This window comes from Caulobacter sp. 1776 (genome assembly GCF_040545685.1).
GTDB lineage: Bacteria > Pseudomonadota > Alphaproteobacteria > Caulobacterales > Caulobacteraceae > Caulobacter.
Genome location: NZ_JBEPMI010000005.1, coordinates 284530 through 393320, shown reverse-complemented (window position 1 = coordinate 393320; position 108791 = coordinate 284530). Strand labels below are relative to the sequence as shown.

116 protein-coding genes, 2 tRNA genes and 3 pseudogenes (2 of these 121 only partly in view) are annotated in these 108791 nt (G+C 68.0%); 58 read left to right on the top strand and 63 right to left on the bottom strand.

Annotation, left to right across the window (positions count from 1 at the left end):
- The 3 genes in view from hfsF to hfsH are tightly spaced (each overlapping or abutting the next) and all read left to right on the top strand, a layout consistent with a single transcriptional unit that may run on beyond the window.
- Nucleotides 1–1002 carry the 3' portion of a polysaccharide biosynthesis protein HfsF gene (hfsF, locus tag ABIC66_RS15620; RefSeq protein WP_354071186.1) on the top strand. The gene continues 438 nt to the left of window position 1, outside the view, so the window shows 1002 of its 1440 coding nt (coding positions 439–1440); its start codon lies beyond the left edge, outside the window; it ends in the stop codon at nucleotides 1000–1002.
- A complete protein-coding gene (gene hfsG, locus ABIC66_RS15615; RefSeq protein ID WP_354071185.1) occupies nucleotides 999–1928 on the top strand; it encodes a polysaccharide biosynthesis protein HfsG in 930 nt (309 codons plus the stop codon). The genes hfsF and hfsG overlap by 4 nt, the downstream gene beginning before the upstream one ends.
- Entirely contained in the window at nucleotides 1928–2701 is a 774-nt protein-coding gene (gene hfsH, locus ABIC66_RS15610; RefSeq protein ID WP_354071184.1) for an oligosaccharide deacetylase HfsH, read from the top strand. Before hfsG ends, hfsH begins: the two co-directional genes overlap by 1 nt.
- Nucleotides 2702–2752: 51 nt before the next feature.
- On the opposite strand, the gene ABIC66_RS15605 is transcribed toward hfsH, so the two are convergent.
- The 3 genes and pseudogenes from ABIC66_RS15605 to ABIC66_RS15595 form a co-directional block, all read right to left on the bottom strand.
- Entirely contained in the window at nucleotides 2753–3931 is a 1179-nt protein-coding gene (locus ABIC66_RS15605) for an O-antigen ligase family protein (protein WP_354071296.1), read from the bottom strand.
- Nucleotides 3932–4005: 74 nt separating this feature from the next.
- Nucleotides 4006–4707: a P-loop NTPase family protein gene (locus ABIC66_RS15600; RefSeq protein ID WP_354071183.1), complete on the bottom strand. Its 702-nt coding sequence runs from the start codon at nucleotides 4705–4707 to the stop codon at nucleotides 4006–4008.
- A 42-nt stretch (nucleotides 4708–4749) separates the two neighbouring features.
- A pseudogene (locus tag ABIC66_RS15595) lies at nucleotides 4750–6287 on the bottom strand (Wzz/FepE/Etk N-terminal domain-containing protein).
- Nucleotides 6288–6372: 85 nt separating this feature from the next.
- Between ABIC66_RS15595 and ABIC66_RS15590 the strand changes: the two are divergent.
- Complete coding sequence (locus ABIC66_RS15590; RefSeq protein WP_354071182.1) at nucleotides 6373–7128, top strand: polysaccharide biosynthesis/export family protein; 756 nt, start codon at nucleotides 6373–6375, stop codon at nucleotides 7126–7128.
- Between the two features lie 42 nt (nucleotides 7129–7170).
- Here the strand turns inward: ABIC66_RS15590 and ABIC66_RS15585 are convergent, their stop codons facing one another.
- A complete protein-coding gene (locus tag ABIC66_RS15585; protein WP_354071181.1) occupies nucleotides 7171–7449 on the bottom strand; it encodes a sel1 repeat family protein in 279 nt (92 codons plus the stop codon).
- Nucleotides 7450–7620: 171 nt separating this feature from the next.
- Complete coding sequence (locus ABIC66_RS15580; protein ID WP_354071180.1) at nucleotides 7621–8346, bottom strand: glutathione S-transferase N-terminal domain-containing protein; 726 nt, start codon at nucleotides 8344–8346, stop codon at nucleotides 7621–7623.
- Nucleotides 8347–8543: 197 nt separating this feature from the next.
- Between ABIC66_RS15580 and ABIC66_RS15575 the strand changes: the two genes are divergently transcribed.
- Both ABIC66_RS15575 and ABIC66_RS15570 read left to right on the top strand, forming a co-directional pair.
- Complete coding sequence (locus tag ABIC66_RS15575) at nucleotides 8544–9047, top strand: RcnB family protein (RefSeq protein WP_354071179.1); 504 nt, start codon at nucleotides 8544–8546, stop codon at nucleotides 9045–9047.
- 193 nt (nucleotides 9048–9240) lie between these two features.
- On the top strand, nucleotides 9241–9600 hold the full coding sequence (locus ABIC66_RS15570) for a proteophosphoglycan 5 (RefSeq protein ID WP_354071178.1): 360 nt from the start codon (nucleotides 9241–9243) through the stop codon (nucleotides 9598–9600).
- 75 nt (nucleotides 9601–9675) lie between these two features.
- On the opposite strand, the gene gatB is transcribed toward ABIC66_RS15570, so the two are convergent.
- On the bottom strand, nucleotides 9676–11172 hold the full coding sequence (gene gatB / locus ABIC66_RS15565; protein WP_354071177.1) for an Asp-tRNA(Asn)/Glu-tRNA(Gln) amidotransferase subunit GatB: 1497 nt from the start codon (nucleotides 11170–11172) through the stop codon (nucleotides 9676–9678).
- Between the two features lie 239 nt (nucleotides 11173–11411).
- On the opposite strand from gatB, the gene ABIC66_RS15560 reads away from it, so the two are divergent.
- A complete protein-coding gene (locus ABIC66_RS15560; RefSeq protein WP_354071176.1) occupies nucleotides 11412–11996 on the top strand; it encodes a hypothetical protein in 585 nt (194 codons plus the stop codon).
- 69 nt (nucleotides 11997–12065) lie between these two features.
- Here the strand turns inward: ABIC66_RS15560 and gatA are convergent, their stop codons facing one another.
- Nucleotides 12066–13538: an Asp-tRNA(Asn)/Glu-tRNA(Gln) amidotransferase subunit GatA gene (gene gatA / locus ABIC66_RS15555; protein ID WP_354071175.1), complete on the bottom strand. Its 1473-nt coding sequence runs from the start codon at nucleotides 13536–13538 to the stop codon at nucleotides 12066–12068.
- Nucleotides 13538–13825: an Asp-tRNA(Asn)/Glu-tRNA(Gln) amidotransferase subunit GatC gene (gatC, locus tag ABIC66_RS15550; protein ID WP_354071174.1), complete on the bottom strand. Its 288-nt coding sequence runs from the start codon at nucleotides 13823–13825 to the stop codon at nucleotides 13538–13540. Before gatC ends, gatA begins: the two co-directional genes overlap by 1 nt.
- 82 nt (nucleotides 13826–13907) lie before the next feature.
- On the opposite strand from gatC, the gene ruvX reads away from it, so the two are divergent.
- From ruvX to ABIC66_RS15520, 6 genes are all read left to right on the top strand, one after another.
- Nucleotides 13908–14378: a Holliday junction resolvase RuvX gene (gene ruvX / locus ABIC66_RS15545; RefSeq protein ID WP_354071173.1), complete on the top strand. Its 471-nt coding sequence runs from the start codon at nucleotides 13908–13910 to the stop codon at nucleotides 14376–14378.
- A gap of 237 nt (nucleotides 14379–14615) precedes the next feature.
- Nucleotides 14616–15611: an aspartate carbamoyltransferase catalytic subunit gene (locus ABIC66_RS15540; protein ID WP_354071172.1), complete on the top strand. Its 996-nt coding sequence runs from the start codon at nucleotides 14616–14618 to the stop codon at nucleotides 15609–15611.
- Nucleotides 15608–16909, top strand: coding sequence for a dihydroorotase (gene pyrC / locus ABIC66_RS15535; protein WP_354071171.1), 1302 nt, complete (start codon nucleotides 15608–15610; stop codon nucleotides 16907–16909). The genes ABIC66_RS15540 and pyrC overlap by 4 nt, the downstream gene beginning before the upstream one ends.
- A 104-nt stretch (nucleotides 16910–17013) precedes the next feature.
- The gene (plsY, locus tag ABIC66_RS15530; protein WP_354071170.1) at nucleotides 17014–17670 is read left to right on the top strand and encodes a glycerol-3-phosphate 1-O-acyltransferase PlsY; all 657 of its coding nucleotides are present in this window, start codon (nucleotides 17014–17016) and stop codon (nucleotides 17668–17670) included.
- Entirely contained in the window at nucleotides 17667–18764 is a 1098-nt protein-coding gene (gene dprA / locus ABIC66_RS15525) for a DNA-processing protein DprA (RefSeq protein WP_354071169.1), read from the top strand. Before plsY ends, dprA begins: the two co-directional genes overlap by 4 nt.
- Before the next feature lie 78 nt (nucleotides 18765–18842).
- The gene (locus ABIC66_RS15520; protein ID WP_354071168.1) at nucleotides 18843–20012 is read left to right on the top strand and encodes a methyltransferase; all 1170 of its coding nucleotides are present in this window, start codon (nucleotides 18843–18845) and stop codon (nucleotides 20010–20012) included.
- Here the strand turns inward: ABIC66_RS15520 and ABIC66_RS15515 are convergent.
- Both ABIC66_RS15515 and ABIC66_RS15510 read right to left on the bottom strand, forming a co-directional pair.
- On the bottom strand, nucleotides 20009–20803 hold the full coding sequence (locus ABIC66_RS15515; protein ID WP_354071167.1) for a hypothetical protein: 795 nt from the start codon (nucleotides 20801–20803) through the stop codon (nucleotides 20009–20011). The genes ABIC66_RS15520 and ABIC66_RS15515 overlap by 4 nt on opposite strands.
- Before the next feature lie 99 nt (nucleotides 20804–20902).
- A complete protein-coding gene (locus tag ABIC66_RS15510; RefSeq protein WP_354071166.1) occupies nucleotides 20903–21073 on the bottom strand; it encodes a hypothetical protein in 171 nt (56 codons plus the stop codon).
- 179 nt (nucleotides 21074–21252) lie between these two features.
- On the opposite strand from ABIC66_RS15510, the gene topA reads away from it, so the two are divergent.
- Nucleotides 21253–23949 carry a type I DNA topoisomerase gene (gene topA / locus ABIC66_RS15505; protein WP_354071165.1) on the top strand — a complete coding sequence of 899 codons (2697 nt, stop codon included), beginning with the start codon at nucleotides 21253–21255 and terminating at the stop codon, nucleotides 23947–23949.
- Between the two features lie 37 nt (nucleotides 23950–23986).
- Nucleotides 23987–24358 carry a hypothetical protein gene (locus ABIC66_RS15500; RefSeq protein ID WP_354071164.1) on the top strand — a complete coding sequence of 124 codons (372 nt, stop codon included), beginning with the start codon at nucleotides 23987–23989 and terminating at the stop codon, nucleotides 24356–24358.
- A 3-nt stretch (nucleotides 24359–24361) separates the two neighbouring features.
- Here ABIC66_RS15500 and ABIC66_RS15495 read toward each other — a convergent pair whose 3' ends face one another.
- Nucleotides 24362–25438 (bottom strand): alpha/beta fold hydrolase, encoded by a 1077-nt coding sequence (locus ABIC66_RS15495; RefSeq protein WP_354071163.1) that lies wholly within the window; start codon nucleotides 25436–25438, stop codon nucleotides 24362–24364.
- A gap of 131 nt (nucleotides 25439–25569) precedes the next feature.
- Here ABIC66_RS15495 and rnr point away from each other — a divergent pair, with 131 nt between their 5' ends.
- Nucleotides 25570–27867, top strand: a complete 2298-nt coding sequence (gene rnr, locus ABIC66_RS15490; RefSeq protein WP_354071162.1) for a ribonuclease R — start codon at nucleotides 25570–25572, stop codon at nucleotides 27865–27867.
- On the opposite strand, the gene ABIC66_RS15485 is transcribed toward rnr, so the two are convergent.
- A complete protein-coding gene (locus ABIC66_RS15485; protein ID WP_354071161.1) occupies nucleotides 27864–28856 on the bottom strand; it encodes an SGNH/GDSL hydrolase family protein in 993 nt (330 codons plus the stop codon). The two genes, rnr and ABIC66_RS15485, sit on opposite strands and share 4 nt — an antisense overlap.
- Before the next feature lie 52 nt (nucleotides 28857–28908).
- Between ABIC66_RS15485 and ABIC66_RS15480 the strand changes: the two genes are divergently transcribed.
- A complete protein-coding gene (locus tag ABIC66_RS15480) occupies nucleotides 28909–30057 on the top strand; it encodes a pyridoxal phosphate-dependent aminotransferase (protein WP_354071160.1) in 1149 nt (382 codons plus the stop codon).
- A gap of 100 nt (nucleotides 30058–30157) precedes the next feature.
- Here ABIC66_RS15480 and ABIC66_RS15475 read toward each other — a convergent pair whose 3' ends face one another.
- Nucleotides 30158–31468 (bottom strand): amidohydrolase, encoded by a 1311-nt coding sequence (locus tag ABIC66_RS15475; RefSeq protein ID WP_354071159.1) that lies wholly within the window; start codon nucleotides 31466–31468, stop codon nucleotides 30158–30160.
- Between the two features lie 119 nt (nucleotides 31469–31587).
- Here ABIC66_RS15475 and ABIC66_RS15470 point away from each other — a divergent pair, with 119 nt between their 5' ends.
- The 3 genes from ABIC66_RS15470 (at nucleotide 31588) to rpmG (ending at nucleotide 33088) form a co-directional block, all read left to right on the top strand.
- On the top strand, nucleotides 31588–32316 hold the full coding sequence (locus ABIC66_RS15470) for an NUDIX hydrolase (RefSeq protein WP_354071158.1): 729 nt from the start codon (nucleotides 31588–31590) through the stop codon (nucleotides 32314–32316).
- A 46-nt stretch (nucleotides 32317–32362) separates the two neighbouring features.
- Nucleotides 32363–32815 (top strand): DUF6265 family protein, encoded by a 453-nt coding sequence (locus ABIC66_RS15465; RefSeq protein WP_502910361.1) that lies wholly within the window; start codon nucleotides 32363–32365, stop codon nucleotides 32813–32815.
- 105 nt (nucleotides 32816–32920) lie between these two features.
- Nucleotides 32921–33088, top strand: a complete 168-nt coding sequence (gene rpmG / locus ABIC66_RS15460) for a 50S ribosomal protein L33 (RefSeq protein ID WP_010920317.1) — start codon at nucleotides 32921–32923, stop codon at nucleotides 33086–33088.
- Between the two features lie 103 nt (nucleotides 33089–33191).
- On the opposite strand, the gene ABIC66_RS15455 is transcribed toward rpmG, so the two are convergent.
- From ABIC66_RS15455 to divK, 4 genes are all read right to left on the bottom strand, one after another.
- Complete coding sequence (locus tag ABIC66_RS15455; protein ID WP_354071156.1) at nucleotides 33192–33386, bottom strand: hypothetical protein; 195 nt, start codon at nucleotides 33384–33386, stop codon at nucleotides 33192–33194.
- Nucleotides 33387–33523: 137 nt separating this feature from the next.
- Nucleotides 33524–35212 (bottom strand): alkaline phosphatase PhoY, encoded by a 1689-nt coding sequence (gene phoY, locus ABIC66_RS15450; protein WP_354071295.1) that lies wholly within the window; start codon nucleotides 35210–35212, stop codon nucleotides 33524–33526.
- 99 nt (nucleotides 35213–35311) lie between these two features.
- Nucleotides 35312–36676 carry a PleD family two-component system response regulator gene (locus ABIC66_RS15445; protein WP_354071155.1) on the bottom strand — a complete coding sequence of 455 codons (1365 nt, stop codon included), beginning with the start codon at nucleotides 36674–36676 and terminating at the stop codon, nucleotides 35312–35314.
- Nucleotides 36673–37053 (bottom strand): cell-cycle response regulator DivK, encoded by a 381-nt coding sequence (gene divK, locus ABIC66_RS15440; RefSeq protein ID WP_125159340.1) that lies wholly within the window; start codon nucleotides 37051–37053, stop codon nucleotides 36673–36675. Before divK ends, ABIC66_RS15445 begins: the two co-directional genes overlap by 4 nt.
- Nucleotides 37054–37174: 121 nt before the next feature.
- Here divK and ABIC66_RS15435 point away from each other — a divergent pair, with 121 nt between their 5' ends.
- The 8 genes and pseudogenes from ABIC66_RS15435 to ABIC66_RS15400 all read left to right on the top strand — a co-directional run bounded on the left by ABIC66_RS15435 (nucleotide 37175) and on the right by ABIC66_RS15400 (nucleotide 44158).
- Complete coding sequence (locus tag ABIC66_RS15435; RefSeq protein ID WP_354071154.1) at nucleotides 37175–37822, top strand: hypothetical protein; 648 nt, start codon at nucleotides 37175–37177, stop codon at nucleotides 37820–37822.
- Nucleotides 37819–38709 carry an ROK family protein gene (locus ABIC66_RS15430; RefSeq protein WP_354071153.1) on the top strand — a complete coding sequence of 297 codons (891 nt, stop codon included), beginning with the start codon at nucleotides 37819–37821 and terminating at the stop codon, nucleotides 38707–38709. The genes ABIC66_RS15435 and ABIC66_RS15430 overlap by 4 nt, the downstream gene beginning before the upstream one ends.
- Nucleotides 38710–38719: 10 nt before the next feature.
- Nucleotides 38720–39976 (top strand): DNA polymerase IV, encoded by a 1257-nt coding sequence (locus tag ABIC66_RS15425; RefSeq protein ID WP_354071152.1) that lies wholly within the window; start codon nucleotides 38720–38722, stop codon nucleotides 39974–39976.
- Nucleotides 39977–40025: 49 nt separating this feature from the next.
- Nucleotides 40026–40508, top strand: a complete 483-nt coding sequence (locus ABIC66_RS15420; protein ID WP_354071151.1) for a DUF3224 domain-containing protein — start codon at nucleotides 40026–40028, stop codon at nucleotides 40506–40508.
- Between the two features lie 344 nt (nucleotides 40509–40852).
- Nucleotides 40853–40990, top strand: a pseudogene (locus ABIC66_RS15415) (hypothetical protein); the annotation flags it as partial.
- Nucleotides 40991–41016: 26 nt separating this feature from the next.
- Nucleotides 41017–41346, top strand: coding sequence for an ATP-dependent Clp protease adapter ClpS (gene clpS / locus ABIC66_RS15410; protein ID WP_013079900.1), 330 nt, complete (start codon nucleotides 41017–41019; stop codon nucleotides 41344–41346).
- 12 nt (nucleotides 41347–41358) lie between these two features.
- On the top strand, nucleotides 41359–43689 hold the full coding sequence (clpA, locus tag ABIC66_RS15405; RefSeq protein ID WP_354071150.1) for an ATP-dependent Clp protease ATP-binding subunit ClpA: 2331 nt from the start codon (nucleotides 41359–41361) through the stop codon (nucleotides 43687–43689).
- A 106-nt stretch (nucleotides 43690–43795) separates the two neighbouring features.
- Nucleotides 43796–44158 carry a CCDC90 family protein gene (locus tag ABIC66_RS15400; protein WP_354071149.1) on the top strand — a complete coding sequence of 121 codons (363 nt, stop codon included), beginning with the start codon at nucleotides 43796–43798 and terminating at the stop codon, nucleotides 44156–44158.
- Here the strand turns inward: ABIC66_RS15400 and ABIC66_RS15395 are convergent.
- Entirely contained in the window at nucleotides 44155–44601 is a 447-nt protein-coding gene (locus ABIC66_RS15395; RefSeq protein ID WP_354071148.1) for a BLUF domain-containing protein, read from the bottom strand. The two genes, ABIC66_RS15400 and ABIC66_RS15395, sit on opposite strands and share 4 nt — an antisense overlap.
- A gap of 51 nt (nucleotides 44602–44652) precedes the next feature.
- Nucleotides 44653–45087, bottom strand: a complete 435-nt coding sequence (locus ABIC66_RS15390) for an HIT family protein (RefSeq protein WP_354071147.1) — start codon at nucleotides 45085–45087, stop codon at nucleotides 44653–44655.
- Nucleotides 45088–45239: 152 nt separating this feature from the next.
- Here ABIC66_RS15390 and ABIC66_RS15385 point away from each other — a divergent pair, with 152 nt between their 5' ends.
- Nucleotides 45240–45812, top strand: coding sequence for a DUF4287 domain-containing protein (locus ABIC66_RS15385; RefSeq protein ID WP_354071146.1), 573 nt, complete (start codon nucleotides 45240–45242; stop codon nucleotides 45810–45812).
- Nucleotides 45813–45952: 140 nt separating this feature from the next.
- Here the strand turns inward: ABIC66_RS15385 and ABIC66_RS15380 are convergent, their stop codons facing one another.
- Nucleotides 45953–46411: a hypothetical protein gene (locus ABIC66_RS15380; RefSeq protein ID WP_354071145.1), complete on the bottom strand. Its 459-nt coding sequence runs from the start codon at nucleotides 46409–46411 to the stop codon at nucleotides 45953–45955.
- A gap of 390 nt (nucleotides 46412–46801) precedes the next feature.
- Between ABIC66_RS15380 and ABIC66_RS15375 the strand changes: the two genes are divergently transcribed.
- Nucleotides 46802–47290 carry a pyridoxamine 5'-phosphate oxidase family protein gene (locus ABIC66_RS15375; protein ID WP_354071144.1) on the top strand — a complete coding sequence of 163 codons (489 nt, stop codon included), beginning with the start codon at nucleotides 46802–46804 and terminating at the stop codon, nucleotides 47288–47290.
- Between the two features lie 4 nt (nucleotides 47291–47294).
- On the opposite strand, the gene ABIC66_RS15370 is transcribed toward ABIC66_RS15375, so the two are convergent.
- The 4 genes from ABIC66_RS15370 to ABIC66_RS15355 all read right to left on the bottom strand — a co-directional run bounded on the left by ABIC66_RS15370 (nucleotide 47295) and on the right by ABIC66_RS15355 (nucleotide 50283).
- A complete protein-coding gene (locus ABIC66_RS15370; RefSeq protein WP_354071143.1) occupies nucleotides 47295–48467 on the bottom strand; it encodes a GNAT family N-acetyltransferase in 1173 nt (390 codons plus the stop codon).
- Entirely contained in the window at nucleotides 48464–49237 is a 774-nt protein-coding gene (locus ABIC66_RS15365; protein ID WP_354071142.1) for a glycerophosphodiester phosphodiesterase, read from the bottom strand. Before ABIC66_RS15365 ends, ABIC66_RS15370 begins: the two co-directional genes overlap by 4 nt.
- Nucleotides 49237–49731, bottom strand: coding sequence for a RidA family protein (locus tag ABIC66_RS15360; RefSeq protein ID WP_354071141.1), 495 nt, complete (start codon nucleotides 49729–49731; stop codon nucleotides 49237–49239). The genes ABIC66_RS15365 and ABIC66_RS15360 overlap by 1 nt, the downstream gene beginning before the upstream one ends.
- A gap of 117 nt (nucleotides 49732–49848) precedes the next feature.
- The gene (locus ABIC66_RS15355) at nucleotides 49849–50283 is read right to left on the bottom strand and encodes a phasin family protein (RefSeq protein ID WP_354071140.1); all 435 of its coding nucleotides are present in this window, start codon (nucleotides 50281–50283) and stop codon (nucleotides 49849–49851) included.
- Between the two features lie 302 nt (nucleotides 50284–50585).
- On the opposite strand from ABIC66_RS15355, the gene ABIC66_RS15350 reads away from it, so the two are divergent.
- A complete protein-coding gene (locus tag ABIC66_RS15350; protein WP_354071139.1) occupies nucleotides 50586–51905 on the top strand; it encodes a D-alanyl-D-alanine carboxypeptidase in 1320 nt (439 codons plus the stop codon).
- A gap of 120 nt (nucleotides 51906–52025) precedes the next feature.
- Here the strand turns inward: ABIC66_RS15350 and ABIC66_RS15345 are convergent, their stop codons facing one another.
- From ABIC66_RS15345 to mipZ, 4 genes are all read right to left on the bottom strand, one after another.
- A complete protein-coding gene (locus tag ABIC66_RS15345) occupies nucleotides 52026–53273 on the bottom strand; it encodes an aminotransferase-like domain-containing protein (RefSeq protein ID WP_354071138.1) in 1248 nt (415 codons plus the stop codon).
- Between the two features lie 75 nt (nucleotides 53274–53348).
- Nucleotides 53349–53408, bottom strand: a complete 60-nt coding sequence (locus ABIC66_RS15340) for a hypothetical protein (protein ID WP_024265769.1) — start codon at nucleotides 53406–53408, stop codon at nucleotides 53349–53351.
- 14 nt (nucleotides 53409–53422) lie between these two features.
- Nucleotides 53423–53857, bottom strand: a complete 435-nt coding sequence (locus ABIC66_RS15335) for a J domain-containing protein (RefSeq protein ID WP_354071137.1) — start codon at nucleotides 53855–53857, stop codon at nucleotides 53423–53425.
- Nucleotides 53858–53929: 72 nt separating this feature from the next.
- A complete protein-coding gene (gene mipZ / locus ABIC66_RS15330; RefSeq protein WP_354071136.1) occupies nucleotides 53930–54766 on the bottom strand; it encodes a division plane-positioning ATPase MipZ in 837 nt (278 codons plus the stop codon).
- 223 nt (nucleotides 54767–54989) lie between these two features.
- On the opposite strand from mipZ, the gene panC reads away from it, so the two are divergent.
- Nucleotides 54990–55847, top strand: a complete 858-nt coding sequence (gene panC, locus ABIC66_RS15325; protein ID WP_354071135.1) for a pantoate--beta-alanine ligase — start codon at nucleotides 54990–54992, stop codon at nucleotides 55845–55847.
- 108 nt (nucleotides 55848–55955) lie between these two features.
- On the opposite strand, the gene ABIC66_RS15320 is transcribed toward panC, so the two are convergent.
- Nucleotides 55956–56045 (bottom strand): hypothetical protein, encoded by a 90-nt coding sequence (locus ABIC66_RS15320; protein ID WP_354071134.1) that lies wholly within the window; start codon nucleotides 56043–56045, stop codon nucleotides 55956–55958.
- A 96-nt stretch (nucleotides 56046–56141) separates the two neighbouring features.
- Nucleotides 56142–56543, bottom strand: a complete 402-nt coding sequence (locus tag ABIC66_RS15315) for a DUF1489 family protein (RefSeq protein ID WP_354071133.1) — start codon at nucleotides 56541–56543, stop codon at nucleotides 56142–56144.
- Nucleotides 56544–56833: 290 nt separating this feature from the next.
- Between ABIC66_RS15315 and ABIC66_RS15310 the strand changes: the two genes are divergently transcribed.
- Entirely contained in the window at nucleotides 56834–57790 is a 957-nt protein-coding gene (locus ABIC66_RS15310) for an amidohydrolase family protein (protein WP_354071132.1), read from the top strand.
- A 19-nt stretch (nucleotides 57791–57809) separates the two neighbouring features.
- On the opposite strand, the gene ABIC66_RS15305 is transcribed toward ABIC66_RS15310, so the two are convergent.
- The 4 genes from ABIC66_RS15305 to ABIC66_RS15290 are packed head-to-tail and all read right to left on the bottom strand — an operon-like array spanning nucleotide 57810 to nucleotide 63556.
- Nucleotides 57810–59795, bottom strand: a complete 1986-nt coding sequence (locus tag ABIC66_RS15305; protein WP_354071131.1) for an acetyl/propionyl/methylcrotonyl-CoA carboxylase subunit alpha — start codon at nucleotides 59793–59795, stop codon at nucleotides 57810–57812.
- A 9-nt stretch (nucleotides 59796–59804) separates the two neighbouring features.
- A complete protein-coding gene (locus ABIC66_RS15300; protein ID WP_354071130.1) occupies nucleotides 59805–61070 on the bottom strand; it encodes a DUF3667 domain-containing protein in 1266 nt (421 codons plus the stop codon).
- A 33-nt stretch (nucleotides 61071–61103) separates the two neighbouring features.
- Nucleotides 61104–61943, bottom strand: coding sequence for an enoyl-CoA hydratase-related protein (locus ABIC66_RS15295; protein WP_354071129.1), 840 nt, complete (start codon nucleotides 61941–61943; stop codon nucleotides 61104–61106).
- A gap of 20 nt (nucleotides 61944–61963) precedes the next feature.
- Nucleotides 61964–63556 carry a carboxyl transferase domain-containing protein gene (locus ABIC66_RS15290; RefSeq protein ID WP_354071128.1) on the bottom strand — a complete coding sequence of 531 codons (1593 nt, stop codon included), beginning with the start codon at nucleotides 63554–63556 and terminating at the stop codon, nucleotides 61964–61966.
- A 170-nt stretch (nucleotides 63557–63726) separates the two neighbouring features.
- Between ABIC66_RS15290 and ABIC66_RS15285 the strand changes: the two genes are divergently transcribed.
- Nucleotides 63727–65502: a patatin-like phospholipase family protein gene (locus ABIC66_RS15285; protein ID WP_354071294.1), complete on the top strand. Its 1776-nt coding sequence runs from the start codon at nucleotides 63727–63729 to the stop codon at nucleotides 65500–65502.
- Here ABIC66_RS15285 and ABIC66_RS15280 read toward each other — a convergent pair.
- Nucleotides 65480–66253, bottom strand: coding sequence for a methyltransferase domain-containing protein (locus ABIC66_RS15280; protein ID WP_354071127.1), 774 nt, complete (start codon nucleotides 66251–66253; stop codon nucleotides 65480–65482). The genes ABIC66_RS15285 and ABIC66_RS15280 overlap by 23 nt on opposite strands.
- Nucleotides 66254–66621: 368 nt before the next feature.
- Between ABIC66_RS15280 and ABIC66_RS15275 the strand changes: the two are divergent.
- Nucleotides 66622–66707, top strand: a pseudogene (locus tag ABIC66_RS15275) (hypothetical protein).
- 98 nt (nucleotides 66708–66805) lie between these two features.
- Here the strand turns inward: ABIC66_RS15275 and ABIC66_RS15270 are convergent.
- From ABIC66_RS15270 to ABIC66_RS15250, 5 genes are all read right to left on the bottom strand, one after another.
- Nucleotides 66806–67966, bottom strand: coding sequence for an isovaleryl-CoA dehydrogenase (locus ABIC66_RS15270; RefSeq protein WP_354071126.1), 1161 nt, complete (start codon nucleotides 67964–67966; stop codon nucleotides 66806–66808).
- A gap of 79 nt (nucleotides 67967–68045) precedes the next feature.
- Nucleotides 68046–69368 (bottom strand): lysozyme-family localization factor SpmX, encoded by a 1323-nt coding sequence (gene spmX, locus ABIC66_RS15265; RefSeq protein WP_354071125.1) that lies wholly within the window; start codon nucleotides 69366–69368, stop codon nucleotides 68046–68048.
- Between the two features lie 83 nt (nucleotides 69369–69451).
- Nucleotides 69452–70921 carry a magnesium transporter gene (mgtE, locus tag ABIC66_RS15260; RefSeq protein ID WP_354071124.1) on the bottom strand — a complete coding sequence of 490 codons (1470 nt, stop codon included), beginning with the start codon at nucleotides 70919–70921 and terminating at the stop codon, nucleotides 69452–69454.
- Between the two features lie 150 nt (nucleotides 70922–71071).
- A tRNA-Leu gene (locus ABIC66_RS15255) sits at nucleotides 71072–71156 on the bottom strand.
- 86 nt (nucleotides 71157–71242) lie between these two features.
- Nucleotides 71243–71548, bottom strand: coding sequence for a FliM/FliN family flagellar motor switch protein (locus ABIC66_RS15250; protein WP_354071292.1), 306 nt, complete (start codon nucleotides 71546–71548; stop codon nucleotides 71243–71245).
- A gap of 17 nt (nucleotides 71549–71565) precedes the next feature.
- On the opposite strand from ABIC66_RS15250, the gene lipB reads away from it, so the two are divergent.
- Nucleotides 71566–72300 (top strand): lipoyl(octanoyl) transferase LipB, encoded by a 735-nt coding sequence (lipB, locus tag ABIC66_RS15245; RefSeq protein WP_354071123.1) that lies wholly within the window; start codon nucleotides 71566–71568, stop codon nucleotides 72298–72300.
- On the opposite strand, the gene ABIC66_RS15240 is transcribed toward lipB, so the two are convergent.
- The 3 genes from ABIC66_RS15240 to ABIC66_RS15230 form a co-directional block, all read right to left on the bottom strand.
- Nucleotides 72297–72701, bottom strand: coding sequence for a DUF805 domain-containing protein (locus ABIC66_RS15240; RefSeq protein ID WP_354071122.1), 405 nt, complete (start codon nucleotides 72699–72701; stop codon nucleotides 72297–72299). The two genes, lipB and ABIC66_RS15240, sit on opposite strands and share 4 nt — an antisense overlap.
- A gap of 81 nt (nucleotides 72702–72782) precedes the next feature.
- Nucleotides 72783–73277 (bottom strand): DUF805 domain-containing protein, encoded by a 495-nt coding sequence (locus tag ABIC66_RS15235; RefSeq protein WP_354071121.1) that lies wholly within the window; start codon nucleotides 73275–73277, stop codon nucleotides 72783–72785.
- A 44-nt stretch (nucleotides 73278–73321) separates the two neighbouring features.
- Entirely contained in the window at nucleotides 73322–75328 is a 2007-nt protein-coding gene (locus ABIC66_RS15230; RefSeq protein WP_354071120.1) for an acetyl-CoA carboxylase biotin carboxylase subunit, read from the bottom strand.
- Nucleotides 75329–75350: 22 nt separating this feature from the next.
- Between ABIC66_RS15230 and ABIC66_RS15225 the strand changes: the two genes are divergently transcribed.
- Together ABIC66_RS15225 and ABIC66_RS15220 are read left to right on the top strand one after the other, a co-directional pair.
- A complete protein-coding gene (locus tag ABIC66_RS15225) occupies nucleotides 75351–79277 on the top strand; it encodes a LamG-like jellyroll fold domain-containing protein (protein ID WP_354071291.1) in 3927 nt (1308 codons plus the stop codon).
- Nucleotides 79274–79774: a GlcG/HbpS family heme-binding protein gene (locus ABIC66_RS15220; protein WP_354071119.1), complete on the top strand. Its 501-nt coding sequence runs from the start codon at nucleotides 79274–79276 to the stop codon at nucleotides 79772–79774. The genes ABIC66_RS15225 and ABIC66_RS15220 overlap by 4 nt, the downstream gene beginning before the upstream one ends.
- Here ABIC66_RS15220 and ABIC66_RS15215 read toward each other — a convergent pair.
- Nucleotides 79767–80345 carry a type 1 glutamine amidotransferase family protein gene (locus ABIC66_RS15215; protein ID WP_354071118.1) on the bottom strand — a complete coding sequence of 193 codons (579 nt, stop codon included), beginning with the start codon at nucleotides 80343–80345 and terminating at the stop codon, nucleotides 79767–79769. The genes ABIC66_RS15220 and ABIC66_RS15215 overlap by 8 nt on opposite strands.
- Nucleotides 80346–80399: 54 nt before the next feature.
- Between ABIC66_RS15215 and msrB the strand changes: the two genes are divergently transcribed.
- Nucleotides 80400–80879 carry a peptide-methionine (R)-S-oxide reductase MsrB gene (gene msrB / locus ABIC66_RS15210; RefSeq protein WP_354071117.1) on the top strand — a complete coding sequence of 160 codons (480 nt, stop codon included), beginning with the start codon at nucleotides 80400–80402 and terminating at the stop codon, nucleotides 80877–80879.
- A gap of 124 nt (nucleotides 80880–81003) precedes the next feature.
- On the top strand, nucleotides 81004–81606 hold the full coding sequence (locus ABIC66_RS15205) for an alpha/beta hydrolase (RefSeq protein WP_354071116.1): 603 nt from the start codon (nucleotides 81004–81006) through the stop codon (nucleotides 81604–81606).
- On the opposite strand, the gene ABIC66_RS15200 is transcribed toward ABIC66_RS15205, so the two are convergent.
- On the bottom strand, nucleotides 81603–82430 hold the full coding sequence (locus tag ABIC66_RS15200) for an oxidoreductase (RefSeq protein ID WP_354071115.1): 828 nt from the start codon (nucleotides 82428–82430) through the stop codon (nucleotides 81603–81605). The two genes, ABIC66_RS15205 and ABIC66_RS15200, sit on opposite strands and share 4 nt — an antisense overlap.
- A 115-nt stretch (nucleotides 82431–82545) precedes the next feature.
- Here ABIC66_RS15200 and ABIC66_RS15195 point away from each other — a divergent pair, with 115 nt between their 5' ends.
- The gene (locus ABIC66_RS15195; RefSeq protein ID WP_354071114.1) at nucleotides 82546–83457 is read left to right on the top strand and encodes a LysR substrate-binding domain-containing protein; all 912 of its coding nucleotides are present in this window, start codon (nucleotides 82546–82548) and stop codon (nucleotides 83455–83457) included.
- A 27-nt stretch (nucleotides 83458–83484) separates the two neighbouring features.
- Here the strand turns inward: ABIC66_RS15195 and ABIC66_RS15190 are convergent.
- Nucleotides 83485–83569 (bottom strand) — tRNA-Leu (locus ABIC66_RS15190).
- 100 nt (nucleotides 83570–83669) lie between these two features.
- Here ABIC66_RS15190 and ABIC66_RS15185 point away from each other — a divergent pair.
- On the top strand, nucleotides 83670–84659 hold the full coding sequence (locus ABIC66_RS15185) for a P1 family peptidase (protein WP_354071113.1): 990 nt from the start codon (nucleotides 83670–83672) through the stop codon (nucleotides 84657–84659).
- Here ABIC66_RS15185 and ABIC66_RS15180 read toward each other — a convergent pair.
- From ABIC66_RS15180 to ABIC66_RS15165, 4 genes are all read right to left on the bottom strand, one after another.
- Nucleotides 84646–85155, bottom strand: a complete 510-nt coding sequence (locus tag ABIC66_RS15180; RefSeq protein ID WP_354071112.1) for a MarR family winged helix-turn-helix transcriptional regulator — start codon at nucleotides 85153–85155, stop codon at nucleotides 84646–84648. The two genes, ABIC66_RS15185 and ABIC66_RS15180, sit on opposite strands and share 14 nt — an antisense overlap.
- A 253-nt stretch (nucleotides 85156–85408) precedes the next feature.
- Complete coding sequence (locus tag ABIC66_RS15175; protein WP_354071111.1) at nucleotides 85409–86179, bottom strand: hypothetical protein; 771 nt, start codon at nucleotides 86177–86179, stop codon at nucleotides 85409–85411.
- Nucleotides 86180–86266: 87 nt separating this feature from the next.
- The gene (locus ABIC66_RS15170; RefSeq protein WP_354071290.1) at nucleotides 86267–86509 is read right to left on the bottom strand and encodes a hypothetical protein; all 243 of its coding nucleotides are present in this window, start codon (nucleotides 86507–86509) and stop codon (nucleotides 86267–86269) included.
- Between the two features lie 29 nt (nucleotides 86510–86538).
- Nucleotides 86539–86787 (bottom strand): DUF3297 family protein, encoded by a 249-nt coding sequence (locus tag ABIC66_RS15165; RefSeq protein ID WP_354071110.1) that lies wholly within the window; start codon nucleotides 86785–86787, stop codon nucleotides 86539–86541.
- Between the two features lie 239 nt (nucleotides 86788–87026).
- On the opposite strand from ABIC66_RS15165, the gene ABIC66_RS15160 reads away from it, so the two are divergent.
- The 5 genes from ABIC66_RS15160 to ABIC66_RS15140 all read left to right on the top strand — a co-directional run bounded on the left by ABIC66_RS15160 (nucleotide 87027) and on the right by ABIC66_RS15140 (nucleotide 91188).
- Nucleotides 87027–87635, top strand: a complete 609-nt coding sequence (locus ABIC66_RS15160; protein WP_354071109.1) for a YqaA family protein — start codon at nucleotides 87027–87029, stop codon at nucleotides 87633–87635.
- On the top strand, nucleotides 87632–88186 hold the full coding sequence (locus ABIC66_RS15155; RefSeq protein WP_354071108.1) for a disulfide bond formation protein B: 555 nt from the start codon (nucleotides 87632–87634) through the stop codon (nucleotides 88184–88186). Before ABIC66_RS15160 ends, ABIC66_RS15155 begins: the two co-directional genes overlap by 4 nt.
- Nucleotides 88183–88743 (top strand): demethoxyubiquinone hydroxylase family protein, encoded by a 561-nt coding sequence (locus ABIC66_RS15150; RefSeq protein WP_354071107.1) that lies wholly within the window; start codon nucleotides 88183–88185, stop codon nucleotides 88741–88743. Before ABIC66_RS15155 ends, ABIC66_RS15150 begins: the two co-directional genes overlap by 4 nt.
- Nucleotides 88744–88817: 74 nt before the next feature.
- The gene (locus tag ABIC66_RS15145) at nucleotides 88818–90584 is read left to right on the top strand and encodes a M1 family metallopeptidase (protein ID WP_354071106.1); all 1767 of its coding nucleotides are present in this window, start codon (nucleotides 88818–88820) and stop codon (nucleotides 90582–90584) included.
- 79 nt (nucleotides 90585–90663) lie between these two features.
- Nucleotides 90664–91188: a VanZ family protein gene (locus ABIC66_RS15140; RefSeq protein WP_354071105.1), complete on the top strand. Its 525-nt coding sequence runs from the start codon at nucleotides 90664–90666 to the stop codon at nucleotides 91186–91188.
- On the opposite strand, the gene ABIC66_RS15135 is transcribed toward ABIC66_RS15140, so the two are convergent.
- The 5 genes from ABIC66_RS15135 to ABIC66_RS15115 form a co-directional block, all read right to left on the bottom strand.
- The gene (locus ABIC66_RS15135) at nucleotides 91189–91473 is read right to left on the bottom strand and encodes a hypothetical protein (protein WP_354071104.1); all 285 of its coding nucleotides are present in this window, start codon (nucleotides 91471–91473) and stop codon (nucleotides 91189–91191) included. It lies immediately after the preceding gene.
- A gap of 250 nt (nucleotides 91474–91723) precedes the next feature.
- Entirely contained in the window at nucleotides 91724–92287 is a 564-nt protein-coding gene (locus ABIC66_RS15130; RefSeq protein WP_354071289.1) for an HNH endonuclease, read from the bottom strand.
- A 189-nt stretch (nucleotides 92288–92476) separates the two neighbouring features.
- Nucleotides 92477–93118: a DNA-3-methyladenine glycosylase family protein gene (locus tag ABIC66_RS15125; protein ID WP_354071103.1), complete on the bottom strand. Its 642-nt coding sequence runs from the start codon at nucleotides 93116–93118 to the stop codon at nucleotides 92477–92479.
- Between the two features lie 52 nt (nucleotides 93119–93170).
- Nucleotides 93171–93653: a transcription elongation factor GreA gene (greA, locus tag ABIC66_RS15120; protein WP_354071102.1), complete on the bottom strand. Its 483-nt coding sequence runs from the start codon at nucleotides 93651–93653 to the stop codon at nucleotides 93171–93173.
- A gap of 188 nt (nucleotides 93654–93841) precedes the next feature.
- On the bottom strand, nucleotides 93842–93952 hold the full coding sequence (locus ABIC66_RS15115; protein WP_354071101.1) for a hypothetical protein: 111 nt from the start codon (nucleotides 93950–93952) through the stop codon (nucleotides 93842–93844).
- Nucleotides 93953–94114: 162 nt separating this feature from the next.
- Here ABIC66_RS15115 and ABIC66_RS15110 point away from each other — a divergent pair, with 162 nt between their 5' ends.
- A complete protein-coding gene (locus ABIC66_RS15110) occupies nucleotides 94115–94738 on the top strand; it encodes a TetR/AcrR family transcriptional regulator (RefSeq protein ID WP_354071100.1) in 624 nt (207 codons plus the stop codon).
- 2 nt (nucleotides 94739–94740) lie between these two features.
- A complete protein-coding gene (gene gluQRS, locus ABIC66_RS15105) occupies nucleotides 94741–95580 on the top strand; it encodes a tRNA glutamyl-Q(34) synthetase GluQRS (protein WP_354071099.1) in 840 nt (279 codons plus the stop codon).
- Here the strand turns inward: gluQRS and ABIC66_RS15100 are convergent.
- The 5 genes from ABIC66_RS15100 to ABIC66_RS15080 all read right to left on the bottom strand — a co-directional run bounded on the left by ABIC66_RS15100 (nucleotide 95577) and on the right by ABIC66_RS15080 (nucleotide 99250).
- Nucleotides 95577–95891: a winged helix-turn-helix domain-containing protein gene (locus ABIC66_RS15100; RefSeq protein ID WP_354071098.1), complete on the bottom strand. Its 315-nt coding sequence runs from the start codon at nucleotides 95889–95891 to the stop codon at nucleotides 95577–95579. The two genes, gluQRS and ABIC66_RS15100, sit on opposite strands and share 4 nt — an antisense overlap.
- Nucleotides 95892–95898: 7 nt before the next feature.
- Nucleotides 95899–96531, bottom strand: a complete 633-nt coding sequence (locus ABIC66_RS15095) for a hypothetical protein (protein ID WP_502910355.1) — start codon at nucleotides 96529–96531, stop codon at nucleotides 95899–95901.
- A 35-nt stretch (nucleotides 96532–96566) separates the two neighbouring features.
- Entirely contained in the window at nucleotides 96567–97784 is a 1218-nt protein-coding gene (locus ABIC66_RS15090; RefSeq protein ID WP_354071097.1) for an acyltransferase family protein, read from the bottom strand.
- A gap of 108 nt (nucleotides 97785–97892) precedes the next feature.
- On the bottom strand, nucleotides 97893–98621 hold the full coding sequence (locus ABIC66_RS15085; RefSeq protein ID WP_354071096.1) for a GNAT family N-acetyltransferase: 729 nt from the start codon (nucleotides 98619–98621) through the stop codon (nucleotides 97893–97895).
- Nucleotides 98618–99250 (bottom strand): TlpA family protein disulfide reductase, encoded by a 633-nt coding sequence (locus tag ABIC66_RS15080; RefSeq protein ID WP_354071095.1) that lies wholly within the window; start codon nucleotides 99248–99250, stop codon nucleotides 98618–98620. The genes ABIC66_RS15085 and ABIC66_RS15080 overlap by 4 nt, the downstream gene beginning before the upstream one ends.
- Between ABIC66_RS15080 and argH the strand changes: the two genes are divergently transcribed.
- From argH to lysA, 3 genes are all read left to right on the top strand, one after another.
- On the top strand, nucleotides 99251–100672 hold the full coding sequence (gene argH, locus ABIC66_RS15075) for an argininosuccinate lyase (protein WP_354071094.1): 1422 nt from the start codon (nucleotides 99251–99253) through the stop codon (nucleotides 100670–100672).
- Nucleotides 100651–100974, top strand: coding sequence for a hypothetical protein (locus ABIC66_RS15070; protein WP_354071093.1), 324 nt, complete (start codon nucleotides 100651–100653; stop codon nucleotides 100972–100974). The genes argH and ABIC66_RS15070 overlap by 22 nt, the downstream gene beginning before the upstream one ends.
- A 165-nt stretch (nucleotides 100975–101139) precedes the next feature.
- Nucleotides 101140–102405 carry a diaminopimelate decarboxylase gene (gene lysA / locus ABIC66_RS15065; protein WP_354071092.1) on the top strand — a complete coding sequence of 422 codons (1266 nt, stop codon included), beginning with the start codon at nucleotides 101140–101142 and terminating at the stop codon, nucleotides 102403–102405.
- A gap of 47 nt (nucleotides 102406–102452) precedes the next feature.
- Here lysA and ABIC66_RS15060 read toward each other — a convergent pair whose 3' ends face one another.
- Both ABIC66_RS15060 and ABIC66_RS15055 read right to left on the bottom strand, forming a co-directional pair.
- Entirely contained in the window at nucleotides 102453–103034 is a 582-nt protein-coding gene (locus tag ABIC66_RS15060; RefSeq protein ID WP_354071091.1) for a phosphoribosyltransferase, read from the bottom strand.
- Complete coding sequence (locus ABIC66_RS15055; RefSeq protein ID WP_354071090.1) at nucleotides 102976–103923, bottom strand: MJ0042-type zinc finger domain-containing protein; 948 nt, start codon at nucleotides 103921–103923, stop codon at nucleotides 102976–102978. The genes ABIC66_RS15060 and ABIC66_RS15055 overlap by 59 nt, the downstream gene beginning before the upstream one ends.
- 58 nt (nucleotides 103924–103981) lie before the next feature.
- Between ABIC66_RS15055 and ftsE the strand changes: the two genes are divergently transcribed.
- The 4 genes from ftsE (at nucleotide 103982) to ABIC66_RS15035 (ending at nucleotide 106990) form a co-directional block, all read left to right on the top strand.
- Nucleotides 103982–104689: a cell division ATP-binding protein FtsE gene (gene ftsE / locus ABIC66_RS15050; protein ID WP_354071089.1), complete on the top strand. Its 708-nt coding sequence runs from the start codon at nucleotides 103982–103984 to the stop codon at nucleotides 104687–104689.
- On the top strand, nucleotides 104686–105579 hold the full coding sequence (locus ABIC66_RS15045; RefSeq protein ID WP_354071088.1) for a cell division protein FtsX: 894 nt from the start codon (nucleotides 104686–104688) through the stop codon (nucleotides 105577–105579). Before ftsE ends, ABIC66_RS15045 begins: the two co-directional genes overlap by 4 nt.
- A complete protein-coding gene (locus tag ABIC66_RS15040) occupies nucleotides 105576–106163 on the top strand; it encodes a YdcF family protein (RefSeq protein ID WP_354071087.1) in 588 nt (195 codons plus the stop codon). Before ABIC66_RS15045 ends, ABIC66_RS15040 begins: the two co-directional genes overlap by 4 nt.
- Before the next feature lie 116 nt (nucleotides 106164–106279).
- A complete protein-coding gene (locus ABIC66_RS15035) occupies nucleotides 106280–106990 on the top strand; it encodes a lysophospholipid acyltransferase family protein (RefSeq protein WP_354071086.1) in 711 nt (236 codons plus the stop codon).
- Here ABIC66_RS15035 and ABIC66_RS15030 read toward each other — a convergent pair.
- Nucleotides 106987–107535: a gamma-glutamylcyclotransferase gene (locus tag ABIC66_RS15030; RefSeq protein WP_354071085.1), complete on the bottom strand. Its 549-nt coding sequence runs from the start codon at nucleotides 107533–107535 to the stop codon at nucleotides 106987–106989. The two genes, ABIC66_RS15035 and ABIC66_RS15030, sit on opposite strands and share 4 nt — an antisense overlap.
- 28 nt (nucleotides 107536–107563) lie before the next feature.
- Here ABIC66_RS15030 and ABIC66_RS15025 point away from each other — a divergent pair, with 28 nt between their 5' ends.
- On the top strand, nucleotides 107564–108586 hold the full coding sequence (locus tag ABIC66_RS15025) for a DUF2125 domain-containing protein (RefSeq protein WP_354071084.1): 1023 nt from the start codon (nucleotides 107564–107566) through the stop codon (nucleotides 108584–108586).
- Nucleotides 108587–108688: 102 nt separating this feature from the next.
- Nucleotides 108689–108791, top strand: partial view of a chorismate mutase gene (locus ABIC66_RS15020; RefSeq protein WP_354071083.1) — the 5' end (the start) only. It continues 698 nt past the right edge of the window; the window shows 103 of its 801 coding nt (coding positions 1–103); its start codon is at nucleotides 108689–108691; its stop codon lies off the right edge, out of view.

Below are 108791 nucleotides of genomic sequence, written 5' to 3'. Positions count from 1 at the left end.
CTTCACCTCATCGGCGGCTTCGCGCTCGGCCTCGCCTTCGCGTTCGCCGGCCTTGGCGGCGCCGCGCCGAGCCTCGGCACGGGCCTGATCTCGGTGATCATCCTGGCGCTGATCCTTCCGCGTGAACTGAAGCACATGACCGGCGGGCGGTTCGATCAAGGCCTGGCCAAGGCCTATGCCGTCTATGGCCTGCCCGTCTCGATGTCCCTGATCCTGGCCCTGGTGCTGGCTAGCACCGACCGCCTGCTGCTCGGCGCGTTCCTCAACGAGGCCACGGTCGGCGTCTATCACGCGGGTTACTCGCTAGGCAGCCGCACGCTGGACGTCGTCTTCATCTGGTTGGGCATGGCCGGCGCCCCGGCCCTGATCTCCGCCTTGGAACGCGGCGGCCAATCGGCGCTGACCGAGGCCGCGCGCGAGCAGGCCGGCTTCATGGTGCTGCTAACCCTGCCCGCCGCCGTGGGCCTGGCCCTGGTCGCTCGCCCTCTCGCCGACCTGATGATCGGTGAGAGCCTCCGCGCTGGAGCCAGCCACGTGACGCCCTGGATCGCCGCCAGCGGCTGGCTGTCGGGCGTGACCACCTACTATCTGCTGCAGGCCTTCACCCTGGCCCGTCGCACGCCGCTGCTGATCGCCAGCATGAGCGCGCCAGCGATCGCCAATGTGATCCTGAACCTCGTGCTGATCCCACGCCTCGGCCTGGACGGCGCTCTGTGGGCCACCACCCTCAGCTACGGCCTCGGCGCCGTCGCCGCCGGGGCGCTGGGCCGCCGGGCCTGCCCGCTGCCGATCCCGTGGGAGATCCTGGCCAAGGCCGGCGGCGCCAGCCTGGTCATGGCCGCCTGCGTCTGGTTCTTGCCCTCGCCGGGCGGCGTGCTGGAACTGGCGCTCAAGGCTGGCGTCGGCGCGGCGGTCTACGGCGCGCTGGTGCTGGGCCTCGACGTCGCCGGCCTGCGCGGCAAGCTTTCCCTGATCCTTCGCCGGAGGGCGCCCGCCCTATGACCGCGCCCATCACCGAACTCCGCATCGAGAACGCCGCCTGGGCCAGCGCCCAGCCGCGCCTGTCGGTCCTAATCCCGACCTTCCGCGACGATCCCTCCGTCCTGCTCAAGGCCTTGGACGATCCTAGCGCCAAGGCCGAGATCGTGGTGCTGGACGACGGCGGCGGCGACGACGCCCTGGCCGAGCGCATCGCCCGGCGGATCGAGAAGCTGCGCGTCCCCGCCCGTTTCGTGCGCCTGTCCAGCAACGAGGGCCGCGCCAAGGGTCGCAACCGCCTGGCCAGTCACGCGCGCGGCGGCCACTTCCTGTTCCTGGACAGCGACATGCTGCCCGACACGCCGGACTTCCTCTCGCGCTGGGCCGCCGTGGCCGACAGCGACGCCCCGGTGGCGTTTGGCGGCTTCACCCTGGACCAGACCCCGCGACGCCCGGAACACGCCCTGCACCGGGCCATGGCGCTGAAGAGCGACTGCACGCCCGCGCCCGAGCGCGCCAAGGCGCCCGAGAAGCACGTCTTCACCTCGAACCTGCTGGTCCGCCGCGACGTGTTCGAGACCATCGGCTTCGACGAAGGCTTCTCCGGCTGGGGCTGGGAGGATGTCGAATGGGCCATGCGGGTCGTGCGCCAGCACCCGATCCTGCACATCGACAACACCGCCACGCACCTGGGCCTGGATCCTGCGCCGGCCATGGCCGCCAAGTATGAGCAGTCGGCGGCCAATTTCGCTCGTGTGGTCGCCAGCCACCGAGACATCGTCAACACCTATCCCAGCTACAAGGTCGCCAAGACCCTGAAGCCCTTCCCGCTGCGCGGCCTATGGCGGCCGACGCTGAAGCGCATCGCCCTGGCCGAGGCCGCGCCTGTTTCCCTTCGCGCCTTCGCGATGCGGCTGTATCGCGCGTCGCTCTATATCGAGGCCGTCTGATGCAGGTCGAATTCGACAAGGTCGACGCCTATGAGCCCGACCGCACCCTGAAGGGCAAGCTGCGCCGCCGCCTGATCCGCCTGGCCTATCGTCGCCCCGCCAAGGTGGCGCTGGAGCGGCCGATGGTGTCGTTCAGCTTCGACGACGCCCCGGCCACCGCCTGCGACGCCGGCGCCAAGGCGCTGGAAGCGCGCGGCCTGCGCGGCACCTACTATTTCGCCGCCGGTTTGACCGGTCGTGATGGGCCGATGGGCCGCTTCGCGACGGGCGAGGACGCGCGCCGCCTGCATGACGCCGGGCACGAGATCGCCTGCCACACCTTCTCGCATCTGGACTGCGGCCAGTCGTCCAGGGCGGCGACCTTGGCCGATGTCGACCGGAACGCCGCCATCCTGGCCGAATGGGGCACGGGCGAGCCGGTCAGCTTCGCCTACCCCTACGGCGACGTCGGCGCGCCGGCCAAGACGGCCCTGGCCGGCCGCTTCAAGACCCTGCGCGCCCTGCACCACGGCCTGATCACCAACGGCGCCGATCTGAACCAGGCGCCGGCCGTCGGCGTCGAGGGCCAGGACGGCGAGGCGGTGGCCAACGGCTGGCTGGACAAGGCCAAGGCGCGCAAGGCCTGGCTGATCCTCTATACGCACGACGTCGCCGACCAGCCCTCGCAATGGGGCTGCACGGCGGGAGCGCTGGAGCGTCTGATCGACCGGGCGGTCGCCGAAGGCTTCGACGTCGTGACGGTCGCCGAGGGCGCGAGGCGGATCGGGCTTTGATCATGGCGAGCCTTCTTTCCCGATAACCGCTTCGCACTTATCGGGAAGGCTCTAACCCTCGTCCTGCGCCTGGTCCGAGAAGGCCAGCTTGGCGGCGAGCGCGACGAAGATGGCCCAGCGGAAGTCATTATAGACCACCGCGATGCTCTCGGTCAGGCTGACCAGACTGTAGACGACCAGGAACGGGAACGCCAACAGGGCGCCTCGGCTGCGGAACACCGCGACGATCGCGAGCGCCATGGTCTGCACATAGAACAAGGCCCAGGCGCAAAGCCCGATGATGCCCATGCCCAGCCACTGCTCGATCCACGAATTGTGGGCGTGCTGGGGGGTGAACTTGGCGTCGTGGACGATCCAGGCCAGCGGCCCCCAGCCCGACTTGTCGCTCCACACGGCGGCGTAGCCGAAACCCAGCCAGGGCCGCTCCTCGATCTGGCGCATGGCCGCGGTCCAGATCTGGGTCCGGCCCGTGAAGGTGGCGTCCTTGCCCAACAAGTGGAAGAAGACGTCCGAGGCCAGGAAGATGAAGGCCGCCAGCAGGCCCGCGCCGCTGACCCCCGCCCAGGTCGCCGCCACGCCGATGGCTGGTCCCCGTTGCACGATCCACACGAACCCTAGCGCCGCCAAGCCCAGCACCAGCGAGGCCAGCGAGGTCTTCGACTGCGACATGATCACCAGGCCGAAGGCGAGGAACGCCATGGGCAGCCACAGCTTGGCGCGGCTGGGCGTGAGCAGCGACGCCGCGCCCAGGATGCAGATGGCCATGGCCATAAGGCCGCCCAGCGCGTTCTTCTCCATCCAGAGCCCGCGCCAGGCCCCCGGGAACAGCTCGGTCATCACCCCGATCGACGGCACGGCGATGCAGGCGACATAGCTGGCCACGATCAGGACGGCGAAGACGATGGCGAGCACATTGGCCAGCTCCGCCCAGCGGAATCGCGACGCCAGGGCCAAGCCCGAGATCGTCGTGCAGCCCACGGCGAAACCCCGGCGGATCGAGACGTCCGGCTGGATCGACCAGAAGATCGAGGCGGCCACGATCCCCATCAGGATGATCAGGAACGGCTGACGGATCGTGGCCCGGACCAGGGCCCACGGCTTGCCGATGATCAACAGGAAGGCCAGGGCGTAGGCCGGCAGGAAGGCCACGCGCAGGATGCCGGAGGCCGACTCGTCGGTCTTCTCGCCGAACAGCGGCAACTGCCAGCCGGAGCTGTAGATCAGCAGCATGACCACCGCCACGCCGACGGTCAGCAGCGAGGGTTGGAGAGCGGGCCGCTCCCCGTCCCTCGTCGGCCGCCACGTCACGGCAGGATCGCCTTCAGGAAGGCGGGCGTGCGCACCGAGACCTTGTTGAAGAACAGGCCCGCGCACCGGCCGCCGGCGGCGGTCAGGGCGTCGCGCAGCACGGCCGGCTGGCGCACGTCGGGCTGGTCGGCCGAGACCACCAGCACCGTCTGGTCCATGTGCTGGGCCACGGTGACGCCGGCCTGGGAGCGGTCGATCGAAGGACTGTCGACGACGATCACCTCGGCGTGCTTGCGCAGCGCGCGCCAGTAATCCGCCGACGGAATGACATGGGCCTGCTGGCGCCCGCGCAGGGCCTCGCGGTTGAAACGGGCGACCCACAGCCGCGGGCCGCCGACGCTGTGGCCGATCAGGAACTTGGCGTCCGGCCAGACGCCGCCCTCGGCGCGCGGCGCGGGCGGCTGAACGGTGAAGAAGGCCGAACCGTCCGGCGAGGCGGCGACGGGCGGTCCCAGGGGCCCGAAACGATTGGGATCGGACGACAGCTCGCGGAACTGGCTGGGGCTGTTCAGGTCGAGGTCGACCAGCCAGGTCTTGCGGCCGGCGCGGCGCGAGGCGAAGCGCGCGAATTCGCGGGCGACCGTCGAGGTCCCCTCGCCCCTCCGGGCCGAAACGAACTGGATGACGTGCGGACGGCCGGCCGGGGGGGTCCCCAGCGCGCTCCACAACTCCGTCATCTCGACGTTCAAATCCACCATTTACCGAATCGCCGCGCGCTCAGGACTTCGGAACTTGCGACATTAACCCTGTCGGCGAAAGGCGACGAAACGGCTCACCGTTTTACGCCCGCCGTGGCCAGCACGGGCATGCCTAGGGTGCGCGAGGCCGAGGCCGGCGTTTGCAGGCCGGGACGCAGGAACATGCGCACCAGGCCGGCGCAAAGGGCCGTGAAGGCGGCGAACAGGATCGACAGCGCCAGGATCGGCTTCTTCAGGCTCTTGCCGGTCGACGGGGCCACGGCGCGCTGGACGATACGGATGTTGTCGCTGCTCTCGGCCGACATCTGCCGCTGGGCCTCGTCCTGCTGTTCCTTGACCGTGAAGTCGCGGACGTTCGAGGACAGCACGTCGCGGTCGCGCGACAGCTCGTTGAACTGCGGCTCCAGGCCGGCCAGGCGCAGAAGGCGGGTGTTCACGTCGGTGATCTGCTGAGCGTAGGTGGCCTGCGACTGCTGCAGGGCCGCGACCTCGGCCCGCAGGTCGTTGCGGGTGGTCGCCAGGGTCTGCCAGATCGGGTTCGGGCCGCTTCGGCGCGCGCCCTCGCCGTTGGTGCGGCCGGCGGCGAGGCCGGCTTCCAGCTGAGCGATCTGGGCGTTGATGTCCTGCACCGGGCCGGCGTTGGGGGTGTAGCGCGCCAACAGGCCCTCGCGGTCCAGCTTCAGCTGGGCCAGCTTGGTCGAAGCCGACATGTCGGTGTCGCGATAGAGAACGGTCTCGGCCGGCGTGCGGGCCAGCTCGGCCTCGACGACCGACAGGCGGCCCATGCGGTCCTGCAGCTGGGCGTCCACCGAATACTTCTGCTGCTCGACCTGGGCCTGAAGCTGGGTGAGCGCTGTCTTCTGGGCGGTGAAGTCGCCGATGTCGTTGGTGGTCAGGAATGATTGATAGGCCGCGTCGGCCTCGCCCAGCTTCTGGGCGAAGATGTCGCGCTGCCGTCCCAGCACACGGTTGTCGCCGCCGATCAGCAGCGAGCGGCGATAGACCAGATATTCCTCGAGCAAGGTGTTCAGCACCTTCTCGGCCATTTCCGGATCCTGGTGCTGGAAGGCCAGGCGGATGATCGAATTGTCTGGAGCGGTCTCGATCTTCAGGCTCTTGCCGATCGAGTCGCGGCCTTCGGCGATCAGCTTGCGCTTACCCTCGGGCGTCGCGCCGGCGTATTTGGACGCGTATTTCGGAAAGATCTTGGCGAAGCCGATCTTGCGGATCACCCGCTCGCGCAGCTCGCCGCTGCCCAGGATCTCGGCTTCGGACTGGATGACCTCGTCGGTATTGGGCACCGCGCCGCGGCCGGCGTCGCCGGCGCGGGGTTCATAGACATATTCTTGGCCCAGGCGGACAAAGAGGCTGGATTCGGCGGTGTAGCTCTTCTTCAGCGTCATCGAGAACGCGACGCCCAGCATCACGATGACCAGGAAGACGCCCAGCATCAGAAAGCGCTCGCGCCACAGCAGGGTGACGAAGTCGGTCGGGGCGTATTTTGGACGCGCGCCGCCGCTGCTCGCCGCCATGCGAGGCGGAGAGTCGTGCGGCACGCTGGTCCAGGCGCTCGTCGACATACGAATCCGGGTGGTTCAATCTGTCTCGCACCGTGGGGCGGCCGCCCTTAAGGCTTCGTTACCCATTCCTGTTAAGACTTGTCGCATGCAACGTCGCACGCATCTCATGACGGCCCATCTCAAGGCTGCCTTGGCCGTGGTCCTGATCGCTGGCGGCGTCGCCGCCTGCGGCCACATCGACGCCGAGCCGATCACGCCGGGTCCCAGGCCTACCGCGAATTTCTCTAATATCGGTTACGCCGACTGGAGCGATGAGGAGCCGTCCTATCGGTTCTATCCGGGCGACGAGGTCGAGGTGACGGTGCCGTCGGCGCCGGAACTGAACAAGACCGCGACGGTGCAGCCCGACGGCCGCATCACCCTGCCTCTGGCGGCGCCGGTGATGGCCGCCGATCGCACGATCGAGGATCTGCAAAGCTCGATCAACCAGGCCTATTCCGGCACGCTGCTGCGGCCGCGGGTCCAGGTCTCGGTAAAGTCGACGACGCCGCTCAAGGTGTTCGTCGGCGGCGAGGTCAAGAACCCCGGCGTCTTCGACATGGCCGGCGACGGCGACGCCTTGCGGGCCGTCATCCAGGCCGGCGGCTTCACCACCGGCGCCAAGCGCAATCAGGTTGTGATCATTCGTCGCGGCCCCGATGGGCGGGCGATGATGCGGACGGCCAACCTTCTACAGGGTCTGACCAGCCCCGGCGGCGCGGACCTCGTGCCCTTGCGCCGCTTCGACATCGTCTACGTGCCCCGTAGCGGCGTGGCCGAGACGGGCCTTTTCATGCAGCAGTACTTCCGCGACCTGCTGCCGATCAGCTTCAGCTACGCGATTAACGGCAACATCCGCTAGGGAGGCGCTCGTCGCAGGGCGGCTGAACCCGGAGCACCGGGTTCAACCGTGGGCGAGCCACTCGCGGGCCTGACGCTGGGCTTCGGCCACCTCTTCGCTGGCCATCTCTTGCGACAGCTCCTTGCGATAGACCTTGGCTTCGACCGAACCGCGCATGGCGGCCAGGTTGAACAGCATGTGGGCCGACACGTAGTCCAGCGGCGCGCCGCCCTGACCGGTCGAATACAGCAGGCCCATGCGGAACAGCTCATCCCCGGTGGACTCGGCGCTGGGCAGCGGCAGCGTGGCGACAATGGCCGGCGGTTCATTCATCATCATCATGGCTCAGTCTCCTCTCAAGCTCACCTCGCCGTTCTGGCGGATCAGAGCTTGAGAGCAGAAAAGTCCAGAGCCACTGAACATATAGTTAAGCGCGCAGACATCATGAATGCCGCGCTCAGTATACTAGTTATTCAAAGTCATTACTGCGCGTAAACGCCAGTATACAGCGCGTTAACGCGCCCTCTGGCCGAAAAGGACTCTGCGAGCCTCTTCCGCAGCTTTTCCAGACGCTTGTAGCCCACCGGACCGCAATTCCGCGCCGAGTTTGAAGCCCTTCTGAACCGCCTCGCGGGCGCCGACGCGCTCGAACCAGCTCCTCAGATTGGGGAACTCTTCCAAAATGATGCCCTGGTTTTTCCAGGGAACAACCCACGGCCAGCTCATGAAATCGGCGATGGACAATTGGCCGCAGATGAAATCACGCCCTTCCAGCCGCTTGTTCAGCACGCCGTAGAGGCGATGGGTCTCGTTGGTGTAGCGAACGACGCCGTAGGCGATCTGGCGCTGGTCGGCGATGATCGCCGACGCGTACTGGCGGAAATGGTGCGTCTGGCCGGCCATCGGTCCCAGGCCGCCCATCTGCCACATGACCCACTGATCGATGTCGACCCGGTCGCGCTCGGTCGCGCCATAGAACTGGCCGGTCTTGCGGGCCAGATATTGCAGGATCGCCCCGGACTCGAAGATCGAGATCGGTTGGCCGTCCGGTCCCTCGGGGTCGACGATGGCGGGCATGCGGTTGTTGGGGCTGATGGCCAGGAAGTCCGGCTTGAACTGCTCGCCGGTCCCGATGTTCACCGGGATCATCTCGTAGGGCAGGCCCATCTCTTCCAGGGCGATGGAAACCTTCCAGCCATTGGGCGTGGGCCAGTAGTGCAGTTCGATCGGACGGCTCATCGGCCCGCCTCCCCTGTAATCGTGCTTGTTCCAGAACATGGTCGCGGCGCTCGGCCGCGCCAAGGGCGCCGATGCGAAATGCCTGACTGCGCCGTTCAGCGTGGGTTCAGCCGCAAGGTCCCATCGTGCGTTCAAGGTCGAGGGAAGTTTCTAGGCGGCGCTTCGGAAGGGTCGCCCGACCACGAGGAGAAGACGAGATGAAACGTCTGCTGCTGACCATCGCCGCCGTGGCGTCCGTCGCTGGCCCGATCGCCCTGACGGCGACCGACGCCTCCGCCCAGGACCGCGGTCGCTGGGAGCATCGCGATCGTGACTGGGATCGTGGCCGCGATTGGGATCGGGACCGCGGTTGGGACCATGGCCGCGGCCACTGGGACAACGGCCGCCACAACGGCTGGGACCGCGGTGATCGCTGGGATGCCGGCCGTCACAATGGCTACTATTACAACAATCGCTGGTCCTACGGCCCGCCTCCGGTCGACTATTATGGCCGTCCGGGCTTCCGCCCCGGCTATACGTCGTGGCGTCGCGGCGCCTATCTGCCGGGCTACTATCGCGGGCACGGCTATGTGGTGAACGATTACTATCGCTATCACCTGCGTCCGCCGCCGCGCGGCTACTATTGGTACCGCACCGGCAATGACTATGTCCTGGCCGCCATCGCGACCGGCCTGATCTTCGACGTCATCGCCAACAACTAGACCTGAACTGCTCTAGAGCTTGTGAAGCGGCGTCCTGAGCTTTGCCTGGGGCGCCGTTTTACCGCCACATGCGCCACAACTTAGCCGCGCATGCGGCCTAAGCGCCCGATTGCGAAGCTATTTCGAACGCATTGCAAGGCCAGCGTTCGCCCCGCGTCACACTCCGACGCTGCAGCAACACGGTCCTGCCCCGATGAAGACCCTGCGCCTCTCCACCGCCGCGCTCACACTGGCCGCCGCCGCCTTCGCCGGCTCGGCCCTGGCCCAGACGACGGCGCCGCAGACCACCCCGGCCGATCCGTCCTCGATGCCGTCGACGGCTCCGGCCACGACCACGACGCCGCCGGCCTCGGATCCGACGACCCAGGCCGCCCCGGCGACCCAGACCTCGCCGGAGACCGCGGCTCCCGCCGACAGCGCGGGCACCCCGACCTCCGCCACGGCGCCGGCCACGGACGAGAAGACCGCCGCGACCGACGACAAGACGGCCAAGAAGCACAAGAAGCACAAGAAGCCGGCCGAAGAGCCGACCGCCCCGGCCCAGCCGCAATAAGACAAGTTCGCATCAACGAAGAAGGGCCCGTGGCTTCCGCCGCGGGCCCTCGTCATTTCGGATGCAGGCCAGCGCCTATTCGACGCCGAGCTTCTTGCGGAGAAGCTCGTTGACCGTCCCCGGATTGGCCTTGCCGCCGGTCGCCTTCATGACCTGGCCGACGAACCAGCCCAGAGCCTGGGGCTTGTCCTTCACGGCCTCGGCCTTGTCGGGATTGCCGGCGATCAGATCATCGATGGCCTTCTCGATCGCGCCAGTGTCGTTGATCTGCACCAGGCCGCGCTTCTCGACGATCTCGGCGGGGCGACCCTCGCCAGCCCACATGTGCTCGAAGACCTCCTTGGCGATCTTCGACGAGATCGTGCCGTTCTCGATCAGCTCGACCAGTTGGGCGATGTCCGAAGACGGCAGCGGCGAGCTGGCGATCTCGTGGCCGCCGGCCGACAGCTTCGACAGCAGCTCGTTGGTCACCCAGTTGGCGACCAGCTTGGCGTCGCGGCCTTTCGCGGCCGCCTCGAAATAGTCGGCGCGGTCGCTCTCGATGATCAGCACGCCGGCGTCATAGGCCGACAGGCCGTACTGGCTCTGCAGGCGCGCCTTCTTGGCGTCCGGCAATTCCGGCAGGGTCGCTTCCAGGTCCTTGACCCAGGCCGGGTCCAGGATCAGCGGCAGCAGGTCGGGATCGGGGAAGTAGCGATAGTCGTGCGCTTCTTCCTTGCTGCGCATCGAGCGGGTCTCGCCCTTGGTCGGATCGAACAGGCGGGTCTCCTGGTCGATCTTGCCGCCGTCCTCCAGGATCTCGATCTGGCGACGAGCCTCGTACTCGATGGCCTGCTGGATGTAGCGATACGAGTTGACGTTCTTGATCTCGCAACGCGTGCCCAGGTGGCTGAAGCTGCCCGTCTCGCGGAACTTCTCGTAATCGCCCGGACGGCAGACCGAGACGTTGACGTCGGCGCGCAGGTTGCCCTTCTCCATGTCGCCGTCGCAGGTGCCCAGATAGACGAGGATGGTGCGCAGCTTTTTGACGTAGGCGGCCGCTTCTTCCGAGGTTCTCATGTCCGGCTTGGAGACGATCTCCATCAGCGCCGTGCCCGCCCGGTTCAGGTCGACATAGGTCGCGTTCGGATCCTGATCGTGCAGCGACTTGCCGGCGTCCTGCTCCAGGTGCAGGCGCTCGATGCGGACGTCGAAGGTCGTGCCGTCGTCACGCTCGACCGTGACGACGCCCTCGCCGACGATCGGCTGGTCGAACTGGCTGATCTGATAGCCCTGCGGCAGGTCGGGGTAGAAATAGTTCTTCCGGTCGAAGCGGCTCTTCAGGTTGATCTGAGCCTTCAGGCCCAGGCCGGTCTTCACCGCCTGCTCGACGCAAAACCTGTTCAGGACTGGCAGCATGCCTGGCATGGCCGCGTCCACGAGGCTGACCTGCTCGTTCGGACCCGCGCCGAAGCCGACGGCGGCGCCGGAGAACAGTTTCGACTTGCTGGCCACCTGGGCGTGGACCTCGAGGCCCAGAACGATTTCCCAGGGGCCGGTGCGGCCTTGGATCACTTTGGAATCTTGCGTCATGGCCGTCTCTCTACATCAAGCCGGCCGGCCCGGAAAAGCTTCGGATGCGGATCGCGGCCCATCTCGTGTCGCCAATCACCAGTCCCGCGCTGAAGGTCTTTTCTCAGCAAGCAGGGCCGTTCGCTTCAATTTCGCGAAATAAGGCGACACTTCGTCAAAACACGTACCATTGCGAGGCACGGGAACCGCCCAGTTATCGCACCGTTCATTTCTCCGAACAGCTCACCTCGGAGGTAGAAATGACCACCGCCCGCCCTACGCTTAATTTCGACGCCCCGGAACCGGTCACGACGACTGATCCCAATGCTTCGGCTCTGTTTCCGACCCAGCCAGTCTATGCTCGCACGCCGAAGAAGAAGGCGTCCGGCAACCTGCCGCTTCTGGTCGGCGTCCCGGTCCTGGCCGTCGCCGCCGGCGCCTTGATCTGGGGCATGAGCGCCAACCGCGCCGAAGCCCCGACCGATCCGCAGTCGCTGAAGGTCGCCGCCGCCGAGTCGCCAGCGCCGCGCGCCACGCCGGTTCCGGCCAATGTCGCCGCGACGCCGTCGCCGATCCCGCAGCCGACCGAGATCGCTTCCAATACACCGGCCCCGGCCGCCCGTTCGACCGCGCCGCGCGCCGCCGCCCCGGCTCGCCCGGTCGCCCGCCGCGCCGCCCCGGTCCGTGAAAGCGCGCCCGACGCCGAGAGCGCCTCGACCAACGTCAGCGCCACCGTCCCGGCCGCGCCGACCGTGAGCGCCCCGATCGCCCAGCCGGCCCCGCTGGTCGTCCCGCCGCCCGCCGCGCCGCAGCCGGTGACGCCGGAACCCAGCAATCCGATGTAGTCCCCTCTCCCTCCCAAGAGAGATCCCAAGAAGAAGGGCGGCCCCGCGAGGAGCCGCCCTTTTTCTAGATCACCACCATTTTTCGGCCTTGGCCGAGAAGCCCGCGGCCTTCTCGACGGCCCCGGCGACCGAGAACACCGTCCCCTCGTCGAGGGGCTTGCCGATGATCTGCAGGCCCAGCGGCAGGCCGTTGGCGTCGAGGCCAGCCGGCAGGCTGAGACCGGGCAGACCGGCCAAGTTCGTCGTCACCGTGAAGACATCGTTCAGGTACATGGCGATCGGGTCGTTGCTGTTCTCGCCCAGGCCGAACGCCGCCGACGGCGCGGTCGGGGTCAGGATCGCGTCGCACTGCGTCCAAGCGTTGTCGAAGTCCTCGGCGATGCGGCGACGCACCTTCAGCGCCTTCAGATAGTAGGCGTCGTAATAGCCGGCGCTCAGCACATAGGTGCCGATCAGGATGCGGCGCTTGACCTCGTCGCCGAAACCCGACGCGCGGGTGTTCTCGTAGATCTCGGTCAGATTGGCGCCGTCCTCGCGCAGGCCGTAACGCATGCCGTCGTAGCGGGCCAGGTTCGACGACGCTTCGGCCGGCGCCACGATATAGTAGGCCGGCAGGGCGTACTTGGTGTGCGGCAGGCTGATGTCGACGATCTCGCAGCCGGCCTCCTTCAGCCAGGCGATCCCGTCCTGCCAGAGCTTCTCGATCTCGGCCGGCATGTTGTCGACGCGGTATTCCTTGGGAATGCCGATCCGCAGGCCCTTGACCGACTTGCCGACGAACTGGGTGAAGTCCGGAACGGCGACGTCGAGGCTGGTCGAGTCCTTGGGGTCATGGCCCGACATCGAGGTCAGCAACAGCGCCGCGTCCTCGACCGTCTTGGCGATCGGGCCGGCCTGGTCCAGCGAGCTGGCGAAGGCCACGACGCCCCAGCGCGAGCAGCGGCCGTAGGTCGGCTTGATGCCGACCGTGCCGGTGAAGGCGGCGGGCTGGCGGATCGAGCCGCCGGTGTCGGTGGCCGTAGCCCCCAGGCAGAGGTCCGCCGCGACCGCCGCGGCCGAACCGCCGGACGAACCGCCCGGCGTCAGGGCCTTGTTCGAGCCAGCCGAGCGCCAGGGGTTGGTGACCGGACCGAAATAGCTGGTCTCGTTCGACGACCCCATGGCGAACTGGTCGAGGTTCAGCTTGCCCAGCATCACCGCGCCGTCACGCCACAGCTGGCTGGTCACGGTCGACTCGTAGGTCGGGATGAAGGTCTCGAGGATCTTCGAGCAGGCCGTCGTCCGCACGCCCTCGGTGCAGAACAGGTCCTTGATCCCCAACGGCGCGCCTTCCAGCGGGCCGACCTCGCCCAGCGCCCGGCGGGCGTCGGACTTGGCGGCCATGTCCAGCGCCCTGTCCGGCGTCTCCAGGATGTAGGCGTTCAGGCCGCGCGCGGCCTCGACGGCCTCGATGTGGGCCTTGGTGAGTTCGACCGAGGTGAATTCACGCTTGGCCAGCCCGTCCAGGGCGGCCGTCAGGGTCAGCTTCGTCAGGCTGCTCATTATTCCACGACCTTCGGCACGACGAAGAAGTTGTTGATCGACTTGGGCGCGTTGCTGGTCACGCGGGCGGGATCGCCGCCCATGGTGACGACGTCGTCGCGCAGCGGCAGGCCGGCGGCCACGACGCTGGTCAGTGGTTCGCAGCCGTCGGTGTCGACCTCGGCCAGCTGCTCGATCCAGGTCATGATGCCGTTGAGCTCCTGGGCCAGGGCCTCGATGCGCTCCTCGGGTTCGGCGATGCGGGCGAGCCGGGCGACCTTCCGCACCGTGGCGGCGTCAATGGCCATGGGGATCTCCTGAAATTCGAGAGCGTGGGTTAGCGGTCCCCGGAGGAGGTTTCAAGCATGCCGGCGCCTGATATGGAGGGACATGCCCGTTCTCGACATCGAAGCCTTCGCCGCCGCCCTCCCCGAATACGCGCCGATCGTGGGCCTGGACCCTGGCGAGAAGACTCTCGGCGTGGCCGTCTCGGACGTCACCCGCACCGTCGCCAGCCCTCTGGCCCTGATCGAAAAGACCAAGTTCACGCAGGACGCCGAAGCACTGTTCAAGCTGATGGACAGCCGCGGCGCGGTCGGCATCGTGGTCGGCCTGCCGATGAACATGGACGGCACCGAAGGCGTGCGCTGCCAGTCGAACCGCGCCCTGGCCCGCAACCTGCTGCGCCTGAAGCCGGAGCTGCCGATCACCTTCTGGGACGAGCGCCTGTCGACGGCGGCGGTGACCCGGGTGCTGATCGAGGAGCATGACGTGAACCGCAAGCGACGGGCCGAGGTCGTGGACAAGATGGCGGCGGGGTGGATCCTGCAGGGCGCCCTGGAGCGGATGCGGGGGCTTTAGACCGGTCTCTTGCCCCCTCCGCGCCTGCGGCGCTCCTCCCCCGCAGGGGGAAGAAGGATCACCGTCTGCCCCCTCCGGGGGCGGACGACCGCGCGGAGCGTGGTCGGGTGGGGGCAAGTGACATCGTCCTCACGCCTCGTTCTCCCGCGAGGGGAGAAGATTGAACACCCGCATCCCGACGAGCGTTCGGTCGACCGCGCTTCCCTTCCCCGCCAAAGCCGCCTAAGACGCGGGCTCATGACGGCTTCAGCCCATGACCCCGCCCGCGCGGCCCTCGACGCCATCCGCGCCCGCGTCTTCGCCTTTCCCAAACGCCATTTCCTGTCCGCCGGCGACCTGAACGCGCCTCAGGCGACGGATCTGCTGGACTTGGCCGAGGCCTTCGTCGCCTTCAACCGCCAGACGTCCAAAAGCCTGGACATCCTGCGCGGTCGGACGCTGATGAACCTGTTCTTCGAGAACAGCACCCGCACCCAGAGCTCGTTCGAGCTGGCCGGCAAGCGCCTGGGCGCCGATGTCGTCAACATGAATCCCAAGACCTCGTCGGTGGCCAAGGGCGAGACCCTGATCGACACCGCCGTCACCCTGAACGCCATGCGCCCCGACCTGCTGGTCGTGCGCCACGCCTCGTCGGGGGCGGCGTCCTTGCTCAGCCAGAAGGTTAGCGGCCACGTGGTCAACGCCGGCGACGGCCAGCACGAGCACCCGACCCAGGCCCTGCTGGACGCCTTGTCGATCCGCCGCGCCTTCGGCCGAGTCTCCGGCCTGACCGTGGCGATCTGCGGCGACGTGCTGCACAGCCGGGTTGCCCGCTCGAACGTCGCCCTGCTGCACACTCTGGGCGCCAGCGTGCGCCTGGTCGGTCCGCCGACCCTGATGCCGTCCCAGGCCGAGCGCTGGGGCGTCACGGTCCACCACGACATGAAGGCGGGCCTGGCGGGGGCCGACGTCGTCATGATGCTGCGCTTGCAGCTGGAGCGGATGCAGGGGGCGTTCGTGCCCTCGACCCGCGAATATTTCCGCTTCTACGGCCTGGACCGGGAAAAGCTGGCCCGGGCCGCGCCCGGGGCCAAGGTCATGCATCCCGGCCCGATGAACCGCGGCGTCGAGATCGACTCCGATGTCGCCGACGATCCGGCCGTCAGCCTGATCCAGGACCAGGTCGAGATGGGCGTCGCCGCCCGGATGGCGGTGCTGACCAGCCTCGCGGCTCGACTGGAGGCCGACCAATGACCGCCGCCCAGCCCCTCGCCCTCGTCAACGCCCGTCTGGTCGATCCGGAAAGCGGTTATGACGGTCCCGGCGGCGTCATCGTCTCCGAAGGCGTCATCGCCGATGTCGCCAAGGGCCGCGAGTTCGGCAAGCTCTCCAAGGCCGTGCGCGTCGTCGACTGCGGCGGCGCCCTGCTGGCGCCGGGCCTGATCGATCTGCGCGTCCGCACCGGCGAACCCGGGGCCGAGACCAAGGAGACGCTGGCGTCAGCGGCCCGCGCCGCGGCGGCCGGCGGCGTCACCTCGTTTGTGGTCCAGCCCGACACGGCCCCGGCCATCGACGATCCCAGCGTCGTCGACTTCATCCTGCGCCGGGCCCGCGACATCGACAGCGCCCGGATCCTGGTGGCCGGGGCGGCGACCAAGGGCCTCGCCGGCGAGCAGATGGCCGAGATCGGCCTGATGCGCGAGGCCGGCTGTGTCTACATCACCGACGCGGGCAAGCCGATCGTCGACAGCAAGGTCATGCAGCGCGTCCTGACCTACGCCAAGGGCTTCGACACCCTGCTGGCCCACCGCCCGATGGACCCGTGGCTGGCCAAGGGCGGCGCGGCGATCGGCGGCGAGTTCGCCGGCCGCATGGGCCTGCCCTCGATCTCGCCGATGGCCGAGCGGATCATGCTGGAGCGCGACGTCGCCCTGCTGGAAGCCACGGGCGGCAAGCTGCTGGTCGACCAGATCACCTCGGCCCAAGCGTTGGAAACGCTTCAGCGCGCCAAGAAAAAAGGCCTGCGGATCAGCGCCTCGGTGTCGATCAATCACCTGTCGTTCAACGAGCTGGACATCGGCGACTACCGCACCTTCGCCAAGCTGAACCCGCCCCTGCGCGGCGAGGACGACCGCCAGGCCCTGATCGAGGCGCTGGCCAGCGGCCTGATCGACATCGTCGTCTCCTCGCACAGCCCGGCCCCGGCCGAGGACAAGCGCCTGCCGTACGACGAGGCCGCGCCCGGCGCCGTGGGCCTGGAAACGCTGCTGCCGGCCCTGTTGAGCCTGTACCACGACGAACGCATCGCCCTCGTCGACCTAATCCGCGCCGTCACCCTGGCGCCGGCCGCGCTGCTGGGCCTGCGCGGCGGCCGCATCGCGCCGGGCGCTCCGGCCGACCTGGTTCTGTGCGACATCGACGCGCCGATCATCGTCGACGCCGCCAGGCTCCTGTCGAAATCCAAGAACTCGCCGTTCGACGGGCGCCGCCTGCAGGGCCAGGTGCTGATGACGGTGGTCGACGGGCGGGTGGTGCACCGGGCGGAGGGGTAGCGCCTCCGCTTTTTGCCCCCGCCTCGACTCTGCACTAAACCTAATCCACAACTTTCGCTTGCGTAGCGGTTGAATTCGCGCGCAACTCGCCTTAGGGTCGAACCGTGCAAGATCTCGCCGCCACCGTCTACTTGACCCTCGCGATCGCCGTCGTCGGCGGCTATCTGCTGGGCTCGATCCCGTTCGGGCTGATCGCCACGCGGCTGGGCGGGGCCGGCGACATCCGGCAGATCGGCTCCGGCAATATCGGCGCGACCAACGTGCTGCGCTCCGGCCGCAAGGACCTGGCGGCCATCACCCTGCTGGGCGACGCCGGCAAGGGCGCGGTCGCGGTGCTGCTGGCCCGTTGGCTGACCCACGACAACGCCGCCATCATCGCCCTGGCCGGCGGCGCGGCGTTTCTGGGCCACCTGTTCCCCGTCTGGCTGAAGTTCAAGGGCGGCAAGGGCGTGGCCACCTTCTACGGCGTGCTGCTGTCGGCCGCCTGGCCGGTGGGAATCGCCGCCGGGGCCACCTGGTTGGCCATGGCGTTCCTGTTCCGCATCAGCTCGCTGGCGGCCCTGACCGCCGCCGTCCTGGCCGCCCCGTTCGCCCTGGCCTTCGACCAACCCTATGCGATGGTCGGCCTGTGCCTGTTCATGGCCGTGCTGATCTTCATCCGCCACCGCGAGAACATCGCCCGCCTGCTGAAGGGCCAAGAGCCCAAGATCGGCAAGAAGAAGGACGCGGAGGCGCCGCCGCCCGTTGTCGACGCGCCGTGACGCCGGGCCGCCTCTCGGACATCCAGCGCTTCGCCTGGCTGCGCCTGGCGCGCACCGAGACGGTCGGCCCTGTCGCCTTCGACCATCTGATCGCCCGCTATGGCACGCCCGAGCGGGCCCTGTCCGCCCTGCCGGACCTGTCCCGCCGAGGCGGCCGCGCCGTCCCGCTGTCCCTGCCGCCCCGCGAAGCGATCGAGCAGGAGCTGGAGGCCGGCGCCAAGCTGGGCGCGCGCCTGCTGTGCGGCTGCGAGCCTGACTTTCCACCCCGCCTAGCCGCCCTCGATCCGCCGCCGCCTGTCCTCTGGGCCCTGGGCCGCGCCGAGCTGCTCTCCGAGCCTTGCCTGGCCATCGTCGGCGCTCGCATCGCCTCGGCCGCCGGCCAGCGCTTCGCGCGCCAGCTGGCGACGGACCTGGGCGCCGCCGGCCACGTCGTGGTCTCTGGCATGGCGCGCGGCATCGACGGCGCGGCGCACGAGGGCTCGCTGGCCACCGGCGCCGTCGCGGTGCTGGGCGGTGGGGTCGGCGACGTCTATCCGCCCGAGCACGACAAGCTGCACGCCCGCCTGGCCGCCGAGGGCTGCATCGTTTCCGAGAGCGCGCCTGACCGCCGCGCCCAGGCCAAGGACTTCCCGCGCCGCAACCGCATCATCTCGGGCCTGTCCCTGGGGGTCGTGGTCGTCGAGGCCGAGCTGAAGTCGGGGTCGCTGATCACCGCGCGCCTGGCCGCCGAGCAGGGCCGCGACGTCTTCGCCGTGCCCGGCTCGCCGCTGGACCCGCGCTCGAAGGGCGCCAACGACCTGATCCGCCAGGGCGCGATCCTCTGCGAGGGCGCCGAGGACGTGCTGCGCTCGCTGTCGGGCCAGATCCACCTGCGCGAGCGCGAGCGTCCCTACGCCGCCGAACCGCCCGCCGACATCGACCACGACGCCCTGCGCGAACGCGTCGCCGCTCTGCTGTCGCCCACGCCCGTATCGCGCAACGACCTGGTCCGCGCCGCCGGCGCGCCCGCCTCGGCGGTGATGGCGGCCTTGATCGAGCTCAGCCTGGCCGGCCGGGCGGAACTGCTGGACGGCGGGCTGGTCGCCGTCGTGTAACGTCCGGCGGTCGTCGCGCGAACCTCTCCGAGTCGCCGACCAGGAGAAGCGCCGATGGATGCTCAGGCCATAGAGAACATGCTCGCCGTCGCCGTGCGGGCCGGCGACGAAGGCCGGCTGGACGACGCCGAGGCGGCCTTCCGCGCCGTCCTGGTCATGAGCCCCGGCCACGACGACGCCCTGTTCGGCCTGGGCCTGAACCTGATGATCGCGCGGCGTTTTTCCGAGGCTGTCGAGCCGCTGGCTCGGGCCGCCGGGGCGGCGGACGCCGAGCCGGTGCGCCGCCAGTGCTTGGCCCACGCCCTGTTCCTGACCGGAGCCTTTTCCCGCGCCGCCGAGACCTTCGCGGCCGCCGACACGGTCGAGCCCCTGCCCGACGGCGCGCGGCTGACCTGGGCCCGCGCCGCGGCCTACGCCGCCCTCGAGCGCGCTCCAGCCGAGGCCGCCCTCGAGCTCTACGCCCGCATCGCCGGTCCGCTGGCCGAGCCGCTGGAGACGGTGGCGAACGAAGGGTTCGGCGTCCTGGTGGCGTTCCAGCGCCTGGACGCGGCCCGCGCGCTCGGCGCCTGGCTCGAGGCCCGAGATCCGACGAACGTGGTTCGGGCCCACGAACTGCGGGTGCTGGTCGACCCGGACATCGATCGCGCGCCGCCGGCCTATGTCGAGGCGCTGTTTGACGACTTCGCCGAACGGTTCGACCGCCAGCTGGTCGACATGCTGGGCTACGACGCCCCCAAGCTGCTGTCCGACCTCGTGGCGCGTCAGGGCCGACGGTTCGAGCGCATCCTCGACCTGGGCTGCGGCACCGGCCTGGCCGCGCCGCATCTGCGGTCCTTCGGCGGACGGCTGACCGGGGTCGACCTCTCGGCCGCCATGCTGGCCAAGGCCGCCGAGCGCGGCGATCACGACACGCTGGTCCACACCGAAGCCGTCGCGTTCATGGAAGACCACCCCGGCGGCTTCGACCTGATCGTGGCCGCCGACGTCCTGATCTATTTCGGCGACCTGGCGCCGGTGTTCGCCGCCGCCGCCGGAGCGCTGCCGACCGGCGGCCTGCTGGCGATCAGCACCGAACTGGGCGAGCGCGGCTGGCGGCTGCTGTCCTCGGCGCGCTACGCCCATGGCGACAACTACGTCCGCAAGACGTCCGCGCCGTGGTTCCAGGTCGTCGAGCGCGAGGAGATCCCGCTGCGCCGCGAAGCGACGGGCGTCACCACCGGCTGCCTCTACGTGCTGAAAAGGCTCTAGCCGCCTCGCCGCGCGCCCTTGGCGAACAGCAGGTCCGACCACCGCCAGCGACCGCCGCCAAGGGCGAAGCGGGCCGAGCCGGGGCCGTCGTTCAGGGAGATCAGCACCAGGCCGCGCATCGGCTCGGCGCGACAGGCCGCCGGGGCGAAGGCGACCTCCATCATGATCATCTCGCGCAGGCCGGCGAGGCCGTCGCCCTCCTCGCCGCTGACCCGGGCCCAGTCGCCGCTCCAGACCAGCGGGGCGCGGCCGGCGTCGACCGTGGCGCCGTGGGCGCGCAGCAGCGAGGCCCGGGCGCGGGGGTTCTTGCGCAGCCCCTCCTGCAGCAGGCGGACCATGTCGCAGCCCGCTCCGCCGCCTCCGCCGCCGCTGCCCGAGCCGGCGGTCGCCGCGCCCGTCAGCTCGGACTCGCCGAGGCCCATGACGGGACTGGGCGCGGGATCGCGGCTGGCCACGAAGGTCGGGACATTTTTCGGCGGCGTCGTCTTGGTCACGCGCAGGGGTGAACGTGGCGCGGCCTTGGGCGCGGCTTTCGGCTTCTCGGGCGACGGCGGCTTGGTCGGCGCCTTTACCGGCGACTTGGGCGCGTCGTGCGGCGCGGGCGGCGGCGGAGGGGGCGGCGGCGGAGGCGGCGGTGGCGGCGGATCGACCAGCGAGACCATGATCGACGGCGGTTCGGGCGGTGACGGCGTCACATGGGCGGCGAACAGCACGGCCAGGGCGGCGACATGCGCGCCGATGCTCACGACCAAGGCCGCGCCCTTCCCGCCGCGTCGTCTCCAATGCGCCATCAGCTCACCAGGCCACGGGCCGAAGCGCCGACCCAAGACCTCTGCAAATCACGCCCCCGCGTCAGGAACGTGGCGATTGGTGACGCTTGACGTTCGGGGTCAGACCGACAGGTCGACCAGCAGGCCGGTGCCGGCGGCCGGGGCGGCGCGCACGGCCTGCTTCAGCCGATCGGCGATCTCCGCGCGTTCGGCGTTCGAGGTCACGGCCTTGATCGGTTGGATCGGCGAGACATAGGCCTCGGTGGCGATCCGATTGACGGTCATGTCCATCAGCGGTCACTACAGTCGCAAAACTAGCCTTCGCATTGTCGCGCGACGGTCTTAACAAGCGCCTACCAGGCGCCCAAGCCAGACTGTTTATCGGGGGCCGCGTTGACAGACCCCCATACAAGCCCCCACTTTCCCGGCGCTCGCCTCCAGGGCGATCCGCTTTCCAGCCCAGAGTCAGAATGAACGTCGTCGTCGTCGAGAGCCCGGCCAAGGCCAAGACCATCAACAAGTACCTCGGGTCCGACTACACGGTTCTCGCCTCGTATGGCCACATCCGTGACCTGCCGTCCAAGGACGGTTCGGTGGAGCCCGACAACGACTTCGCCATGAGCTGGGAGGTCGACGCCAAGGCCTCCAAGCGCGTCGCCGACATCGTGGACGCTCTGAAGAAGGCCGACCGCCTGATCCTGGCCACCGACCCGGATCGCGAGGGCGAGGCGATCAGCTGGCACGTGCTGGAAGTCCTGAACAAGAAGAAAGCGCTGAAGGACAAGGCCGTCCAGCGCGTCACCTTCAACGCCATCACCAAGACGTCCGTGCTGGAGGCCATGGCCAATCCGCGCGACGTCGACATGGAGCTGGTCGAGGCCTACCTCGCCCGCCGCGCTCTCGACTACCTGGTCGGCTTCACCCTTTCGCCGGTGCTGTGGCGCAAGCTGCCGGGCAGCCGCTCGGCCGGCCGCGTGCAGTCGGTCTGCCTGCGCCTGATCGTCGACCGCGAGATCGAGATCGAGCGCTTCAAGACCCAGGAATATTGGACCGTCGACGCCGACGTCTCGGCCGGCGCCGATCCGTTCCTGGCTCGTCTGGTCAAGCACGAGGGCAAGAAGCTCACCAAGTTCGACCTGAACAACGAGGCTTCGGCCCTGGCCGCCAAGGCCGCGGTGAATAACGCCGTGTTCAAGGTCGCCGCCGTCGAGAAGAAGCCTGGCAAGCGCTCGCCCGCTCCGCCCTTCACCACCTCGACCCTGCAGCAGGAAGCCGCCCGCAAGCTGGGCTTCTCGGCCCAGCGCACCATGCAGGCCGCCCAGAAGCTGTACGAAGGCATCGACATCGGCGGCGAGACCGTCGGCCTGATCACCTATATGCGGACCGACGGCGTGTCGGTCGAGCCGGAGGGCATCGCCGAGGCTCGCAGCGTGATCGGCAGCGTCTATGGCGCGCCGTACGTCCCCGAGACCCCGCGCTATTACAAGGCCAAGGCCAAAAACGCCCAGGAGGCCCACGAAGCCATCCGCCCGACCAGCCTGGGCCGCAACCCCGGCTCGCTGCGCCTTGAGCCGGACCTGGGCCGCCTGTACGAGCTGATCTGGAAGCGGATGATCGCCTCCCAGATGGAAAGCGCCCGTATCGAGCGCACCACCGTCGACCTGGAAAGCGCCGACGGCCAGACCGGCCTGCGCGCCACGGGCCAAGTCGTGCTGTTCCCCGGCTATCTGGCCGTCTACGAGGAAGGCCGTGATGACGAGGGCGACGAGGACAGCGCCCGTCTGCCGGTGATCGAGGAAGGGGCTTCGGCCAAGGTCATCGAGGCCCGGGCCGACCAGCACTTCACCGAACCGCCGCCGCGCTATTCGGAAGCCAGCCTGGTCAAGAAGATGGAAGAGCTGGGGATCGGCCGTCCGTCGACCTACGCCTCGGTCCTGACCGTGCTGCGCGACCGCGAATACGTGAAGATGGAGAAGCAGCGCTTCGTCCCCGAGGACAAGGGCCGCCTGGTCACGGCGTTCCTGGAGCAGTTCTTCAAGCGCTACGTGGAGTACGACTTCACCGCCGCCCTGGAAGAGCAGTTGGACCTGGTCTCCGACGGCAAGCTGGACTGGAAGCAGTTCCTTCGCGACTTCTGGAAGGACTTCCACGCCGCCGTCGGCGAGATCGCCGAGCTGCGCACGACCAATGTCCTAGACGCTCTGAACGAGGCCCTGGGCCCGCACATCTTTCCGGACAAGGGCGACGGGTCCGATCCGCGCCTCTGCCCGACCTGCCACAGCGGCCAGCTGTCGCTGAAGACCGGCAAGTTCGGCGCCTTCATCGGCTGCTCGAACTATCCGGAGTGCCGCTACACCCGCCAGCTGGGCGTGTCGGAAGGCGACGGCGAGGCCGAAAGCGCCGACAAGGAGCTGGGCGTCAATCCCGCGACCGGCCGCGCCGTGTGGCTGAAGAACGGCCGCTTCGGACCCTATGTCGAGGAGCTGGCGGCCGAGGGCGACAAGCCCAAGCGCTCGTCCCTGCCCAAGGGCTGGATCGCCTCGGCCATGGACCTGGAGAAGGCCCTGCGGCTGCTGTCGCTGCCGCGCGAAGTCGGCAAGCACCCGGACGACGGCAAGGTCATCACGGCGGGCCTGGGACGCTTCGGGCCGTTCGTGCTGCACGACGGCACCTACGCCAATCTCGAGAACGCGGACGAGGTCTTCGACGTCGGCCTGAACCGCGCCGTCGCCATCCTGGCCGACAAGCGGGCCGGCGGCGGACGTCCCCAGCGGGCCGCCGCGGCCGCCCTAGCGGAACTGGGCAATCACCCCGAGGACGGCAAGCCGGTCCGCGTGCTGTCGGGGCGCTTCGGCCCCTACATCAAGCACGGCGACACCAACGCCAACGTGCCCAAGGGCAAGGACCCGGCCTCCCTGACCATGGACGAGGCGGTGGCCCTGATCGCCGAACGCGCGGCCAAGGGCGGCGGCAAGAAGCCGGCCAAGAAGGCCGCCGCGCCGAAGAAGGCGGCGGCGAAGGCGCCCAAGGCTGAAGGCGCCGACGCGCCGGCCAAGAAGACGGCCGCGAAGAAGCCCGCCGCCAAGAAACCAGCGGCCAAGAAAGCCGCGCCCAAGGCCAAGGCGATTTCGGATGACGGCGCCGCGCCGTGGGACGACGACGCCTAATCTGTTCAGGCAGGCGGGAGGGGAGTAAACTTCGAGCATGACGACGCTGGAACGTCCCCTGCCCCTGCACGTCGTGGTGTCCGCGCTGATCCTGTGCTGCGTGGGCGGTTTCGCCATGGGCCTGACCAACGCGATGAAGATCGATCGCGGCGGGGCCGAGCTGTCCAAGCAGCCGCTGGCCGAGGTCTCGGGCGTGCCGGTCAAAGACGCCGCCCCCGCCCTCGCCTACGAACCGCCGCCGGTCGAGAAGCCCAAGCCCAAGGCCGTCGAGGTCGAGACGGCCGAACAGGAAGCCCCGCCGACCGCCCCGATCATCGAGGCTCCCCCCACGAACGCCGCGCCGCCGCCCGAAGCCGCGCCCAAGCCGGCCGAGCCCCAGCCGCCGAAGTCGATCGAGGATCTGTACTAGACCTCAGCGCTTCCGGTCGGCGGCCAGCGCCACCGGCCGCACGTACTGGTCCAGCAGGTCCAAATAGGCCGCCGTATGGGTCTCCAACGCGTGATTGCCCGCGCCCGGGATCGTGACGAACACCTTCTTCGGCGCCGTCAGCCCATCGAGCCAAGCCTTGGCCATCGGCGCGGGCGAGCTCGTGGCTTCCTCGCCCTGAATCACGAAGACCGGAACCTTCAGGTTCGAGCCTAACGAAGCGTAGTCAAAGCCTTCGCCCCAGGCCTTGCCCAGAACCTGCTCGTTTCGCGCCGCCGCGCCCTGGGCGGCCATCAGTTCGTCCATCGTCCAGTGCGGCGCGCTCAGAGCTTCCTGCATCGGGTTGGCGGGCACGGGCGGACGGTACTTGACGAACACCCGCTGGAAGGCCGCCACGCGGGCCGGATCCCGCGGCTGCCGCCACACATCGGGTCCGGCCAGCTTCAGATCGGCCAGCGAGGCCTCATCCTTGGCCGCCGTCGCCAGTCGCAGCAGTCGTTCATAACCGAACTGCTCCCGCTCGGCGCGGGGCTTGGTGATCTGTCCGGCCGCGACATAGGCGCTGAACAGCTCGGGCTTGGCCTGGACCATCTTGACCGCCAGTGTCGAACCGAAATTGACGCCCAGCAGCACGATTCTGGCCTTGCCGAGCCTGGCGCGCAGGTCGTCGCTCAACTCCAAACCATCCTGAACCAGGCGGTCGATCGTCAGGTCCGGTCCAATCGTCCCGCCGTTAGCCACGAAGGTCTTGCCCGCGCCGCGCGGATCCCATTGAACGACGGTAAAATCCTTCTCCCAAGGTTGGAAGGTTCGGACATAGGGGCTGAGGATCGCGCCCGGCCCGTCGACCTGGGTCCCGCCGACGATCAGCAGCACCGGATTGGCGCGGTCCGCGCCCCGGATCGTCACCCACTGTTTGATCCCGCCGATCTGGACGAAGTCCTCCTCGTCGATGCCGTTCGGGCTGGTGACGGCGTAGGCGCTGGGCGCTTGTTGCGCGGAGACCGGGTCAGCCAATGTCGCGGTGATCGCGGCGCAGGCCAGCAGGGTGCGAAAGGTCATCGGGCGTTCCGGATTACGATTGTAGATTTTATGCGAGACTACATGTGTAAACCCATACGTCAAGGCAACCTTCAACCCTGTTTGGCGCGTTTCCCTTGGCCATCCGGCCCTCGAACGGGTTAAGGCAGGACATGGCCAAAATTCGCCCGCCCCAGTCTTCCAAGGCTAAGACTCTCAAAACGAAGCCCGCCGCCGGGCTGCCGGACCGCGAGACGCTGCTGGCGTTCCTGCGCGACGCCGGCGAGACCGGAAAGGCCGACATCGCCCGCCACTTCGGCCTGAAGGGCGCCGACCGTCGAGCCCTGCGCGAGATGATCCGCGAGCTGGAGGCGCAGGGCGCCCTGGCCAAGCGCGGCCGCAAGGGTTTCGCCGAGGCCGGCTCCCTGCCCCCGGTCGGGGTGGCCGACGTGGTCGAGCGCGACGCCGACGGCGAGCTCTATGTGAAGCTGACCAAGTCCGACGACGACGTCCCCAACGTCCGCCTGGCCCCGACCAAGGGCGAGGCCGCCGCCGGCGCGCCGGGCCTGGGCGACCGGCTGCTGGTCCGCTTCGAGCGCCTGGAGACCGGCGAGTTCGAGGCCAAGCTGATCAAGAAGCTGGGCCAGAGCGCCCACAAGATCCTGGGCGTCGTCCGCAAGCAGCGGAAGGAAATCCGCGTCGAGCCGGTGGACCGGAAGTCCAAGGAAAGCCTGATCCTCGACCCCAGCGTCGCCCACGACCTGAAGGACGGCGATCTGGTCATCGCCCAGGTCGGTACGCATGGCGGCCGCTACGGCCCCAAGCCCGGCAAGGTGCTGGAGGTGGTCGGGACCGAGGACGATCCCCGCGCCGCCTCGCTGATCGCCATCCACAGTCACGGCATCCCGACCGGCTTCTCCGAAGAGGCCGAGCGCGAGGCCAAGGCCGCCGTCGAGCCGACCCTGGCGGGCCGCGAGGATCTGCGCCAGCTGCCGTTCGTGACCATCGATCCAGTGGACGCCCGCGACCACGACGACGCCGTCTACGCCCACCCGGACGACGACGCGACCAATGTCGGCGGCTGGGTGGTCTGGGTGGCCATCGCCGACGTCGCCGCCTATGTCCGCCCCGGCTCGGCCCTGGACCGCGACGCCCGCGAGAAGGGCAACAGCGTCTACTTCCCCGACCGCGTCGAGCCCATGCTGCCCGAGACCCTGTCGAACGGCCTGTGCTCGCTGCGCGAGGGCGAGAACCGCGCCACGCTGGCGGTGCGGATGGTGTTCGACAAGTCGGGCCGCAAGAAGGGCCACAAGTTCGTGCGCGGCCTGATGCGCTCGGCCGCCAAGCTCTCCTACGAGCAGGCCCAGGCCGCGATCGACGGCCAGACCGATGACAAGACCGGCCCGCTGCTGGAGCCGATCCTGCGGCCGCTGTGGGAGGCCTATCGGACGATGAAGATCGGCCGCGACGCCCGCTCTCCCCTGGCCATCGAGAGCGACGAGCGCCGGATCATCATCCGCGAGGGCGAGATCCTGTCGATCACCAAGCGCGCCAGCCTGGAGGCCCACAAGCTGATCGAGGAGATGATGGTGCAGGCCAATGTCTGCGCCGCCGAGAGCCTGGAGGCCAAGCGCTCGCCCCTGATCTACCGGGTGCACGACACGCCCAGCCTGGAGAAGGTGCAGAACCTCGCCGACTTCCTACAGACGATGGAGATCCGCTGGGACAAGGGCCAGGCCCCGCAGACCGCGCGGTTCAACAAGCTGCTGGACGAGACCCGCGAGAGCCCGAACGCGGCGATCATCAACGAGGTGGTCCTGCGCACCCAGATGCAGGCTCACTACAACAGCGAGAACATCGGCCACTTCGGCCTGAACCTGGCCAAGTACGCCCACTTCACCAGCCCGATCCGCCGCTATGCCGACTTGATCGTCCACCGGGGCCTGATCCGGGCTCTGGGCCTGGGCGACGATGGCCTCACCGACCAGGACATCGCCCAGATCAAGGACACGGCCGAGGTCATCACCCACGCCGAACGGCGGGCCATGGCCGCCGAGCGCGACGCCACCGACCGCTATATCGCCGCCTTCCTGGCCGACCGGGTGGGCGCGACCTTCGCGGGCCGGATCACCGGGGTCACGCGCTTTGGCCTGTTCATCAAGCTGACCGACACCGGCGCCGACGGCCTGGTGCCGGTCTCGACCTTGGGAGCGGAGTTCTTCGTCCATGACGACCGGATGCACGCCCTGGTCGGCGAGCGGACGGGCAAGCGCTGGCCGCTGGGCCTGGCCGTCGAGGTCAAGCTGGTCGAGGCCACGCCGGTGACCGGCGGCCTGCTGTTCGAGATGCTCAGCGAGCCGCTCGCGCCCGATCCGAAGGCGCCGCGTTCGAGGCTTGGCGCGCGGCGGCAGGCGGCGGTGAAACCGCGCGGCGGCCTGCCCAAGGGCGTCCGGCGCGGCAAGCGGCGCTAGGGCGCGGTGATCGCCGCCTCCAGCCGATCGGCCATCATCCGCTGATCCGCCGCCGACGGATGCCAATGGCACGCCCCGCGGTCCATGTCGGTGATCCGCACGGCCGTCGCGCCGGCGCGGTCGGCGACCTGGGCGACGTCGTCGGCGAATGTGTCGCCGGCGATCAGGAAAAAGCGCGCGCCCGGCCGGCTGACCTTCAAGCCCTGCACGAAGGCGACGTAGGTGTCGCGGTAGTCCTTGCGCAGCGCCGCCTCGTCGGCCCACGGCTCACCGGCGTGCAGGGGCGTCGAGAAGTCGTTGGTGCCGAGGCCGATCACCACCACCTCGGGTTTCCAGGGATCATCGGCGGTCACGCGTGGCTCGGCCTGACCCGGGATCAGGCGCGGGAACAGCACCGGCAGCGGCTCACCCGCCGCGATACCGTTGTAGTTCCGCACCACGCCCCGGCCCGAAAACGCCTCGATCCGATAGTCGGCGTCCAGGCGCGCCGCCAGGATCGGCCCGAAGGCCTGGCTGGTGTCGGTCAGGTCGTGGACTTGGCTCTCGGTGCAATCGCGGCTGGTCGAGCGGACGCCGTAGCCGACGGTGTGCGAGTCGCCGATGAACTCGATGTGGCGCGGCCGTGACGGCGCGGGCAGCGCCCTGCCCGGCTCGACGAAGAAGCCGCCGAACTGCGCCGAGCCGGTCTGGCTTTCGGTCAGCTTGTCGATGCGGATGGTGTGTTCGCCAGGATTAAGGTCAGCGAACGTCACGCGCGTTGTGTCGGGTGACTTCAGTTCAACCCTACGCTCGCCGTCCACGCTAATCGCCAGGTGCTCCGCCTTGGGATCGACGGATACAGTGACCGACGGCCCGGTGAACCGCCCCTCGAAATAGACGCCCGGCCAGCCGAAGTCGTACGCGCCGCCCGGAGCGGGCGCGACACGGCCGCCGATGTTCAGCGGCAGTGGGGTCTGGACGATGGCGGCGGCGAGAAGCAGAGCAAGCATGGCCCCTTCTCATCCGGGATGCGCGCCGCGTCAAACCTCGCTAAGCAGAGCCATGCGCGCCGAGATCGAACCCTTCCACGCCATCGCCATCAGCCGGCTGGCTCACCAGCTGAAGCAGGAGGGCCGGTCGATCATCCACATGGAGTTCGGCCAGCCCTCGACCGGCGCGCCCAGCACGGCGCTGGCCAAGGCCCACGAGATCCTCGACGCCGAGGCCATGGGCTATTGGGAGAGCCCGCTGCTGCGCCAGCGGATCGCCGAGCGCTACCAGACCCTCTACGGCGTCACCGTCGAGCCCGAGCGGATCGTTCTGACCTGCGGGGCTTCGCCGGCCCTGGTGCTGGCCCTGTCCAGCGTGTTCCAGCCCGGCGACCGCATCGCCCTGGCCCGGCCCGGCTATGTCGCCTATCGCAACAGCCTGAAGGCCTTGCACCTCACGCCCGTCGAGATCGCCTGCGGGCCGGAGGATCGCTTCCAGCTGACCGCCGCGCACCTGGCCGCGCTGGATCCCGCTCCGGCCGGCGTCATCGTCGCCAGCCCGGCCAATCCGACCGGCACGATCATCGCGCCCGAGGAGCTGGCGGCGATCGCCAAGGTTTGCCGCGAGCGGAACATCCGCATCATCAGCGACGAGATCTATCACGGCCTCAGCTACACGGGCCGCACGCCGTCGATGCTGGAGTTCGCGCCCGACGCCCTGATCGTCAACAGCTTCAGCAAGTACTTCAGCATGGCCGGCTGGCGGCTGGGCTGGCTGCTGACGCCGCTCGGCGAGGATCTGGATCGCGCCCGAGCCTATGTCGGCAACCTGTTCCTGACCGCCCCGTCGCTATCCCAGCACGCCGGCCTGGCGGCGATGGACTGTCTCGACGAGCTGGAAGGCCACATCGCGGTCTATCGCGCCAATCGCCAGCGGATGCTGGACGCCCTGCCGGCCCTGGGCCTGCGCAAGATCGCGCCGCCGGACGGGGCCTTCTATATCTGGGCCGACATCGGCCACCTGACCGACGACTCGCTGGGCTTCTGCCAGCAGTTGCTGAACGACACCGGCGTGGCGACCGCGCCGGGCGTCGACTTCGACCCGGTCGAGGGCCACCGCTTCATCCGCTTCAGCTTCGCGGTCTCGACGGCGGAGGTCGAGGAGGCGCTGCGGCGGATCACGCCGTGGTTTGAACGGCGGACTCAGCAGGCCCCCACCTGATCGCTACGCGATCGTCCGCCCCCGAAAGGGGCGGAAGAAGCGCGATCCGTCTTCCCCCTTTGGGGGAGGAGCGCCGTAGGCGCGGCGGGGCAAGTGACCTCTACTTCCGCTCCAGATAATCCAGCGCCATGAACACCTCGGCCTTCACGCCGGTCTCCAGCACCGCCTCGTCGACGTCGAAGAACGGCGAGTGGTTGGCGGGCGCCGTCGCCGCCGGCACGTCGGCCTTGCGCCCGCCCAGTTGGACGAACACGGCCGGGACCTTCTGGGCGTACATCGAGAAGTCCTCGGCCCCCGTCACCAGCGGCGCGTTGTCGTCGACCTTGCCGGGCAAAGCCTTCAGCAAGCTGGCCTTCACCCACTTGGACAGTTCGGGATTGTTGTAGGTCACCGGATAGGGTTGGGTGAACGCCACCTCGGCCTTGGCGCCGTAGCGGTCGCCGATGGCGGTCACCGCCTTGGTGATCTTGTCGACCAGCTGCGCCTTCCGCTCGGGCGAGAAGGTCCGCATCGTCCCCTGCATCGACAGGTCCTCGGGGATGATGTTCTGGCGCATGCCCATGTTGATCATGGCGATCGTCACCACCGAGGGCGAGGCGCCGACATCGACCTGGCGGGCGGCGATCTGGTTCATGGCCTGGACGATGTCGGCGGCGATGCTGGCCATGTCGATGCCGGCCCAGGGACGCGCGCCGTGGGTCTGCTTGCCCTTCACCGTGATCGTGATGCGGTCCGAGCCGGCGTAGAAACCCTCGGCGCGGTAGTTCAGCAGGTGGGCGTCGGCCGGGCCGATGTGGACGCCGAAGATCGCGTCGACCTTGGGCTGGTCCAGCGCGCCGTCCCGGATCATCAGCTTGGCGCCGCCCTCCTCGCCGGCCTGCGGGCCTTCCTCGGCGGGCTGGAAGATCAGCACCACCGTGCCCTTGATGTCGGCCTTCATGCCGGCCAGCACCGTCGCGGTTCCCAGCAGCATGGCCACGTGAGTGTCGTGACCGCAGGCGTGCATGACCGGCACGGTGCGGCCCTCCCAGGTCGCCGTGACCTTGGAGGCGAACGGCAGGCCGGTCTTCTCCTCGACCGGCAGGGCGTCCATGTCGGCGCGCAAAGCGACGACCTTGCCGGACTTGCCGCCCTTGAGGATCCCGACCACGCCGGTCTTGCCGACGTTCTCGCGGACCTCGAAGCCCAGGGCCTTCAGCTCCTTGGCGATCAGGGCCGAGGTGCGGACCTCCTGATTGCCCAGTTCGGGGTGTTCGTGGATGTCGCGCCGCCAGGCGACCACCTTGGGCTGGACCGCCTTGGCGGCCGCCTCGACCTTGGCGGCGGGCGCGGCGAAGGCTTGTGAGTTTAGGCCCGGCGCGCCCAGGGAAAGCCCGGCGACCAGCGCCAGGGTCGAAATCCGTCCGATCATCATATGCCCCTCACCAAAAAGCGCGCGAGCTTGGGACGCGTCGCCCGAAGCGGTCAAGCACGCGACGGCTGACGCCGCGTCCCCCTATGCAGACGACGGAATGGGCCTAACCTTCCGCCATGACCCTGCCGCCGATCGACGCGAAATTCGACACGATCAACGACGGCGCCGTGCGCGAGACCGGCGCGGCGCTGAAGCCCAAGCACGCGGCGACCGTGATCCTCGTCCGCACCGACGGCGCCGCCCCGCGCCTGTTGATGGGCCGCAGGAACGGCGGCCACGCCTTCATGCCCGACAAGTGGGTGTTTCCGGGCGGCCGGGTCGACCGGACCGACTACGACGCCCCCAGCGCCAGCGAACTGTCGCCGGACGTCGCCGCGCGGCTGACCCAGGAGGCCCGCCACCCAAGACCCGCGCGCCTGGCCCGCGCCCTGGCCCTGGCGGCCGTCCGCGAGACGTTCGAGGAGACGGGCCTGCTGCTGGCCAAGGACGCCCCCGAGCGTCCCGGCGCGGGCCCCTGGCGGCCGTTCCTGGCCCAGGGCGCCCTGCCCGACCTTGCGCCGCTCAGCTTCGTGGCCCGCGCCATCACCCCGCCCTATCGCCCGCGCCGCTTCGACGCCCGCTTCTTCATGGCCCCGGCCGAGGCGCTGCTTTCCCTAGACCGCCGGCCCGACTGCGGCGAGTTGGACGAGATCGCCTGGGTCGACTTCCAGGAAGCCATGGCGCTGGACCTGCCCAACATCACCCGCTTCGTGCTGCACGAAGTCGGACAAAGACTCGCGGAGACTGGACGACCGGCCCCCTTCATGCGTTTCCTGAACGGTAAGCGGCATCTGACCCATCTCTGACGAGATGAGTTCCTCGGGGGAGGAGATTCGCATGATCGGTTCCATTCTGGCCTTGGCCCTGGCCGCGACGCCGCCGGCGGCCGTTCCGTCCGAGATCGACAAGCTGGGCTTCATCGGCGGCTGCTGGACGCTGGTCCGGCCGAACGGCACCAAGATCGACGAGCAATGGCTGGCGCCGGCCGGCGGCGCGATGATCGGCATGAGCCGCAGCGTCCGCGACGGCAAGCTGCGCGAGTTCGAGTTCATGCGCATCCTGCCCGCCGCCGACGGCAAGCTGCAGTACGTGGCGATTCCGTCGGGGCAGCCCGAGGCCGCCTTCCCGGTGAAGGAGATCGCCGAGGGCTCGGTGACGTTCGAGAACCCGGCGCACGACTTTCCGCAGCGGATTCTCTATCGGCTGGTCGACAAGGACACCTTGGTGGCCCGGATCGAGGGCTCGGTCGGCGGCCAGGCCCGCGCGGCGGACTTTCCCTACAAGCGGTGCGCGCCCGGGAACTGACTCCGACTGTCTTCCGGCAATTGACTTTGAGTCATTGATGAGTATGTTCCGCGCCTCTCATTTCCAACGCGCGGGAACCTGCGCGACCACCGCAGGGATTCGACCATGGCCAAACCGGCTTCCATCAAGATCCGCCTGAATTCGACGGCGGACACCGGCTTCTTCTACGTCACCAAGAAGAACGCCCGCACCAAGACCGAAAAGATGGTGCTGAAGAAGTACGACCCGGTCATCCGCAAGCACGTCGAATTCCGCGAAGGCAAGATCAAGTAGGATCGCTTTTCGCGCTACGACATCAAGACGCCCGGCTAGCGATAGCCGGGCGTTTTTGATTCCGGATCGGAAACCCTCCCCCGCGAGGGGAGGATCTGCCTCACTATTCCCGCCCGCCGATCAGAAGCCAGCGGAAGAACGCGAACGCGCCCCACAGCACCGTGATCACCATCAGCACCGGGCCGACGCAGACGGCGACGAAGGCCGCCAGGATCGAGACGATGGACAGTCCGCCGGACAGCTGGTCGGCGGCCAGGCCGCCCATCCAGAACAAGATCCCGCAGGTCAAAAGCCCCATGAAGAGCAAGCCGGCCGGAAACGAATGCTGCTTGACGCCTACTCTTGATCTCATCGCCACGCCCTCCCGCATAGGATGTGCGCAGAAGGATGCTCGGCAGAAGTGTCGAGAAGCTTAAAAAGGCGCCCTAACTGTCGTTAGCAATGCTGGCCGTAGACCAGCGGCCGGCAGACCCCGTCGATATCCGCGGGCGGCTTGACCCCGGTGACGGCGGCGAGAGTCGGGGCGATGTCGACCGTATCCAGCGGCAGGACGCGCTCGTGCGGGCTCGCGCCCTTCCACCAGAACAGGATCGGCACGCGACGATCGTAGTCCCACGGGCTGCCGTGGGTGGAGACATAGGTCGCCCCCGCCGTGGCCGGCACGCGGTCGGGCTTGAAGGCGATCAGAATGTCGCCCACCCGGCCCGGATAGGCGCTGCGGCGCAGGCGCTCGGTCACCGACAGTTCCTCGGGCGAGGTGTCGACGGACGCGGCCTCCATGGTCAGCAAGGCGTTGGAATCGACCGCCTCGGCCACGGCGGGGTCGCTGTTGATCAGGACCAGCGCGGCCGCCGCGATGCGGGCGCGATCGGTGATCGAGGGCGTCTTGCGATCGGGACCGACGACGTAGATCTGATCGATGCCGCCGTCGGCGACCAGCGGATCCCACGACAGGTCCAGGTCCTTGCGCAGCTGGGCGTTCAGCTTGGCGATCCACGGCTTGCCGACCACCCGCTCGGTCCCGTAGCCCTCGTCATGCAGGCGCTCGGCGAAGTCGGCGCCGCCGTGGTCGGCGGCCAGCACGACCAGGACGCCGCCCTTGACCTTGTCCAGGCTCTTGAGGAACACGCCCAGGCGCTCGTCGAGGCGGGCGATCTGGTCGCACATCTCCGGGCCGCGCGTGCCGTAGCGGTGACCGATGAAGTCGGTGGCCGACAGGCTGATGGTCAGCACGTCGACCTGCGGTCCGTCGCCCAGGCCGTAGGTTTCGCGCAGGTTTTGCGCCAGTTCCAGGGTCACCTGGTCGGTATAGGGGCTGGCGTAGAGGTCGCGCTGCTTGCCGGCCTCGTCGGCCGCGACTGGGATCGGCAGGGCGGAACGCCACTTGCGGCCGCCGGTCTCGTAGTCGGCTTCCAGCGCCTTGCAGCGCTTGGCCGAGCCGCCGCCGGTGACGGTGTCCAGCGGGCCCTTGGCGTAATCCCAGACGAACGGATGGGCCTTCAGCTCGGCCGCCAGCCTGGCGTTGAGGGCGGCGACCGGCTTCAGGCGTTCCTGCGCCGTCTGGCCCTCGCGGACGAAGGTCGTGAAGCCGAAGCCCGGCTGATACCAGAACTGGCCGTCGGCCTGGTGGCCCGACATGGTGATGGCCCCACGGTCCTTGCCCGAGACGCCGAACACCCGGCTCTTGGGCGAGACGGCCTTCAGCCAGTCGCCGTAGGTGGTGGCCACCATGTTGGCGGGACTGACTGCCCTGCCCTTCGGGTCGTCGGCCAGGACCACGCTGGGGTCGGCCAGGCAGTAGACCGTCTTGCCCGTGGCGCGGTCGTACCAGTCGTTGGCGCTGATGCCGGTCTTGTTGGGATGCTTGCCCGTCAGCAGGGTCGAGTGGCCCGGACAGGTCTCGGTGAAGGCGTGCGACTGGTAGCCGTTCGGATAGACGATCCCCTGGCTCAGCGTCGCCAGGCCGCCGACGAACTCGCCGCGATGCTGGGCGTAGAGATTGGCGCTGAACTGGTCGACCGAGATGACCACGACCAGCTTCGGATCCGGCTTCACCGAGATCGTGGACGCCTGGGCGGCGAAGCTCATCGAGACGGCGGCGGCGAGGACGCCGCAAGTAAGCATCTTCTTCATCCGAGCGATTTCGCCCGAACGGTTCATCCGTGCAAGGACGGAAGCGTTTCAGCGCTGAAATGAAGCGCGGCCGGGCGTCAGGGAGGCAGCCTAAGCCGCCTTGCCGACCACCGCGTTCCGGCCCGAGGCCTTGGCCTGGTAGACGCCTTCATCGGCGCGCTTCAGCAGGGCTTCGGGGCTGTCGCCCTCGCCCGCCGTGGCCGAGACGCCGATCGAGATGGTGACCGTCAGAAGCTCGCGGCCCTGGGCGACCTTGAAGGGCGAGCCCGAGACGTGGTTGCGGATCCGCTCGGCGATGCGCAGGGCGTCGGCCAGGGCGGTGTCGGGCATGATCACCACGAACTCCTCGCCGCCGTAGCGGCAAGGCAGGTCGATGGCCCGCACGTTTGAGGCCAGGCGCAGGGCGAACTCGCGCAGCACCTCGTCGCCGACGTCGTGACCGAAGGTGTCGTTGATCTTCTTGAAGTGGTCGATGTCGATCAGCAGGGCCGAGACCGGATCGCCGCCCAGGCCGGCGCGCTTGACCAGGGAGTCGAGCTGACCAGTCATGTAGCGACGGTTGTGCAGGCCGGTGAGCTGGTCGGTGACCGCCAGCTCCAGCGAGTGGTCGAGGTTGTTGCGCAGATAGTCGGTGTAGCGCTTGCGCTGGATCTGGGTCTTGACGCGGGCGGCCAGTTCCTGCGGGTCGATCGGACGCGGCAGAATGTCGTTCACGCCGATCTCCAGCGCCTTGACCATGCGGGCGCGATCGTCGGGATCGACCATGGCCAGGACCGGAAGCTGGCGGGTGCGCTCTTCCGAACGCAGCGAAGCCGTGAAGCGCAGGCCGTCGAAGCTTTTGGCCACGGCGTTGACGATGACCAGGTCGACCGGACCGCTGGCGCTGATCTTGGCCTTCTCGGGATCGCTCTCGATCACCGGGCGGTGCTCGACGCCCAGCTCGGCGGCGAGACGCTGGGCCTGGCGTTCGTTGTCGTCGACGATCAGCACCCGCCCGCCCAGGCCGTCCAGGCGCGCGGCGGCGCCGGCGATCACCCCGATGCGGCGGCCCGAGGCCTCGCGCTGGCGCAGCTCGTCGATGACCAGCTTGAAGCGGGTCAGGCTGCGCACGCGGGCGAACAGCATGACGTCGTCGATCGGCTTGGTCAGGAAGTCAGACGCGCCCGATTCCAGGCCTTGGATGCGGTCGCCGCGCCCGTCGAGCGCGGTGATCAACACCACCGGGATGTGGCGGGTGGCGGGGTCTTCCTTCAGCTTCCGGCAGACGGTGAAGCCGTCCATGCCGGGCATCATGACGTCCAGCAGGATGATGTCGGGCAGGTCGCGCGCGGCCATGGTCAGCGCCGTCGGGCCGTCCATGGCCGAGGAAACCTCGTAGTATTCGGCCGTCAGCTTGGCCTCGAGCAGGCGGACATTGGCCTCGATGTCGTCGACGACGAGGATCCGCGCGCTCATGCGACCGGGACCTTGTCCAGCAGCCGCTTGATGGTGTCGAGGAAGTGGACCACCGAGATCGGCTTGGAGATATAGGCCTCGCAGCCGCCCTCCCGGATCCGCTCCTCGTCGCCCTTCATGGCGAAGGCGGTCACGGCCACGACCGGGATGTGCGCCAGCTCGTCGTCTTCCTTCAGCCACTTGGTGACTTCCAGCCCCGAGATCTCGGGCAGCTGGATATCCATCAGAATCAGGTCGGGCTTGTTGTCGCGGGCAATGGACAGCGCCGACAGACCCTCGCGGGTCTGCAGGGTCTCGTAACCCTGGGCTTCGAGCAGATCATGAAAGAGCTTCATGTTCAGCTCGTTATCCTCCACGATGAGGACCTTCTTCGTCATCCTTACCCCGACCAAACGGTCACGTGGCGACGCCTAGGGATTCGCGCCGTCTTCCAGAACCTGATGGCACGAATATCCTTAAGCCCGCGCTAATCGCGTTAAGACAGACCGACCAGAGCTCATGGAACCGCGCTTTTCCGACCTGCAGGCCTGCGCCATCTCGCCCGCCGCGCCGCTGGTCATCGTCGATGTCGACGAGGTGCTGGCTCAGTTCATGCGGGGCTTCGGCGCCTTTATCGCGCGCCATGGCTTCGAGCTGCGGGTCGATCGTTTCGCGTTGTTCCAGAACATTTATCGCCCTGGGGAGACGGAACACCTCGATCTGATCGCGGGCAAGGCCTTGTTCGACGATTTCTTCCGCGACGGAGCCGACGATCTGGCTCCCGCGATCGGCGCGGCCGACGCCCTGGCCGATCTTTCGACCCGCGCCGAGGTCGTGATCCTGACCAACGCGCCCGAGCACGGCCGGTTGGCGCGGATCAAGTGGTTGAAAACCCACGGCTTCGACTATCCGCTGATCATTAACAGCGGCCCCAAGGGCCCGCCGGCGGCCGAGCTTTCGGCCCGCACCACGGGTCCCGCCGTCTTCATCGACGACCTTTTGCCGCAGCTCGAATCGGTGGCTGAGAAAGCGCCGCGTGTCGGCCGGTTCCAGATGGTCAGCGACGAGCGCCTGCGCCCGTTCGCGCCCTGCGCCCCGGACCGCCACGTCCGCATAGACGAGTGGCCCGCCCTGAAGGCCGCCATAGAGGAGCGCCTTTTCACATGATCCGGTTCGGCATCGACTTCGGCGGCACCAAGATCGAGGCGGCGGCCCTCAACCCGGCGGGTGAGTTCGTCGCGCGGGTGCGCAAGCCCAATCCGGGCGGCTATGAAGCGGCGCTGGAGGTGGTGGCCGAGCTGGTGGCCGACGCCGAGGCCATGGCCGGCGCGACCTGCGCGCGGCTGGGCGTGGGCCTGCCCGGCTCGATCTCGCCCCGGAGCGGCCTGATCCGCGGGGCCAACAGCGTCTATCTGAACGGCCAGCGCTTTGGCGAGGACCTTGAAAAGCGCCTGGTTCGCCCCGTGCGCCTGGCCAATGACGCCAATTGCCTGGCGCTGTCGGAAGCCGCCGACGGCGCGGGCGCCGGTGAGCGCGTGGTCTTCGCCGCCATCCTGGGCACCGGCTGCGGCGGCGGGGTGGTGGCCGACGGCCGGATCGTCGAGGGCCGCAACGGCGTGGCCGGCGAGTGGGGCCACTTCTCCCTGCCCTGGCCCACCCCGGCCGAGTATCCCGGCCCCGACTGCTGGTGCGGCCGCAAGGGCTGCCTGGAGACCTGGATCGCCGGTCCCAGCTTCTCGCGCGACGCCGGGTATCCGGACGGTCACGCCACGATGGCGGCGGTCGCCGCCGGCGATCCCTCGGCCCTGGCGGCGCTGGATCGCTATGTCGACCGCCTGAGCCGGTCCCTGGCCGTGGTCTGCGACCTGATCGACCCCGACGTCATTGTCCTGGGCGGCGGCATGTCCAACGTCGAGGCGCTGTACGACCGCCTCCCGGCCGCCATCGCCCCGCACGTATTTTCCGACATCTTCGAGACGCCGGTGAGGAAGGCCGTCCACGGCGACAGCTCCGGCGTGCGCGGCGCGGTCTGGCTGTGGCCGCCGGAGGCGTAGAGCAAATCCCATGAAGTCCCTGTGCCGCGACTGCGGGTGGACGGGCGAGGCCAAGGCCGCGCGCTGCCCGTCCTGCCGCTCGCCGCGCACGCTCTTTCACGAGGAGCTGGGGACCCTCTCGATCGCCCACCTGGACTGCGACGCCTTCTACGCCTCGGTGGAGAAGCGCGACGACCCGTCCCTGCGCGACAAGCCGGTCATCGTCGGCGGCGGGAAGCGCGGGGTCGTGACCACCGCCTGCTACATCGCCCGCATGAGCGGCCCGCGCTCGGCCATGCCGATGTACAAGGCGCTGAAGCTCTGCCCCGACGCCGTGGTCATCAAGCCGAACTTCGCCAAGTACAAGGAAGAGAGCCGGCGCATCCACGAGAAGCTCGACCGGCTGACGCCGCTGATTCAGCCGCTGTCCCTGGACGAGGCCTGGATCGACCTGACCGGCACCGAGCGTCTGCACGGCGCGCCGCCCGCGGTCATGCTGGCCCGGCTGCAGGCCGAGATCGAGCACGACATCGGCCTGACCGTCTCGATCGGCCTGGCGCCCAACAAGTTCCTGGCCAAGATCGCCTCCGAGCTGGACAAGCCGCGCGGCTTTTCGGCGATCGGCGCGGCCGAGGCCCAGACCTTCCTGTCGGACAAGCCGGTCAGCATCCTGCCCGGCGTTGGACCGGCCACGGTCGCGTCGCTGGCCGAGATCGGCCTGCGGACCGTGGGCGACATCGCCGCCGCCGACCTGAAGCTGCTGGCCAATCGCCTGGGCTCGGGCGGCCTGCGTCTGCACCGCCTGGCCCACGGCCAGGACAGCCGCCTGGTCGACCCGGACCAGTCGCGCAAGACGATCAGCTCCGAGACCACCTTCAACGACGACCTGCACAGACGCGACGAGCTGGAGGACGAACTCTGGCCGCTCTGCGAGAAGGTCGCCAAGCAGGCCCGTAAGGAGGGCGTCGCCGGCCGGGTCGCGACCTTGAAGCTGCGGACGCCTGACTTCAAGATCCACACCCGCCGCCGCACCCTGGCCATTCCGACCCAAACGGCCCGCACCCTGTTCCAGGTGGCGCGCGAACTGCTGGCCGCCGAGCCGAAGGGCCTGTCCTATCGCCTGATCGGCGCGGGCCTGACCGACTTCGTCGACGCCGAGACGGCCGGCTCGGACATGTTCGCCGACGACGAGCGCCGGACCCTGAAGAACGAGACGGCCATCGACGCCCTGCGCGGCAAGTTCGGCGCGGCCGCCGTGGTCAGTGGGCGCGCGCTCAAGGGCCGTTGACGGTTGGTTCTTGTTATGTTCTCATCTCGACATTCGGGGAGGACACGCCATGCCCGCGCTGCGCATCATCGTTCCTGCGGTCGTGACGGCGGCGCTGGCGGCCGCCCAAGCTGCTCCCTCTCCCGCCGCCGCGGAGACCGTCATGCGCCACGCCAAGGGCCCCTTCGACGTCAGCACCAAGCCGATCGAGCAGGACAAGGCCGAGGGTTCGACTCTGGGACGGTTCGCGCTGGACAAGATGTATCACGGCGCGCTGGAGGCTACCGGCAAGGGCGAGATGCTGACCGTCGGCACGGACGTTCCCGGCTCGGCGGCCTATGTCGCCACCGAACGCGTGGTCGGGACGCTGGACGGCAAGGCCGGCAGCTTCGCCCTGGTCCATCGCGGATCGATGCACGGCAAGGACGTCTCCATGGTCATCGACATCGTTCCGGACTCCGGCGCGGGCGCGCTGAAGGGCATCACCGGCCGACTGGTCATCACGGTCGTCGACGGCAAGCACCAGTACGCGCTGGAGTATGCGCTGCCCTGAGGCTTGGGAAAGTTAGGTGGCGAGCGGCTAGCGCAGCGCCCCCACCTGCTCCGTGGGTCGTCCGCCCCCAAAGGGGCGGAACGTGCGCGCGCCCGTCCTCTCCCCTCCGGGGGAGGAGCGCACAGCGCGGAGGGGGCAAGTCGCGTCCGCCCAGGCTCGCCGAAAAGCCTCCCCGCGATTCGCCGATGTCCTCCGCGAACCCTCCTCTTGCGCGACACCCAGCCGCGCACCATTTGGGCGTCTCGCCCCAAGCCAATCGCCCCACCCGGGGCGACTGGCTCTAACCTCTAGAAATAGAGCGTGGCAGGCGCCGAACCGCTCACACTTTCGGCCGCCACGCTCTGGAACCGTTCGCGCGCGGTCTTCGCTCTCCCAATCGTGAAGCCGTTTTCCGAGGCGCCCCTGTGCTAAAGCGGCGCAGCGGCGCATCGGCCTCTTCCAATGCCGCCGCGTTTCCATATCTAATTCAAGAAGGCGGGTGATTTGCTCGCCAGGAGAGAACAAGTCGATGGCCGAGCGGAAGCAAGGCGGACAAAGCAACGGCGCTGGGTCGTCGGTCGTCACGGAAGTGAAGCCGAAGACACAGAAGCCCTCGCTTTATCGAGTTCTGATTCTCAACGACGACTACACTCCAATGGAGTTCGTCGTCTACGTTCTCGAACGGTTCTTCAACAAGTCGCGTGAAGACGCCACACGGATCATGCTCCACGTCCATCAGAACGGCGTGGGGGTGTGCGGCGTCTACACTTACGAAGTCGCAGAAACCAAGGTCGCCCAAGTCATCGACTCGGCGCGACGCCATCAGCACCCGTTACAGTGCACCATGGAAAAGGACTGAGGAGCCTCCCCGTTGCCCTCTTTTTCGCGCCCCCTGGAAGAGTCCCTGCATCGCGCCGTCGCTTACGCCAACCAGCGCAAGCACGAGTACGCCACGCTGGAGCATCTTCTGCTTTCCCTCACCGATGACGAGGACGCCGCCGGCGTTATGCGCGCCTGCGACGTGGATCTCACCGCGCTGAAGAAGAGCCTCGCCAACTATCTCGACGTCGAACTGGCCTCGCTGGTCGTCGACGACGACGAGGACGCCAAGCCGACCGCCGGCTTCCAGCGCGTGATCCAGCGCGCGGTGATCCACGTCCAGTCGTCGGGCCGTGAAGAAGTGACTGGCGCCAATGTGCTGGTCGCCATCTTCTCCGAACGCGAAAGCCACGCCGCCTACTTCCTGCAGGAGCAGGACATGACGCGGTACGACGCGGTGAACTTCATCGCCCACGGCATCGCCAAGAAGGCCGGCGCCTCGGAAGCCAAGAGCGTCAAGGGCGCCAGCGCCGGCTCGAACTCGACCGAGGACGACGGCGAAAAGCCTAACACCAAGACCGGCGGCGAGGCCCTCGAGGCCTATTGCGTCGACCTCAACGAAAAGGCCCGCCAGGGCAAGGTCGACCCGCTGATCGGGCGCGCGAACGAAGTGGAACGCGCGATCCAGATCCTGTGCCGCCGCACCAAGAACAACCCGCTGCTCGTGGGTGATCCCGGCGTCGGCAAGACCGCCATCGCCGAGGGGCTGGCCCGCAAGATCGTCACACACCAGGTCCCCGAGGTCCTGGAGGGCGCCACCATCTACTCGCTCGACATGGGCGCGCTGCTGGCCGGCACCCGCTATCGCGGCGACTTCGAGGAACGCGTCAAGCAGGTGGTCAAGGAGCTCGAGAACCACCCGAACGCGGTGCTGTTCATCGACGAGATCCACACCGTGATCGGCGCCGGCGCGACCAGCGGCGGGGCGATGGATGCGTCCAACCTCCTGAAGCCCGCCCTGGCCTCCGGCTCGCTGCGCTGCATGGGCTCGACCACCTACAAGGAGTTCCGCCAGCACTTCGAGAAGGATCGGGCCCTGGTCCGTCGCTTCCAGAAGATCGACGTGAACGAACCGACGGTGGAAGACACCATCAAGATCCTCAAGGGCCTGAAGACCTACTACGAGGACTTCCACAAGCTGAAGTACACCGCCGAGGCCCTGAAGGTCGCGGTGGAGCTGTCGGCCAAGTACATCACCGACCGCAAGCTGCCCGACAAGGCGATCGACGTGATCGACGAAGCGGGCGCCAGCCAGATGCTGCTGCCGGAAAGCCGCCGCAAGAAGACCATCGGCGTCAAGGAGATCGAGACGGTCGTCGCCAAGATCGCCCGCATCCCGCCGAAGTCGGTCAGCAAGTCGGACACCGAGGCCCTCAAGGAACTCGAATCCGACCTGAAGCGCGCGGTGTTCGGCCAGGAAGAGGCGCTCGGCCAGTTGTCGGCCGCCATGAAGCTGGCCCGCGCGGGTCTGCGCGAACCGAACAAGCCGATCGGCTCGTACCTGTTCAGCGGCCCGACCGGCGTCGGCAAGACCGAAGCCGCCAAGCAGCTGGCCCAGACCCTGGGCATCGAGATGCTGCGCTTCGACATGTCGGAATATATGGAGCGCCATACCGTGAGCCGCCTGATCGGCGCCCCTCCCGGCTATGTCGGCTTCGACCAGGGCGGCCAGCTGACCGACGCGGTCGATCAGCACCCGCACGCCGTCGTCCTGCTCGACGAGATCGAGAAGGCGCACGGGGATGTCTACAACATCCTGCTGCAGGTGATGGACAACGGCACCCTGACCGACAGCAACGGCAAGAAGGTCGACTTCCGCAACGTGGTCCTGATCATGACCACCAATGCGGGGGCCTCGGACGCCCAGCGCAATTCGATCGGCTTCGGCCGCTCGAAGATCGAAGGCGAGGAGGAAGCCGCCCTGAAGCGCCTGTTCACGCCGGAGTTCCGCAACCGCCTGGACGCCGTCGTGGCCTTCAAGCCGCTGACGCCGGAGATCATCCGCCAAGTCGTGCAGAAGTTCGTCATGCAGCTGGAGGCCCAACTGGCCGACCGCAACATAACGATCGAGCTCTCCGACGACGCGGCTGACTGGCTCGCCAAGAACGGCTTCGACGAGCTCTACGGCGCCCGCCCGCTGGCCCGGGTCATCCAGGAGCACATCAAGAAGCCCTTGGCCGACGACATCCTGTTCGGACGCCTGGTCCGCGGCGGCCACGTCAAGGTGCTGCTGGAGAACGGCAAGATCGAGTTCTCGATCGACAGCACGGGCGATCCGAAGGCCCCCAAGGCCGACGAAGCCGAACCGGCGCTGGCCGAATAGGCGCTCGAAACAGACTAGCGAAGGGCTCGGAGCGATCCGGGCCCTTTTCGTTTGAGCGCCCGCGAAAAATGCGGACCAAGCGGGAACAAACTACTAGCGTGTATCCATGACCGCGATCGCCTTCGACACGCTCAACGCTTCAAAACGGCTTCGCGAAGCCGGCATGGACGAGCGCGCGGCCGAGGCGATCGTCGAACTGGTGCGGCAGACCACCATGCTTCCGGACATCAGCGATCTGGCGACCAAGACCGAGCTTCAGGCGACCCGCGCGGAGCTACAGGCGACCAAGGCCGAACTGAAAGCTGATCTCAAGAACGAGACGGCTTCTGTTCGGGCGGATATGGCGCTGATGGAAAGCCGCCTTCGCGCCGATCTCAGCGAGAAGATCCGCCTGCAGGGCTGGGCGATCCTGGGCGGTGTCACGGTGCTGATGACCGTCTCCACCGCCCTGATCAAGCTGGTCCCCTAGCCGCCGCGCAGATGGCGCTCGCCGACCTCGACCAGAAGGTGTTCGGCGCGCGCGGCGTCCAGACCGGTCGGGTCGAAATGCTCCAGCCCGATCTCGGACAGCAGGGGACGATCCAAAACGCCCAAGCGGTGCTGCGCCATGTTCCAGTCACGGAACCGTCGGCGATCCACGCGACCATCGGCGATCGTCACCACGCCGTCGTGGCGCGGGTCCTTGCCGATACGCGCGAAGGTCTCCTCGACGCCGGCGCTCGGACCTTCCAGCCACTGCAGGAACCGCCCCTCGCCGGCCAGCAGGAAGCCCGTGACATCGACCAGCCGGTTGTTCTGGATCGAGGCGTTGACGATCGTGCGCACCACCTCGCCGAAATCGCCGCCGCCGGCATACCGGCTGGCGTAGATCAGGCGGCGCAGACCTCCGCGACCTTGTTCGAGTTCACCCATGCAGCTCCCTCAACCTGCGTCCGCGCCGAATAAGCGCCGAAGAAAGGAACCCTACAACGCCGCGCTGATCTTCGTCGCCAGATCCTTCAGCGCTTCGACATCGGCCATGCCGCCCTCGCCGTGACGGCCCAACGCCACGCCCTCGTAGCGAGGAATGACGTGGAAATGCAGGTGGAAGATCGTCTGGCCGGCGGGCGCGCCATTGAACTGGGTGACGACCACGCCGTCGGGCTTCAGGGCCGCGACCACCGCGCGGGTCAGCTTCTGGGCGGCGGCGGCCAATTCGGACAGGACCTCCGGCTCGACATCCAGCAGGTTGCGGGCCTGGCTGACCTTGGAGATCACCAGGGCATGGCCGCGCGACTGCGGAAAGACGTCCATGAAGGCCAGGACCCGGTCGTCCTCGAACACCTTCACGCTGGGGATCTCGCCCCGGATGATCTTGGCGAAGATGTTGTCCGCGTCGTAGCGTCCGTCGAGGCTCATGACCGTCTCCTTCTGTGAGACCGGTCGTAGCAAACGGGGAGGCGCGCGCAAATGTCGACGAGACGAGGATGGTCCCGCCGCGCCGTTCCGCCCGAGCGGGGCCGCGACCGTCTGTTGGTCGAATTGACCACCTTCTTCCAAGGAGCGCACGCATGAGCCAAGGCCTCACCGAACGCCAGCAGAAGTGGTTCGCCTCGGTCCAGGCCAGCCTGGAGCGCGACACCGGCAAGACTATCGATCAGTGGGTCGAGATCGTCCGCCGCGACTGCAAGGAGACCAAGCCCAAGGCCCGCGTGGATTGGCTGAAGGAACAATACGGCCTGGGCGTCAATCGCTGCGCTCACATCCTGTCGGTCGCCTTCCCCGAGGCCGGCGGCTGGGACGACGCCGACACCCTGCGCGCGGCGCTGTGGACCGACCCGGGCTCGCGCGCGATCCTCGAGGCGATCGAGGCCGCCGTCGCCGACTTCCCCGGCCTGGTCACGGGCCAGCGCAAGGCCTTCACTGCCTTCTCCAACAAGGTGCAGTTCGCCTCGGCCAAGCCCGTGAAGGGCGGCGGCGTTTCTCTGGGCCTGGCCCTGACGCCCGACGCCTCGCCACGCCTGTCCGAACCGAAGAACGAAAGCTGGTCCGAACGCCTGAAGGCCAAACTCGCCCTCGCCTCACCCGCCGACGTGGACGACGAGGTCAAGGCGCTGCTGAAGGCGGCCTGGGAACGGTCGTAACGCCGAAATCCGGGAGCGCGTCTGTGGTGGGTGGAAAGGTGATCCAAGCCACAATAGATTGGTTGCGTCACGGCGTCGGCGTGTTGGTGGGTGGCACGGTCTTCGATCGGGGCCAGATTGGTTCAATTCCAATGCGGCCTTTACACCTTTAGCCAGCGCCCCGATCCCCCACCTGCACAGCCTGCAATGGCAAAGCCCCCGCCGCCGCAAACACCCTGGAATTTGCTCGGCCTGGCCCAGAAGGTGGTTTCGAGCGCAAACGGCGTGATGATCAGTTGGACGTCCGAATCGGTGCCGATCAGGGACTCAGGCGGCACATTCATTTCGCCGCGGCCGGCCCACCCTCCGACCAAACCCGAACAAGCGCCCGCTACCCTGGCTTCGAAGGTGAGGTTGAGCCCGGTGTCGAAGAGGCAGCCATAGCTGATCTTCATGTAACCGAAGCCGCCGCCGACATCCGCCGCCAGCGTGAACCCCCATACCTCATCCGACGCCAACGCCTCGGCCGTGTTGCCGCGCACGAGGTCGAGCAGTTCATCCTTCTTCGCCCGGTTTCGCTTCCCCACGAGTTGCGCAAAGTCGATGTCTTTCGGATTCACGTCCGCTCTCCTCTTGGTTGAACGGGGTGCAGTAAAAACGGCGAATGGTAGAGCGCCAAGGGCTCCATCGAAAAATTCCTCGCGCGCGACAGCGGATCCCAGTGGGCCGCCAGCTTCGGAGGATCGCCGGAGCAAACGACGTGACCAAGAAGTCGAGAGTGGCCGTCTTGAATTGCGGCGCGACCTGACGACGCTGGCGGTGGCGACTAGGGAATGGGCGCAACATCCAGATCATCGCCCCTCGGGCTCGCGACTGCACGAATGCTGCTAACGGGGCGGCTCGAAATGTCCGCAACGGGTCGAACATCGCCCCGGCCCCACGCCAACCTTCACCCTAGGAACGCCCGCCCGCCGCCGCCGTTGGTCTTCGTGAAGCAAGGAGACCCCGCGATGTCCAAGGAAGCCGATCTGGCCGAAAAGCTCTGGAAGGCCCTGAAGTCCGACCGCACCGTGATGCTGGGCCTGCCCGACGTCGACGGCGGCCGGGCCCAGCCGATGACCGCCATCATCGAGGGCGATCATTCCGGGCCTATCTGGATCTTCACCTCGGCCGAGACCGATCTCGTCCATTCGCTGAGCGGCGAGGGCCGCGACGCGTTCATCCATTTTGCCGACAAGGGCCACCATCTGTTCGCGGCGGTCGACGGTCGGCTGCGGATCGACACCGACTACGAGACGGTGAACCGCCTCTGGAACCCGTTCATTGCCGCCTGGTTCGACGGCAAGGACGATCCCAAGCTGCGTTTGCTGCGCTTCGAACCGGCCGACGCCCAGATCTGGCTGAACGAGAACAGCCTGTTCGCCGGCGTGCGCATGATGCTGGGGGGCGACCCGAAGCGGGACTACAAGGACAAGGTCGGGGAAGTGCGGCTGCACTAGCCGGCTATCGTTCCTCCCGGAACGGCGAATATTCCTCGGCCAGCATCGCCATGTCGCTCTCCACCGACTCGCGCTCGCGCTCGAGATAGCGGGCGACCGGCTCGCGCAGGGCGGGGTCGGCGATCCAGTGCGCCGAATAGACGGCGCTGGGCAGATAGCCGCGGGCGATCTTGTGCTGGCCCTGGGCGCCGGCCTCCACGCGCGGCAGGCCCAACCGGATCGCGTGCTCGATAGCCTGGTAGTAGCAAAGCTCGAAATGCAGGAACGGCACGTCCTCGGTGCAGCCCCAGTGACGGCCGTAGAGACAGTCGCGACCCAAGAGGTTCAACGCGCCGGCGATCCAGGGCCCGCCCGGCCGCCGAGCCAGGATCAGCAGCACCTTGTCGGCCATGCGCTCGTTCAGCAGCGCGAAGAAGCGCCGGTTCAGATAGGGCCGCCCCCACTTGCGGCTGCCTGTGTCCATGTAGAAGGCGAAGAAGGCGTCCCAGTGCGCCTCGGTCAGCGCCTCGCCGGTCAGAGCGACGATCTCCAGACCGGCCTGGGCGTCGCGGCGCTCGCGGCGGATGGTCTTGCGGCGATTGGCCGACAGCGCCGCCAGGAAGTCGTCGAAGGCCGCGTAGCCGGCGTTTTCCCAATGATACTGTTGATCCTGCCGCAGCAGCATTCCGCGCTCGCCCATCCAGCGCCACTCGTCCGCCACCGGGAAGGTCACGTGCAGCGACGAGGCCTCCATCCGCTCGCACAGGGTCAGGGCGCCGCCGAGCAGCGCCGAGCGGCCGTCGTCGACATCCACGTCGGGCCTCAGGATCAGCCGCGAGCCGGTCACCGGCGAGAACGGCGAGGAGCACTGGAGCTTGGGATAATAGCGCCCGCCCGCCCGCTCGTAGGCGTCGGCCCAGGCGTGGTCGAAGACGTATTCACCCTGGCTGTGAGACTTCAGATAGAGCGGCATGACCCCGGCCACCGCCCCGGCCTCGTCCAGCACCGACAGATGCTGCGGCGCCCAGCCGGTGCGCGGCCCGACGCAGCCGCTCTCTTCCAAGATCGATAGAAAATCGTAGCTGACGAACGGATCGCCCGTGTGGACGGCGCAGGCGTCCCAGGCGTCCTGGCCGATCTCGGCGATGGCGCGATGGACCCGCACCGCCGACTGGACCCCCACCGGGTCTGGCGTCACGCCGTGAAGCCCTCGAAGATCAGATTGTCGCAATGGTCGCGCACGCCTTCCCACTGGTCGGGCGAGCGGACCGTCCAGGCGACGATCGGCATGCCCTTGGCGCGATATAGGTCGGCGCGCGGGCTGGGCAACATGTCCAGGCCCAGGGCCAGGAAATCGGGCCGCGCGATCTCGACCTGCTCCAGCGCGGCTAACGACTTGCGCATCTCCGGAGCGAGCTTGCGGGCGCTGTCGTCGTTCCAGCTGTAGCTGTCTAGCCCGCGCAGGATCTGCGGATGGTGATCCGCGAACCAGGCGTGGGAATACGGATTGAAGCCGATCACGGCGGTCGGGCCGTTGTGGTCGACCAGCACGTCGGTAACCCGTTTTTCCAGCGGGCCGACATCGCCGAACGGCGTCTTCAGCTCGATGAACACCATGGCGCGATGACCGATCATGGTCAGGGTGTCGGCCAGGGTCGGAATGGTCTCGTCGGTGCCCTTCAGGGCCATGGCCCCAAGCTCGGCGGCGGTATGGTCGCGCAGGCGCCCCTCCTGCCCCGTCATTCGCTCCAGGCGCTCGTCGTGGAAGACCACGGCCTCGCCGTCGGCGGTCAGCTGGACGTCCAGCTCGATGCCGTAGCCGCCGGCGCAGGCGGCCTGGAAGGCGGCCAGGGAATTCTCCGGCGCGCCGTCGGGGCTCCAGAGGCCCCTATGGGCCACCGGCGGGTCGAACAGGCGCTCCCACGCCTCGCCGAAGACATCGGTCGAGGGGCGTTCGCGCGAGCGCATCAGGCGATCTCCACCACCGCGTCGACCTCGACCGCGAAGCCGAGGGGCAGCTTGTAGACGCCGACCGCCGAGCGGGCGTGGCGGCCCTTGTCGCCCAGAGCTTCGACCATCAGGTCCGAGCAGCCGTTGATGACCTTGGGGATGTCAATGAAGTCCGGACCGGCCTGGACGAAACCGCCCAGCTTGACCACGCGGACCACCCGATCGAGGTCGCCGTCGCAGGCGGCCTTCATTTGGGCCAGCAGGTTGATCCCGCAGATGCGCGCGGCCTTCTGGGCGGTCTCCAGGTCGACGTCGACCCCGACCGTGCCCTTGACGCCGCCATTGGCGTCCAGCGAGATCTGGCCGGAGATGTGCACGAGGTTTCCGGAGCGGACGAAGGTCACGTAGTTGGCCACCGGCGCCACCGGCTGCGGCAGCTCGACGCCCATCGCCCTCAGGCGTTCCTCGACCTTCGACATGCACGCGCTCCAACCGAATTTCAGTGGGGGCATGCTTAACGCGGCTACTCGAACCGCAAAAGAAAAAAGGCCCGGACCTTTCGGTCCGGACCCTTCAAGGCTGGGCTTGCGTGAGAGCGCCCTGGGGACGCCCTCGACCCGAAGCGGCTCTTAGCGAGCGGCTTGGAACTTCTCGACGGCGGCGCTGACGCGTTCGTTCAGCGGCTTCACCGAGTCCTTGATCGAGGCCGAGACGATCTCCGAGGCCTTGCTGACCTGGGCGATGTAGGCTTCGAGGGCCGACTTGGCCCAGGCGGTTTGCAGCTCGACGGCTTCCTGGACGCTCTTGGCGCTGGCCAGCGACTTGGCGGCGGCGACCTGGTCCTCGGCGGCCTTCTTCGAGTAGGCGAAGGTCTGGGCGCCCAGGGCTTCGGCGCCCTTGGTGGCGGCGGTCACCGAAGCGACGACGGCTTCCAGGTTCTTCTTCGAGTGGGTGTTGGCTTCGGCCAGAGCGGCCAGCGACTTCTCCACGCCGTCCTTGAACGCTTGGTTCGAGGCGGTGGTGTACTGCTCGACGGTGGTCTTGATGGTTTCGGCGGCGGCCATGGGAAGTCTCCTGGGGAGGGGTCGGAGGGCGGGGCTTATGGATCGGCTGCAACCGACCATTGCGCTTGGAACAACGTGGGTTTGCCATGTTGCAGTGCAGCAGTCAACAAATTTGTGCAGCGCACCATGACGCAGGGGCAGCCGGCTCAAGCTGCAGCATTGGAACCACGCGCACGATTTTTTCGCGCCTGCGGCAAGATCGCTCACCAGTTGTTTACTTTAGCGAAAGGCGGCTTCCATCATGTTACGGTTACCCGTGTGGCGGTGCGAAACCGCTCCCAGTTCAAGACGGACGCTGCTCGATGTTCGCCAAGCTTACCTCCGCCCGTTCCCTGCTGGCCGCCGCTGGCCTGGCGCTGTCGTGCTTGTTTGGCGCCGCCGCGCCGACCGCGGCCTCGGCGGCCATACCGTATCTGCAGCTGAACGCTTCCGAGCCGAAGTACGCGGCCATCGTGATCGACGCCAATTCGGGTGAAGTCCTTTACGACAAAAGGGCCGACAGCCCTCGCTACCCCGCCTCGGTGACCAAGGTCATGACGCTGTACCTCACCTTCGAGGCGCTGAGCGAGGGCCGCCTGAAGCTGACCGACCGCGTCGTCATGTCGCCCCGCGCCGCCGCCCAGGCCCCGACCAAGATCGGCCTCGCGCCCGGCGACAGCCTGAGCGTCGACGAAGCCATCAAGGCCATGACCGTGAAGTCGGCCAACGACGTCGCCGTGGCCATGGCCGAGCGACTCGCCGGCAGTGAGTCGCGCTTCGCCGCCCTGATGACCCTGCGCGGTCAGGAACTGGGCATGCGCAACAGCCGCTTCGTGAACGCCTCGGGCCTGCCCGACAGCCGCCAGATCTCGTCGGCCCGCGACCTGGCCATCCTGTCGCGCGCCACCATGCGCGACTTCCCGCAATACTACAGCTACTTCTCGGTGAAGGGCTTCTACTTCCGGGGCAACTACATCAAGGGCCACAACCGCCTGCTGGACAGCATGGACGGCTTCGACGGCCTGAAGACGGGCTACACCACCGCCTCGGGCTTCAACCTCGCCGGCTCGGCCGTGCGCGACGGTCGCCGCCTGATCGCCGTGGTCCTGGGCGGCCCTTCGACCGCCTGGCGCGACAACAACATGGAAGACCTGCTGCTGACTGGCTTCGACGTCATGAAGCGCCGGTCGCGCGGCGAGCGCACCACCATCGCCGCCAATATCTACGAAGACGAGCCCTCGGGCCCCGTCGAACGCCCCTCGGTCGAGCAAGGCGACGGCGACCAGGCCGGCCTGCGGATCGTGCTGACCGAGAACCCCCGCACGCCGGCCCCGGTGAAGGTCTCCCCCACCCTGCGCGGCGCGCAGGAAGCCGCCAAGTCCGCCCAGAAGGCGACGAAGAAGCCGAAGGGCGAATGGGGCGTTCAGGTCGGCGCGTTCAAGTCCAAGTCGCTGGCCAACGATCAGCTGAAGCTGGTGCGCGGTCGCTTCGCCAAGGCGGTCGCCGACGCGGAAGCCGCGGTCGAAGGCGCCGGCGGCACGTTCCGCGCCCAGTTCCAGGGCCTGACCTCGGAAGCCGCCCGCGACGCCTGCTCGGCCCTGAAGGCCAAGCGCATGCCGTGCATGGTGCTGTCGCCGCGGTAAGCGGCTTGCCAAAAACTGTCATCCCGGACAAGCGCGTAGCGCGCCGATCCGGGACCGCCGGAAGCTCTGAGCTTGTGGCGGTCCCGGTTCTCCGCTGCGCTACGGCCGGGATGACAGGCTCTATTGCCCCGCCATCACCTTCGCGATCAACCGCGCGATCCGTCCCACGCCCTCTTCGATCTGCGCATCCGTCGGCAGCGAGTAGCTGAGGCGGATGGCGTTGGCCTTCGAGACCTCGGCGAAGAACGGCGCGCCCGGAACGAAGGCCACGCGCTCCTCCTCGATCGCCCGCGCCAGCAGCGCAGCGCCGTCTATGCCTTCCGGGAGGTCGATCCAGACGAACATGCCGCCTTCCGGATGCGACCACGTCACGCCCTCGGGCATGGAGCGCTCCAGGGCCGCCAGCATCACCCGCGCCTTGCCGCCATAGGCGCCGCGCAGGCGGTGCAGGTGCTGGTCGTAGCCTTCCGAGACGGCGCGGTGGGCGACCATCTGGTTGATCGTCGAGACGTGCAGATCGGCGCCCTGCTTGAGCAGGACCAGCTTCTCGATCACCGCCTTGGGCCCGCAGACCCAGCCGATGCGCAGAGCGGGCGACAAGGTCTTGGACAGGGTGCCGAGGAACAGGGTCCGCGCATTGTCGACGCCGCCCGAGCGGGCGATGTCCAGCGACAGCAAGGTCGGGGTCGGATCGCCGGCGAAGCGCAATTCGCGATAGGCCGCGTCCTCGACCAGGGTCATGTCCAGGCGGTCGGCCAGGGCCAACAACGCCTCGCGCTCCTCGCCCGTCAGGCTGACGCCGGTCGGGTTGGCGAAGTCAGGGACGAAATAGCCCAGAGGGCGCGGCGCCCGGCCGGCCATCAGGGCCACCTCGTCGACGCCCTCGCTCAGGGCGGTCTCCGGCAGGTCGAGATAGTCCGGCTCGTAGCCGTTGAAGGCCTGCAGCGCGCCCAGATAGGTGGGACGGGCCACCATCACCGTGTCGCCCTTGCTGAGGAACAGCTTGCCGATCAGGTCCAGCGCCTGCTGCGAGCCGGCGGTCAGCATGATGTTGTGCGGCTCGCACGGCATGCCGTCACGGGTCATGCGCTCGGCGATCCACTGGCGCAGCGGCAGATAGCCTTCGCTGACCGAATACTGCAGCGCCTGACGCGACAGCACCGGGTCGGCCAGGATGGCGTCATAGCCTGCCTGGATCTGCTCGGCCGGGAACAGGCCGGGATCGGGAATGCCGCCGGCGAACGACAGGATGTCGGGCTGGTCCAACAGCTTGAGGAGTTCGCGGATCTCGCTGGCGCGGACGCGGGCCATGCGATCGCTGAAACGCGCGGCCCAATTCTGGGCGCGGTCGGTGTCTTGGGTGGTCATGAGATGATCGAAGTCCGAAACTGAAATGACGTCGTGGGCCATGCGCGACGGCCCGCCTGAACCGGGTTCAGGGCGTCATACCGAGCAGGTTTGGCCCGACGAGCGGCGGCGCCAGAAGCGTTCGCGATTGATCATGCCCCAGTCCTAGCTCAGCTACGCTTCCTGATCAAACGATCCCGCGCCGCGTTGAGCTGGGCCGCCAGGCCCTCGGTGCCGCCCTTGTCGGGATGGGCCATCTGGATCAGCCGAGTATAGGCCGCCTTGACCTCGGCCAGGCTCGCCTCGGGACTGACGCCGAGGATGGCGCGGGCTTCGGCCAGGCTGAGCTCGGACTTGGGCGGATGGACCAGCTCGCGGCGGATGATCGGACGACGGCGGGCCTCGGTGACGCTCCACAGTCCGATGACGCCCAGGACGATGCCGGTGCCCCACGAGCCCCGGATCGTGGCGTAGGCGGCCCCGGCGAAGGCGGCGATCGAGGCCGCGCCCGCGCCGACCCGCCAGCCGTCGCCGTTCAGGAACGACCGGCCCTTCGGCCAGAGCAGGAACACCAGAATGGCCGCGCCCAGCAGCAGATAGAGCATCGCAACTCCAGACAAAGAACGAGCGGCAAGGTCACCCCGGCCGCCCGCCTCGTCACGAACTTAGACGAGCGTCTACTGCGCCGCCAGCAGGGTCTCGCCCGAGAAGCCGGCCAGGCCCAGGCTGTGCATCAGGGCGCGCAGCTCCTGGCGCGCGGCCAGATGCTGCAGCGACACCGGCACCGGCCGCACCTGCGGCGACAGGTCGGCGATGGTCAGGCCGAACGGGAAGAGCTCGCGATAGATGACGCGGTCGCGCAGGCCAGGGCCGATGCGGAAGCCGACGCGCTTGGCCAGCGCCGTCAGGCGGTCCTCCAGGCGCTTGCGGTTGCGGGCCTCGGTCGTGGCCAGGCGGTTGCGCAGCACCACCCAGTCCATCGCCTGGCGCTGGCCCGACAGGGCGCGCTGCTTGCGGCCTTCCCAGACGGTCAGCGAATAGAGGCTGGGCTTGGTCAGCTCCAGGCTCACCGGGTCGACGGTGCCCAGCATGTCGAAGTCGACGAAGCTGTCGTTCATCGGCGTCACCACCAGGTCCGCGCGGCCGTGGGCCAGGCGAGTGATGGCGCTGTCGCCGCCGGGGGTGTCGATCAGCACGAAGTCGCACTCGGCCAGGCCTTTAGCAAAAGCGGCCTCGAACGCGGCGACCTGTTCGTCTTCCGATTTCTCGGCCAGGACGAGGTCGTTGTCGCTGAGGCTCAGCGACAGCGGCTCGGGCAGCTCCAGCTTCTTGCTGGCCAGCCAGGCCCGGCGGTTCTCGAAGAACCGGCCCGACGTGCGCTGGCGCAGATCGAGATCCAGGACCGCGACCTTGGCGCCGCCGTACAGCAGCGCGGTGACCAGGTGGACGGCGATGGTGGACTTGCCCGCCCCACCCTTCTCGTTGCCGACGACGATGACGCGCGTTTCGGCCATGTGATCGATCCTTGATGCATCGCGACTCGCGCGACCTTGGACTGAAGGTTAACACGATGTTACTCGCGCCCCAGGGGGTCAACTGGTTCAATCCACAGGCCTAATTGTCGCAGCCTCGTGGTAGGGGAAGCTTGACCGGCTCAACCCAGCTTCCGTTGCGTCGCGGTGGACCTTCGCGCGTGCGAAGGCCATAAGCGCGCCCTGTCCGCTTGGAGGCCACCAGATGACCAGCCCGACCATCGTCCGCACCGTCGCCGACATGCGCGAACACGTGCGCGCCTGGAAGGCCGCCGGCCAGCGCGTGGCCCTGGTTCCGACCATGGGCGCCCTGCACGAGGGCCACCTGTCGTTGATCCGCCTGGCCCAGCGGAAGGCCGACCGCGTGATCGCCACCGTCTTCGTCAATCCCAAGCAGTTCGCGCCGCACGAGGACTTCGACGCCTATCCGCGCGGCGAGGCGCTCGACGCCGAGAAGCTGGGATCGGTCGGCTGCGACCTGATGTTCGCCCCGAACGGCGCCGAGATGTACGCGCCAGGCTTTTCGACCGCGGTGTCGGTGTCGGGCGTCTCGGAGCCCCTCGAGGGCGCGGCCAGGCCGCAGTTCTTCGGCGGCGTGGCGACCGTGGTGGCCAAGCTCTTCATCCAGTCGCAAGCCGATGTCGCCGTGTTTGGCGAGAAGGACTATCAGCAGCTGCAGGTGGTCAAGCGCATGGCCCGCGACCTCGATATCCCGATCGAGATCGTCGGTGCGCCGACCGCGCGGGCCGAAGACGGCTTGGCCCTCTCCTCGCGCAACGCCTATCTGTCGGCCGACGAGCGCGCGGCCGCCGTCGCCCTGCCGACGGCCATGAAGGCGGCGGCCGCGGCCGTGGCGGCGGGCGGACGCGTGGACGAGGCTGAGGAAAAGGCGACGGCCGCTCTAAAGGCGGCCGGCTTTAGCCCGGTGGACTATGTCGAGGTGCGCGAGGCCAGCGACCTGTCGCGCCTGGGTCCCGGCCCGATCGGCGACGCCGAGGCCCGGATCCTGATCGCCGCGTGGCTTGGCAAGACGCGGCTAATCGATAACATGTCGGTCGGCTAGAGCCTGTCCGTTTCTGATGGAAACATCAGAAACGGATAAACAGGCTCTATCTCAAACGTTTGGAGCGTGGCGGACGCCGAAACCGCTCACACTTTCGGCTGCCACGCTTTAGCCTATGGGCTTGAGGGCGATCAAAAGTCCCACGATCATGCCCACGAACAGCATGCCCACACCTAGGGCGGCGTAACCGGCCTTCATCGTCATCCCTCCGCTATCCCTGCGACAAGATGACACTCGTTCTGGTTGCTACTTAGCTAACAACTCGCTCGAAAGTCACCAAACCGCGCTCGAAAATCACCAGGCGCCGATTTCGCGCAGTTGCCTCGCGAGGTCCGGCGGCAGGTCGGCGGCCTCGGCCTCGGTCAGGTCTGGCGGCGCGTCGGCGGGTGTCAGGTAGCGCCAGCCCTGGAAGGCCCGGCGCGGCTGCGGCGCGACCCGGATGATCGGTGGATCCACCGTCACCTCGCAGCGCGAGGCCGGACCCGAACCGACCGTGTCGATGGCCAGGATCTTCTGGCGGCACAGGACCTGGCCCTTGATCACCCGATACAGCGAGCCGCCGTCCAGGACCTCGTCGATCCGCTTGGGCGTCATGCGCGTATGCATGATCCACGGGCGGTCCGCTTCCTTGTGCCAGGCCAGGAGATCGTCGATCGTGTCGCAGCCGACGACCAGCTTGATGATGTGCAACGCCATGGGGGCTAGATAGCGCGCTGGGGCCCCAAGGCAACATGCCTGCTCGCCCCGAAGGGGAATGTCGTCGACGGTCCGCATGACAGCGTTATCGATTGGCGGTCGCGTTCTTGTGGGGGCGTGATCCGGACCTTTAGGGGGCCCGACACCGCCGTTACGGACGCCTTGTGGGGGGCCGTCCGCAGCGGCGGTTCTGTTTTGGGCCGACTTTCTCGCCCGCCATGACCTCCCAGATCATTTCTCTGCGCCGCGCCGCCTGCTCTAACCGCCAAGCTGAGCAGCGGAGTGAACACATGCCTATCGGACGCCGTGATTTCCTGAAGATGAGCGGCGGCGCCGTCGCCGCGACCGTCACGCCCAGCGCACTGGCCGCCGCCCCCGCCAAGCCGCGCCGGATCATCGACGTGCACATGCACGCCTATCCCGCCACGACCGTCTTCGCCGACCCCATCGTCAATCCGATCACGGGGGCCAAGAGCCCGATCCGTAACGGCGCCGAGCACATGGAAGCCTGTATCGCCGAGATGAAGCGGTGGAACGTGGTCAAGGGGATCGTCAGCGGCGGCGACGGCGATCGCCTGAAGGCGGCGACCGACTGGCATGACCGCGATCCGGCGCGCTTCGTCGCCGGAGCCGGCGTCCGGGGCTCCGACGATACGCCGCTGCCGCCGCTCGAGACGCTGCGCAAGGCGTTCGCCGACGGCAGCATCAAGGTGCTGGGCGAGGTGACCTCGCAATATGCCGGCCTGCCGCTGGGCGACCCGAAATACGATCCCTACCTGTCGCTGGCCGAGGAGTTCGACATTCCGGTGGCGCTGCACACCGGATCGATGCCGGGCGGGACCACCTTCGATCCCTGCTGCCGCACGGCGCGGGCGCGTCTCGGCAATCCAGAATATGTCGAGGAGGCGCTGAATAAGCATCCCAAGCTGCGCCTGAACCTGATGCACGGCGGCTGGCCGTATCTGGGCCAGACGATCGCCATCCTGATGCTGTACCCGAACGTCAACATCGACACCGGGGCCCTGGCCTGGCTACTGCCGCGTCCGGCCTTCCACGATATCCTGCGCCAGTTGGTCGACGCCGGCTTCAGCAAGCGGATCATGTTCGGCTCGGACCACATGTTCTGGCCCGATGGCATCGGCCTGGCCGTCCAGGGCGTCGAAAGCGCCGCGTTCCTGACCGAGCAGCAGAAGCAGGACATCTTCCACGACAACGCGGTGCGGTTCTACAAGCTGGCGGAGGCCTAGGGGGGCGGAAGGCGCCCCGCTACGCCGCGACCTTGGCTTCCAGCTTCACCAGCACCACGCCCTCGCTGACCTGGCCGCCCGCCGTGGCCGTGAGTTCGGCGACCACGCCGTCGAACGGCGCGGCCAGGGCGTGCTCCATCTTCATGGCTTCCAGGGTCAGCAGGGTCTGGCCCTTGGTCACCGTCTGGCCCGCTTCCACGGCGACCGAGACGATCTTGCCCGGCATGGGCGACAGGATCGCGCCGTCCGAGGCCGCCCCCTCGCCCGTCCCGCCGACCTTGGCCGTGAAGTCGAACTCGCGGACGTCACCGCCCTCGAAGGCATGGAACGGTCCCTTGCCGTAGATGCCGGGCAACACCTCGACATCGTCCAGGGCCCGGCCGTCCTCGACCGTGATGTCCCACGACCAGTCGTCGCCCCCAAGTCCAAGAGGCGCGCCCTCGACCAACGCCACGCGCAGCGGGGTCCGCCGGCCATCGACGTTGAACGGCAGGTCCATGGCCGCCCGCGGGGCGTTCATGCGAAAGCCCAGCAGGCGCGACGGCGCGCTAGCCCAAGGATCGGCGCGCGCCGTGTCGGCCTCGACGAAGCTCTCCAGCCGCTGGCCGATCGCGGCCAAGGTCGGGGCGTCGCTGAAGGTGCGCTCGACCAGTTCGTCCAGCCGCGCCTCGATGAAGCCGGTGTCGACCGCCCCGTCGACGAAGTCCGGATGGCTGGCGCACTTGGCCAGGAAGGCGGCGTTGGTCTTGACCGGCCAGACCTCGACAAGGCCGCAGGCCTCGGCCAGACGGGCGGCGGCGTCTTCGCGGTCGACACCGTGGGCGATCAGCTTGGCGATCATCGGGTCGTAGTAGGGCGTCACCTCCCCGCCCTCCTCGACCGCGCTGTCGACACGGACGTCGCCCTCGGGCAGGCGGAAGTGCGTCAGCTTGCCGGTCGACGGCAGGAAGCCGGTGGCCGGGTTCTCGGCGTAGAGGCGGGCCTCCATGGCCCAGCCGTCCAGCGTGATCTCGTCCTGCTCCAGCGGCAGCGGCTCGCCGGACGCCACCAACAGCTGCCACTCGACCAGATCCTGGCCGGTGACCATCTCGGTGACCGGGTGCTCGACCTGCAGGCGGGTGTTCATCTCCATGAACCAGATGCGGTCGGCGCGCAGGCCCTCGCTGGCGTCGGCGATGAATTCAACCGTGCCGGCCCCGACATAGCCGACGGCCTGGGCGGCCTTGACCGCCGCGGCGCAGACAGCGGCGCGGGTGGCCTCGTCCATGCCGGGGGCCGGCGCCTCCTCGATGACCTTCTGGTGGCGGCGCTGCAGCGAGCAATCGCGCTCGAACAGGTGGACGACGTTGCCGTGCTGGTCACCGAACACCTGCACCTCGATATGGCGCGGACGGGTGACGTACTTCTCCAGCAGCACCCGGTCGTCGCCGAAGCTGGCGGCGGCCTCGCGGCGGCACGAGCCCAGGGCGGCTTCGAAATCCTCGGCCCGCTCGACCTTGCGCATGCCCTTGCCGCCGCCGCCGGCCACGGCCTTGATCAGCACCGGATAGCCGATCTTGCCCGCCTCGGCGCTCAGGCGCTCCGCCGACTGGTCCTCGCCCAGATAGCCAGGCGTGGTCGGCACGCCGGCCTTGATCATCACGGCCTTGGCGGCGTCCTTCAGGCCCATGGCGCGGATGGCCGAGGGCGGCGGGCCGATCCAGGTCAGCCCCGCGTCGATCACGCTCTGGGCGAAGTCGGCGTTCTCGGACAGGAAGCCGTAGCCGGGATGGATGGCCTCGGCGCCCATCTGCCTGGCGGCCGCCAGGATCTTCTTCGGATCCAGATAGCTCTCCTTGGCCGGCGCCGGCCCGATCAGGATCGCCGCGTCCGCCTCCATCACGAACGGGGCGTTGGCGTCCGCCTCGGAATAGACGGCGATCGTCCGCACGCCCAGCTCACGGGCGGTGCGGATGATGCGACGGGCGATCTCGCCGCGATTGGCGATCAGGACGGAGGAGAGCAAGGCGGAGACCTACATCTGGGAAAGGGAGAAGAGCATCAGCGCGGTGAGCAGCACGCCGAACGACGTCACGCTGATCGTCCAGACGACGAACGTCTTGAGCAGGGCCCCGAAGATGCTGGAGCCGTAGCCCCCGCGCAGGGTCTGGAAGAGGTTGATCGGCGTCCACAGCGACACGATGCCGAACGCGGTCGGCCAGGCGGACATCGGCAGCACCATGCCGATCGCGTTCACCAGGAACGAGAACGATAGCAGGTTGGTGGCCACCAGCAGGTGGTCGTAGATGAAGTACTGGCGCTTGTTCACATAGACCAGCGCCAAGCTCAGGCCGATGATCGGCAGCAGCAGCACCGCCAAGCGGTGGGCCCAGCCGAACATCACGACCATGTAGTAGTCGGGGTTCTCGACAGCCTTGGCCAAGCCTTCCTTGAACCACCCGCCGACGTGCTTGCCGCCATGATCCTGGGGCGCGACGACGTGGACGTTGTTGGTGGTGGTTTCCCCCGTGGCGTCGTCGGTGGTCATGTGGACCATGTCCGCGCCGTCCTTGAAGTCGATGCCGCGGATCTGTTCGGCGGCCTTGTCGTTCTTGCCCTTGATCCTGGCCAGAGCTTCGGCGGCGGCGTTGGGGTTCTTTTCCAGGGCGTCCGCCTCGGCGATCGTCTCGGCGTAGCGCTCCTGGGTCTTCCTCACCTTCTTGTCGTAGCGCGCCGTGATCTTGGCCTTGTCGGCGCCCTCTTCCTTGAGGTCCTCGTCACGAGTCTCGACGGCGTCCTTCAGGCGTTCGTCGCGATTTTCGACGGCCTCCTTGCGCATCTCGTCGGCCTTGGCCTTGCGGCCCTGCGGCGTCGCGAGCTGGGCCGCCTCCTTCTCTTCCTTCTGCTCCTGCAGGTGCTTGATGCTGTGGATCGCGTGCTCGGCCGCGAAGATGAACAGCAGCAGCGCCACCAGGAAGGTGCGGAACGGCGGCACGTGCCGCACGATCCGGCCTTCCATGTAGTCCTTGGCCAGCTTGCCGGGCCTGAAGAACAGCAGCGGCAGGGTGTTGGCCAGGCGACCATCGAGGTGGAACATCCCCTCGATGGCTTCCCAGATCAGGTGCAGGATCGATCGGTGATGGGTGTCGGCGTTTTGGCCGCACGAATAGCAGTACCAGCCTTCCAAAGGCGTCCCGCAGTTCTTGCAGGGCTCGCCCTGATGGGTGAAGGGCTTCTTCCGCGGACGAATGAAACTCGCCGCCGAGTCCGCCGCCCCTGCTTCCAGATCCGCAGCCGTCATCACGCCCCCTGAAAACGATCCTGAAGTTGAGTCTTATTCAGCCCAGGACGGTTTACGACGGCCGAGGAAAGCGCGCACGCCTTCTTGTCCCTCTTCCGACACACGGCGACGGGCGATACGTCTGGCGCTCTCCTCGATCAGGCCCTTGTCGAGTTTCTGACCAACGAAGTCGTTGACCAGGGCCTTGGCGTCGCCGATGGCGCCGGGCGCGCACGGCGCCATTTCCTCGATCAGGGCGTCGCGGGCGACTTCCAGGCTGGCGACATCCTCGAACACCTCGTCGACTAGGCCGTAGCCCCAAGCGTCGTCGGCGTCGAACACCCGGCCGGTGGCGAACAGCAGCTTGGCGGTGCGCGGGCCGAGGGCCTGGATGACGTACGGGCTGATGGTCGCCGGGGTCAGGCCAAGTTTCACTTCCGAGAACGAGAACTTGGCGTCGACCAGCGCGATGGCGTGGTCGCAGGCGGCCACCAGACCCGCGCCGCCGCCGAAAGCCGGGCCTTCGACCAGCGCGACGGTCAAGGCCGGAATGTCGTGCAGGGCCTTGAGCATATGCGCCAGGTCGAGAGCGTCCTGGCGGTTGTCGTCCTCGTCCCACTCGACGGCCGCGCCCATCCATTCCAGGTCGGCGCCGGCGCTGAACGCGCCACCCACGCCGCGCAGGAACACGACCCGCACGCCTTCGGCCCCGTGCAGGGTTTCGAAGGCCTCGCGCAAGCCGGCGATGGTTTCGGCGTTGAAAGCGTTCTTCTTGTCGGGCCGGTTGATCCACACGGTGACCGCGCCGTCGGGCGTGCTGTCGATGTGGACCAGCGGAGTCATCGCGTCGGTGTCGGTCACCTCGACGATGGGGTCGGCGATCGGGTTGGTCATGGGTGGGTCCTTTTGTGACGCTACATCCGGAAAACGCCGAAGGTCGTCTCCGGGATCGGCGCATTCAGCGAAGCCGAGATGGCCAGACCCAAGACGTCGCGGGTTTGAGCCGGATCAATGATGCCGTCGTCCCACAGCCGCGCCGTCGCGTGGTAGGGATTGCCCTCGTCCTCGTAACGCTGGCGGATCGGCGCCTTGAAGGCCTCGGCCTCCTCGGGCGTCCACTTGGCGGCGTCGCGGTGGACGGTGGCCAGCACGCTGGCGGCCTGCTCGCCGCCCATCACCGAGATACGGCTGTTGGGCCAGGTGAACAGGAAGCGCGGGCTGTAGGCCCGGCCGCACATGCCGTAGTTGCCGGCCCCGAAGCTGCCGCCGATCAGCACCGTGAACTTGGGAACCTCGGCCGAGGCGACGGCCGTGACCAGCTTGGCGCCGTCCTTGGCGATACCGCCGGCCTCGTACTTGCCGCCGACCATGAAGCCCGAGATGTTCTGCAAAAACACCAATGGAATCTTGCGCTTGCAGGCCAGCTCTATGAAGTGCGCGCCCTTGACCGCGCTCTCGCTGAACAGCACCCCGTTATTGGCCAGGATCGCCACGGGCTGGCCCCAGATGCGCGCGAAGCCGCAGACCAGGGTCGCGCCGTACAGCGCCTTGAACTCGTCGAACCGGCTGCCGTCGACGATGCGGGCGATGACCTCGCGCACGTCGTAGGGCGCGCGGACGTCGGTCGGGACGATGCCGTACAGCTCCTCCGGAGCGTAGGCCGGCGGCTCGGCGTCGGCGATGACCAGTTCCTGCGGCTTGGTGGTGTTTAGATTGGCGACGATCGAGCGGACGATCTCCAGCGCGTGCTCGTCGTTCTCGGCCACGTGGTCGACGACACCCGAGCGACGGCCGTGGGTCTCGGCCCCGCCCAGCTCCTCGGCCGAGATGACCTCGCCCGTGGCGGCCTTCACCAGCGGCGGACCGGCCAGGAAGATGGTGCCCTGGTTGCGGACGATGACCGTCTCGTCGCTCATCGCGGGGACATAGGCGCCCCCAGCGGTGCACGAGCCCATGACACAGGCGATCTGGGGGATGCCCGCCGCGCTCATCCGCGCCTGGTTGAAGAAGATGCGGCCGAAGTGGTCGCGGTCGGGGAAGACCTCGGCCTGGTGCGGCAGGTTCGCGCCGCCGCTGTCGACCAGATAGACGCACGGCAGGCGGTTCTGGGCGGCGATCTCCTGAGCCCGCAGATGCTTCTTCACCGTCATCGGGAAATAGGCGCCGCCCTTCACCGTGGCGTCGTTGGCCACGATCATCACCTCGCGGCCGGACACCCGGCCAATGCCGCAGATCATACCCGCGCCCGGCGCCTCGCCGTCGTAGAGGTCGCAGGCGGCCAGCTGGCCGATCTCCAGGAACGGCGAGCCGGGATCCAGCAGGCGCTCGACGCGCTGGCGGGGCAAGAGCTTGCCGCGCGCGGCGTGGCGTTCACGCGAGCTTTCCGGACCGCCCAACGCCGCCGCCGCGACCTTTGCGCGCAGCTCCTCGGCCAGAGCGCGGTTATGGGCCGCGTTGCGGGCGAAAGCGTCGCCGGACGCGTCGATAACGGAGTTCAACTTCGGCATGAACGACGCTTAGCCTTTTCCACCCTGCCCAGGAAGTCGGAGTTTTTTGGACCCCGAACCCAAGGATTCAGAGCCAAAACCGTTCTCTTCCATTTCGGCTTCGTGAGCAACAGTTGCGCCTCAAGCTCGCCTTGTGGTCAAGCCTGCCCGATCAGGTTAGCGTCCGCGCCGTGGAAACGCCCCTGCCCGACGACTCGGCCTTAGCGCGCCTCTTCGCCCGCGAGCGGCGGAACGGAGCGGCCGCCTGGTTTTCCCTGCCCGGCGGCGCCACCCTGTTCGAGCCGGGCGAGGACGCGGACCAGCTCTATTTCCTGAAGACCGGGCGCCTGGGCGCCTTCCGCCGCGAGGAAGGCCAAGAGCCGCAGTTCCTCGGCGTGATCCGCCCCGGCGAACCGGCTGGCGAGATGGCCCTGGTCGGGGGCACGGCCCACTCGGCCAATATGGTGGCCCTGCGCGACAGCGAGGTGCTGTCCCTGCCCCGCGAGGACTTCTTCGAGGCGGCCGAGGGCGATCCGACCGTGATGCTGGAGCTGTCGCGGCTGATGATCCGCCGCGCGCGTCAGGCCCAGACCCACGCGGCGATCGGCGATCCTTCCGTGTTCGGCTTCATCGCCGTCGAGCCTGGCGCGGCGATCCGGCCGATCGTGGAGCGCCTGGCCCGGTGCATGGAAACCCTCGGCTATTCGGTCACCGTCGAAGGCGGCGAGTCCCTGTTGGCCCCGACCGAGTGGTTCAGCAATGTCGAGCGCGAGCACGACTTCGTCCTCTATGTCGCCGAGGCAGACGAGACCGCCTGGAAACACGTCGTCGGCCGTCAGGTGGACCGGTTGTTCCGGGTCGGGCGCGGCGAACGCGCCCCGCCGGCCAGCATCCCGAGCTACGCCTCCGGCCCGCTGCAGGCCCAGCGCCTGGTCGATCTAATACTGCTGCAGTCCGCCAACCTCTCGCGCCCCGTTGGCTCCGAGGCCTGGATGGCGGCCACCCAGGCGGCGCGGCTATTCCATCTGCGCGAGAACGGCCTGGCCGACTTGCAGCGGCTGGCGCGGGTGCTGACCGGTCAATCTGTGGGGCTGGTGCTCTCCGGCGGCGGCGCGCGGGCCTACGCCCATATCGGCGCGATCCAGGCGATGCGCGAGCGCGGCATCCCGATCGACTTCGTCGGCGGCGCCTCGATGGGCGCGATCGTGGCGGCGGGCCTGGCCATGGGGTGGGACGACGGCGAGCTGGAGACCCGCATCCACAAGGCCTTCGTCGATTCCAGCCCGCTGGACGACATCGCCTTTCCGATGATCGCCATGACTCGCGGCGAGAAGGTCAGGGCTCGGTTGGACGAGCATTTCGGCGTGGTCGACATCAGCGACCTGTGGCTGCCGTTCTTCTGCGTCTCGTCGAACCTGACCTCGGGCGCCTATCAGCTGCATCGCACCGGCGATCTGCAAAACGCTTTGCGGGCGACGATCTCCCTGCCGGGCGTGTTGCCCCCGGCCACCGAGAACGGGGCAGTGCTGGTCGACGGGGCAGTGATGAAGAATTTCCCCGCCGACGTGATGCGCTCGTTCCAGCTCGGCCCCATCGTCGGCGTCGATGTCACGCGGGGCCGCAGCATCACGGCCGAGGACATCGTCGCGCCGCCGTCGCTGTGGCGGTGGATCGCCTCGGGCGAATGGCGCAAGGGCCCGCCGATCGTGGCGCTGCTGATGCGCGCGGCGACGGTGACCACCGGCCGCGACCTGGCCGCCGCCCGCGAGGCCACCGACGTTCTGATCACCCCGAAGCTCGAAGGCATCGACATCCGCGACTGGCGCGCCTTCGATCCCGCCGTGAAGGCCGGCTACGTCGCCGCCAGCTTCGCGTTGGAGGGATTGCACGCCTCGGTGACCGAGCTCCGGCGGAGGCCGAGCCTGGCTGAACGACGGGCGGGGCTCACGCCTTCCGCGCGACGATGAACAGCCGCTTGAACGGGAACAGGGTCACGCCGTCTTCGCGGCGCGGATAGTCCTTGGCCAACCTTGCCCGCCAGGCGTCGAGGAACGGCTTTTTCTCATCGTCCGGCAACGCGTCGAGATAGGGCCGCAGAGTCGTGCCCATTGTCCAGTCGACGATCGGATCCTGACCATGCAGGGCGTGCAGGTACGTCGTGGTCCAGATGTCGATCTCGGGACAGGTCGGGGCCAGCCAGGCGTAGTAGTCGCGTGGGTCGTTGGCGTCGCGGACGCCCTCGACGCCGGTGAAGCGCCGAGCCCAGCGGCCGTCGGCGGCGATCTCGGCCAGGGTCGCGCGCCAGCCCAGGCCTTCGACCACCGGCATCTGGATCGCCAGAACGCCGCCAGCCGTCAGGTTCGCGGCCAAGCGTGGAATCAGGGCGGCGTGATTATCGACCCATTGCAGGGCCGCGTTGGTGAAGATCAGGTCGGCCGGCGCATCGGGCGAAAAGCCGCCAATGTCGCCTAGCACCCATTCGACGCGGGCGGGCAGCGCCTTGGCCCGCTCCAGCATCTCGGGGCTGGAATCCAGTCCTCTCACCCGCGCCGTAGGATGCCGCGCCGCCAGCAGCGCCGCCTGTTCGCCCGGTCCGCAGCCCAGATCCCAGATTTCGCGCGGGTCGAGGTCGCGGGGGATGGCCGTCAGCAGATCCAGGGCGGGCCGTTCGCGATAGCGGCGATAGAGGGCGTAGACATCCGGGTCCCAACTGGCCATGCGAACTCCCCCGCGACAATCCGCCTGGATGCAACCTGCGCCTTTGTGAAGAATTCTTCTCATAGGCGAAGATTCATCATACGGTCTGAGTCAGGTCTCCGACAGAGGGACTACTAGGGAAGGATTCACGCGGAATGCCCACGCATATACGTCTTGTCCCGAGCGGCCCTTCGGCGCCGGCTCCGATGATCCGTCGTTTCAATTTCAACCGCCCTCTGGCGATTGGCGCGGCCCTGGTGCTTTGGGCGGCCATCCTGGTTGGCCTACGCCTCCTGGCGGTCTGATCGCCTGCGACCTCGCGTCGCGCACGGTTTCCTCTTTTCAACCGCGCGGTCAGACCCCATGTTCCTCTTGTGTTGTTCAACCAACTGAAAGGAGGTGACCAGTGTCTCATTGTCTCCAACCGCGGTCGCAAGTCGTGACCTGGAGCCTTAAGATCGAGGTCTCCGCCTAGGCGTTGAGCTCCAAAGGTTTCTAAGTCACGCGCTGCGAAAGCGGCCACGACGATGGAGGGCCGTCCCGAGCAATCGGGGCGGCCCTTTTCAATTGATATCAAGCCCCGATCAGTTCGCGGCCGATCAGGAAGCGGCGGATCTCGTTGGTGCCGGCGCCGATGTCGTACAGCTTGGCGTCGCGCAGCAGGCGCTCGACCGGCCATTCCTTGGTGTAGCCCGCGCCGCCCAGGGCCTGGATAGCCTCCAGCGACACCTTCACCGCGTTCTCGCTGGCCATCAGGATCGCGCCGGCCGCGTCGAAGCGGGTGGTCTTGCCCGCGTCGCAGGCTCGCGCCACCGCGTAGACATAGGCTCGGGCCGAGTTCAGGGCCACGTACATGTCGGCGATCTTGCCCTGCATCAGCTGGAACGAGCCGATCGCCTGGCCGAACTGCTTGCGGTCCCGCACATACGGCAGGACGATGTCGAGGCAGGCCTGCATGATGCCCAAGGGACCCGCGCTCAGCACGGCGCGCTCGTAGTCCAGGCCGCTCATCAGCACGCCGACGCCGCCGCCGACCGGGCCCATGATGTTCTCTTCGGGGATCTCGCAGTCCTCGAACACCAGCTCGGCGGTGTCCGATCCGCGCATGCCCATCTTGTCCAGCTTCTTGGAGACGCTGAAGCCCTTCATGCCCTTCTCGACGATGAAGGCGGTGATGCCGCGGCTCCCCTCGCCCGTCTTGGCGTAGACCACCAGGGTGTCTGCGTGCGGGGCGTTGGTGATCCAGAACTTTGTCCCGTTCAGGACGTAGCGGTCGCCGACCTGTTCGGCGCGCAGCTTCATCGAGACGACGTCCGAGCCCGAACCAGCCTCGCTCATCGCCAGCGAGCCGACATGCTCGCCGCTGATCAGCTTGGGCAGGTAGCGCTGCTTCTGGTCCGGCGTGGCCCAGCGGCGGATCTGGTTGACGCAGAGGTTCGAGTGGGCGCCGTAGCTCAGGCCTACCGAGGCCGAGGCGCGCGACACCTCTTCCATGGCGATCACATGCTCGAGATAGCCGAGACCCAAGCCGCCGAACTCCTCCTCGACCGTGATGCCGTGCAGGCCAAGATCGCCCATCGGAACCCACAGCTCGCGCGGGAAGACGTTGGTCTCGTCAATCCGGGCCGCCAGCGGCGCGATCTTGTCGGCGGCGAAGCGCGCGGTGGTTTCACGGATCGCGTCGGCCGTGTCGCCCAGCGCGAAGTCCATCGAGGGTGCGAAATTTGTCGTCATGGCTGCTCCCATAGCACGAACGCCCGCGGATCATCGAGACCCGCGGGCGTTCTTGCTCAGGTTACGCGAGGTAAGGAAACTATTCCTCGTCGGCGACGTCCGGACCAGCCAGGCGGCGCAGCAGCAGATAGGCCGAGACCACGAAACAGATCGCGCCGACCATGCTGGCGCCGTAGCCGAACAGCTTGACCCCGCTGTCCGAACCCGCGGCCACGGTCAGGATCCACAGCACACCGCCGCCAAACAGGGCCAGGCCCAAAATGCCGAGGCTGATCAGCAGGCTGGTGTTGCCGAAACGCGGTTGCTCCGACTCGACCATCGGCACGTCCATGGCGCCGAGGTTCACCTCTTCGCTGGTCGAGAAGCCGCCGAGGTTGAACACCGAAGAGCCGGCGGCCGGCGCGCCGAACAGGGTCGGCTCGCTGGGGGCCGGCTTGGCGATCGGCGCGAAGGCCTCGACCGGCGTGGGCTTTTCGACCTCTTCGACCGGCTGCGGCGTCAAGCGGAACGGCGTGAACTCGACCGGAGCGGCCGGAGACGGTTCGATCGGCTCGACGGGCGTGGTGGTCGGCTCATTCTGGAACAAGACCGGCGCGGGCTCGGTCACGGCTGGCTGCACCGGAGCCGGCGGCTCGGGCAGGCCTAGGTCATCCTGGCGCGCGACCGGCTTGGTGGTCCCGAGGGTGTTCTGGGCGGCCGGCGGGGCGTCGGACAGGATGGCTTCCAGGCGCGCGCTGACCGCGGCGGCCGATTGTTCGGTGGCGGTCGGGCCGTCCTCTTCCGGGACAACCACGCTCAGCGGCAGGCCTTCCTCGCGCTCGGCGACGACCCGGTCGCCTTCGGTGCGGGTGTTGACCGCCATCGGTGTCTGCTTGGGGATCGCGCAGCTGGCGTCGTAGTCCACCTTCGGACGCAGCACCGGGCTGGGCGCGGGCACCCACTCGCCATTGGCGGGCGTCAGGAACAGGGTCTTCTCGGCCGAGCGACGGCGCACCAGGGCGTCGATGACGATCCGCTCGCCCTCGAAGTCGGCCTTGCGCCACATCTCCATCGCGCACGCGGCTTGCAGAAGCGAGCCCTCGTTGATCCGGCGCAGCACGCCCGAGCGGAGGAAGTTGTCGAGGCCGATATTGAAGGCGAAGCAGGCCAGCGCGTCGAACTGGTTCTGGTTCAGCGGCGTATAGGTGTGCTCGTTGACCGAGTGGGCGACCGAGATCAAGTCGTACAGCAACAGGGCCTCGGCGTCCTTTTCCGAGACGGAGGCGCCCTCGCGAGCGGTCAAGGTGTGGCCATAGCCGACCGTCCAGCGCCCGTCGGGGAGCTGCGCGGCCTTCTGACGGTAGCCTTCGAATCTCTTGATGAGATCGACGGCCGCCCGGGTGACCTGATGGCGCGGTTTCATCGCGGAGTTTGACCCAGTTTGAGACAGACGCGGATGCGTTCGCCTGTCCCGGCGCAAGGTCGGCGCCAGTTTCCCTTAAACCCTCAGTGCAGCAGCAGCGCCGCGATCAGCAGCACCGCGAAGAAGCCGGTGAAGTCGGTCAGGAAGGTCACGAAGATCGATGACGACACCGCCGGGTCGCGTCCCATCTTCTCCAGGGCCAGCGGCGCTAGGATACCGCCCAGGGCGGCGGTGAAGATGTTGGCGATCAGCGCCGCGCCGACGATGATCGCCAGCTTGCCGTGGTGGTCCTTGGCTCCGAAGAACAGATAGGTCGCCGTGCCCATAACCAGAGCCAGGCACAGGCCGTTGACCAGGCCGACCAGAAGCTCGCGCAGGACGATCCGGCGGGCGTTGGCCGTGGTCAGCTCCTTGCTAGCCAGGGCGCGCACGGCCACGGCCAGGGTCTGGGTGCCGGCATTGCCGCCCAGGGAGGAGACGATCGGCATCAGAATGGCCAGGGCCACCAGCTGGGCGATCTCGGCCTGGAAGATCGCCACGCCGCTAACCGCCAGGGTGGCGGTGGCCAGGTTCAGCATCAGCCAGGGCAGGCGCGACTTGACGATCTCGACCACCGAGGCGTCGCGGCCGGCGTCGGACACGCCGGCCAGGGCCAGGATGTCCTCCTCGGCCTCGTCGCGGATGACCTCGACGATGTCGTCGACGGTGATCTGGCCCACCAGCCGTCCGCCCGGCTCGATCACCGGGGCGCTGATCAGGTGGTACTTGTCGAAGATGTAGGCGACCTCTTCCTGGTCCATCTCGACGGCGATTTCGGTGACCGCCTCCATCAGCTCGGTCAGCGGCGTGTCGCGGCGGCTGCGCAGCAGGATGCTGATCGGGATCGCCCCCACCGGCTTGAAGGTGGGATCGACCACATAGACGTCGAAGAACAGCTCGGGCAGCTGGTCGCCCGCTTCGCGGACGTGATCGATGGTCTGGCCGACGGTCCAGAATTCCGGCGCGGCCAGGAACTCGCGCTGCATCAGGCGACCGGCGGTCTCGTCCTCGTAAGACAGGGTCGTCTCGATGGCGGCGCGGTCGATCTCGCCCATGGCGGCCAGCACCTGGAAGCGCTTGGTGTCGTCGAGGTCGTCGATGACGTCGGCGGCGTCGTCGGTGTCCAGCTCCTCGAGGGCGCGGGCCAGGGTGACCGACGGCGTGGCCTCCAGCACCTCCTCGCGGAGGTTCTCGTCCATCTCCGAGATGATCTCGCCCAGCGCCTCGGGATCGAGCAGCGGGATGATCTCTTCGCGATAGTCGGCGGTCAGGAAGCCCATCAGGTCGGCGACGTCGGCCGGCTCCAGCGCCGTGACCAGTTCGCGCAGACGCTTGGTGTCGCCGCTGTCGGCGGCGTCGACCACCATCTCGACATAATCGGGATTGAGGGCGTAGTCGTCGCCGAGGGCGAGATCTTCCAGCTCCTCGGGGGTCTCGGATTTCGGCAGCCGGATCTGGGCCAGCGGGATGTCGTCCAGCGCGTCGTCGGTCAGTTCGGCGGTGTCCCGGGTCATGGGGGCCTCCTGAGCTCTAGGCTGCTGGGTTCGTCGCGAAAGGGTCCGATGAAGCGACCCTGAGGCGAAATCAGGGCCAGAAACGATTAGAGCGCCCCTCGCGAGTCGGAAACCGATTTCGCCAGGCGCGCTCTAATCTGTGTTCAACACTGGTGCGGTCGAGAAGACTCGAACTTCCACATCTTGCGATACAGCGACCTCAACGCTGCGCGTCTACCAATTCCGCCACGACCGCTCGTGGTGAGGGGCGGCAGGTAGCAAACTGAATCGGCTTTGGGAAGTCGGAAGTTTCGCTATGAGCGAAACCAAGCCTGCGACGAATTAGGTCCCGCCGGCCATGTAGTCGTAGACGTCGGCCGCGCGGGTCACCTGGATGGCGATGCGGTCGTCGCTGATCTGGATTTCGCCGCGCGCGATCGGATGGTTGTTGGCCAGGATCCACACTTCGTCATTGGTCTTGGCGTCCAGCGGGATCACCGCGCCGCGGCCCATGCGCAGAAGTTGCTGCATAGGCAGGATCGAGCGGCCCAGCAGGACCGAGATCTCGACATTGACGGCGTTGACCTGGCTCACGAAGTAAGACCCTTGAACTGACTCAAACGACCGACCGGGTCGCCGCGTCTCGATTGCAAGATTAGGGCCGTATGCTTGCTCTCCCGTTAAACCCTGAAAATGCTGGGCTTCCGACCATGGGCCGCGATGACGCGGCGCCGGTGGGGTGGGCGGTTTCGACCGACTACGTGGATTACCCGGCAGCCGTTGCCGCCATGGAGGCCCGCGCGGCCGCCATCGCCGACGGGACTGCGGGCGAGCTGATCTGGCTGCTGGAGCATCCGCCGCTCTACACGGCCGGCGTTTCGGCCAAGGGCGCCGACCTGATCGAGCCCGACCGCTTTCCGGTGTTCGAGAGCGGGCGCGGCGGGCAGTTCACCTATCACGGCCCCGGACAGCGCGTGGCCTATGTCATGCTGGATCTGACCCGGCGGGGCCGCGACGTGCGCGCCTTCGTCGCGGCGCTGGAGGCCTGGATCATCGACGCCCTGGCCGCCTTCAACGTCACCGGCGAGCTGCGCGACGGCCGGGTCGGCGTCTGGGTCGAGCGCAAGGGCCCGGGCTGGAGCCGCGAGGACAAGATCGCCGCCATCGGGGTGAAGCTGCGCAAGTGGGTCAGCTTCCACGGCATCAGCCTGAACGTGGAGCCGGATCTTAGCCACTTCTCCGGCATCGTCCCCTGCGGCCAGACCGAGCATGGCGTGACCAGCCTGGTCGACCTGGGCCTGCCCGTGACCTTGGACGAGGCCGACGCGGCGCTGAAGGCCAGCTTCGAGAAGGTGTTCGGGCCGGTCGAGGACGCGCCCCCGCCTGGCGCGCCGGTCTAGATCGAGACCGTCTTCAGCGGATTGGGGCCGTAGCGGTTGGCGCCCTGCTCGCCGCCCATCACGCCCAGCTCGACGATCGCCCAGACGAGCACCAGCGAGAACATGAAGTCGAGGAAGTGTTCGGGCTGCGGCCACACCGCGATCACCGCCGCCAGGATCAGTAGCGCCCACCAGCCTGAGCGGCCGCGGTCGTGCAGTCGTTTGGACAGCACGCAGGCGCCCGAGAACAGCAGGGCCGGATAGACCAGCCAGCCGGTCAGCCAGTGCAGGGTGTAGCCGGCGATGGCCTCGTACACGACCGCCACGCCGATCAGGACACCGGCGGCGATCAGAAACGGCGTGCGCGACAGCCTGCCGTTCGCCGACAGGAACAGTTCCGCCCATTCGCTTCGATCGCTCATGCCCGCCCTTGCGCCCATCGAGTCGGCCGCGCGCCGACGCGGGCAATCTAGAGCCTGTGTCGCGGTGGAGAAAGAGCCGCCTCAGTCGAAGGTCGCGGCCACGTCCAGCGTCGGCGCACCGATCCCCTTGGGCGAGGGCCCGTAACGGTTGGGGCCTTGTGTGCCGTCGATGAAGCCATAGTCGATGAGCATGTACATCGCGACCAAGCCCATCGGTATCTTGAGCCAGTCGTTCATCAGGTTCACCCCGAAGCGCACCATCACGAGGCCGACCTCGGGGAAGATATAGATGACGAGCAACAGGCCGCTCGTGAAGAGCGCCGATCGGTTCCGATCATGGCCACGCTTGATGAGGATCGCCGCCGTCGGCCAGAGGCTGGCCACATTCAGCGCCAAGCGAAACCAGGATGGCCGCCCCGCCCTGAACAGCGATTCGCCGAAGAACGGCCCGACGACGAGCTGGGTCGCGATCTGAAGGAGCAACAGACCAAGATTGGCGATCCAGAACTCAAGCCGCCGAAAGCGCCCGTCAAAGCTGAAGAAGTCCTCGAGGGCAAGATTGAGCTTACGCGCCATGAGGTGAAGCTAGACGCTCCACCTCTAGCTGCAAAGCCCTGCCTTCAGGCGAACTCCACCAGCACCTCGTCGGCCGCGACCGGATCGCCGCCCTTGGCGTTGACCGCTTTGACGACGCCGTCCCGTTCGGCGCGGATGATGTTCTGCATCTTCATGGCCTCGAGCACGCAAACGACCTCGCCCTCGCGGACCTGCTGGCCGGCGGCGACGTCCATCGAGACCACCAGGCCCGGCATCGGCGACAGCACCAGCTTCGAGGTGTCGGCCGCCTGCTTCTCGGGCAGCTTGTCGTGCAGGTCGGCGCTACGCGGAGTCAGGACCAGCACCCGCGCCTTGGTGGCGCGGTGGCGGATGTCGAAGCCCTCGGCCGCCGGGGCGACCTGCACCGTGAAGGCCTTGCCGCCCAGGGCCGCCTTGAACACCGGCTTGCCGGGACGCCAGTCGATGTCCGTCAGGGACAGCGTCCGCCCCTCATCGAGCAGCGCGACCGAGACATCGCCCTCGCCGCTCACCTTCACGCGACGCTTGGCGTGGCCGACGGCCACCACCCACTCGGTCCGCGGCGCGCCCGCCAGGCCATTGGCGTAGGAGCGGGCGCGGGCGGCGTAGACCCGCTGCATCGCCGCGCCGGCGGCGGTCAGGATGTCCAGTTGCTCTGGGCTGGGCTGCGTGCCGTGGAAGCCGTCGGGGAACTCGTCCTTGATGTAGTTGGTCGACAGGGCGCCCGAGCGGAACCGCTCCTGGTCCATCACGGCGTTGAGGAACGGGATGTTCTGGCCCAGCCCCTCGATATGGAAGTCCTCCAGCGCCCGGCCCATGCCGTCGACAGCGGCGATGCGCGTCGGCGCCCAGGTGCAGAGCTTGGAGATCATAGGGTCGTAGAACATCGAGATCTCGTCGCCCTCGCGGACGCCGGCGTCGTTGCGGACCTTGTAGCCCCCATGGGGTCCATCTCGCTGTCCCTCGGCCGGCGGGGCGTAGCGGACCAGGCGGCCGATCGACGGCAGGAACTTGCGGTACGGGTCCTCGGCGTAGATGCGGCTCTCGATGGCCCAGCCGTTGATCTTCAGATCGTCCTGGCCGAACGCCATCTTCTCCCCGTAGGCCGAGCGGATCATCTGCTCGACGAGATCGAGGCCCGTGATCAGCTCGGTGACCGGATGCTCGACCTGCAGGCGGGTGTTCATCTCCAGGAAGAAGAAGCTCTTGTCCTGGCCGGCGACGAACTCGACCGTGCCGGCGCTGTCGTAGTTCACCGCCTTGGCCAGGGCGACGGCCTGGGCGCCCATGGCCTGGCGGGTGGCCTCGTCCAGCAGGGGCGACGGGGCTTCCTCGATGACCTTCTGATTGCGGCGCTGGATCGAGCACTCGCGCTCGAACAGGTGGACGACGTTGCCGTGCTTGTCGCCCAGCACCTGGATCTCGATGTGGCGCGGGCTCTCGATGAACTTCTCGATGAAGATCCGGTCGTCGCCGAAGCTGGCCTTGGCCTCGGCGCGGACGGCCGGAAAGCCCTCCTCGACGTCCTTGCGGTTCCAGGCCACGCGGATGCCCTTGCCGCCGCCGCCGGCCGAGGCCTTGATCATCACCGGATAGCCGATCTCCTCGGAGATCTTCACCGCCTCGGCCGTGTCGGCGATCTCGCCGATGTGGCCCGGCACGCAGGAGACGCCGGCGGCAGCTGCGAACTTCTTGCTCTCGATCTTGTCGCCCATGGCCGAGATCGCGCCGGGGTTGGGGCCGATGAACACGATCCCCTCGTCGGCGCAGCGCTGGGCGAAGCCGGCGTTCTCGGACAGGAAGCCGAAGCCCGGGTGCACGGCCTCCGCGCCCGTCCGCTTGCAGGCGGCGATGATCTTGTCGGCGACGAGATAGGACTGAGCGGCCGGCGAGGCGCCGATATGCACGGTTTCGTCGGCCATCTCGACGGCCAGGCTGCCCGCGTCGGCGTCCGAATAGACGACCACCGTCTTGATCCCCAGCCGGCGGCAGGTCTTGATCACCCGCACAGCGATCTCGCCCCGGTTGGCGATCAGGATCTTGGAGAACATTGGCAACTTCCGCCCATTGTTTTTGTGCTTTGCAGCATGGCCTATCAGGCCTTCACGGGTTTGCAAGCATGCCCTTACGGCGCTACACCAGGACCCAGGCATGACACCGGTTACCAAGAGTATGGACCGCGATGTCCGCCATCGGGAGGAGACGGGTCACATGAAGGCGATTTTCCTTGGGTCGGCGTGCGCGCTGATCCTGGCCAACGCGGCCGCCGCGGCTCCGGCTTCCGAGCCGGCGCTGTTGTTCAAGGTTTCCGGCGACAAGGGTCTGGTCGCCGACGTCGCCAAGGGCGACCCGATCCCCAACTTCGCCGACAAAGTCACGCCGATCGCCGACGGCAAGGCCGGCAAGGGCTTCCATGCCGAGGACGACGGCGTCGTCTCGTGGAACGCGCCCGGCAACATCCAGGCCCAGCGCGGGACCCTCTCGTTCTTCTGGCGCTCGGGCTATCCGGTCGGGGTCGCCCCGTTCGTGATCTTCCGCGTTGGCTACGCCGACCACTCCAGCTGGGACATGGCGTTCCTGCGCGTCGACTGGAATGGCCACGGCTTCGACGCGTTCGTGACCGACAACGGCCTGGCTCGCACCCGGGTGTCGTTCAAGGTCGACAAGAACCCGGCCGCCGACGCCTGGACCCACTTGGCCTTCACCTGGGACGAGACGACCGGCGTCCAGCTCTATGTCGACGGCAAGCTGGCGGCCAAGGCGGAGGGCAAGGCGGTCTATGACGCCGGCCTCGACCAGTTCGGCGTCGCCGGCCGTGTCGTCGCGCCGCACCAGGTGCAGAGCCGCTACAACTTCACCCGTGGCGGCGACCTAGACGAGCTGCGCGTCTACGACCGCCCGCTGGCCGCCGACGCGATCGCCGCCCTGGCCCGCAACGAGGCGCCGGCCGCCGCCGCGCCGATCGCCACGCTGGAAGATCCGGCCGTCCACGCCGCCTGGAAGCAGCGCTATGGTTGGAACAAGGATCTTCCGCCCCTCCTGACCGACGCCCAGACCACGATCCGCAAGGTCGAATTCGCGGACGTCAAAGACCTCAAGGAATGGATGTGGAAGGGGACCGACGGCATCCAGGAGACCACCTGGCCCGGCGTCTACAACCGCTCGCGCCTGCCCGGCCGTAACGACTATTTCCAACTGCCGGACTGGAACGTCTATGTCGACGGTGGCAAGGCGCTGACCCTGGCCCTGCCCGACGAGCCGATCAACCGCATCGAGATCCAAGGCCCGGCCTATGGCGATCTCAGCTGGTCCGCCAAGGCCGGCGACAAGGGCGCGAGCGTCGGAACCCGCGCCAAGGATCAGGAACGCACCGTCAGCACCTTGGCCCAACCGCTCAGGGGCGGCGTCCTGACCTTCACCAACGTCGCCCAGGAAACCCCGATCCAGGAGATCTGGGCCTATAACGTGACCGCCGGCGCCGAGCCCAAGGACGCGTTCAAGATGAGCTACACGGTCCGGGCCGACGTGGCGCCGGACTACCTGAACCTGGCCGAGCTCAACGCCTACATCGCCGGCCGGCATCCGGCGGGCGAGCGCGCGACGGTCGTGGCGATCCCGGAAGGCGCGCCCACGCGTCCGCGCCCGGCGACCGACCTGACGGGCTCGCCGGCCACTAGGGGCCTGCCGATCGTCCACGTGCTGATTCCATCGGGCTTCGGCGACGCCCCGGCCGCCAAGCCGCTGGCCCGCAACTGGGCCTACGGCTGGGAGAACGCCCGCGACGGCCTGGACGGCGTGGCGATCGATATCCCCGCCCTGCCCGGCGCGGCCGGAGCGACCATCCCGCTGAACATCCAGGTCAAGGATCCGATCTGGCCGGGCCGTAACATGATCGACGTCAGCGTTTCGGCGAAGGCCGGCGAGGCGCGCACCGTCTGGCTGGACATGCGCGACCGCATCCTCACCGCCGACAGCCTGTACCTGACCATCGCCGCGGATAGCGCGGACTTCGGCCCCAAGGCCCTGGACGGCGCCAAGATCCGCCTGGTGCTAAAGGACCGTGACAAGGCCAAGGCCGAGCACGTCGCCGACCGCCTGAACCAGGTGAAGGACAACTGGGCCTTCCTGGTCGAGGAACACACCACCTCCAAGCGCCAGGGCCTCTATCGCCGCCTGTACGCCGACATCTCCGACCTGCTACGCGTCGACCCCGACAACCAGATTGGCCGGGAGTACTGGGGCGACATCACCTATGGCAGCCAGGGGTGGCCGGCCTTCGACCAGCCCAAGCCCTCTGACAACACGCCGCTGTGGGCCTTCCGCCAGCTCGAGGACCTGAAGCTGGTCGCCAAGTTCGTCGACTGGTGGATCGATGAGCGCCAGGTCGACTTCGGCGACTTCGGCGGCGGCCTGTCCGACGACACCGACCTGCTGCAGCAGTGGCCGGGCCTCGCTTTGATGGGCGTCCAGCCAGACAAGATCACGGCCTCGCTGAACCGCCTGACCGACGCGGTCTACAGGAACGGCATGTTCACCGATGGCCTCTCGACCATCGTGACCGACGAGCTGCACGCCTACGAGGAAGGCATCAACTCCAACTCGGAGGCGATGTACGTCAGCTACGGCGACCCGCTGGCGGTCGAGCGGCTGTTCACCACCGTGAAGGCCCTGCCCCGAGTGATCGACAAGAACCCGGCCGGCCACGTCCACTTCAACACCAACTGGTACAGCGGCAAGATCTCCTACCGCGAAGGTCCGTGGGAGTGGCAGAAGCCGTATTCGTTCGGCGTCACCCATCCGCCGATCCTGATCAGCGACTACAACAACGACCCGACCGCGCGCGGCCTTATCATCGGTCTGGCCGACGGCTATCTGGCCCACGTGGCCAAGGACGGCTCCTACCCCAACGAAATCAACTGGCGCAGCGACGCCGAGCGCGGCGGCACGGTGCTGCAGGGCTCCGGCGCGGACGGTCCGTTCCAGGTGTTCTGGGCGGCCTGGCGCCTGACCGGCGACAAGAAGTACCTGGCCCCGATCAACTGGCGGATGGCCAAGAACGGCATCAAGTCGCTCAGCAGCATCAACGAGAACGCGCTGACGGCCATGAACCTGGGCGAGGCCAACAAGGACGCCATCGTCAAATTGGCGGCCAAGGGCGGGTCCCTGGAGCGCTACGCGGCCTGGAGCCTGACCGGCGACAAGAAATACCTCGAGGCGCTCTACGCCGACGAGATCCAGTTCAACGCCCAGCACATGTACATGCACACCGAAGGCCATTGGTGGTCGGACCGCGTGGAGCTCCCGTCCGACATCCTGCAACGCTCGCGCCTGGGCGGCATCGCCAACAAGCGCAGTCAGATGACGCCGGGCCATACGGTCTCCTGGCGCTTCGACAACGCCGACGGCGCGGACGTGGCGCTGCTGGTCAAGGACGCGACCAAGACCGGCTTCAAGGTCATCGCCTACAACACCACCGACAAGCCGGTGACGGCGACCATGACCGGCTGGAACGTCGCGCCTGGTCAGTGGAGCCTGGTCCAGGGCCTCGACGCCAATGGCGACGACGCGATCGACGGCGCGGGCGAGACCCGCGCCTTGCCGTTCGAACGCAGCCTGGGGACCAAGGTCACCCTGGCTCCGCGCCAGACCACGGTCATCGACATGAAGCTAACCAAGGCCGGCGACGATCCGGCCAAGCGCGCCGATCTCGGCGTCGGGCGTGGCGATGTCTCGGTGAAGGGCTCGGCAGTCACCGCCAAGGTCCACAGCCTGGGCGCCCAGGACGCGACGGCGGCCAAGCTGGAACTGGTCGACGCCTCGGGCAAGGTGGTGGATGGCGCCGCCATTCCGGCCCTCAAGGCGCCGGTCGACTTGTCGCCGAAGATCGCTACCGTGAAGCTGAAGATCCCGGCCGGCACGAAGGCTTCGGGCCTGCGGGTCCGCATCGCCTCCACCCAGCCCCAGAACACCGCCCTGAACGACGAGGTCGTCTTGCCATGAGAAAGCCGCTTGCTCTGATCGCTGCTGGTCTCCTGATGGCCGGCGGTTCGGCCCTGGCCCAGACGACGGCTCCGGCCGCGGCGCCGGCGCCGCAGCCGCCCTACTCGGCCCACATCGTCACCCTGGCCGAGGCCAAGACCGTGGTCGCGGCCGCCGAGGCCGAGGCGCGCAAGAACGGCTGGACCATGGTCATGGTCGTGCTGGAGCCCAATGGCCAGCCGGTGATGTCCCAGAAGATGGACGGCACGCAGTACGGCTCGAACGAGGTGGCGCTGAAGAAGGCCCAGACCGCGGCCAACTTCCGCCGGCCGTCGTCCTACTTCCAGGAGGCGGTGAAGGCCGGGACGCTGAATTCGATCTTCACCGGCGCGACGGCGGTCGAAGGCGGCGAACTGCTGCTGGTCGACGGCAAGATCATCGGCGCGATCGGCGTCTCGGGCGGCTCCGGCGCCCAGGACGGCCAGGTGGCGCGCGCGGGGGCCGCGGCGCTCAAGTAGCCGCGAACTCGCGGGCGAACATCGCCTCGTAGCCCGCGATCATGTCCTCCGCCTCGGGCGCGACCAGACGCGCGACAGCGGCGGCGAAGGTCACCGGGGCCAGGCCCGAGGCGCTGACCAGCTCGCCGTCGGTCACCGCCCTGGCGCTGTCGACATAGTGGTCCGCGCCGGCGTAGCCGGGGACAACGCCCTCCAGCCAGTCCTTGCCGTTCGAGGTGTGCTTGCGCCCCTCGAACAATCCGGCGTGAGCCAGGGCGGTTGTGCCGGCGCAAATACCGGCCACGATCTTGCCGTCGGCGAAGGCCTGGCGGATCAGCGCCGTGATCGCCGGGTTCTCGCCCTTGGACCATTCGTCGCTGCCGATCAGGATATAGACGTCGGCGTCGCTGAGCACCGGATCGTCGAAGCGATAGTCCGCCGCGGCCAGCACGCCGCCGATCGAGGTCTCCGGATCGCCGGTCGGGGTGGCGATCTCGATCTGGACTTTCAGATGCTCGCGCAGCAGGACCAGCACGCCACCGGCCTCCCAATCGGCCCAGCCCGGCTGCAAAAAGGCGACGGCGACGGTCATTGGGATCTCCCAGTTCACTACCGGATCAACGCGCGAGCGCTTACATTGGCGTTCATGACAGACGCAGCCATCCTTTCAACCGTCGGTTTCGACCTCACGCCGCCGACGGAAGCCGAACGCGAACGCCTGGAGGCCGACCTGACGGCCGAAGAGGCGCGCGTCCTTCTGCACCATGGCACCGAGGCTCCGTTCTGCGGCGGCCTGCTAGGCGAGAAGAGCCCGGGCGTCTATGCCTGCCGTCTCTGCGGCCTGCCGTTGTTTAAGCACGAGACCAAGTTCGAAAGCGGCACCGGCTGGCCCAGCTTCTACGCCCCGTTCGCCGAGGACCATGTGGTCGGCATCCGCGACGACTCCTACGGCATGGTCCGCATCGAGACCCGCTGCGCCCGCTGCGACAGCCACCAGGGCCACGTCTTCCCGGACGGCCCGGCCCCGACGCGGCTGCGCTACTGCATCAATTCGGTGTCGCTGCAGTTCGTGAAGGCCGGCGATCCCCTGCCCGACCCGCTGCATCGCGGCGATCGGATCGGATAGGTTCCGATCTAGATTCCCGGTTTCGCCTCAGCTTTTCTGAATTCCTATCCAGTTGATATGAATTGAGCGCCGCGGCGGGACCGGGTCTATCTGCGGCTCGACGGCCTGACGCCCTGAGAGCACGATGACCCCCGCCCCCTTCTTCTCCGAAGTCCGTCGCCGCGATCGTGACGATCCGCCGATCCTGATCGTGCCGGGCCTCTACAATTCCGGGCCCGACCACTGGCAGAGCCACTGGGAGCGTGAGTTGCCGCGCGCAGAGCGGGTCGACCAGCAGGACTGGGAACGCCCCCTGCTGGGCGACTGGATGATCAGCCTGGCCGAGACGGTGCGCCAGCGGCCTGGCGCGGTCCTGGTGGCGCACAGCCTGGGCTGCGCCCTGGTCGCCCACTTCGCCCAGGTGACGGGCGGACGTGGGGTCGGCGGCGCCATGCTGGTGGCGCCGGCCGATGTCAATCGCGAGGGCCCGGCTGGCCGCCTGCTGGTCGGCTTCTCGCCGATTCCCCGTCAGCGCCTACCCTTCCCCAGCCTGGTCGTGGCCAGCCGCGACGATCCCTATGTCGAGATCGCGCGGGCCGAAGCTTTCGCGCGCGGCTGGGGTTCGGAATTCGTCGATCTGGGTCGCGCCGGCCACATCAACGTCGAGTCCGGCCACGGGGCCTGGATGAAAGGCCGCGCCTTGCTGCGCGGCCTGATCGACCGGGTCGAGACGACCCGTCGCCTCTAGAGGGCGGTATCCAGGGCGACCGGGGCCCAGGCCTCCAGGTCGGCCAGCAGCTTTTGAGCATGGGTTCGGACCATGTCGACGGCGTCCGCGCCCAGTTGCAAGCGCAGCGGCGTGACGTCGGCCGCCAGGGCCTTGGCGACGGCCGGGGCGACCTTGGCCGGATCACCGGGCTGGTTGTCGTGCATCGCATGGGCGAAGTCGCGGGTCGCCCCCACCGTCTCGGCATAGGCGTCCAGGGCGGGCATGTGCCGCATCGCCCCGCCGGCCAGATTGGTGCGGAACGAGCCCGGCTCGACGATCAGCACCTTGACCCCGAACGGCGCCATCTCGGCGACCAGGGCCTCGGAGACCCCCTCCAGCGCGAACTTGCTGGCGCTGTAGGCGCCGAAGCCCGGCAGCGACAGCTGGCCGCCCAGGCTGGAGATATTGACGATCGCGCCCGAGCGTTGGGCCCGGAAGGTGGGCAGGGTCGCCTGGATCACCGCTACCGCGCCGAAGAAGTTGGTCTCCATCTGGGCGCGCAGCTCGTTCATCGGCGTCTCTTCGACCGCCCCGACGACGCCGAAACCGGCGTTGTTGATCAGTACGTCGATGCGGCCGAAGCGATCTAGCGTCGCCTTGACGGCGGCTTCCGCGTCGCCGGCCTTGGTGACGTCGAGGGGCTGGGCGAGCACCTGATCGGGGGCCTTGGCGGCGATGGCGGCCAGCTTGTCGAGGCTACGGGCGGTCACGACGACCTTGTGCCCCTGGGCGATGGCGTAGCGGGCGAACGCCTCGCCGAAACCGCTGGACGCGCCGGTGACGAACCACACTTGCTGAGACATGTCCGTTCTCCTTCGAACCGTAGAGCGCCGCAGCGCCGTTGTTCGAAAGATGCATCGAGACAATCAGAACGATAATTGGGATCATATCGCTTAGATTATGCGATATGATCGCACAATGGATCGCGACCTCCTGCTTCATCTGCCCGTCGTCGCCTGCGTGGCGCGTCGCAAGAGCTTCGCCGCGGCCGCGGCTGAGCTTGACCTCAGCGCCTCGGCGGTCAGCCACGCCGTGCGCATGGTCGAGGAGCGCCTGAAGACGCCGATCTTCGCCCGCACCACTCGCAGCGTCGCTGTGACCGAGGCCGGCCAGCGGTTCCTCGACCAGACGGCCCCGGCGCTCGACCAGATCCGCGAGGCGTTCGAGGCCGCCCAGGCCCAGCGCGGTCGCGTGACCGGCACGCTCAAGATCAACGCCCCGCGGATCGCCTTCCCAATCGTGCTGACCGATCTGCTGGCCGCCTCGGCGATTCGCCATCCGCATCTCACGGTGGAGGTCGTCAGCGAGGACGCCTCGATCGATATCGTCGCGCAGGGCTACGATGCGGGCGTGCGCCTGGGAGAGATGATCGCCGAGGACATGGTCGCCGTCCGTCTGACCCCGCCGCTGAAGGTGATCATGGTTGCCTCCCCGACCTATCTGGCCCGCGCCGGCGAGCCCCGGACCATCGCCGACCTGCAGAGCCACGCCTGCATCGGTTACCGTCAGCTGGCCTCCGGCGCCGCCTACGCCTGGGAGTTGCTGGATCAGGGCCGCGACGTCTCGATCTCGGTCAGCGGCCCGGCGCGGGTCACGGATCCGCTGGCGGCCTTGGAGCTCGCCGTCGCCGGCGTCGGGATCGCTTACATGTTCGAGCACACCGCCCGCCGCGCCCTCGCCTCGGGCCAGGTCCGTCAGGTGCTGCCGGCCACCGCGATCGAGGAGCCCGGCCTCTTCCTGTACTTCCCGCGCCGCGCGGCCGAGGCCCCGAAGCTGCGGGCATTCATCGACCTGGCCCGCGCGCGGCTGGCTAGCCAAGTCTCGACTTGAGGCCAGGTGTCGACTTGAGGAAAGAGTTGGTGCGGGCGGTCGGGGTCGAACCGACACTCCTTTCGGAACCGGATTTTGAGTCCGGCGCGTCTACCAGTTTCACCACGCCCGCAGGCTTCGCTTGCGCGAAGGGTGGTCTTCCTAGCAGGCGTCGCCGGCGAATTCCAGTCTCGCGACCACGGGTTTAGCATCCGTCCACACGGAGATTCTCGATGCCCAAGCCTGGCCCTCGCAATCTGATCACCGACGTCCCTGGCCTGTTGGTCGGCTGCGTGGAGGACGAGGCGGTTCGCACCGGCGTCACGGTCGTGTTGTGCCCCGAGGCCTGGACGGCCGCCGTCGACGTGCGTGGCGGCGGACCGGCGGTGCGCGAGACCGACACCCTGCGCCCCGAGAACAGCTTCTCCAAGGCCCACGCCATCTGCTTCTCCGGCGGCTCGGTGTTCGGTCTAGGCGCGGCCGACGGCGTGGCGACGGCGCTGTCGGCCCGCGACGTGGGTCTGCGGATCGCGGAGGGTACGCCGGCCATTCCGATCGTGCCGGCGGCGGCGCTGCACGACCTAGGCAATGGCGGCGACAAGGCCTGGGGACTATCACCGCCCTATCGCGAACTGGGCATGAAGGCTGTCGAGGCCGCTGGCGAGGACTTCGCGCTGGGCTCGGTCGGCGCCGGTCGCGGTGCGATGGCCGGCGTGCGCAAAGGCGGCCTGGGCTCGGCATCGCTGGACCTGGGCGATGGGCTGATCGTCGCGGCGCTGGTGGCGGCCAATCCGGTCGGCTCGCCCTACATGCCCGACGGCGAGACCTTCTGGGCCTGGCCGTTCGAGATCGACGGCGAGTTCGGCGGCGGGCGACCGGGCGCGATGCCGACCGCAATCGAGCCGATTCCCGATGATTCCAAGCTGGCCGCGCGACTGAAGGCCGGCGCCAACACCACCTTGGCCGTCGTCGCGACCACCGCCGATCTCACCACCGCCGAGGCCCAGCGCACGGCGATGATGGCCCATGACGGCATGGCCCGCGCGGTGCGCCCCTCGCACACCCCGTTCGATGGCGATGTCGTCTTCGCCCTGGCCTCGGGTGCGACGCCGCTAGGCGACGGCCCCATGCGCGGCGTCATTCGCGCCCGTATCGGCGCGGCGGCCGCCGATTGCCTGGCGCGCGCGATCGCCCGCGCGGTCCACCAGGCTAGGGAGGACTGATCGTCTCGCCGCCTGTCAGCTGAATGGCGGCGTGTTCGAGGTGATCCAGCAAGCGCTTGAACATCGCCACCTCGCTGGGGGCCAGGCCCGCCAGCAGGGTCGCCTCATAGGCCAGGGCCAGCGGCGCGATCTCGGCGTACAGGCGCCGACCGGCGGCCGTCAGCTCCAGGGTGTGAGAGCGGCGGTCCGAGCGCACCGTGGTGCGGGCCACCAGCCGGCGGACCACCAGCTCCTGCGCCGCTCGGCTCACCCGGACCTTGTCCATGGCCGTGCGAGTGACGGCGGTGTGCGGAGTCAGGTTGCCCTCGGCCAGCACCGACATCAGCCGCCACTGCGGGATGGTCAGGCCGAAACGATCCTCGTAGGCGCGGGCGATCAGCCGGCTGACCGCCGCCGAAGCGGTGGCCAGACGATAGGGGACGTAGTCCGCCAGGCTGACGCCGGTTTCAGGCGCTTCGGACGCGCCAGGGGTGATCGGAGAGACCGTCGCGGTCATGCCCTTCCTTTCGTCCTCCCAGGCGTGGCCGCCTTCAAGGAGGAGCGGCCTTCGCCAGTCCGTCTCGCGCCTGTCGGGCCTTGGCGTTGCGGCCCCCGCGCTCTGTCTTGGTGTGAGCGCTCCGCGCCGCTGGCTCAACGCCTCGACGAGTTCGCTCGAACGAACGGTCAGTTTCGCACGCCGCTTGGGCAGCGAATAGTCGTCTCGCCTTCCTGAACGGCGTTCTTATGCCCCCAGACGTATCTGGAGACGATCAATCGAACTCCGAAACTCGCAGTTTCAGCTTCGGCAGCGGCTTGGTCTCGGTCAGGACCTTCTGGCAGTCCTCGATCTCGCGCAGGCAGTTGGGACGGTTCCAGAAGTCCGAGAACTCGGCCACCGCCAGACGCAGCTGCTGCATGTATTCCTTGTGATCCAAGGACTTAGGCGCTTCGTCCTTGTGGCCGTGGTCCTCGTGGCCGTGCGGATCGGGCTTTTGCGGATGGGCGATCACCACCGTCTGGGGCGCGAGAATCGTCAGATTGCGGGTCAGGACGCCGACCTCGGCGCCGCCGTGGTCCTTGGACTCACCGTGGCCATTCGAATCGTGGCCTTGGCCGCCGTGGGCCTTATCCTGGTCCTTGCCATGCCCGTGGCCGCCATGGCCGCCTTGCTTGTCGTCCTTCTTCTCTTCGGGCGGATCGCCTTTCATGGCCTTGGCCAGGTGTTCGAAGGCCTTGGCCGACGGACCGCCGAACGCCAGCACCGGGCCGATACGCAAGCGAACTTCGTCGATCAGGTCCTGAGCCTTGACCACCAGCTCGCCGGAATGGGCGCTGCTGGCCGACACGCACTTGGCCTTCACCGCCTCGTGGATGATCCTGGGCGCCTCGCCGCGCTTCTCGCCTCTGTCGCCGCGACCGGTCAGGCGGCCCGCGAAGAAGGCCAGGGCCGCGATCGCGAGGCCCGCCAGGATCAACAGGAACACCAGGGTCGGATCGAACACCGGCACCGGCTGATCGACCGGAAATTCAGACTGGTACACGGCGGTCCCCCTTGGCCCCACACGCCACGCGTCGATAGCGTCGACCATGGTTAACGCAACAGCGTTATCGATGCACGGCCAAGCTGCTCAAGACGGGCGAGAAATGACGCTCGTGACCTTGGCGCCGCTGTCGTAGCGCGACGGCCCGCCATAGACGGTGACCTCGCAGAGAATGTCGCCGCCCTCTTCCGAGGCCCAGATATAGTTGCGCTCCACCTCGACATAGCGACCGGCCGGTGAGATGCCCTCGAAGGTGTCACCCCACGGGACGACCCCCTTCAGGTCCTGCCAGCGCAGGGTCACGGCGCGCGAAAGCTCGTCGCGCGCCATCGCCTCGAGGTCGGAATCGCTCACGCGCCCTAAGCTTCGGCCGTGTCGCGGAAATAGGCCTCGACGTCGCCCTGCAGCTTGATGGTCATCGGGTTGCCCTTGCGATCCAGCGTCTTGCCGGCGGCCACCCGCACCCAGCGCTCGCTGATGCAGTATTCCTCGACATTGGTCTTCTCGACGCCCTTGAAGCGGATGCCGATGCCGCGCTCCAGCAGATCGGCGTTGTAGTGCGGGCTGTCGGGATTGACGGACAGGCGGTCGGGAGGCGTATCGCTCATGGTCTTCAGCTTTCGTCTGGGCCGCGCGGCCCCATGTCTTGGCCGGCGGTCATAGCCACGAAACGCGGAAACGCCAACTCCGGGCGACTCGCCACCCTTTTCCGATCGGTCCTGCTGGCCTTCCTTGACCGGGCGGCGGCCGTGGTTCGGCGCGCGGGCGGGAAGACGCGCGCCGACATCCTTGCGGACAAGCTCGCTCTCCCCTGCTAGCAACGCGCAACACGTTCCTCGGAGTCCGCATGCTGCGTCGCCTCTACGACTGGGTCATGGGCCTGGCCGCTTCCCGTCACGCTCCGCTGAGCCTGTTCGCCGTTTCGTTCGCCGAGAGCTCGTTCTTTCCGATCCCGCCGGACGTGATGCTGGCGCCGATGTGTCTGGCCAAGCCGGAGAAGGCCTGGCGCTACGCCCTGATCTGCACGATCGCCTCGGTTCTGGGCGGCTGCCTGGGCTATGCGATCGGCTTCTTCCTGCGCGATTTCGGCCTGTGGATGATGGCCGCGACCGGCCACGCCGGCGGTCTCGAGCAGTTCCAGTGCTGGTATGGCAAATACGGCGTCTGGGTAATCCTGGCCAAGGGCCTAACCCCGATCCCCTACAAGCTGGTGACCATCGCCTCGGGCCTGGCCGCGTTCAGCTTCCCGATCTTCATCGCCGCCTCGGCCGTGACGCGGGCCGCGCGCTTCTTCCTGGTGGCCTTCATCATCAAGAAGTTCGGGCCGGCGCTGCTGCCGGTCGTCGAGCGTCGCTTGGCGCTGTTCGCCGGAATTTTGATCGCGCTCCTTGTTATCGGCCTGACCGCCAGCCACTTCATCGGTGGGGGCGGACATGGTGGAGCTTGCGCCGCATGACGACGACTGAACATTCCAAGGCCGAGGGGTTTATCGGCCGGGTCTATGACCTCGTCACGCGCCACTGGCCGCTGGTCGCGTTCCTGTCCAGCGCCCTAATGCTGGCCATCGCCCACGGCTTCGAGACATTCGGCCACCTCGCGCCCTGCCACCTGTGTCTGAAGGCGCGCGAAGTCTACTGGGTCGCCGGAGCGGTCGGCCTGGTCGGCTTCGGCCTTCAGCACACGCCGCTGGCGAGCCGCCTGCGCGCGCCGGTCAACCTGCTGCTGGCCGCGATCTTCCTGTATGGCGCGGGCTTGGCCGTGTTCCATGCCGGCGTCGAGTGGAAGTGGTGGCCGGGTCCGACCACCTGCACGGGCGCGGGGGTCGCCAGCGCGACCGACCTGTCGGCCATGCTGAACGGCACGATGAAGATCAAGCCGCCGATGTGCGACAAGGCCGCCTGGGTGTTCCTGGGCTTGTCGATGGCCGGCTGGAATGCGCTAGTTTCGCTGAAGCTGGCCGTCTGGTCAGTCCTGGCGGGCCTGCGTAAGTCGGAGACGCTCCGATGACCAAGCCGGTTCCGCCCCGTCCCGGCCAGGGCGCCGTGCGCGCCCGCCTCGCCGAGATCCTGCGTGTGGACCAGGCCGGCGAGCTGGCGGCCGTCCACATCTATCGCGGCCAGGCCGCGGTGATGCGCGCCAGCCCCGGCCGCGAGCGCATCGCCAACCAGCTGCAGGAGATGGAAGGCCACGAACAGGTCCATCTGAGCCGCTTCAACGAACTGCTGACCGAGCGCAACGTCCGTCCGACCCTGATGTCGCCGGTCTGGCGCGCCGCGGCCTTCGCGCTCGGCGCCGGCACCGCTCTGCTGGGCGACAAAGCCGCCCACGCCTGCACCGAGGCGGTCGAGAACGTGATCGAGCAGCACTATGCCGGTCAGATCGAGGAGCTGAAGGGCCGCGATCCGGCCCTTGCCGCCGAGCTGACCCAGTTCCGCGACGACGAGCTGGCGCATCGCGACCTCGCCATCGAGGAAGGCGCCCACGAGGCGACCGCCTATCCGCTGCTGACGGCCGTGATCCAGGCCGGCTGCCGCGCGGCCATCAAGATCAGCGAGAAGATCTGACGCCAGAGCTTGGCGGCCGCCTCGCGCGGGCCTACCGATACCCCCCAACAAGACCGTGTTGGGGGAGTCGCTCCTTGTCGTTCCGTACCCTCGCCGCCTGCGCGGCGTCGTTGCTCGCCCTTTCCACGGGGTTCCTGGCCACGGCCCAGGCCGCCGAGCCGCTCAAGACCAGCGACCTGTCGCTCAGCACTGGTGGCCCGATGCCCGTCGAGCAGCAGGCCCTGGGCTTCGACCACGCCGATCTGACGTTCAAGATCCTGCCCGACAAGAAGGCGATCGAGGGCCAGGCCGCCCTGACCTTCTCGGCCAAGGCCCCGCTGGACAAGCTGGTCCTGGACTTCGACCGTGTCTTCACGATCCGCAAGCTGGCCATCGACGGCAAGGCGCTGAAACCCTCGGCCTGGAGCAATCCCGAGGGCCGGATGACGATCACGCTTCCGAAGAGGATCGCCAAGGGCAAACAGGTCACCGTGGTCGTGACCTATGACGGCGTTCCGCTGGAGGCCAAGCGCGCGCCGTGGGACGGCGGCTTCGTCTGGAGCAAGGCCCCGACCGGCGAGCCCTGGATCGCCACCGCCGTCCAGGGCGATGGCTGCGACATCTTCTGGCCGTGCATCGACTATCCGACCGGCGAGCCGAAGCTGGTCGACCTGCACATCACCGTTCCCGCCCCGCTGGTCGCGCCCGCCAACGGCGTGTTCCTGGGCATGACCGAGAAGGACGGCTGGCGCACCTACAACTGGCGGGCCAAGACCCCCAACACCTACGCCATCGCCCTCGATGTCGGCCCCTATGAGGAACTGACCGCCAGCTACAAGAGCCGCTTCGGCGACAGCTTCCCGATGTCGTTCTGGTACTTGAAAGGCAATGCCGACAAGGCCAAGGGCCTGTTCGCCGAGTTCGCGCCGATGCTGGACTTCTACGAACAGATGATCGGCCCCTACCCGTTCCGCGACGAGAAGATGGGCGTGGTCGAGACCCCGCACCTGGGCATGGAGCACCAGACCATCAACGCCTACGGCAACAAGTACGCCAAGGAGGCCTACGGCTTTGACTGGCTGCTGCAGCACGAGTTCGCCCACGAATGGTTCGGCAATCAGCTGACCGATGTCGACAACGACGACATGTGGCTGCATGAGGGCTACGGCAGCTACATGCAGCCGCTGATGTCGCAATGGCTGCATGGCGACATGGAGTACATGGCGCGCCTCAACCAGATGCGGGTCGACACCAAGAATCGCTTCCCGATCGTCTCCGGCAAGCAGTTGAAGGAAGACGAGGTCTACAACGCCGACCGCGGTCCGGGGAACGACATCTACTTCAAGGCGGCCAACGTCCTGCACACCCTGCGGACGCTGATCGGCGACGAGGCGTTCTTCAGGATCACCCGCATCGCCGTCTACGGCCGCGACGATCCCAAGCCGGGCAATTTCACGCCCCGCTATCTGGGCACCAAGGACTTCATCAAGATCGTCAACCAGGTGACCGGCAAGGACTACGGCTGGTTCTTCGACGTCTATCTCTACGAGGCCCAGCAGCCGGAGTTACTCCAGGCGCGCGAAGGCGGCGATCTCGTGCTGCGCTGGAAGACGCCCAAGGACAAACCGTTCCCGATGCCGATCGAGGTGAAGGTTGGCGACAAGGTCGTCACCGCGTCGATGGCCGACGGAACGGGTCTCGTGGCCGTGGGCGCCACCGTCCCGGTGATCGTCGACCCCGCCTCGAAGGTCCTGCGTCGCCAGCCGTATCTGGAAGACTTCCAGGCTTGGAAGAAGGCCAAGGACGACGCCGCCAAGGCCGAAGCCGAGGCCAAGAAAAAGGCCGAGGCGGAGAAGAAGTGACCGCGCGCTAACCCTGCCCGTTTACCGAATGGCGCGACCTTCGCTGTTAGGACGGTGACGTCCCCGGAGGTCGCGTTCCATGTTCAAGCCCGTCCATTTCGTCGCCGCCGCGCGCCTCACGCTGCTGGTCGGCTCCCTGACGGTGGCGGTGCTGACCCTGGGGCCGTTCCAGGGCGCCGAACAGATCTTGGGCCTCAGCGACAAGGCCGCCCACGCCATCGCGTTCGGCGGCCTGCTGGCGGTGTCGTTTCTGGCGTTCCCCCGCATGCGTCGCAACGATCTCATGATCGCGGCCCTGGTGTTAGGAGCCGCCGTCGAAGTCGCCCAGATCATCGCGCATCGGGACGGCAACATTCCCGATTGGCTGGCCGACGCCACGGGAATCCTGACCGTCTATGGCGCCGGCATGATCGAGACCGTGCGCAAGATGGCGCGTGAACAAGGCGACCTGACCTTTGCCCAGATCGCCGCCATGGATCGCCGCCGGGGACGCCGCCGCCAGGCGACCGCGTTCGAGCCGGCGGCGATGGAAGTCTCGATGAAAGAAACAGGCGCCGTGGTCAGCTTCGCCGAACGCGCCGCCCATCGATTTCCGGCGCGCTGATCAGGTGATGCGCTTGACGCTGACCGGGTCGCTGCCCGGGAAGCTCTCTTCCAGGCCTTCGTCCAGCAAGGCTTCCTGACGGCTTTCGGACTTGGCGACCTTGGCGGCCAACTGGTCGTGCTTTTCGCCATCCCGCAGCGGGCGTTTGGCCTCGCGGGCATGGGGCGCATCGATGTGTTTGTCTTCCGGCCGGATCTTGCTCTCGGACGCCATGTCGGCCGTGGACGCGGCGGTGCCGTGGGTGAAGTGACGGTTGTCGCCGTCGGTCTGGGTTTGGCGGGTCATGCGATGTCTCCCGTGGCTTTTTTGCCTCGGATGTAAAAACCCGCCGGCTTAGGTTCGGGTTGCATCGCCGGGCCCCGGTCGCCCACTTTGTCTCGGCGCCGAAATATCTCGCGCGAGAGCCTGGAACCTTTGCCGTAGGGCCGCATTTTAGGGTCAGCTTGGCGGTCAGATCCCCTTCCGCCTCATAGCCGACGGCCCGGGATGCCATTCCTCAAAACGCCAGCCCGGGCCGTTTCGCTGTCGAGCGCCGCTAGGCCTCCAGCTCGATGTCCCAGTACAAATAGTCCAGCCAGCTGACGTGCAGCCGCCCCGGCGGGAACCTGCGACCGCGCTCCTGCAGCTCGTGCATCGACGGGCGACGGGCGTGGTGAAAGGGCTGCATCCCCGCCTCGCGCGGCGTGCGGCCGCCCTTGCTGAGATTGCAAGGCGCGCAGGCGGTGACGATGTTTTCCCAAGTGGTCCGTCCCCCTCGCGAGCGTGGGATCACGTGGTCGAAGGTCAGGTCCTCGGGCGAGCCGCAGTACTGGCAGCTGAACGCGTCGCGCAGGAACAGATTGAAGCGGGTGAAGGCCGGCGGACGCTCTTGCGGAACGTACTGCTTCAGCGACACGACGCTGGGCAGGCGCATTTCGAACGACGGCGAGTGGACGACCTGGTCATAGGTCGCGACGACGTCGACACGGTCCAGAAACACCGCCTTGATCACCTCCTGCCAGGGCCAGAGGGAAAGCGGATAGTAGCTGAGCGGCCGGAAGTCGGCGTTGAGCACCAGGGCTGGCATGCCCGAGGGCGGACGTGTGAGGACCTGCATCAGATCCCCCTTTCGAGGCGGGCGTCGGAACACCCGATACCCAAGCTAATGGGGCCTCGGCTGATGTGGTACGCGACAGGACTGAAGACGGGCCTCCTTCCTACGCAATTCAGGGAATCGCCATTCATTCCCGAACGCAGGGAAAGGATGGTCCAAGTCGGCGACAGAACCAAGACATCTCGCCGGGAGAACTCAGAAAGGCGCGATCTCGCGGCGTTTGACGGCGCCGTAGCAGGCCCAGAGCAGATGGGCGGCCACGCCACGATAGGGCCGCCAAAGCTCGGCGCGCTTGTAGGCCTGTTTCTCGTTCGGCCGGACCTCGGCCTTGTCCGCCCAGCGCATGGCCTCCTGCAGCGCGACGTCGCCGCCCGGGAACATGTCCAGGCGGCCTTGTGTGAACATCAGATAGACCTCGGCGGTCCAGCGACCGATGCCAGTGATCGCGGTCAGCGCCGCCACGGCCTCGTCGTCGGACAGATCCGGCAAGGCGTCGAAATCACAAGCGCCGGTGACGTGCGCCTCGGCCAGGGCGCGGGCATAGCGGGCCTTGGGGCGCGAGAGGCCCAGCGACAGCAGATAGGCCTCATCGTGGCCCATCACGACCTGTGGGGTCATCTCCGGCAGCCCCGCCTCGACCCGCGCCCAGATAGCCGCGGCCGAGGCCAGGGACACCTGCTGCTGCACGACCATCTTCAGGAGGCCCGGAAAGCCGCCCATGCCGACGCGCCATGCGAATGGCGGGGTGACGGCCTCCATCGCCGCCAGGGCCGGATCGACGGCGGCCAAGTGCTTTCGAGCGGCCAAGATGGCTTCGGCGGAGGGCGGAACGAACATGGCTCCGCAGGTGGGGCAGAGTGCGCCGAATGACAATCCGCTTCTTGCTGAACTATTCGATGGCGGTGATTTCGATCTCGCCGCCCGGGGCTGGCGAGACGTCGCCGACGACCTTGCCCAACAGGGCGCGGGCGATTGGCGCGACATAGGAGACAGACCCCTGGGCCGGATCGGCCTCGTCCTCGCCGACGATGCGGAAGGTCTGCACGCGGCCGTCTTCGCGCTCGAACGTCACCCGATCGCCGAACTGCACGACCGTCTTGGTCGGGTCACGCTCCAGCAGTTGGGCGGTGGCTCGGCGCGCCGACCAGTAGCGCAGGTCCCGCGTGGCGCGGGCCATCGCCGTCCGGTCGCCGTCGGCGGCTCCGCCGGCGCTCTGGGCCGCCGAATAGGCGGCGCGCGCGGACGCCAGCTCGGCCTCGATCTGGGCTAAGCCCTCGGGCGTGACGATGTTGGGATGGGTGGAGATCGGGCGATCGGGCAGATCCGCCGCGAAGGCTTCGCTGTCGCCCTCTTTGGTGAAGGCGACGCTCATGGCCGGGAGATGTTTTGGATCATAGGGGAAAAGCCTGGGACGCATACGGATGAAACGGCGTCGAAGGCCTAACGCGTCTTCGGCCCAGTTAGCTCCCCTTCCGGAAAGCTTCAAGCCGGTCGAACGCGGCGGCGGGCGACTTCCGAGGGATCGGAAGAGTCGGCCCGCCGGTCACGAGCAATCGATCCCTACAGCACCACGCTGGCGACAGCGGCGGCGACGCCCAGGGCGATCACGAGGAAGTAGCCGGCGGCCAGACGGTCGAAGGCGTTTTCGAAGGCGTTGAGCGTGCGTTGCATGAGAAGTCCCTCCAGTTCGTGTCCTGACCCCCGATGGGCCCTGGCCGGCTTTCGCCTGAACCAATCTGGACAGTGCTTAGATAGCACCAATCTGAACGACGTCAAGATTATCTTTACAGCGTTCGGATGAAATTTTAGAAAGGTGTGGTTAGAGTGAGGCCGATGAGCACCGCGACCGCCGAATCCCGCCCCTATCACCATGGCGACCTCAGCCGCGCCCTGGTCGACGCCGCGCGCAAGATCCTCGAGAACGAAGGTCCCGCCGCCCTGTCGCTGCGGGCCGTGGCGCGTGAGGCCGGGGTTAGTCCCGCCGCGCCCTACCACCACTTCAAGGACAAGGCCGAACTGCTGGAAGCCGTGGCCCACGAGGGCTGGCACGAGCTGGATGTGGCCCTGTCCACCGCCCGCGCCTCGACCCAGGATTCGCGGGTGCGGATGACCAACCTCGGCGTCGCCTATGTCTGCTTCGCCCGTGACAACCCGGCGCTCTACCGGGTGATGTACGACCGCTCGCGCGACAAGGACGCCCTGCCCGACCAGCTGAAGGACGATGGCGCCTATTGCCAGGTGCGCAACACCATCAACGAGAACGCCGGCGGCCACGTCACCGAGATCGACCTGGAGCTGGCCACGATCGCCGCCTGGTGCGCGGGCCATGGTCTGGCCGAGATGATCGGCTTCAAGCAATTCGCCCCCTTGAAGGAGCTGCTGGGCGGCGAAGAGGCCTTCCTGCGCGCCGTGTTCGAGCACCTGGGCATGTTCGCGAAGTTCGCCGACCAGGACTGAGCGTGGCCTTCGTCACTCGGTTCGCACCGTCGCCGACCGGCTACCTGCATCGCGGCCACGCCTATTCCGCCCTCACCGCCCATCGCGCCGCGCGGGATGCGGGCGGTCGATTCCTGCTGCGCATCGAGGATATCGACGCCACCCGCTGCCGGCCGGAGTACGACGCGGCTGTCTTCGAGGATCTGGCCTGGTTGGGCCTGGACTGGGAACAGCCCGTTCGCCGGCAGTCGGAGCATCTGGCCGACTATCACGCGGCCATCGAGGCCCTGCGCGAGCGCGGCCTGGTCTATCGCTGCTTCAAGACCCGCAAGGAGCTCGACATCGGCCGCGCGCCGCATGAGCCGGCCATCCCCTATATCGGCGGGCCGCTGGCGGCCGGCGAAGAGGCTGAACGCCTGGCGCGCGGCGAGGCCTTTGCCTGGCGGCTGTCGCTGGCGGCGGCGCGCGAAGCGCTGCATGGCTTCGAGGGGCTGACCTTCGTCGAGGAGGGCGCCGGCCCGCACGGCGAGACGGGCGTGGTCCAGGCGCGGCCCGAGACCGCCGGCGACATCGTTCTGGCCCGAAAAGACGTCGGCGTCGCTTATAACCTGGCCGTGGTCCATGACGACGCGCTGCAGGATGTCACTCATGTGATCCGAGGCCAGGATCTCTTCGAGGCCGCTCACATCCAGCGCCTATTGCAAGCGCTGCTGGGCTTGCCCACCCCGACCTATCGCCACCACGGCCTGCTCGTCGGTCCGGATGGCAAACGCTACGCCAAGCGTGACAAGGCCGAGACTTTGCGGGAGCTGCGCGCGGCGGGGCTGACGGCCGAAGAGCTGCGCGCCGAGCTGGGCGTCTAGATCCCGCCGCCAGCCTGCTCCACCAACTGGCTCATGGACTTCAGATAGTTTGAAAACGCCGCCCGCCCCGCCTCGGTCAGGCGCACGCGGGTCAGAGGCTTGCGGCCGACGAAGCTCTTTTCGATCGCGACGTAACCGGCCTCCTCCAACTTGCGCAGGTGGATGGACAGATTGCCCTGGGTGACCTCCAGCAGGGTCTTCAGCTCGGTGAAGTCGGCCACTTCGGCGGTGGCGAGATACGCGACGATCCCCAGCCGCACCCGGCCATGGATGACGTCATCCAGTCCGCTGATGTCGAATCTAGGGCTCACGATCGCCTCAGGCCGCCGCCCGCTGGGCTTGGCGCATCATGTAGAAGCCTGGAGCCGCCATGAAGGCGAACAGACCGACGCTGGCGACCAGCAGATAGAGGTCCGCGCGCTCGATCAGCATGCCCAGCGCGACGCCCGAGACCAGCCAGCCGGTCGCGACCAGCGCCATCCACAGCCGCTTGCGCAGCATGAAGATCACGTACCAGACCGCGCCCTGCAGCACGAAGACCACCGCCGGATGGAACAGCCAGTAGTGGAAGTCCTTGTGGCGGACCGCCGCCGCCGCGAAGATCAGGACCAGCGCCAGGTTGGCGATGCCGGTGCCCGCGAAGGCGGCGTTCACCGCCCGGTTGGCGACGCCGACTTGAGGCCGCTTGCGATCGATGATGATGACGATCGTCATCAGGATCAGGAAAACGACGGTCGGCAGCCAGGCCAGGACCAGGTTTCCGAGACCGCCCAGGCTGACCACGCGTCGCTCCTGGGCGAAATAGATCAGGGTCTGGATCCCGTAGAGCAGGCCCGCCGCGCCATACAGCGCGCCACCGGCGACGCCCATGCCGCCCCGCTCACCGCCGCCCTCGGCCATGGTCCGCAGGAAGGCCAGGTCGTCCTGAACCGTCTTCAGCTTGTCGTTCATGGGCCGAGCCCCCTTCAGCGCCGCATCATGAATGGTCACAGGATTCGACCCAACAGCGGCGTGCGCCGCAGGATCATCGTCGTCAGCCAGCTCAAGGCCACCGCCCCGCCGAACACCGCGCAGCCCTTGGCCAGGCCGCCCCAGCTCTGCGGCAGCAGCATCCAGGCCAGCCACGAGGTGAACACGTAGTGGGTCAGGTACATGCCGTACGCGTTGGCCTGCAGGCTTGCGCCCACTGGGCCGGTCTTGCGGACGAAGCGCAGGACGGTCGCCAGGGTCGCGAAGGACAAGGTCGCGCAGCCCAGGGCAAAGCTGACGCCGCCGAACACGTCTAGGAGTGCCCTAGGCGGCGGATTAGGCGAGAAGGCCATGATCATGGCGGCCACACCGCCGACGATCGGCAGGACAGGGGCCGCCCACCAGAGCCACCAGCGCTTGGCCAGCTTGCCTTGCGGATCGGTGAGTCCTTGGCCGACGCCGGCCGCGCCGACGGCGATCCCGGCCAGGAAATAGACGAAGTAGTGGCCGATGCGGGCCGTCTGGAACAGGAACGGCCCGACCAGGGTCCAGTGACCGAACGGCGTGGTCATCGCCAACGGCAGATAGGTCAGAGTACTGGCGAGCACGAGCCCCCAGAAGAAGCGGACCGGCTTGCGGTCCGCGCCGTGGGCCAAGCGCCCCAACTCATCGGTCACGCCCGGGAAAAGGGCGTGGACCGCCGTGACCACCGCGCCGAAGGCCAGCAATACCCACAGGAACCAGGCCGGGCCGCTGGGCCAGAACGGCAGGTGGGTCCAGGCCTCGGCGAAGGCCGAGACCGACGGCGCGCCGCCGGCCTGCAGCCAGGCGGGGAAATAGGCCAGCGGCGCCAGCAGGCCCGCGCCGAGCATGAACGGGATCCCCAACCGCAGTGCTCTCGCCTTCAGGAAGCCGCCGGCGCTCTTGGCCCGCAGGCCGTCGGCGACGAACAGGCCGGAAATGAAGAACATCAGCGACATGAAGAAGGTGTCGTTGACCAGGGTCAGGATTCCGAAGCCGCCGAACTTCTGCGGATCCACCACCGGGAAGGCCGTCCACAGGATCGGCTGGGCGCCGAACGCCTTCGGCGGCGGGGCGTACGGGTGATAGGCCAACGCCGTGTGGTGGGCGATCACCAGCAGGGTGACGAAGGCGCGCAAGGCGCCGATCGGGGCGTTGCGCCCGCCGATCTGGGCGACGGTCGATCGTTCGGTGGCGCTAAGCGGCGCGTGCATGGCCTGGCTCCTCTCAAGACCAGCGCACCATGCATCAACAAGTTTGTTTTGTAAACTTGTCTACTCGGCCGCCGCCTCGAGCGAAGCCATCGGCCGCGTCCCTGCTTTTCAGCGGGTCCAGTAGCGGTAGGCGTAGGCGGGCTCGAAACCCTCGTCGGCGTAGAGGGCTATGGCCGGGGCGTTGTCTGCTTCGACTTGCAGCCACGCGCGCTCGGCGCCCAGGGCGCCCGCTTCGGCCAGCAGGCCGCGCAGGACTCGGCGGGCCAGGCCCTTGCGGCGATGGTCAGGCGCGGTGCGCATGCCAAACACGCCGGCGAAGCCGCCGCCGATGGCGCTGGCCCCGATCGCCGCCGGCGCGCCGTCGATGTCCAGGCGCGCGAAGCGGGCCGGCGCGGGGATGCGGCCCAGGGCCTCTAGACGCTCGCGGCCGTCCTCGGGATCCCCGGCGGTGGCGGTGAACACCGCCTCGAACGTCGCGTCCGGCGCGGCCGAGACGCGGACGGCGGGATCGCCCTCTCCGCCCGTCGGGCCGAGCATGACCACGGTCTCCTTGCGCGGCGCATAGCCTCGGGCGGCCAGACGCGCGGGTAGGTCGTCGGGCGCAAACACGCCGTCGGTCAGCTTGAAGCGCGGCGGCAGGCCTCGCTCCGCGAACCAGGTCTCGACGGCGTCCAGCGCGGCTTCGGGATCGCGATCCGGCGCGGCCAGCGGCCAGGCGGCGTTGATCCGCATCGAGCGGCCCGACGAGGCGTTCAGCCGCCAGCCGCCCAACCGCCCTCGCTCGCGCGCCGGCCAGGCGTCGTCGGCCAGGGGTTCGAGGATGGCGGGATCGATCACTTCTCGGCCAACAGCTTCTCGACGATGCCCCGAGCCTCGGGGCCAGACCAATCGGCTGGACCGGACATGCGCGCGCGCTCGCGGCCCTGGCGGTCATAGATCACCGTGGTCGGGTAGCCGGCCGCGCGCGGCTCCAGCGCGAACGAAACCTTGTAGCCGGGGTCGCGATAGGCCTTCAGCGGCGGGTTGGCGGCCATCTCCTCGTTGACGAGGTTCAAGTCGCTGTCGCGATCAACCGTGATCGGCAGGACGGTGACCGGCTGAGTCGCGTAGGCGGCCTGCAGCTTGGCTAGGGTCGGCATCTCGGCCTTGCACGGCGCGCACCAGGTCGCCCACAGGTTCATGACCACCACGCGCCCCTTGAAATCGGCCAAGGTGGCCGGCTTGCCGTCCAGACTGGTGAACACTGTGTCCGGCGCGGCGCGGGGCACAGCGGGCACGTCGAGCTTTTCCAGCGTCCCCTTCTTGAATTCTCTCAGATCAGCGGGGCCATGGGGTTTGAACGAAGCCGATGCGATGACGTATAGAACCGCCGCGACGCCCACCAAGGCGACGCCCGAGATCGCCCAGACCAACGGGTTGCGCTTCGGCGCGGCCTTGCCGTCTTCGACCAAGTGGACTTCGTTCATATGACCGACAACGCCTCCGATACGCCCAAGCCAGTGAAAGGCCAGGGTCAAGCCATGTGGGGCGGTCGGTTCACAGCCAAGCCGGCGGAACTGATGCAGGCGATCAACGTCTCCATCGGCTTCGACAAGCGCCTTTGGGCGCAAGACCTGGCGGGTTCCCGCGCCCACGCGCGGATGTTGATGAACCAGGGCGTGATTTCAAGCAGCGATGGCGAGGAAATCCTCGGCGGCCTCGCGCGGATCGAGGACGAGATCGCCACCGGAACCTTCCCGTTCCGCGACGAGTACGAAGACATCCACATGAACATCGAGGCGCGGCTGCGCGAGATGATCGGCGCGACCGCCGGCCGCCTGCACACCGCCCGCTCGCGCAACGACCAGGTGGCCGTCGATTTCCGCCTATGGGTCCGCGACGCCTGTGACCGTTCGGCGGGCCAGCTGGCGGCGCTGCAGAAGGCGCTGCTGGCCCAGGCCGAGACCTATGCCGACGCCCTGATGCCGGGGTTCACCCACCTGCAGCCGGCCCAGCCGGTGACGTTCGGCCATCACCTGATGGCCTATGTCGAGATGTTCGGCCGCGACGCCAGCCGCTTCCGCGACGCCCGGGCCCGGATGAACGAGTGCCCGCTGGGCGCGGCGGCCCTGGCCGGTTCGCCGTTTCCGATCGATCGCCAGCAGACGGCGACGGCGCTGGGCTTCGACCGCCCGACCGCCAACTCGCTGGACAGCGTCTCGGCCCGCGACTTCGCGCTGGAAGCCCTGTCGGCCGCCTCGATCACCGCCACGCACCTGTCGCGCCTAGCCGAGGAGATCGTGCTGTGGACGACGCCGATGTTCGGCTTCATCAAGCTGACCGACGCCTTCACGACCGGCAGCTCGATCATGCCGCAGAAGAAGAATCCCGACGCGGCCGAGCTGATCCGCGCCAAGGTCGGCCGCATCCTGGGTTCGCTGACCACCCTGACCGTGGTCATGAAGGGCCTGCCGCTGGCCTATTCGAAGGACATGCAGGAGGACAAGGTCCCGACCTTCGAGGCCTTCGACGCTCTCGAGCTCAGCCTGCTGGCCATGGCCGGGATGGTCTCGGACCTGACGCCGCACACCGACAACATGGCCAAGGCGGCCGGCGCGGGCTTTTCGACCGCCACCGACCTGGCCGACTGGCTGGTGCGGACGCTGAACATGCCTTTCCGCGACGCCCACCACGTGACAGGCTCGGCCGTGAAGGCGGCCGAGGGCCTTGGCGTCGATCTGGCCGATCTTACCTTGGAACAGTTCCAGGCGATCGAGTCCCGGATCACCCAGGACGTCTACGCCGTTCTGACTCCGGCCGCCTCGGCGGCCAGCCGCATGAGCTACGGTGGGACCGCCCCCGCCCAGGTCCGCGCCCAGATCGCGCGTTGGAAGGAAGTGCTCGCATGATCCGTCGCCGTCTTACCATCCTCGCGCTGGCGGCCCTGGCCGTCTCGGCGGCCGCCTGCGGCAAGCAAGGCGCCCTGGAACGTCCCGCCCCGCTGTGGGACGCCCAGAAGAAGGCCGCCTGGCAGGCCGAGCGCCGCGCCGCCTCGGCCCAGGCCAACCAGCCCGCCCGCGCTGGCGGCGCCCAGGAGATCCGCGACCCGGCCTCCAGCAACCGCACTATCCGCGCCGCGCCGCTGCCCGGCACCAAGGACCCGTTCGGCGGTCCGTCGCAGGCCGGCTTTCCCGGCGCCACCCCGAATTGACGGCAAACACCGCATATATGTTTGAACTTGGCGTGGATCGCCGTCATCCCGGCGAAGGCCGGGATCCAGATGACGCCCGCCACCGCTCCGGATGAATCTGGGTCCCGGCTTTCGCCGGGAAGATCGGAATGAGGGGGCTCTGACTATGAGAAAGCCCAAAGACCTGTGAATCACTTCGAGTACGGCCCCGAGGGCCTGGCCTGCGAAGGCGTGCCCCTGGCCCGCATCGCGGCCGAGGTCGGCACGCCCGTCTACGTCTATTCCCGCGCCACCCTGGAGCGGCACTTCATCGTGTTCCGCGACGCCCTCGCGGCGGCCGGCGTCGTCGACCCGCTGGTCGCCTATGCCGTAAAGGCCAATTCCAACGTCGCGGTGCTGAAGGTGCTCGGCGACCTCGGCGCCGGGGCCGACACGGTCTCGGAGGGCGAGGTCCGCCGCGCCCTCGCCGCCGGCATTCCTCCCGAGCGGATCGTCTTCTCCGGGGTCGGCAAGGCGCGTCGCGAGATCGAATTCGCGCTGCGGACCGGCGTCGCCGAGATCAACGTCGAGTCCGAGCCCGAGCTGAACCTGATCGCCAAGGTCGCCGCCGACCTCGGGGTGAGGGCCAAGGTCGCGTTTCGGGTCAATCCGGACGTCGCGGCCGGCGGCCACGCCAAGATCGCCACCGGCAAGTCCGAGAACAAGTTCGGCGTCTCGTTCGCCGAGGCCGCGCGCCTCTACGCCAACGCCAGCAACAACGCCAACCTCGAGCCCGTCGGCGTGGCCTGTCATATCGGCAGCCAGATCACCGACCTCACGCCGATGCGCGCCGCCTTCAGCAAGATGCGGGGCCTGGTCGAGCAACTGCTGGGCGAAGGCCTGTCGGTCGAGCGCCTGGACCTGGGCGGCGGCCTGGGCGTGCCATACTTCAATCACCCCGAACCGCCCTCGCCCGCCGACTTCGCCGCCATGGTCGGCGAGGTCACCAAGGGCCTGCCCGTGAAGCTGGCCTTCGAGCCGGGCCGGGTGATCGCCGCCAACGCCGGCGTGATGGTCTCCGAAGTGATCCACGTCCACGAGCGTCCGGAAGGCCGCAAGTTCCTGGTCATCGACGCGGCCATGAACGATCTGGTCCGCCCGGCGATGTACGACGCCTTCCATGACATCCGCCCGGTCGTCCAACGCGCCGGTGAAACGGTCTATGACGTGGTGGGACCGGTCTGCGAGACGGGCGACACCTTCACCCGCGATCGCGCCCTGCCGCCGTTCTCGGCCGGCGACTTGGTGGCCTTCATGTCGGCCGGCGCCTACGGCTCGGCCATGGCCAGCGAGTACAACACCCGGCCGCTGGTCCCCGAGGTCCTGGTCGATGGCGACCGCTACGCGGTGATCCGTAAGCGACCGACCTATGACGAGATGCTGGCGCGGGATCTGGTGCCGGACTGGGTCTAGGCCCAAAGAGAAAAGGCCCGCTCGATCGAGCGGGCCTTTTGCTTGTGTTAGTCCAGCGCGCCGATGTAGGGCAGCCCGCGGCTCTTGCCCTCGTCGTCGAGGCCGTAGCCGACCAGGTAGCGCGCGGGCGCTTCCCAGGCGACGAAGTCGGGCTCCATGCCGCGATCCTTGGGCCAGGGCTTGCGGGCGAAGACCGCGGTCAGCACCTCGCTGGCGCCGGCGTCCTTGACCAGCCGAGCGGCTTCCGACAGCGACAGGCCGGTGTCGAACACGTCGTCGACGACCAGGGCCCGGCGGCCGATCAGCGGCCGCTGCAGGTCGGCGCGGACTTCGCAGCGGCCCGTGCTCTTGCGCTCGTCATGATACGAGGCCAGCCACAGGGCGTCGAAACGCACGTTGCGTCCGGCCTTGTAGAGGGCCCGGGTCAGGTCGGCGGCGAACCACAGGCCGCCGGTCAGCAGGCAGACCACGACGGTGTCGTCGTCGATGCGCGGGGCGATGGCTTCGGCCAGCTTCTGGACCCGATCGGCGATCTCGGTTTCCGAGATCAGGACTTCGGGCTGCTTGGTGTCATTCATGATGAGCGGGTTCGTGAGAGTCGGAGGGGACGGTTTCGTCCCCGCTCTCATGTCCCGGGGGTTCCTGTCCAGCCGCTTCGTGCTCGACGGGGGCGTCCTGGGCGCCGCGCAGGGCCAATTCGGGCTCGGCGCCGTGCTCGTCCGGCTTCTTCAGGGCGGTCTTCACCGCCTTGGCCGCGCCCGGTTCGGTGGCGAAGCCGATCTGCAGGTCCTTGGCGGTGCGGGCCGGATCCAGGAAGGTGATCGAGAAGTGGCGCACCTGGCCGGGCGGGATCTTGGCGTCGGCGGCCGCGGCCAGCTGACCGGCGACGCGCTTGCCCTTCTCGTTCAGCAGCTCGACCCGCAGCGGGGGCGAGAGCACTTCATGTTCGGTGATGTTGCGGATCGCGCCGGTGATGGTGACGGCCGCATGACCGTCTTGCATCGAGGGCTGGGCCTTGATGCTGTCGCGATCGATAACGAGGCCGACGGTGTTCACCGGCAGGCCGACGGCGGCATAGGCGCCGGCCGAGCCGGGCATGATCTTGACCACATCGATGCGGAAGATCAGGGCGGCGACCACGACCACGGCCATGGCGGCGGCCATGCCGGCCCAGATGACGCCGGTGGCGGTGGCTTCGCGCAGGCGACGCTCGGCGTCGGCGCGGGCGCGAAAAACCTTGGGAAGCTCTTCGCCGGGCAGCGCGCTGACCGGCGGCTCGTCGGTCTCGGCCACGGTCGCGGCCACCTGCTCGGCGCTTTCGAACTGGCTGGCGAGGGTAGGTGCTTCGGGCTCGTCGAAGAGGTCGTTGGCCTCCTCGTTACGGGCGGTCCAACGGTTCCCGCACGACGCGCAACGCACGACGCGCCCCGCCGAGCCGACCTTGGAGTCGTCGACGAAATAGCGGCTGGCGCACTCCGGACAGGTCAGTATCATGGCCGCGAATCGGACGCTCCCCACACACCTAAATGGGGTCGCTGATTTTAACCCTGATGTCCAGAAACCCAAGTGACGCGCCTTGCGGATCGACACAGAACAGGGCGATGACGCCCTACCGGTGGTCCGCTTCGAAGGCGTCTCGATGCGTTACGGCCGAGCGCCGGAAACCCTCCGCGACATAAGCTTTTCCCTGGGCCAGGGTTCGTTCCATTTCCTGACCGGCGCCTCGGGCGCGGGCAAGAGTTCGCTGCTCAAGCTGATCTACCTGGCCCACCGTGCGTCACGGGGTCGCGTCGAGCTTTTCGGCCGCGATGTCAGCCTGACCCACGGCTCGGACCTGCCGTTCCTGCGCCGCCGGATCGGGGTGGTGTTCCAGGAATTCCGGCTGCTGGAGCACCTGTCGGTGTTCGACAACGCCGCCCTGCCCCTGCGCATCCTCAAGCGGAAACCGGCCACCTATCGCGAGGACGTCGCCGAGCTCCTGAACTGGGTGGGCCTGGGCGAGCGGATGCACGCCCTGCCGGCCACCCTGTCGGGCGGCGAGAAGCAGCGCCTGGCCATCGCCCGCGCCGTGGTCGATCGTCCCGACGTGCTGCTGGCCGACGAACCGACCGGCAATGTCGATCCGGCCATGTCGCTGCGCCTGCTGCGCCTGTTCGTCGAGCTCAATCGCCTGGGCACCACGGTCCTGATCGCCACCCACGACGAGGACCTGGTGGCCCGCGCCGCGCGGCCGACCCTGCACCTCGAGCACGGCCGCCTGGTCGATATCGGAGGCCGGGGATGAGCGCGTTTTTTCAGGTCGCCAAGTGGAGGCCCGGCCCGCTGTTGCCGCCGCGCGACTCCCGCGACGGGGCGCTGGTCTTCGTGGTCGCGGTGCTGTGCTTCCTGGCCTGCCTGACCGGCTTCGCGGCCTTGGCCGCCAACCGGGCCGCGCACGGCTGGACTTCGCAGCTGACCGGCTCGGCCACCGTGGTGGTCCGGGCCCGCGCCAACGAGACGCCCGACAGCGCCGCCGCCCGGGCCGCCGAGACCCTGGCCGGGGTCAAGGGCGTTGTCGAGGCCCAGGCCCTGACCCGCGAGAAGGCCGAGGCGCTGCTGGAGCCCTGGATCGGCAAGGAGGCGCTGGTCGACGAGCTGCCGACGCCGCGCCTCGTCACCCTGGATCTCGATCCCAAGTCACCGCCGACCGCCGCGACACTGGACAAGGCCCTGCGCTCCGCGGGGGTCGACGCCACCGTCGACGATCACAGCCGTTGGATCGCCGACATCGAGCGCGCCGCCGACCTGGCGCGTCTGGCGGCCCTCGGCGTCTTCGCCCTGATCGCCGCCGCGACGGCCGCCGTCATCGCCTTCGCCACCCGCGCCGGCCTGGCCGCTCGCCGCGACGTGATCGAGGTGCTGCACTTCTCCGGGGCCGAGCAGGGCTTCATCGCCGGCCTGTTCCAGAACCGCTTCGCGTCCATGGGCGCCGTGGCGGGCTTGCTGGGGGGCGCGAGCGCGGCCATCATCGGGGCGATCGCGCGCTATTTCGGCGGCGGCGCGGGGGTTGCGCCGGTGCTGCCCTTGGCCTGGATCGATCTGGTCGTCGCCCTGCCCTGTCCGCTGGTCGCCGCCTTGATCGCGGGACTTTCGGCCCGCCTGGCGGCGTCGCGCATCGTGGGGGAGATGCCGTGAAAACGCTGGCCGCGCTGCTGATCGCGCTGATGATCTGGGGGCTGGGCCTGCTGGCCTTCACCGGCCGGGTGGACCAGTCGACGCCGGCCCCCGAGCCGCCTACCGCCGACGGTGTGGTGGTGCTGACCGGCGCCTCGAACGTCCGGCTGGAGGCCGCCACCAAGCTGCTGGAGGAAGGCAAGGGCCGGCGCCTGCTGATCTCCGGCGTCAATCGCGAGGCCACCCGCGACGATGTCCAGACCGTGACCAAGGCGGTCAAGCCGATCTACGACTGCTGTGTCGACCTGGGCTTCTCGGCGGCCAACACCGTCGGCAACGCGATCGAAACGTCCGACTGGGCCAAGTCCAAGGGCTATACGAGCCTGATCGTGGTCACGGCCGACTATCACATGCCGCGCTCGATGCTGGAGCTGAAAGCCGCCATGCCCGGCGTGAAGCTGTTTCCCTATCCCGTGAAGACCGACCTGAACGCGCACCGCTGGTGGAAGACCAGCTCGAGCGCCCGCCGGATGATCGTCGAATATTGCAAGTACCTGGCGATCCTGGGCCGTGAAGCGTTCCTAGGGCTAGGGCCGCGAACGTGACAGCCGAAAGTGGTGGCCGGTTTCGGCGTCTGTCACGTTCTCACTAAACCAGACTCTGTTTTGCATCGAAGATGCAAAACGGGAGAGAAAGCCGCCCCGGCGGCGAAGGAAGCGTCTTGATCTATCTGCGTTCGTTCCTGTTCCAGCTGTTCTTCTGGCTGTGGTCGATCGCGTGGGCGGTCGGCATGATCCTGACCTATCCCCTGCCGCGTGGCGCCAACACCTGGTCGCTGTCCACCTGGGCCAAGGGCCTGATCTGGGCCCTGCGCTGGCTGGCCGACGTCAGGGTCGAGGTGCGCGGCGAGCAATATCGCCCCACCGGCCCCGCCCTGTTGGCGCCCAAGCACCAGTCGATGTTCGATGTCTTCAGCCAGTTCGCCCTGCTGCCGGACGCCTGCTTCGTGATGAAGAAGGAGCTCCTGATGGTGCCGCTGTTCGGCTGGCACGGGCTGAAGGCGGGCATGATCGTCGTCGACCGCGCCGGCCACTCGGCCGCGCTGAAGAAGCTGGTCCGCGACGCCGTCGAACGCATGAAGGACGCCCGCCAGGTGGTGATCTTCCCCGAAGGCACTCGCGGCGCGGTCGGTCAGCCCGGCGACTACAAGCCCGGCATCGCCGCCCTCTATCGCGAGCTGGAGATGCCGGTCACGCCCTTGGCCCTGAACTGCGGCTCGCACTGGAACAAGGGCTTCCTGATCAAGCCGGGCACGATCGTCTTCGAATATCTCGAGCCGATCCCCGCCGGCCTGAAGCGCGGCGAGTTCATGCGCGAGCTGCAGACTCGCGTCGACGGCGCGACCAAGGCGCTGGAGGACGCGGGGCTCTAACCCTGCTCGATCCCCTCGACCATCTTCAGCAGCTTTTCCATCGCGTGGTCCCGCACCCCGTCCTCGCGCAGATGCAGCACGAGGTCGCGGAGATAGTCGATGTTGGGCCCCGAAAGGCCCGTGGCGCCGGCGATCAGCGCCGCCTGCTGCTCCAGGGTCAGGGCCCCGGCCCACTGGCTGTGCTTCATGTCCGACAGGAAGACGAGCGCCGGCACGCGGCCGTCGCCGTCCAGGCGGATCTCGCGCGAGGTCTCGAAATAGGTCTCGGTCGGCTGCTCGCGCTCCCGGAGATAGGCGTAGACCGTCTCCCAGTCGCTGGCCGCCACGCGATAGGCCATGCCACGCACCGAGCCGCCCGGCGCCAGGCCTAGCACCAGGCCCGGCCGCTCGTAGGTCCCCCGGTGATGCACCGAATAGATGCAGAAGGCCCGCCGCCGGCCGTGGAGCACGGCCGTTCTTCGGTCTATGTACGGGAACCCGGGCCGCCACATCAGCGATCCGTACCCGAACACCCAGCGATCCTCGCCGCCGCCTTCTAAGCTCATCACCGATCCCGACTGGACGCGCCTCTACATGACCCATACCGACGCCCGCCCGTCCCGCAAAGCCCCCCAGAAAGCCCGGCGCGGCCGTCTGTTCGCGCCTTTCATTCTCGCCGTCCTGATCGCGGGCGGCTGGAGCTACGGCTGGTTCTGGCTGCGCGGCCAGGCCGAGCAGCGGATGGACGCCCAGTCGGCCGACCTGAAGTCGCGCGGCTACGACCTGTCCTGGAGCCGGCGGGACTTCCACGGTTTCCCGTTCCGGATGAACGTCGAGCTGACCGACGCCCGCGTGGCCGAGCCCACCGGCTGGGCCGTCCGCGCGCCGCTGCTGAAGGGCGAGGCCGAGATCTATGACCTGACCCACTGGGTGCTGGTCGCGCCGCGGGGCGTGGTGCTGACCCGGCCCGAGGCGGGCGACGTGACCATCACCGGCCAGGCGCTGCGGGCCAGCATCTCGCACGTCACCGAATATCCGCCGCGCGTCTCGGTCGAGGGCGCCAAGCTGACCTTCGTTCCCGCTCCCGGCGGCAAGCCGTTCCAGCTGGTCTCGGCCGACGACATGCAACTGCACCTGCGCTCGGGCCCCGACGATCAGGGCGCGATCTTCTTCAAGGCCGGCGGGGCCAAGACCGCGTTCACCGGCCTGCTGGGCCGCCTGGCCCAAGACAAGACCGCCTCGATGATCCTGGAGACCCGGCTGTCCCACGTCTCGTATCTGCGCGGCCGCAACTGGGAGGCGGCGGTCAAGCGCTGGAGCGAGGCCGGCGGCCAGATCACCCTGCAGCAGAGCCAGATCCTGGCCGGCGACGCCGAGGGCAAGGCCAAGTCGGGCGTGCTGTCGGTCGATTCGAAGGGCCGGTTGATGGGGTCGCTGAGCGTCGCGATCAAGGAGCGGGCCGACCTCTCGCAGCCGATCAAGACGCCGGAACAGGCCTTGGCGGCCGCCGCCCAGGCCGTCGGACAGGAGCCGGTCATCGAGGCCGACCTGAAGTTCCAGAACGGGCGCAGCTATCTGGGCATCCTCGACACCGGGCCGGCGCCGACCGTCTATTGATCGATCAACGGTCGCCGAGACGCAATTTTCTTGCCGTGATGGCTGGCTATTGCGTGTTCGGCGGCAAAGACTATGGTCCGCCCTCCAATTTCGGGGAAGAACATGGGCAGCGACGCGACGGACGCCACACCGTCTCTCGAAGAAGTCCGATGGCGGCTCGACGCCATCGACGGTGAGCTTCTGAAACTGATCGACGAGCGCGCCA

Coding starts and splice junctions, on each gene's coding strand:
- msrB (WP_354071117.1), top strand. CDS start 80,400: ATGACAGACGCAGCCATCCTTTCAACCGTCGGTTTCGACCTCACGCCG.
- ABIC66_RS15160 (WP_354071109.1), top strand. CDS start 87,027: ATGCTGCGTCGCCTCTACGACTGGGTCATGGGCCTGGCCGCTTCCCGT.
- ABIC66_RS15455 (WP_354071156.1), bottom strand. CDS start 33,386: ATGGGGCTTTTGACCTGCGGGATCTTGTTCTGGATGGGCGGCCTGGCC.
- ABIC66_RS15430 (WP_354071153.1), top strand. CDS start 37,819: ATGATCCGGTTCGGCATCGACTTCGGCGGCACCAAGATCGAGGCGGCG.
- ABIC66_RS15090 (WP_354071097.1), bottom strand. CDS start 97,784: ATGCACGCGCCGCTTAGCGCCACCGAACGATCGACCGTCGCCCAGATC.
- ABIC66_RS15605 (WP_354071296.1), bottom strand. CDS start 3,931: ATGCTGCTGATCTACAGCTCCGGCTGGCAGTTGCCGCTGTTCGGCGAG.
- ABIC66_RS15495 (WP_354071163.1), bottom strand. CDS start 25,438: ATGACCTTTCGCACCCTGCTGGCCTGCGCCGCGATCACCGCGACATTG.
- ABIC66_RS15205 (WP_354071116.1), top strand. CDS start 81,004: ATGACCCCCGCCCCCTTCTTCTCCGAAGTCCGTCGCCGCGATCGTGAC.
- ABIC66_RS15350 (WP_354071139.1), top strand. CDS start 50,586: ATGTTCGCCAAGCTTACCTCCGCCCGTTCCCTGCTGGCCGCCGCTGGC.
- ABIC66_RS15355 (WP_354071140.1), bottom strand. CDS start 50,283: ATGGCCGCCGCCGAAACCATCAAGACCACCGTCGAGCAGTACACCACC.
- ABIC66_RS15520 (WP_354071168.1), top strand. CDS start 18,843: ATGCTCGCCGTCGCCGTGCGGGCCGGCGACGAAGGCCGGCTGGACGAC.
- ABIC66_RS15235 (WP_354071121.1), bottom strand. CDS start 73,277: ATGGCGCGTAAGCTCAATCTTGCCCTCGAGGACTTCTTCAGCTTTGAC.
- ABIC66_RS15315 (WP_354071133.1), bottom strand. CDS start 56,543: ATGGCGTTGCACATCATCAAGCTGGTCGTCGGCTGCGACACGATCGAC.
- ABIC66_RS15185 (WP_354071113.1), top strand. CDS start 83,670: ATGCCCAAGCCTGGCCCTCGCAATCTGATCACCGACGTCCCTGGCCTG.
- ABIC66_RS15300 (WP_354071130.1), bottom strand. CDS start 61,070: ATGACGGCTGCGGATCTGGAAGCAGGGGCGGCGGACTCGGCGGCGAGT.
- greA (WP_354071102.1), bottom strand. CDS start 93,653: ATGAGCGTCGCCTTCACCAAAGAGGGCGACAGCGAAGCCTTCGCGGCG.
- ABIC66_RS15150 (WP_354071107.1), top strand. CDS start 88,183: ATGACCAAGCCGGTTCCGCCCCGTCCCGGCCAGGGCGCCGTGCGCGCC.
- ABIC66_RS15125 (WP_354071103.1), bottom strand. CDS start 93,118: ATGTTCGTTCCGCCCTCCGCCGAAGCCATCTTGGCCGCTCGAAAGCAC.
- ABIC66_RS15240 (WP_354071122.1), bottom strand. CDS start 72,701: ATGAGCGATCGAAGCGAATGGGCGGAACTGTTCCTGTCGGCGAACGGC.
- ABIC66_RS15600 (WP_354071183.1), bottom strand. CDS start 4,707: ATGGTGGATTTGAACGTCGAGATGACGGAGTTGTGGAGCGCGCTGGGG.
- ABIC66_RS15510 (WP_354071166.1), bottom strand. CDS start 21,073: ATGGACATGACCGTCAATCGGATCGCCACCGAGGCCTATGTCTCGCCG.
- ABIC66_RS15290 (WP_354071128.1), bottom strand. CDS start 63,556: ATGCCGAAGTTGAACTCCGTTATCGACGCGTCCGGCGACGCTTTCGCC.
- ABIC66_RS15310 (WP_354071132.1), top strand. CDS start 56,834: ATGCCTATCGGACGCCGTGATTTCCTGAAGATGAGCGGCGGCGCCGTC.
- gatC (WP_354071174.1), bottom strand. CDS start 13,825: ATGGCCATTGACGCCGCCACGGTGCGGAAGGTCGCCCGGCTCGCCCGC.
- lipB (WP_354071123.1), top strand. CDS start 71,566: ATGCTTGCTCTCCCGTTAAACCCTGAAAATGCTGGGCTTCCGACCATG.
- ABIC66_RS15080 (WP_354071095.1), bottom strand. CDS start 99,250: ATGAACGAAGTCCACTTGGTCGAAGACGGCAAGGCCGCGCCGAAGCGC.
- phoY (WP_354071295.1), bottom strand. CDS start 35,212: ATGCTTACTTGCGGCGTCCTCGCCGCCGCCGTCTCGATGAGCTTCGCC.
- ABIC66_RS15395 (WP_354071148.1), bottom strand. CDS start 44,601: ATGGGTGAACTCGAACAAGGTCGCGGAGGTCTGCGCCGCCTGATCTAC.
- ABIC66_RS15575 (WP_354071179.1), top strand. CDS start 8,544: ATGAAACGTCTGCTGCTGACCATCGCCGCCGTGGCGTCCGTCGCTGGC.
- ruvX (WP_354071173.1), top strand. CDS start 13,908: ATGCCCGTTCTCGACATCGAAGCCTTCGCCGCCGCCCTCCCCGAATAC.
- ABIC66_RS15140 (WP_354071105.1), top strand. CDS start 90,664: ATGTTCAAGCCCGTCCATTTCGTCGCCGCCGCGCGCCTCACGCTGCTG.
- ABIC66_RS15360 (WP_354071141.1), bottom strand. CDS start 49,731: ATGCCCCCACTGAAATTCGGTTGGAGCGCGTGCATGTCGAAGGTCGAG.
- ABIC66_RS15320 (WP_354071134.1), bottom strand. CDS start 56,045: ATGAAGGCCGGTTACGCCGCCCTAGGTGTGGGCATGCTGTTCGTGGGC.
- ABIC66_RS15445 (WP_354071155.1), bottom strand. CDS start 36,676: ATGAGCGCGCGGATCCTCGTCGTCGACGACATCGAGGCCAATGTCCGC.
- ABIC66_RS15345 (WP_354071138.1), bottom strand. CDS start 53,273: ATGACCACCCAAGACACCGACCGCGCCCAGAATTGGGCCGCGCGTTTC.
- ABIC66_RS15335 (WP_354071137.1), bottom strand. CDS start 53,857: ATGCTCTATCTGCTGCTGGGCGCGGCCATTCTGGTGTTCCTGCTCTGG.
- ABIC66_RS15420 (WP_354071151.1), top strand. CDS start 40,026: ATGCCCGCGCTGCGCATCATCGTTCCTGCGGTCGTGACGGCGGCGCTG.
- hfsH (WP_354071184.1), top strand. CDS start 1,928: ATGCAGGTCGAATTCGACAAGGTCGACGCCTATGAGCCCGACCGCACC.
- rnr (WP_354071162.1), top strand. CDS start 25,570: ATGGCCAAAATTCGCCCGCCCCAGTCTTCCAAGGCTAAGACTCTCAAA.
- ABIC66_RS15110 (WP_354071100.1), top strand. CDS start 94,115: ATGAGCACCGCGACCGCCGAATCCCGCCCCTATCACCATGGCGACCTC.
- ABIC66_RS15365 (WP_354071142.1), bottom strand. CDS start 49,237: ATGCGCTCGCGCGAACGCCCCTCGACCGATGTCTTCGGCGAGGCGTGG.
- ABIC66_RS15580 (WP_354071180.1), bottom strand. CDS start 8,346: ATGAGCCGTCCGATCGAACTGCACTACTGGCCCACGCCCAATGGCTGG.
- ABIC66_RS15480 (WP_354071160.1), top strand. CDS start 28,909: ATGCGCGCCGAGATCGAACCCTTCCACGCCATCGCCATCAGCCGGCTG.
- ABIC66_RS15230 (WP_354071120.1), bottom strand. CDS start 75,328: ATGTTCTCCAAGATCCTGATCGCCAACCGGGGCGAGATCGCTGTGCGG.
- ABIC66_RS15375 (WP_354071144.1), top strand. CDS start 46,802: ATGTCCAAGGAAGCCGATCTGGCCGAAAAGCTCTGGAAGGCCCTGAAG.
- mgtE (WP_354071124.1), bottom strand. CDS start 70,921: ATGACCCGGGACACCGCCGAACTGACCGACGACGCGCTGGACGACATC.
- ABIC66_RS15485 (WP_354071161.1), bottom strand. CDS start 28,856: ATGCTTGCTCTGCTTCTCGCCGCCGCCATCGTCCAGACCCCACTGCCG.
- ABIC66_RS15025 (WP_354071084.1), top strand. CDS start 107,564: ATGACCCATACCGACGCCCGCCCGTCCCGCAAAGCCCCCCAGAAAGCC.
- spmX (WP_354071125.1), bottom strand. CDS start 69,368: ATGAAACCGCGCCATCAGGTCACCCGGGCGGCCGTCGATCTCATCAAG.
- ABIC66_RS15155 (WP_354071108.1), top strand. CDS start 87,632: ATGACGACGACTGAACATTCCAAGGCCGAGGGGTTTATCGGCCGGGTC.
- ABIC66_RS15590 (WP_354071182.1), top strand. CDS start 6,373: ATGCAACGTCGCACGCATCTCATGACGGCCCATCTCAAGGCTGCCTTG.
- ABIC66_RS15515 (WP_354071167.1), bottom strand. CDS start 20,803: ATGGCGCATTGGAGACGACGCGGCGGGAAGGGCGCGGCCTTGGTCGTG.
- ABIC66_RS15500 (WP_354071164.1), top strand. CDS start 23,987: ATGACGACGCTGGAACGTCCCCTGCCCCTGCACGTCGTGGTGTCCGCG.
- rpmG (WP_010920317.1), top strand. CDS start 32,921: ATGGCCAAACCGGCTTCCATCAAGATCCGCCTGAATTCGACGGCGGAC.
- panC (WP_354071135.1), top strand. CDS start 54,990: ATGACCAGCCCGACCATCGTCCGCACCGTCGCCGACATGCGCGAACAC.
- ABIC66_RS15400 (WP_354071149.1), top strand. CDS start 43,796: ATGACCGCGATCGCCTTCGACACGCTCAACGCTTCAAAACGGCTTCGC.
- divK (WP_125159340.1), bottom strand. CDS start 37,053: ATGACGAAGAAGGTCCTCATCGTGGAGGATAACGAGCTGAACATGAAG.
- ABIC66_RS15435 (WP_354071154.1), top strand. CDS start 37,175: ATGGAACCGCGCTTTTCCGACCTGCAGGCCTGCGCCATCTCGCCCGCC.
- ABIC66_RS15560 (WP_354071176.1), top strand. CDS start 11,412: ATGACCACCGCCCGCCCTACGCTTAATTTCGACGCCCCGGAACCGGTC.
- gatA (WP_354071175.1), bottom strand. CDS start 13,538: ATGAGCAGCCTGACGAAGCTGACCCTGACGGCCGCCCTGGACGGGCTG.
- ABIC66_RS15425 (WP_354071152.1), top strand. CDS start 38,720: ATGAAGTCCCTGTGCCGCGACTGCGGGTGGACGGGCGAGGCCAAGGCC.
- ABIC66_RS15060 (WP_354071091.1), bottom strand. CDS start 103,034: ATGAGAGCGGGGACGAAACCGTCCCCTCCGACTCTCACGAACCCGCTC.
- ABIC66_RS15585 (WP_354071181.1), bottom strand. CDS start 7,449: ATGATGATGATGAATGAACCGCCGGCCATTGTCGCCACGCTGCCGCTG.
- ABIC66_RS15220 (WP_354071119.1), top strand. CDS start 79,274: ATGAGAAAGCCGCTTGCTCTGATCGCTGCTGGTCTCCTGATGGCCGGC.
- topA (WP_354071165.1), top strand. CDS start 21,253: ATGAACGTCGTCGTCGTCGAGAGCCCGGCCAAGGCCAAGACCATCAAC.
- ABIC66_RS15570 (WP_354071178.1), top strand. CDS start 9,241: ATGAAGACCCTGCGCCTCTCCACCGCCGCGCTCACACTGGCCGCCGCC.
- ABIC66_RS15195 (WP_354071114.1), top strand. CDS start 82,546: ATGGATCGCGACCTCCTGCTTCATCTGCCCGTCGTCGCCTGCGTGGCG.
- ABIC66_RS15475 (WP_354071159.1), bottom strand. CDS start 31,468: ATGATCGGACGGATTTCGACCCTGGCGCTGGTCGCCGGGCTTTCCCTG.
- mipZ (WP_354071136.1), bottom strand. CDS start 54,766: ATGGCCGAAACGCGCGTCATCGTCGTCGGCAACGAGAAGGGTGGGGCG.
- ABIC66_RS15045 (WP_354071088.1), top strand. CDS start 104,686: ATGAGCGCGTTTTTTCAGGTCGCCAAGTGGAGGCCCGGCCCGCTGTTG.
- ABIC66_RS15295 (WP_354071129.1), bottom strand. CDS start 61,943: ATGACCAACCCGATCGCCGACCCCATCGTCGAGGTGACCGACACCGAC.
- ABIC66_RS15215 (WP_354071118.1), bottom strand. CDS start 80,345: ATGACCGTCGCCGTCGCCTTTTTGCAGCCGGGCTGGGCCGATTGGGAG.
- ABIC66_RS15165 (WP_354071110.1), bottom strand. CDS start 86,787: ATGAGCGATACGCCTCCCGACCGCCTGTCCGTCAATCCCGACAGCCCG.
- hfsG (WP_354071185.1), top strand. CDS start 999: ATGACCGCGCCCATCACCGAACTCCGCATCGAGAACGCCGCCTGGGCC.
- ABIC66_RS15200 (WP_354071115.1), bottom strand. CDS start 82,430: ATGTCTCAGCAAGTGTGGTTCGTCACCGGCGCGTCCAGCGGTTTCGGC.
- pyrC (WP_354071171.1), top strand. CDS start 15,608: ATGACCGCCGCCCAGCCCCTCGCCCTCGTCAACGCCCGTCTGGTCGAT.
- argH (WP_354071094.1), top strand. CDS start 99,251: ATGACCGACAACGCCTCCGATACGCCCAAGCCAGTGAAAGGCCAGGGT.
- ABIC66_RS15030 (WP_354071085.1), bottom strand. CDS start 107,535: ATGAGCTTAGAAGGCGGCGGCGAGGATCGCTGGGTGTTCGGGTACGGA.
- ABIC66_RS15540 (WP_354071172.1), top strand. CDS start 14,616: ATGACGGCTTCAGCCCATGACCCCGCCCGCGCGGCCCTCGACGCCATC.
- ABIC66_RS15095 (WP_502910355.1), bottom strand. CDS start 96,531: ATGAACGACAAGCTGAAGACGGTTCAGGACGACCTGGCCTTCCTGCGG.
- ABIC66_RS15280 (WP_354071127.1), bottom strand. CDS start 66,253: ATGGCCAGTTGGGACCCGGATGTCTACGCCCTCTATCGCCGCTATCGC.
- ABIC66_RS15270 (WP_354071126.1), bottom strand. CDS start 67,966: ATGACGACAAATTTCGCACCCTCGATGGACTTCGCGCTGGGCGACACG.
- ABIC66_RS15115 (WP_354071101.1), bottom strand. CDS start 93,952: ATGCAACGCACGCTCAACGCCTTCGAAAACGCCTTCGACCGTCTGGCC.
- ABIC66_RS15390 (WP_354071147.1), bottom strand. CDS start 45,087: ATGAGCCTCGACGGACGCTACGACGCGGACAACATCTTCGCCAAGATC.
- ABIC66_RS15135 (WP_354071104.1), bottom strand. CDS start 91,473: ATGACCCGCCAAACCCAGACCGACGGCGACAACCGTCACTTCACCCAC.
- ABIC66_RS15170 (WP_354071290.1), bottom strand. CDS start 86,509: ATGGCGCGCGACGAGCTTTCGCGCGCCGTGACCCTGCGCTGGCAGGAC.
- ABIC66_RS15385 (WP_354071146.1), top strand. CDS start 45,240: ATGAGCCAAGGCCTCACCGAACGCCAGCAGAAGTGGTTCGCCTCGGTC.
- clpS (WP_013079900.1), top strand. CDS start 41,017: ATGGCCGAGCGGAAGCAAGGCGGACAAAGCAACGGCGCTGGGTCGTCG.
- gatB (WP_354071177.1), bottom strand. CDS start 11,172: ATGACGCAAGATTCCAAAGTGATCCAAGGCCGCACCGGCCCCTGGGAA.
- ABIC66_RS15470 (WP_354071158.1), top strand. CDS start 31,588: ATGACCCTGCCGCCGATCGACGCGAAATTCGACACGATCAACGACGGC.
- ABIC66_RS15180 (WP_354071112.1), bottom strand. CDS start 85,155: ATGACCGCGACGGTCTCTCCGATCACCCCTGGCGCGTCCGAAGCGCCT.